The following is a 115,343-nucleotide window of genomic DNA, read 5'->3' as shown; positions in this document are numbered from 1 at the left end:
TATCTTTAAAGATTTCTTTCAACTGTTCAGATTTAGGCTGATATTTGCCGGTGATGTATTCGTCAAAATAGCTGCCGTCTGCGTAAGCTGATTTTTCAAAGTTATGGAAGACGGTTTGGCGTTCCCGCGCGATCGCGTTGCTTTCCACCAAAGTCCAGTAATTCAACAACATGAAATACAGATCAGTAAATTCAAGAGATTCCGGCGAACCGTATTCCATATGATTTTTCGCAAAGAAAGTATGCAACCCCATCGCACCTAAACCGATCGTATGAGCCAATTTGTTGCCGTGTTGGATAGAAGGTACCACATCGATTTCAGAAGCGTCGGTAACAAACGTCAACGCCCGGGTCATTGACCGCACGGATTTTCCGAAATCAGGACTGTCCATCAAGTTGACGATATTAGTAGATCCCAAGTTACAAGAAATATCTGTTCCCATTACTTCATATTCTTGTTTTCCGTTGATCAAGGAAGGTTCTTGGACTTGCAGGATCTCTGAACACAAGTTGCTCATGATGATCTTGCCATCGATTGGATTTGCACGGTTAGCGGTATCGATGTTGATGATATAAGGATAACCAGATTCTTGTTGTAATTTTGAGATCTCGTTTTCTAAATCACGGGCTTTGATCTTGGTTTTGCGGATCTTCGGATTAGCTACGAGATTGTCGTATTCTTTTGTGATGTCGATATAAGAGAAAGGCACACCGTATTCTTTTTCGACACTGTAAGGACTGAAAAGATACATTTCTTCATTGTTACGAGTCAATTCGTAAAATTTGTCAGGAACCAATACGCCTAATGACAAAGTTTTTACCCGGATCTTTTCATCGGCATTTTCTTTTTTCGCGGATAAAAAGTTGATGATATCTGGGTGGAAGACATTCAGATAGACCACACCGGCACCTTGACGTTGGCCTAATTGGTTCGAGTAGCTGAAGCTGTCTTCGAATAATTTCATGACAGGCATCACACCGCTTGCGGCACCTTCATATCCTTTGATAGGGGCTCCGGCTTCCCGCAAGTTGGACAATGTGATCCCTACACCGCCGCCGATACGAGATAATTGCAGCGCAGAGTTGATGCCGCGTCCGATCGAGTTCATGTCATCAGTGATTTGGATCAAGAAACAAGAGACCAATTCCCCGCGGCGTTTTCTGCCGGCGTTCAAGAAAGAAGGGGTTGCTGGTTGGTAACGTTGGTGGATCATTTCATCTGCCAGATCCAGCGCCAATTGTTCATCACCATCTGCAAAGTAAAGCGCATTGAAGGCGACACGATCTTCATAAGTCTCTAAATACGCTGTTCCATCATTGGTTTTCAACGCATATTGTGAATAGAATTTATAAGCGGCCATAAATGACTTGAAACGGAAATTCTGCTCAGCAAGAAATTGGTATAATTTTTCAATAAATTCATTGGAATACTTCGCCAAAAATTCAGTTTCTAAATAGTCGTTTGCTACAAGATAGTCGATCTTCTCTTTGATAGAAGAAAACTTCATTGTATTGGGTTCGACATTTTCAATAAAAAAGGCTTCTAAAGCCTCTTTGTCTTTATTTAAAGGAATCTGTCCATTGACTGGACGGTTGATCTCATTATTTAATTTGAAATAACTCACATCTGAAGCTATTTTTTTTAAGCTCATGGCACTGCCCACTTTCTTTACGTAGTTTGAACGATTAAAAAAAGGATTTGTAGGCTTCTAGGCTGACAAATCCAAGTATGTTGTAAATTAATAGTCGATAGACTAGGAAGCTAATTGTCGTAATTGATCTGGACGGAAACCGATGATCGTTTGTGAGTCGGTAGTGACCACAGGAACGGTTTGAAAACCTTGTTCTTTTAATTGACTGATCGCTTCAGGCTGTTCATCAATATTCACTTCACGGAAAGTGATGTTGTTATCGTTTAAGAAACGTTTGGTCATTTTGCATTGCATACAGTTATTTTTTGAAAATACGGTAATATTCATTACGAGACCTCCTTCAAGATTTTTGCTATAAATCTAGTATAAGCTACGACAGATAAAAGTCAATAATTAAACACTATATCTAGTGTTTGTGAAATTGACACATACTAAACTTTGTGTTTTTATGCAAGTAACGCTCAGGAAAAATTCTTGATTTTTCTCGATTGCTTTTAGATTAAACAACTGATTGTATAAAAAAACTGGTTAAAAAAGTGAAATTAAATTTTCCATGTGAATATACGAACAATATTTGAAATCAGATTGACTTTTAGCAGGAAAGAAAGTAATCTTTAACCGAGAATGATTCTCAATTCCAATTGTATATAACAACACAAATTCCTTGGAGGGAATGTGATGATAAAATTAAGTGAAGCGCTTATCCATAGAGTATATCAAGTAAAAGAAGTACATACAGTTCCAGAAACGCAATTGCATTTGAAAAACTTGGGATTAGTTTCTGATAGTAAGATCGTTTTATTGCAGAAATCAGGGAACAACAGCATTGTTCTTCTACATAATAGTCGTTTGGCATTAGATCAGCAGGTTTTAGAAAATATTGAAGTGGAAGAAGCGGCTAAAAGCGGTGAATGGTTGCCGCTGGATCAGTTAAAAGTAGGCGAGAGTGCACATGTGGTAGGGATCCATGGAGAAGGGGCTGTGAAGCGTCGATTGATGGACATGGGACTTACCAAAAATGTTCATATCCAAGTTCGTAAACGCGCGCCTTTAGGAGACCCTATCGAGATCAATGTGCGGGGGTACGAACTAACACTTCGTAAAAACGAGGCAGCCTATATTTTAGTAGAGAAGGAGTCGTAACATGCAAGAGACCTATTTAGCTTTAGCTGGCAATCCCAACAGCGGAAAAACAAGCACATTCAACCAGCTGACAGGCTCTTTGCAGTCTGTTGGCAACTGGCCTGGGGTTACGGTGGAACGAAAATCCGGCGCACTGCGCAAAAACAAATCTGTGATCATTCAAGATCTGCCGGGAATCTATTCTCTTTCTCCATATACCCCTGAAGAAATCGTAGCTCGTGATTATCTGCTGAATGAACAGCCGCATGTCATCATGAATATCATCGATGGCAGTAACTTGGAACGAAATCTGTATCTCACTACACAGCTATTGGAGATCGGCGTACCGGTCGTGGTGGGCGTAAATATGATGGATGTGGTCAAAAAAAGCGGTAAACGGATCAATCTTGAAAAATTAGCTTACGGCTTGCAGACCGATGTGGTAGGTATGAGCGCCTTGAAAAAACAAGGTCTGGATGAATTGATCCGCCACAGCCTGCACGCTGCTGAAAAATTTCCGCCAGAAACTGCATATCCTACTTACGATCCGCGTCTAGAAGCGGCACTTGGTGAAATTATGGATATCTTAGGAAATACTGTGCCCCAGAAACAAGCGCGCTGGTTTGCGGTAAAACTATTTGAACAAGATCCGGTGGTTAATCAGCAAGTCGATCTTTCAAAAATCCAGCAAAAAGAGATCGCGGAGATCATTGCAATCACTGAACAGATCTTCAACGATACTAGTGAAGCAATCTTGATCAATGAACGCTATGAATTCATCGCGCGTTTGGTGGCGCTTTGTGCGACGAATGATAAAGAGTGGAGCCTGAGTGCCAGCGACAAGATCGATCAAATAGTCACGCATCGTTTTTTTGCTTTACCGATTTTTGCGTTGATCATGTGGGGGATCTACTACTTGTCGATCCAAACTATCGGAACGATGGGTAGTGATTGGCTCAATGATGTTTTATTTGGTTCGATCGTTCCTGAGTGGACACAGCAGACATTGATCAGCTGGCACGTGGCGGAATGGATGCAGCAGTTGATCTTAAACGGGATCTTATCCGGTGTCGGCGCCGTATTAGGTTTTCTGCCGCAAATCGTCGTGTTGTTTTTCTGTTTGTCTTTATTAGAAGATTGCGGCTACATGGCACGGATCGCATTTGTCATGGATCGTTTGTTTAGAAAATTTGGATTGTCCGGAAAATCATTTATCCCCATGCTGATCGCGACAGGTTGCGGTGTGCCGGGAGTTATGGCCAGCCGGACCATCGAAAATGAAAAAGACCGCCGTTTGACGGTCATGGTCACGACCTTCATGCCCTGTTCGGCGAAATTGCCGATTATTGCGCTGATCGCCGGCGCCTTTTTTCCAAACAGCAGTTGGGTAGCTCCTTCCGCCTACTTTTTAGGGATCACAGCGATCGTCTTATCTGGGATCGCATTGAAAAAAACGCGTTTGTTTTCTAGTGATCCGGCTCCATTTATTATGGAGTTGCCAGCCTATCATTTGCCGCAACTGAAAAATGTTGGACACCAAACCTTTGATCGCGGCTGGTCTTTCGTTAAAAAAGCGGGAACGATCATTTTTGTATCAAGCATTTTGATCTGGTTTGCGTCAAGTTTTGATTTCTTATTGCGTCCGGCAGAAGCGAACGAGAGTATCCTTGCTCGTTTGGGGCAAGTGATCGCGCCAATCTTCGCACCTCTTGGCTGGGGACATTGGCAAGGAACCGTCGCGACATTAACAGGATTGGTAGCAAAAGAAAATGTCATCGGAACATTGGGCGTGTTGTATGGTCAAATCCCGGAAGTCTCTGAAAATGGCGTGGAGATCTGGGGACAGATGCACATGCACTTTACAGCGGCAGCTGCCTACTCCTTCTTAGCCTTCAATTTATTATGTGCGCCGTGTTTTGCTGCGATCGGTGCGATCCATCGCGAAATGGCAAATAAAAAATGGACGTGGCTGGCGATCGGTTATCAATGCGGATTGGCATATGGCGTGAGTTTTCTGCTTTATCAATTCGGACATGTCATTTTTGAAGGTGGAGAACTCTCTATCGGAACGATCTTTGCAGTTATTTTGTTGTTGGTTATGATTTTTGCAATATGTCGCAGACCTAAAGCGCAAGAAAACCATCAGCCGTTTGTGCAGATGGTAAAAGGGAGTGAGCACTAATGGCAACACTATTATTGAGTATCGTGATTTTCGGCAGTGCCGGCTGGATCATTTATCATCAGCTGAAAAGCGGCAATAGCTGCGAAGACTGTCAAACAAGCTGTCCCGTGAAACATGAACAAGTGAAATAAAAAAAAGCTGAAACGATCTTGGATAGAGCTAACTAGCTATCCAGATCGTTTCAGCTTTTTTAGATCATTCGAAGATATTCCGCATATAAGCAACGGTTTGATCAAAACAATCCCAAGCTTTTTCATCTGTGAAATCAAATTGATATTCATGATTGACGGCTTTTTTCTCATTGTTATAAAACAAGCTTTCGGTAGGAACACCAAGCTGATTCAAGCGATCAACAAATGCAATTCCTTGTTCTTGGAAAGAATAGGCGTTGCCGTCTGTAACAAATACTGGCGGATAATCTTTCGTCAAATGATCCACTAAAGAAATTTCATCGACTTTCGACCAGTTTTTCCAGTCTTTTTGGCCAGATAAAGCCCAGCCAACAGTTTGTACAAAGAAACGAACAAAACGATCATCGGATTTTTCTTTCAGAATTTGTTTTAGATCATAAGGACCGCAGTATAAAACAGCTCCCTTGATCGTTTCAGGGGCAACTACTTGTGGGAAATCTATTTCCTGACGATAATCCGGATTGGTTTGGATCAAAACGAATTGTGCGGCGATCTGTGCGCCGGCAGAATCACCGCCAAACATAACTTTAGAAAAATCGATCATTGGGTAGCGGGCTTCTTGTTCTTTAAAATATTGATAGGCTTCTTGGGTTTGCTTCACTTGACTCGGATATTTTGCGTCAGGAGCTACTTCATAGTCCAATGAAACAACAGTATAGCCGGTTTCATTCACAAGATAGGTGGCATATTCTTTCAGAGCCTCTTTATCACCGGCTACAAAACCGCCGCCGTGAAGCCAAAAGATCGTAGGTTGAGGTTTTGTCGAACCTTTTTTGTAATAGATATCCGCTGAATTTTTGGTAAAGCTTGAAGTGTAATTGATATTATGGATCGTTTCAACAGTCGGTGCGGCCTTCTCATATTTTTGTTGATTTGTAATAGGATCATGCTTGAAACCTTGCCGAATGATCCAAACGCCAGGACGGGGAGAGAGTTGAAACGCTAAGAAAACAGTAATACATAGAAATACTAGAATACCTAAAAAAGCTAAAACAAATTTTTTCATAAAATAACTCCTTCTAAATTGCTAAACACATCATAGCGCATCTTACAAGAAGAAGGCCAAAAATTTGCTGATTTTTAATCTTTTTATATAAAAATAATTATTTTATTTGATTGAAATATAACGAAAAAAATCCTGCGAAATTTTCCGCAGGATTTATCTTTTTTTGCGTATTTGATTTTAGAAGGAGCAAGTTTTACGTGGAATCAGTCACCTTTACCCTCATAATCAATGTTTTTATGTGTTATACCTATCTGATCAAGCAGTAAAACTTGTTCCTTAGTCTAATAATTGAGCACCGACACCCAACAATCCTGGTCCGGTGTGTACAACAAGAGCAGGAGAGATCTCGCCGAAATACCATTCTTCCACCCAAGGGAAATCTTTTTGAAGCTGTGCTTTCATCTCTTCAGCTTCTTCAAAAGCCGCACCGTGAGCGACAGCTAGACGGACTTTACGATGATCGCCGACAAATTTATGGATCAGATGCAATGTTTTTTCCAAACTTTTTCGCCGACCGCGCGCTTTGGACACAGTATAATAGATTCCTTCATCGTTACATGAAATAATCGGATTCAATTTGAGGGCAGTTCCTAAGATCGAAGCTACGAGACCGATCCGTCCTCCTTTTTGCAGATATTCCAAAGTTGCAACATTGAAGTAGACTTTGCTTTTTGCAACTTCTTCTTCCAATTGTTTGATGATCGTTTCAAAATCCATACCCGTTTCCAATAATTCACTTGCACGAATTGCTTGCAGACCGGCACCGATTCCGATGTTTTTGGTGTTTAAAACATACACATCAAGTCCATCGTATTGTTCTCCTAAAAGACGAACAATATTATGGGTTCCGCTCAAACCGCTAGAGATCGTGACTGCTAATACTTTTTCATAGCCGTCTTTTTTGATTTGATCGAAAATTTGATTGATGGTTTCGCCTGATGGCAAAGAAGTACTGGGGATCTCTTCGGATAAGCGGCTGTAGATCTCTTCAGCGGTGATTTCGACTTTATCGATATATTCTCCATCTTTATAGATGATTTTCAGCGGGATCATGTACATTTGTTTTTCTTTCATGATTTCTTCTGGGACATCTGTACCAGAATCGACTAAAATTGCGATTTTTTCTTTGTTCATGTTTTTTGCTCCTTTATATATGCAGTTTCTAAGGCAATCGTTTTTTCAGCCAGCATCTTGTTTGCAAACGCAAGTGTCGCAGCACGCACCGCGATGAATTCTACAGCATCTTTGCTGGTTTCTTCATAGAGTTTTCCTTGTGCTTGATAGGCGATACGGTGGATCGCTTGTTCTTGCTCATAGCAAAAAATATTATAAGCTTCTTGGATGCCGCACATTTTCCCTTGAAAAATGATGCCTTCTTTGATTTCAGGGATCGTTAAAATTTGTTTCAATGACGTAATAGCCACGAGAAAGGCTACATGTTTACGGGTGTAACGCTTTTTTTGAGGGGCTGGGATCAGACCGAGTTTCACATAATTATTTACCATTGATGAAGTCAATAATGTATGTTTTTCAGGACGGATGACCGGTGCCAAATATTGATCGATCAGTTTGATGACTTGATCCATATAAAGCTCGAGATCTGGTAGTGCATCCCAACGTGGTAAATGAAAATCTTCCAACGATTCTCCCCAGTTAGCTAATTCTTGTTTAATACTATTCATTTTTTTCTCCTGATAATTATTAAATATAATTGTAAAAAATCTATTATCTAGTTTTGGAAACTACATAACCTAAGAATATCGTAACACATTTTTTTTACATTGAAAAGTAAGGAATGCAACCGATTTTTTTTATTTAGAATATTGCATTTTAAATAAAGCAGTGCTAAACTATTGAAGTATTAAATCTTGGGCCGTTAGCTCAGTTGGTAGAGCAGCTGACTCTTAATCAGCGGGTCGCGGGTTCGAGCCCCTCACGGCCCATTGGGTGCCAAACCCACGAGAATGGTAATTCGTCGGCATCTTCGGATGTTTCGAAGACGAATTACGCATTCTCTTTTTTGGTTTTGAAGAGGTTGATCAGCCTTTTTTAAGAATAGAAGCAAACAATCGGCTATTTTGAAAGTCGATTTTTTTTATGTTACAGTAGAACACGTTAGTTTTTTTTATCAATAAAGGTCGAGGTGGTTAAGTGAGGAAAAAAAATAATTATCAGGTATACTTTATATCAGTGGGGATCTGCTGTTTATTCACTTTGTGGGGGATTTTTCCTGAGTCAATGATCGGAAATCTTTCTCTTGGTGTTGTAACAAAAAATATTCAGGATTTTATCTCAACAAAGTTTGGTTGGCTTTACGTTCTTTTGATGGTATTTTTTGTCATCCTATGTATCTGGCTACTGTTTTCTAAGTATGGCGATATAAAATTAGGAAAGAAAGAAGATGTTCCGCAATTCAGCTATATTTCATGGCTTGCGATGCTCTTTAGCGCAGGAATGGGAATCGGATTGATCTTTTGGGGTGTCGCTGAACCGTTGCAGCATTTATATGATCCTGCTGTTCCTTCGCAAGATTTAGCGAAAAATGCGCGCGAATCCATGACATATACGTTTTTCCACTGGGGATTACAACCATGGTCTCTTTACGCGATATTGGGATTGATCATTGCCTATACGACATTTCGAAAAGATCGACCTGCAATGATCAGTGAGAGCGTGATCTACATATTTAAAGAGAAATATCGCTCCAAAATCGCTCTTTTTACAAATGTCATAGCGATCACTGCAACTGTCTTTGGTGTCGCTACTTCATTGGGACTTGGCGCAAAACAAATCGCCGGTGGGTTGAATTTTTTGAACAGCTCGATTCCTAATGAGTTTTTGATTCAATTATTGATTATTGTTTTTGTCACTATTCTGTATTTGATCAGTGCGACGACTGGTTTGGATAAGGGTGTCAAACTGTTAAGCAATGCAAATATTATTTTAGCCGTTGCGTTAATGTTTGGTGTGCTTTTTATCGGTCCTACTTCTTATATTTTGGATCTGTTCGTCCAAAGTATCGGCAACTACATTCAGGATTTATCAAAAATCAGTTTCCGAATGTCACCCTTTGATGATTCTGGCAGACAGTGGATCAATCAATGGACACTATTTTATTGGGCATGGTGGATCTCATGGTCTCCTTATGTTTCGTCTTTTATTGCTAGAATTTCTAAAGGTAGAACAATCAAAGAATTTATTAGTGGTGTTTTGATCGTGCCAACGGTTTTCACTTTTTTATGGTTTTCTGTTTTTGGTGGTTCAGCAATTTGGCAAGAGCTTTTCAAAAATAAACATTTAATTGCGGTGATTCAGGAAAAAGGAACTGAAACAGGTTTGTTTGCGATGCTGGCAGATTACGGAAACCTAGGGAAAATCATCACAGGGATCGCTATCTTGTTGATTTCTACTTTCTTTATTACCTCGGCTGATTCAGCGACGTTTGTTCTTGGGATGTTCAGTTCAAATGGAAGTTTAACGCCTTCAAGACAAATCAAAATCATCTGGGGGATCATTCAATCTTCTATTGCAGGAATTTTATTGTATGCAGGCGGGTTGGACGCACTTCAAGCAGTAGCAGTGCTTGCTTCATTTCCATTTATTTTTGTGATCGTCATGATGCTTATACAATTTTTGACAAATCTAAAGAAGGAAAAAATAGAATTATAGCGAAGGAGGTCTACTATGGAATTTATTGGTATTTTATGCGTGATTTTGGTCACAACGACGCTTTCTTCTCATTTTTCAAGGAGATTTGGGATTCCTGCAGTCATCGGACAGTTGGTTGTGGGGGTCTTGCTAGGTAAGGGAGTTTTAGACCTGATCCATCCTGATTTGATCATTCATGATTTTTCAGAGATCGGTGTGATCTTGTTGATGTTTATTGCTGGGATCGAGAGTGATCTTTCGCTACTTAAAAAATATTTAAAACCAGCAATTCTCGTCGCAGTTTTTGGTGTCATTTTCCCTGTTCTGCTCGGGTGGGGAACGGGTGAACTCTTTCAAATAGACAGTATTGAGTCACTGTTTTTTGGCATTATACTGGCCGCAACATCGGTTAGTATTTCCGTAGAGGTATTGAAAGAATTGCGAGCCCTTGATACAAAAGAGGGATCCACAATTTTAGGCGCCTCAGTGATCGATGATATTTTGATCGTTCTGGTATTCAGCTTGAGCTTATCTTTTTTGACGAAGGATACGACGAGCTCTTCTAATCTTCCATTAATGCTGATTGAACAGGTACTTTACTTTGTAGGGATCTATCTTCTAGTCAAATGGATTGCACCATATCTGATGAAATTGTCTCAACGATTATTTGCAAACTCAGCGATTATTATTGTCTCGTTGGTCATCTGTTTAGGGATGTCTTATATCGCAGATTTTGTTGGACTAAGCTCTGTCATTGGCGCATTTTTTGCTGGTATAGCTGTTGGACAAACAAAAGTGAAAGATACGGTTCAAACAAATGTGGAAGCTTTGGGTTACGCGGTTTTTATTCCGGTCTTTTTTGTAAGTATCGGTTTAGAAGTTACGTTTGATCAATTTTTTGATCAACTATCCTTTGTGCTGCTCTTTACTTTCATCGCAGTGTTTTCAAAACTGGCAGGTGGTTTTCTTGGTGCGAAGATTTCTCGTTTTTCCAACAACAGTGCCTTGATGGTGGGTGCCGGGATGATCTCACGAGGAGAAATGGCGCTGATCATTTTGCAAATAGGCAATGAAGCAGGTTTAGTGGAAAAAAGATTTTATTCTCCGCTTGTTTTGATTATTTTGTTGAGTACGTTGATTTCTCCGCTGGTGTTAAAAGCATTCACCAAGCGGATCTATAACTGAGGGCATATACTGAAAGAGGCTAAGACACAAGGTTAACAAGCTGCCATATTCTTGATTAGCGTTAACTTGTGCCTTAGCTTTTTTATGCTTAATGTAGAAAACTATCGTTCATAAACAATTCACTCATCTGTAGATAAGTCAGCCCGTCACCTGTCTATCAACTGTAATGCTCCCATTTTTCCTCTATTAATTTTAGAAAATATTAGGAAAGGCCTAAATAACCGGGACGTTAATGAAACAAAAAGGAAAATAAGGTATAATAAGTAGGACAAAAAAGATCGAGAGGTGACTCTTTGTGAAAAAAATATTAGTCGTTGACGATGAAAAGCCGATTTCGGATATCGTCAAATTCAATCTCACAAAAGAAGGATATGAAGTTTACACCGCGTATGATGGTGAAGAAGCTTTAGAGAAAGTAAAAGAAGTAGAACCAGATTTGATACTGTTGGATCTCATGTTGCCTAAAATCGATGGGTTGGAAGTAGCCCGTGAAGTACGAAAAACCTTTGATATGCCGATCATCATGGTGACGGCCAAAGATTCAGAAATCGATAAAGTATTGGGCTTAGAACTAGGGGCGGATGATTATGTAACAAAACCGTTCTCTAATCGTGAATTAGTAGCCCGCGTAAAAGCGAATCTGCGCCGCGGAACATCTGCTGCAAAGGAAGCGGCTGAACCAGCCAATACCGATTTGACGATTGGTGATCTAACGATCCATCCAGATGCCTATATGGTGACGAAAAATGGTGAAGCCATTGAATTGACACACCGTGAATTTGAATTGCTCCACTATCTTGCAAAACATATCGGTCAAGTGATGACCCGTGAACATTTGCTGCAAACTGTTTGGGGCTATGATTATTTTGGCGATGTGCGTACAGTCGATGTAACAGTACGCCGTCTGAGAGAAAAAATCGAAGACAATCCAAGCCACCCGAATTACCTAGTGACTCGTCGGGGTGTGGGCTATTATTTAAGAAACCCGGAACAGGAGTAATCAATTATTATGAAGAAAAAAGTTCGCTTTTTTCAATCAGTGAACTTTAAAATCGCCCTCGCTTTTATCTTGATTTTGTTGATTTCAATCGAGATTATCGGGGCGTATTTTATTCGCGGATTGGAACGCTCAACCATCGACAATTTCATGAAAACCATGAATCAGCAAGTATCCAGTCTTGCCGGGACAGTCGGTTCTGAATTGAGCAAAAAAGATAATTCCGATACGAATGTAGAAAACACGACGATCCAGCGTATCTTAGACAATACCATGTCTTCGGATATGATCGAGATGCGGGTAGTGGATGAAAAAGGGATCGTGCGGGCGACCACGAATGTCGCTGACAAAAATGTAATTGGTAAGAAAAATGATTATCGGGATATCAATGATTTCACCACGAAAAGCTCGCGAGCTATCGATGAAGATACCGGAAAACGAGTGTACATCAACGTTCAGCCGATCCAATCCCCGACAGGTGATACGGTGATCGGGGCACTATACGTTAAAAGTGATATCGAAAAAAAATATGAAGAAATCTATGATACGGCATTGATCTTCGTCACCGCCTCCTTGATTGCAGCAGCGATCTCCATGATCGTAGCTGTCTTGGTCTCCCGTTCCATCACACAGCCCATCGGCGAGATGCAGGAACAGGCATTGCGCATCGCACGCGGAGATTACAGCCGGAAAGTAGCGGTCCACGGAAAAGACGAGTTAGGTCAATTGGCGGAATCTTTTAACTTGTTGGCGGAGCGGATCGAGGAGACGCAAGACGCCATGGAATCAGAACGAAATCGATTAGACAGCGTTCTTTCTCACATGACTGACGGAGTTATCGCCGCTGATCGCCGCGGGAAGATCATCACCATCAATGAAATGGCTTTGATGCTGTTGAATGTCCAAAGTGAAGATGTGATCGGTCAATCAATGTTGGAATTATTGGACATCGAAGAAGAATATACTCTGCGGCAAATCCTGGAAAACCCTGACGAGATCCTGATCGAACGGGAAACACCGGATCGCGGACAAATCATTTTACGAACGGATTTTTCTATGATCCGACGAGAATCAGGCTTTATCAGTGGTCTGGTAGCCGTTATGCACGATGTTACTGAACAAGAAAAGACTGAGCAGGAACGACGGGAATTTGTTTCCAACGTCTCTCACGAATTGCGGACGCCGTTGACCAGTATGCGCAGCTATATTGAAGCATTAAGTGAAGGCGCATGGAAAGACGAAGAGATCGCGCCGAATTTCTTAAAAGTAACTTTAGATGAGACTGATCGAATGATCCGTATGATCAACGACTTATTGAGTCTTTCTCGGATGGATAGCGGAAATGCGCAACTGCAATTAGAATACGTGAATTTCAATGAATTATTGAGCTTTGTATTGGACCGTTTCGATATGATGGTGACCAACCAAGAAAAGAAATACATGATCCAACGGGAGTTTACGCAGCGTGAGCTGTGGGTGGAAGTCGATCCAGATAAGATGATCCAAGTGATCGACAACATCATGAACAATGCCATCAAATATTCGCCAGATGGCGGTACGATCAAAGTTCGTTTGGTGGAAACTCACAATAATGTCATGTTGAGCATTAGCGACCAAGGACTAGGGATTCCGAAAAAAGATCTTCAACGAGTCTTTGATCGATTCTACCGTGTCGATAAAGCAAGAGCACGACGACAAGGCGGAACAGGATTAGGTTTGGCGATCTCGCGGGAAGTAATGAAAGCACACAATGGTGCGATATGGGCGGAAAGTAAAGAAGGACAAGGATCGACATTTTTTATCACACTGCCTTACGAGCCGTATGAGGGGGATTGGTGGGAATGAAATTATCTGAAAAACTGATTCGCTTTGGATTGATCATTCTAGTGGGTCTCAGTATGTATCTTTCCTATGTGATCTGGCTGAGTCCTTCGAATCGAATGGTTCACGGAAATCAGCAGGAAAACAGTCAGCCTGTCTCAAATGCGCAAAATTATCGTAAAGCATCTGAAGTTTTTATGCCCATAACATTGACATGGCTCAATGACTCCAGTATCCAACAAACGACGTCGGAAACCCTAATTTCTGATATCCAACCGAAAATCACCGCTGCTTCTTTTGAAACATTGAAAACAGAAACCTATAATGATTTTGAAACTTTCAAACAAACGGCGATGATCACACATGGTATCGAAATGAATTATGTTGGTCCTTTTTCTTTACAGGAATTTATTACGATGTTCGATCTTGATCTTCATGTGAAAGACGCAGAAGAAAAATACTTCACTAAGATCCAATTAGATTTTGATCAAAAGAAGATCCGTTTTATCAACGTGAAACGTTATCAAATCAGTGAAGCTGCTATGTCGATCGATCAAGAAGCGATCGATGATCTTCTGTCTAAGACAAAAACGAATTGGATACAGATGAGTGCCGAAAATCGCTTGAATAACTTGCAATATAATGTGGAACAGCCGATAAAGATGAAAATGTACAGTTATATCTCATCGCCTCAGACGTATACCGTTTTTCGTGATGCGTTTTTCAATGATACCAGCAATATCAAAATCAATGAAGACAGCAAAGACATGGTGCTGTATGACGGATCTGAAAATATGACGATCCAAGAAAGCGAGCAATTAGTCGATTTTCATGGTGATTTTCTGTTAGGCGAAGACAGCACAGATCTGTATTCCAGAAGTTTTACGTTTATCAGTCGTCTAGGAACGAATCTAGGCAATATCCGCTTTTTCGACCGTTCTAAAAATACTGCGAATTATCGCATTTTCGTAGAAGGATATCCAGTCTTTAGCAACGATATTCGCGGTCAAGTGGATGTTACTATCTCGGATGATTCTGACAATAAAGGGATGCCGGTCCATATCCAGACTAGTCTGACATCCATCCAAGTCCCGATCCCTTCTGAAAACGAGATCTTATTGGCGAATAATGAAACAGTGATTGAACAGCTGCAAATGGCGGGAGCGGATCGGCAACTGATTCGCTCCATGGTCATCGGTTATCAATGGAAAGATATCGAAAATACGAATGGTGTCGTGGATTTGATCCCAACATGGTATATCCGATATGACGACACGTGGTATTCTCATGAACAACTGTTGGATAAATTGAGCGAAACGGGGGCGGAGTAATTGGATTTTAAAAAAATCGAATGGATCTTCTTCTTAGCGTTTCTAGGATTGAATATTTTTTTATTCAATATTTTCCACGATGCTCAAACAGAGGAAAATAATGTGGCGATGTCTAACCAAAAAATCGCTATTGAACAGCGATTAGAAACAGATAAAATCAAATATACCGGTGCTTTGTCAGAAAAAAAAGAAGAAGGCTATTACTTGAGCGGCGAACAGACCAATATGGACGAAGCACTCAAACAAGAGCGGGAAACGTCCGGCAATCCTTCTTTCTTGAGCAGCGGAACCACCATTGTTGATAACGAATTGACCCATATGCCTAGCGAAAGCTACTATATTAGCGACGATCAAAAGACCGAAGCGACATTGGAATCGTTTCTGAATAAAAACGACCAGATTTTATTCGGCAAACAATACAGCTATCTTCCCAACTATTCGTTGACCGACAAAGAATATCCGGAAGTTGTTGCGGCACAGTCTTTCGAAGGGATCCTTTTCAATGATCCTACTAGTCGTCTTACGCTATCTTTGGAAAAGGTCGATGATTTGCTGAAGATTTCAAGGTACAGTCAGACCCATCTTTCACAAATCGAAAAATTGCGGGAAAAAACAGCGCTCTATACTGAACGAGACGCTATTGAAACTTTGTATATCAATAATAAGATCCCTAGCAGGTCAACGATTCTCTGGCGGGGATTGTATTATACGCGGATTTTAAAAGTACGGGAAAAAAATGTTTATATACCAGCATGGTTTGTTGCCATCAAAACCAGTGATGGCATGACACAAGTCGAGATAGTAAATGCTTTCAGTAATCGGATCATTACAAATAATACATTGCAGAAGGTAGAAAATTATTAGAAAGCTATGTATAATGTAAAAAGTTGTAAGAGAGAGGAAGGCAGCGACATGTCGGAAAACAATGCTTTTAAAGTCAGTATTTTAGCTAGCGGCAGTTCAGGAAATTCTCTGTATATCGAAAGTGATCGAAAAAAGATCTTAGTAGACGCTGGTTTGAGCGGGAAAAAAATCACTTCTTTGTTAGCGGAAGTCGGTAAAAAACCCGAAGATCTTGACGCGCTTTTAGTTACTCACGAACATCGCGATCATATCCACGGTGTCGGTGTGATGGCGCGCAAATATAAATTAGATGTTTATGCCAATAAGCAGACCTGGCAAGCGATGGATGGGATGCTGGGCAATATCGCGACAGAACAGAAGCATATTTTCGAAATGGGTAAAGTCCTGACTTTTGGTGATATGGATATTGAAAGTTTTGGTGTTTCACATGATGCGGCGGCACCGCAGTTCTATCGTTTTTACAAAGACGGCAAATCATTCGTGATGCTGACAGACACTGGATATTGCAGTGATCATGTGCGCGGAATCATTCGTGATGCAGATGCTTATTTAGTAGAAAGCAATCATGATCTGGAAATGTTGCGGATGGGACCTTATCCGTGGAGCTTGAAGCAACGGATCTTAGGCGACCGAGGGCATTTATCCAATGACGATGGTGCATTGGTCATGACAGATATTATTGGTGACCGCACCAAACGGATCTATCTTGGACACTTGAGTAAAGAAAACAATATCAAAGAATTAGCTCATATGACGATGGAAAATACGCTGAGAGAAAAAGATCTCGGAGTAGGAGAAACCTTCGAAATATATGATACAGATCCAGACAAAGCGACTGATCTTTTCGCTATCTGAGGATGATTGAAATAGTAAAAAAGTCTGCGACACAAATTCGATTGTGACGCAGGCTTTTTTTGTTATATTCTATTCTATCAACGGCTAACGACGCTGATATGTTCTTTCAGATGCTTGCCTTGTTCCACTTCATCGATCATGGCGATGGCGTAGTCAGCCATACTGATCTCGCTTTCTCCAGCAGCATTTTTTATCAAGCGATCATCGTTCAACTGGTAGCTTCCGGTCCGTTCTCCATGAGGATCGAAATAAGCCGCAGGACTGATATATGTCCAATCAACTTCTTGATTTTTTTTCAGATCAATGAGTGACAAATACATATTATGAGCCACTGGATAAAACGGCGCGCTAGATGGAACACCGTCGATCATACGCTGAGATTTGGCATCGTCAAGGAAAAGCGAGGAGGCGCCGCCAACGATCAAAAGACGGGTGTCCGTACCAGATAAGATAGTTAATAAGTGATCGACGCTTGTTTGATGCAGTTCTTCTTTGCCGCGAGGGGCGTTGAAGGCATCAATCACCGCGTCAAAGCCTGCCAAATCTTGGGTGGTCAAATCAAAAAGGTCTTTTTGAAGATAAGGGACCTCGATAGTAAGTTTTTCTGGATGGCGCACGATAGCCGTCGCGTCGATCCCGCGATTCAGCGCTTCTTTCAAAATAAAAGAGCCCGCTTGTCCGGCTGCGCCGATAATTGCAATTTTCATTTTCATTCCTCCTCGTTTATAGTACTCTTATTTTAGAGATAGCGGTTTATTTCGTCAAAAAGTATGCTTGAAAAACTAACCATAAATGAAGGGAGTTCATTATGTTTGATTCAGAAAAAATCAAGTCGTTAAACAATCTGGAAATGATTGCTTATAATTATATTATTGAAAATCTCTGTGCATTGAAAACAATGACGATCAGAGAGCTGGCGGGGAATTGTCATGTTTCCACGTCAACCGTTTTGCGAACCATCAATAAATTAGGTTACGAAGGCTACTCGGAATTCAAATACGCGCTGAAAGAATATTTATCGGAACAAGAAAATCAGTCCGTTGATTCTTTCTACGAAGCAACCGTGCAGGTAGATACTTTTTTGAAAAAAGTCAAAGACGACAGCTACCGGATGACACTTCAACCGGCGATCGATCTGATTTTAAATGCTCGTCACGTGGCTTTCTCCGGTATCGGGACCAGTGGGGTTTTAGGCGCATATGGGAGCCGCTACTTTTCCAATGTGGGAATCAATGCGTATAGTATTGCGGATCCTTTTGCACCAATCCCGCCCCGAGGATTGGAAAATACATTGGCGATCATTTTATCAGTATCCGGCGAAACCTCTGAGATGATCGAACAGACGAGAGATTTCAAGCGTTATGGCGCGAAGGTCCTCAGTATCACCAATAATGAAAACTCGACGATAGCCAAGATGGCTGACTATAATATTTCCTATTACATGCCGGAAAGCGAAAGCCCCAACGAGAAATATCTGAATATGACGACTCAAGTTCCGGTGGTCACTTTGATCGAGATCCTAGCTCATCAGGTGTCTAGGAAATACAAAGAAAACAAACAGTGAACCTGCTGTTTGTTTTTTTCATTGGAACATGTTTCTTTCATTTCACAAAGTGTTTCTTTTTCGATGAATGACCTTTATGATACTAATGTAAACGAATTCATTATTGTGAAAAACTAAAAGCAATCATTCGAAGGAGAGAGAAAAATGAATCAATGGATCAACGATACACTTTTACCCCCTGTACTGAAGTTTGTGAATACCAAACCGATCACTGCATTGCGTAATGGGATGCTTTACACGATGCCCTTTTCCATCGTAGGATCGATCTTCCTACTATTGGCAAATTTCCCAGTAAAGGCGATTTCCGATTTTGTCACTGAAAGTGGTCTAGCAGATTATTTCAACCAAGCGTTCGGCGCATCTTTTGCGATCATGTCACTTTTTGCGGTTATGGGGATCGCGTATTCTTATGTTAAAGGGGAAGGGTTTGAAGGACTTCCAGCTGGAATGATCTCATTAGTCATCTTTTTATTGACGATGGATTCAACTGTAACTGATGCGGAAGCCGGTGTAACGATCGGCAACGTCATCGACAAAACATGGACAGGCGGACAAGGGATGATCAGTGCGATCATCGTGGGACTGTTTGTAGGTTGGGGCTACACCTGGTTCTTGAAACGAGACATCCGGATCAAACTTCCGGAACAAGTACCTACCAACGTTGCCAACTCATTTACAGCGTTGATCCCTGCGGCTGTTTTAACGACAGTTGCGCTGTTAGTGTATGTATTCTTTGATAAAGTATTCAAAACAACATTAGTGGAATGGATCTATCAAGTGATCCAAAGCCCAATGCAAGGTGTGACGGATTCACTAGGCGGCGCGTTGATGTTAGGTTTCTTGGTACCGTTCCTTTGGTTCTTCGGGGTACACGGTTCAACGATCGTCGGCGGGATCATGGGACCGATCCTGCAAGCCAATTCTTTAGCCAATACCGATTTAGTGAATTCTGGCAAAGAACTGACTGTCGCAAATGGCGGACATATCGTAACTCAACAATTTTTGGATCAATTCATGACCGTAACAGGTGCTGGAATGACAATTGGGATCGTGATGTTCATGTTGGCTCTAGCAAAATCTCAACAATTCAAGCAACTAGGAAGATTGTCATTGATCCCTGCTGTTTTCAACATCAATGAACCGATCATTTTCGCTACACCAGTGGTAATGAACCCGATCATGGCAATTCCGTTTATCTTGACCCCAGTCGTTTCTGGCGTGATCACTTATTTTGCTCTTTATACTGGGTTAGTACCATTATTTACAGCAGTCATGGTACCTTGGACGACACCACCGATCATTTCAGGTTTCTTAGTAGGCGGCTGGCGAGCAGCGCTTTTGCAAGCAGTTGTTTTAACGATCGGATTCTTTATTTACTTGCCGTTCATCCGTAAAGTGGATTCATTGAACTATGCGCAAGAACAAGGAGCAACGTTAGCTGAAGTTGAAGCAGAGGCAGAAGCAGAAGATAAAGTAACAGCTTAGAAAAATCAGATGGGAGAACTACGATGAGTATTTTGAAAGATAACTTTTTATGGGGCGGCGCGGTTGCCGCCCATCAATTGGAAGGAGGCTGGCAAGAAGGCGGCAAAGGTATCAGTGTGGCAGATGTGATGACTGCTGGCGCCAATGGAGTTCCACGGAAAATCACGGACGGCGTACTCGCTGGCGAAAACTATCCTAATCATGAAGCCATCGATTTTTACCATCGCTATAAAGAAGACGTTAAATTGTTTGCGGAACTTGGTCTAAAATGTTTCAGAACCTCCATTGCATGGACACGGATCTTTCCTGATGGAGACGAAGCAGAACCGAATGAAGCTGGTTTGCAGTTTTATGATGATCTTTTCGACGAGTGTTTGAAATATAACATCCAGCCGGTGATCACGCTGTCTCACTTTGAAATGCCGTATCATTTAGTTACTGAATATGGCGGCTGGCGCAATCGCAAAGTCATCGACTTTTTCGTCCGCTTTGCTGAAGTCTGCTTCACCCGCTACAAGGACAAAGTGAAATATTGGATGACCTTTAATGAAATCAATAATCAAGCCAATTATCATGAAGATTTTGCACCGTTTACGAACTCAGGATTAAAATTTGTTGAAGGAGAAGATCGGGAACGCTTGATGTATCAAGCGGCGCACTATGAGTTGGTCGCTAGCGCGAAAGCTATAGAGATTGGACGACAAATCAATCCAGAATTCCAGATCGGCTGTATGATCGCCATGTGCCCAATCTATCCATATTCTTGCGATCCAAATGATATGATGGCAGCGACTGTCGGGATGCAGCGTCGCTACTGGTTTACGGATGTCCATTGCCGCGGCAAGTATCCAAGCTATCTAAAGACCTATTTCAAACGTAAAAACTTTGATTTGGATATAACAGAAGAAGATCTTGAACAGTTGAAACGAGACTGTGTGGATTATATCGGATTCAGCTACTATATGTCATTTGCAATCAAAGATCACGGAAAAGCACCATCATACGATTATGATGAAGCACATGATCTAGTGAGAAATCCTTACGTTGAAGCTTCGGAATGGGGTTGGCAGATCGATCCGACTGGGTTGCGCTACTCCATGAACTGGTTCAACGAGCGCTATGAATTACCGTTGTTTATCGTGGAAAATGGATTTGGCGCAGTAGATGAAGTCAACGAGGACGGTACGATTGAGGATCCGTATCGCATTGAGTATTTGAAAGCTCATATCCAATCCATGAAAGATGCGGTGGAATATGACGGGATCGATTTGATGGGCTACACGCCATGGGGGTTCATCGATCTAGTGTCAGCAGGGACCGGCGAGATGAAAAAACGTTATGGCTTTATCTATGTGGATAAAGACAATGAAGGACAAGGAACGTTAGATCGGAAAAAGAAACAATCCTTTGATTGGTATCAAAAAGTCATCGCGACAAATGGCGAAACATTAGATTAAATATACAAAACAGCACCGGATCACTTCCTACTGCGGATGTGATTCGGTGCTGTTTATTTATTGAGCTAATGCTATTTGTACAATGACTACTAATGTATTCATTCCGACGTGAGTAATGATCGATGTCCAGATCTTGCCGGTATGGGTATAAAGCCAAAGGAAAAAACTGCCGAGGAAAAAGTACACGAGAAGATGTCCGTCATTATGGGCAAAAGCAAATGCCAATGAACTCAAGATCAAACCGATCCAATAGTTCGAATATTTCGCGATGATCCCGAAGAGTGCCCGGCGGAAAACAAATTCTTCCATGATCGGACCACCGATCATGACCGCGACAGCGAAAATCGGCCGTTGCAAAATGATGGTGATGATATTTTGCGTATTTTGAGAAGGCTGCAATTCACCAAAAAGCCCTTCGATATTCGCGGCGATATTTTGCAAAATCAATGCGATAAAGATCCCAACGATTCCCCAAATCAAGATCGAAAGTTTTGAGGCAGTGTTTTTCTCGATTTTCAGCGGTTCTTTCTGATAAACATATAATAAGATCATGACTACTGCACCGATCAAATAAGATAAAGTAGTAGCAAGTACTGCTTGATTAGGATCGGCAAAAAAAGCGGGTATGAAAAAAGCCAACCCGTAACAGAAAATCGTCAATAGACTGTATCTATTTAAAGTCATAGGCCATCTCCTTTAGATAATTGCTTTCATTATAACGCAAGGATTAAGGCGAAACAACGAAAATCCTTAAAAAGAGAAAGCGCTAAAAATTGGGTAAAAAAACTTGCAAAGCGGAAGCAAAATGAGTAATATAAATCTTGTAGGTTAGCACTCGATAAACGAGAGTGCTAACTCAAGAAAAAGTACAGATTTAACGGAGGGATTTATCGTGTTAAAACCATTAGGCGATCGTGTCATCATCGAAGTCGCAAAAGAGGAAGAAAAAACAGTCGGCGGTATCGTGTTAGCTTCCGCTGCTAAAGAAAAACCACAAACAGGTACTGTTATTGCGGTTGGTGAAGGACGCACATTAGATAACGGTGAAAAAGCTCCTGTGCCTGTGAAAGTCGGCGACCAAGTAATGTTTGAAAAGTATGCTGGAACAGAAGTGAAATTTGAAGGCAACGAATACTTGATCGTAGCTGGTAAAGATATTATCGCAATCGTAGAATAAAAAAATTGAGGTGGATAAATCATGGCAAAAGACATTAAATTCGCAGAAGATGCACGCGCAGCAATGCTTCGCGGTGTAGACAAATTAGCTGATACAGTAAAAGTAACATTAGGACCAAAAGGCCGTAATGTTGTGTTAGAAAAATCATACGGTTCACCATTGATCACAAATGATGGTGTAACGATCGCAAAAGAAATCGAATTAGAAGATCATTTCGAAAACATGGGTGCGAAATTAGTTTCTGAAGTTGCTTCTAAAACCAACGATATCGCTGGTGACGGAACCACAACAGCAACTGTTTTGACACAAGCAATCGTACGTGAAGGATTGAAAAACGTAACTGCTGGAGCAAACCCTCTAGGCATTCGCCGCGGGATTGAATTAGCGACAAAAGCGGCAGTAGAAGAATTACACAACATTTCTTCTATCGTTGATTCAAAAGAAGCCATCGCACAAGTTGGTGCCGTTTCTTCAGGAAGCGAACAAGTTGGTAATTACATCGCTGACGCAATGGAAAAAGTCGGCAACGACGGTGTCATCACTATTGAAGAATCAAAAGGGATCGAAACAGAATTAGATGTCGTGGAAGGGATGCAATTTGACCGCGGCTACCTATCACAATACATGGTGACAGATAACGATAAAATGGAAGCTGTCTTAGACAATCCATATATCTTGATCACTGACAAAAAAATCTCAAACATTCAAGACATCTTGCCTTTATTAGAACAAATCCTGCAACAATCAAAACCATTGTTGATCATTGCAGACGATGTAGACGGTGAAGCATTACCTACATTAGTCTTGAACAAGATCCGCGGAACATTCAACGTCGTAGCTGTCAAAGCACCTGGCTTTGGTGACCGTCGTAAAGCAATGTTGGAAGATATCGCAGTCTTGACTGGCGGAACAGTCATCACAGAAGATCTTGGTCTTGAATTGAAAGATGCAACTATCGAAAACCTTGGTCAAGCAAGCAAAGTCGTTGTTGACAAAGACAACACAACGATCGTTGAAGGAGCTGGCGGCAAAGACGCTGTAGCTGCTCGCGTACAATTGATCAAAAACCAAATCGCAGATACAACTTCTGATTTCGACCGTGAAAAATTACAAGAACGCCTGGCTAAACTTGCTGGCGGTGTAGCTGTCATCAAAGTCGGCGCGCCAACTGAAACAGAATTGAAAGAAATGAAACTGCGCATTGAAGACGCGCTGAACGCAACTCGTGCCGCTGTGGAAGAAGGTATGGTTTCCGGTGGTGGTACTGCATTGGTGAATGTCATCAATAAAGTAGCGCAATTAGAAGCAGAAGGCGACGTTGCAACTGGTGTGAAAATCGTGGTACGGGCATTGGAAGAACCAGTTCGTCAAATCGCTGAAAACGCAGGCTATGAAGGTTCTGTGATCATCGATAAATTGAAACACGCTGAATTAGGTACTGGATTCAACGCCGCAAATGGCGAATGGGTCAACATGGTAGAAGCCGGCATCGTCGACCCTACTAAAGTTACTCGTTCTGCATTACAAAACGCTGCATCTGTTGCCGCATTGTTATTGACAACAGAAGCTGTCGTAGCTGACAAACCAGAACCAGCTGCACCTGCCGCACCAGCAATGGACCCATCAATGGGCGGTATGATGTAAGAAACATTTGAATAGGATAATCAATAAACCGCAAAACACTGATTTTGCGGTTTATTTTTTGCGCTTTAAAAATAAAAGGCATCGTTATTTAAAGAACGACAGTAATATTACGATAAGATTACATAGAAAAAATGGCTAAAAACAGTTCTGTGCTCCACTTCTTAAGGGATTTCTTTCAAAAAATAGAAATAATCTCCCACTTTTGCTATAAAATGTAACAAAATGTAAAACAACTGAAATATTAACCGCCATGAGAATTTGTATAATAAGAAGCGTTGGAATGTAAAGAAAGGTGTTGGATTCAGTGAAAAGCAAAAAACTAATGACAGTCATAACTGCTGTATTAGTAGCAAATTTTATTGTACCAGTATTTGCTCATGCGGAATCTCTTGACTCTTTGAATGAAAAAGAAACTGCGATCATGAGACAAAGTGACGAGATCAGTGCAGAGATTCAGTTGGTATTAAATGATGTAAATGAAAAATACGCAAAAGTAGAAGCAACAAAAGAAAAGATCGCGAAAAACGAAGCGACTTTAACAACTGCGCAAGCAGAAATCAAAGAAACGCAAAAAAATATCGAAAAACGCAAAGACGCTGTTGCACAACGTCTAAAAGATATCCAAGTCAACGGCGGAACAGAACGAGATTGGAAAGCGCTGCTGGATTCTTCTAATCTGCAAGAATTGATCAACCGGGCGTATGCGATGACGATCCTGCAAAATGCTGAGAAAGAAAAGATCGACAGTTTGCATAATGAAAAAGAAAAACTGGAATCTTTGAAGGACAAAGTCGAAAGTACACAAGCGACTTTGAAAGAAAATGAAACGACTTTGCAAGCTGAAGCGCAAGAATTAGACAGCAAAGTAGCGAATCTAAAACAACAACTAGCGGAAAATAAAACTTCTTTACAAGCGATCGCTAAAAGCAAAGAAGTAGAAGCCGCACGGATCGAAGCTGAAAAACAAAAAGCAGAAGCTGAAAAGCAAGCCGCGGAAAAAGCCGCTGCTGAAAAGGCTGCTGCAGAAAAAGCTGCCAAAGAACAAGCAGAAAGCGAAAAAGCCAAAGAAAGCAGCTCGCAATCTACTCAATCGGAAACAACAAGCTCTAGTTCAAGCAGTACTAGCTCAAGTGATTCAAACAAAACGAACAGTTCAAGCAGTAGTTCAAATAATTCGAACAGCTCCAACAATTCAAATGGAACTTCAAGCAGCAGCAACTCTAATTCATCGAATAATACCTCCAATACTTCTGGCGGCAGAACGATGATGATGGAATCCACTGCATACTCCTACTCAGAAGCAGGAGCAAGCTATTTTACCGCCAGCGGAACAGATCTTAGAAAAAATCCTATGGCTGTAGCTGTTGATCCTAGCGTCATTCCATTAGGTACATTAGTAGAAGTCCAAGGCTACGGTATGGCATTAGCACTTGATACTGGTGGTGCCATCAAAGGCAATATCATTGACGTCCATTTCCCAACAGTCGAACAATGTCGCCAATGGGGAAGACGTCAAGTTAAAGTAACTATTCATGATTAATTGAATAAAATATAGAATTTAAAAAAGCAGTCTATCCCTTGTGTTGACTGCTTTTTTTTAGAAATGAAAAATGAGAAAATTTTTATTTTTAAACTTTTTTTAACTACCAATTTATTTGTGAAGCGCATACATAGTTGGTCGATATAGAAAAATCATGCTCGATTTGTATATATATGTTGAGCTATATTTGGATATATATTAGAAATTAGCGAATACCCTCTTTTTTTTCGATGTATTCTTGCTTATAATATACAAGAGTCACTTCATATATTTATTGCAGGTACATAGAACTAACTACAAATTGGGTATGAAGGAGTGTGTTGAATGAAGAAATCATTGCTGAAAACTGCTGCGATCGTAGTTGCCGGTGCCGGCGCGATTACAGTCTGTTTTTTTGGTTACAGGGTAAATGCTGGTAGGCAGTATGAGCAACGAGTCAGTTACGCAGAAACAGCTATGAAAAAAGAAGAAACTTCTTTAAAAGAAATCAAGAAAGAAATCCAGGCTTTATATCAAGATAAGGATCAAGTATTTTTAAGAAGCGGTCTAAAAGAAGATGAGGTTACAAAAGTCGGCAATAAGTTAGATGCCATTAAGCTATCCGCTGACGAATTTGGCATTAGTGATAAAGACCTGCCTGAGAATGTCGCCGCTGTTAAAACTGAAAAAGAAAAGCTAAATGAACAGCTGGCAGATGTTGAAACGAAATACAACATTCAATCTAGCGTTAATAAATTATTCACCAAAGCAGTGAGTAATTGGCATACGGCAAAAAATGACGTCATTATCAAAGACACACTGAAAGACACTGATGTAGGAGAGATCCGAGAACGTTTGAATCTAATGGATGACAGTCAGTGGAAAGATGTGATCATTGACTACTTAGAATTCGCTTCAGCTCAGATCAAACGTGCAACAGATATTCAAAAATCTATCGATAAGATGTTGAAAGACGATAAAGTGACTGAAGAAGCAACTTATGAAGCTTATCTGAATTTAGTCAATAGCATCGCGCAAGTCCGTAACGAAGACCTAAAAGAAAAATTTGAAAAAGCCGCTGATAAGATCAGTCGACAAATCGGCGTAGCTGCTGATCCGTACACATCTGTCGATCCAGCGACTGGATATGAAGAAACATCTGAAGTCAGTGAAACTGACACGCAAACTGATGATGGAACCCAAGTTCAAGATGATGGGACTCAAGTTGAGGAAGACACTGGTCAGCAAGACAGTGGAGTCGCTGAGGACGGATCGTATTACTAAAATACAGTCATGAGAATGGAGTAAGCATATGTCAAAAGGTAAAAAAATCATATTGATCGTATTAGGCGTGATCGTTGCGCTGACATTAATAGTTGTTGGGGTTGGTGCCAAGGTTTATTTTGATTTAAGCAATTCAGTACAAAAAACCTATGAATCCGTTGAGCGTCAAAAAGACAAAAACGGAACTGAAAAAGTAGATCTGCAAAAACAAGAACCATTTTCAATATTGTTGTTAGGGATCGATACCGGTGATCTGGGACGTACAGAAGTTGGTCGTTCCGATACCATGATGGTGGCAACTGTCAACCCTGAAAATAAAAAGACAACGATCGTCAGCATCGCTCGGGATACGTATGTAGATATCGTTGGTCGCGGTACGCAAGACAAGATCAACCACGCCTATGCTTTTGGCGGTGCTGGGATGTCCATGGACACCGTGGAAAAATACTTAGACATTCCTATCAATCACTATGCCGCTATCAACATGAAAGGCTTAAAAGAGCTGGTAGATGCAGTTGGTGGTATTGAAGTCGCAAATGATCAGAAATTCACCCAAGATGAATACACCTTTGACTATGGAAAAATCACGTTGGACGGCGACCAAGCATTAGCTTACTCTCGGATGCGGCATGAAGATCCTCGCGGTGACTATGGCCGTCAAGAACGCCAACGACAAATCGTCGCTGGTGTCGCTAAAAAACTCCTTACATTAGATGGTGTGACAAAATATCGTGAAGTCTTAGACGCAATGGAAAGCAACGTTAAAACAGATATGAGTTTTGATGATATGAAAAAGATCGCACTGGACTATCGTGATGCCTTCAGCAACATCGAACAAGATCAATTGCAAGGAGAAGGATTCATGCAAGATGGCGTCTCCTACCAACGTGTAAGTGAAGATGAATTGACTCGCGTACAAGATAAATTAAAAACACAGCTGGAAGTTATCGACTAAAGCAAATTAAAGAAAGTAGAGAAAAAAATGGAAGAGACTAGGGAAGAAACAATCAGTTTAAAAGAAATTTTTGAGATTTTAAGAAAACACCTCGCTTCAATCATCATCAGCATGTTTGCCGGCTTAGCGTTAGCCGGGATCGTTACATTTTTCATCATTACACCTAAATACAGCTCACAAACGCAACTTATCGTGACCCTTCCTCAAAGCGAAACGACGAATGTAAATGATGTCAACACAAATTTACAGATGATCAACACGTATAAAGATTTTATTACTGGTGATTTGGTAATGGAACAAGTAAAAGATCGGTTGGATTCAGAATATGGTCTTAAAATGAGTGAAGGTGAGATTCGCGGGTCGATCACGATCAACCAATCACAAAACTCACAAATGTTCTCTATTCAAGCGACAAGCAGTAAAGCAGTAGACGCTGAACACATCGCAAATATGACAGCGCAAATTTTCCAAGAAAATGTCAAAGACGTTATGAATGTCGATAAGATCTCCATTATTTCTAAAGCTTCCGCAAGTATGTCACCTGTTTCGCCTAATAATAAATTGAATTTAGCGATCGGAGTCGTTTTAGGATTGATGGTAGGGATCGGGCTTGCGTTCTTACTGGAATTACTCGACAAGACGGTAAAAGATGATAAGTTTATCCGAGATAACTTAGACTTCGCGATTTTAGGTACAGTGTCGCAAATCTCGCAAAAAGAACTGACTGCGACAACTTTAAAAAATCTAAATACTTCAGCGACAATCACTAATCCTGAAGACAAGGAAAAAGTACCTCGTCGCAGTCGCTCACGAGTGTAAGAAGGAGAAAAAATCAATGGCAAAAAAACATAACGAACGTAAAAACGCGCTGAGAAATGCAGTAAGCTTGATCACGTTGATTGATAATACTTCACCGGTTTCCGAGCAGTATCGGACGATTCGCTCAAACATTCAATTCGCGTCTTCAGCAGATAAACGGATCCAAACGATCGTCGTGACCTCTTCTGGTCCAGGGGAAGGGAAATCTACAACCGCTGCTAATCTAGCAGTCGTTTTCGCTAATTCAGGACAACGGGTCTTATTAGTAGATGCAGATATGCGTAAACCCACTGTTTATCAAACTTTTTGTTTGTCTAATTCGGTAGGTTTGAGTACTGTATTGAGCACGACACAAAGCGTTTTAGAAGTAGCGCAAAAAACAGATGTAGAAAATCTATCTATATTAACGAGTGGACCTATACCACCGTACCCTTCTGAATTATTAGGATCTGCGCGAATGGAGCAAGTGCTCGATGAGGCTCGTAATCTTTACGATATTATTATTTTTGATATGCCGCCGATCGTAGCGGTGACAGATGCACAGATCATGGCATCAAAAGTGGACGGTACGATCTTGGTAGTGAGAGAAAATGTTTCTCGAAAAGAATCAGTGATCAAAGCTAAGGATCTATTGCGTATGGCACAAGCCCGTACGCTAGGAGTAGTATATAACGGTGCTGCTCAAAGTAAAGACCAAGGATACTACGAGTATTACGAAAAATAAGAGAGGACGAGAAAGCGATGATTGATTTGCATTGTCATATTTTGCCGGGAGTTGATGATGGCGCGCAAACCTTGGAAGATAGCCTAGCAATGGCAGAAAAAGCCATTAGCCAAGGCATCACCCATATCTTGTGTACTCCTCATCATAATAATGGGAAATATAAAAACCCTAAACAATCAGTCATCCCTCGTGTCGCTCAGCTGCAAGAAGAACTGGATCAGCGGCAATTGCCGCTGACTGTCTTGGAAGGACAAGAAGTCCGCATTACTGGGGATTTACTTGAGGATATGAGTCGTGATGAGATTTTATTTACTGATTTAGAAGACACTTATATCTTGATTGAATTTCCAACGATGGATATACCTGCTTATACGGAGCAGCTTTTTTTTGAATTGCGCGGATTAGGAAAGATACCAGTGATCGTTCATCCTGAACGCAACGCGAAGTTTCGTGAAGATCCTAATCGATTGATCCCGTTTTTGGATATGGGCGTTTTGGCCCAGTTGACAGCGCCAAGTTATGTTGGGACTTTTGGCAAGTCGATCCAAAAAACGGCAAAAGAAATGGTCAAGCATAATTTAGTGCAGATGGTAGCCTCAGATGCCCATGGTGTCACAAAACGCAACTTTTATCTAAAAGAAGCCTTTGAGGTAATTGAAAAAGATTTTGGACAAGAAAAAGTTTTGGCTATGCAGCAAGTAGCAAAAGACTTGCTGAATGGGGATATAATTAATTTTCCTGTCTATACAGAAGTAAAAAAGAGAAAATTTGGTTTGTTTTAAGGAGATGTTAGGGTGTTTGAGTTAACAAGAAAAAGGAAAATACTGATTTTGGTGTTGGTAGATAGCTTGTTGGTTGCTATTGCTAATCTGGCTACTTATTATTTTATGAAGCCATTTTTGCCTGTGACACCGGGATTTGTTTTCAGTACAACTGTTTTGTCTATTGTCTTATATTTGTTCTATGGATTTATTTTTCACGTATTTACACGGATCAATCGCTATACGAACCTACGCGAGATGATCGCGATTTTTGCCGCAACGACTTGTGAAGCATTGACGAAGACGCTTATTTTATTATTCATCGATGGATCCTTCAGTCGCCGCACAGAAGTTTTTACCTATATTTTTTCTACATTTTTGATCGTAGTCAGCCGATTAGCGTGGCGGTTATACATTGAACATCGTAACATGCACAGCTATCATGGAGAAGATCCTAAACGTACATTGATCATCGGTGCGGGCGAAGGCGGCCGAATCTTGTATAACAGTCTGCTTGGTTCCAAGACTGCCGGAGATATCGAAGTCGTAGGCTTTGTGGATGACGATCCGAATAAAGTTAAGACGTATCTTGCTGGAATCAAGGTCTTAGGCACGACCAAACAATTACCAGAGCTCATCAGAGATAACAATATCGATATGGTAACCATCGCGATTCCTTCCCTTTCTCGAAAGAAATTGCGTGAAATTTTCGATAATTTAGAAAAACTAAAAGTAAAAGTGACTGCTATGCCATCGATGGAAGAGATGGCTTCTGGAAAGATCAGCATGGAACGATTAAAAAAAATCGATGTTGTTGATCTGTTGGGACGTGAAGAAGTCAAATTAGATATTGAATCCATCAAAGATCAATTGACCGATAAGGTGATCTTAGTCACAGGAGCTGGGGGATCTATCGGTTCAGAAATCTGTCGCCAAGTAATCCAATTCAACCCGAAACAACTATTATTATTAGGACACGGTGAAAACTCGATCTATATGATCGATCGTGAATTAAAAACAAAATATGCCGACAAAATGACAGAAATCATCCCAATCATTGCAGATGTCCAAGATCGGCAAAAGATTTTTGAAATCGTCGAACAGTATCAGCCGGATATCGTCTATCACGCGGCAGCCCATAAACATGTACCACTGATGGAATATAATCCTAGAGAAGCTGTCAAAAATAATGTGTATGGTACAAAAAATGTCGCAGAAGCGGCTAAGGCGAATAATGTCAAAAACTTTGTCATGATCTCCACCGATAAAGCCAATAATCCACCAAATGTGATGGGTTCTACGAAACGGATCGCGGAAATGATCGTTACTGGATTGAACGAACCAGGCAAGACAAAATTTTCCGCAGTCCGTTTTGGAAATGTCTTAGGTTCCCGCGGCAGTGTTATCCCTGTCTTCCGAGAACAAATCGCAAAAGGCGGACCTGTTACTGTTACGGATTTCCGTATGACTCGTTACTTTATGACGATCCCAGAAGCTAGTCGTCTGGTAATTCAATCCGGTGCGTTGGCAAAAGGCGGCGAGATATTTGTTCTAGATATGAGTGAACCGGTCAAGATTGTAGATCTTGCGAAAAATATGGTTCGTCTCAGCGGTTATTCAGAAGATGAGATCGAAATCATCGAGACAGGTATTCGTCCAGGAGAAAAGCTTTACGAAGAATTGTTATTGGATAAGGAACGCAATGACGAAGAAGTATACGAAAAGATTTTTGTTGGGAACATCAAAGGTTATTCGATTGATGAAGTAATGGATTTTGTTGAACATTTATCAAAAGACGATAGTGAACTAGCAAAAGAAGTGGTTCGTTTTGCGAATGCTTCGAATAAATAGGAGTTGGACTTGTGTATAGAAATGGTATAAAAAGGGGTATTGATTTTCTACTAGCATTTTTCGGTATCATCATCTTATCACCCATTTTTTTGATTCTGATTTTGGCAATCAAATTTGATTCGCCCGGACCGATTATTTTTAAGCAAAAGCGTGTGGGTTTAAACAAACGACATTTTAATATTTATAAGTTCCGTACAATGCGAGTAGATACACCAAAAGAAATGCCGACACATTTGTTGGAAAATCCTGATTACTTTATTACAAAAGTCGGCAAATTTTTGAGGAAAACAAGTTTGGACGAACTTCCACAACTATGGAATATTTTAAAAGGGGACATGGCTGTGATTGGTCCCCGCCCAGCTTTATGGAATCAATATGATCTAATTGACGAGCGAGACAAATATGGAGCAAATAATATTCGTCCGGGTCTGACTGGATTGGCGCAAATCAGTGGACGGGACGAATTGGAAATCCCTATCAAAGCCAAATTAGATGGAGAGTATACTAAAAATATGTCGCTGCTTCTGGATTTGAAATGTTTCTTTGGGACGATCATCGCTGTGTTCAAGAGTGATGGCGTAGTCGAAGGCGGCACGGGAACTTTGAACAACAAAGGAGACAAATCATGAAGCATATTTTGATAACCGGTGCCAATAGCTATATTGGTACCTCTTTTGAAAAGTATATGGAGCCGTTTGGTGAAGAGTATCAAATCGATACAATCAGTTTGAGAGACGATTTATGGAAAGAAGCTGATTTTTCGAAATATGATTCTCTGATTCATTTAGCAGCGATTGTACATGTGAAGGAAAAAAATGAGGATCTGTACTATAAGATCAATCGGGACTTAGCATATGAAACGGCAAAAAAAGCTAAAGAAGAAGGTGTGAAACAGTTTATCTTCTTTAGTTCAATGTCGGTGTTTGGCATCGATTCAGGTATTATTTTGGAAAAGACTGTTCCAAATCCTAAAACACCTTATGGAAAATCAAAACTAGCAGCAGAGGAGCTGATAAGTGAGCTTGGTTCTTCTGATTTTAAAGTTTGCATTTTACGTCCACCAATGATTTATGGACCAAACACTGTAGGAAACTATCCTCGCTTAGCAAAGCTTGCAAAGAAAAGCCCGATTTTTCCAAAAGTCAATAATCAAAGAAGTATGTTGTATATCAATAATCTGTCCCTATTCTTAAAATTGATGATTGATACACAATTATCTGGAACTTTTCATCCGCAAAATGAAGAATACGTGAATACTTCTGAAATGGTACAAAAAATTGCAGAAGTAAATGGGAAGAAACTTCTTGTTATTCCAGGATTTAGTGGGATGATTCGCTTATTATCCCATCAAATAGATTTCTTTAATAAAGTTTTTGGTACATTGATTTATAGTGAAGAGATGACGGGGCATCCTAGCAATTACTATCAAGGAGAGAAATTAATATATCAAGATAGTAATTTTGAAAAAAGTATACGGGAGAGCGAAAAATGAAACGTGATGTTCTCTTTATGTGTCAATTTTTTTATCCAGAATTTGTATCTTCTGCTTTATTGCCCTATCAAACAGCAAAAGGACTTGTAGAATCTGGAATAAGTGTAGATGTATTATGCGGCTATCCTAAAGAATACTCTGATTCAGAAAAAAAAATATCCTCAATGGAAACTATTGATGGTATTAATATCTATCGTAAAAAGTATCTTCAATTGGGGAGAAAAAACTTTATCTCAAGGTTGGTTAATTATTTTTCATTCACACTAGTCATGTTTTTGAATCTATTTAAGTGTCGAAATTACAAGGTACTTATAGTTTATTCAAATCCCCCCATTTTACCAATAATTAGTGTACTTGCGAAAAAGTTTTTTGGCTGTAAAATCGTCTTTGTTAGCTATGACTTATATCCCGAAATAGCTGTAAATTCAAAAATTTTGAGCAACGGAAGTCTTATCTCTAAGACCATGCGTTTTATTAATAAAAAACTTTTCAAAAATGTTTCTTGTGTGGTTAGTTTGTCAAATGATATGAAGCAATTTATTGTCAATAATCGGAATGTTCCTGAAAATCAAGTAACAGTAATACCTAATTGGGCTACAGAAACTTTTAAAGAAGTTGAGGCGATTCACAATGTTGAATTAAAGAAGATAAAAGAAGAATTTCCATTAATTGTTTCTTATTTTGGAAATATGGGAACAGCACAAGATATAGAAACTTTGTTGTCCGTTATGAATAATGAAAAAATAAAAAATAAAAAGATTGCTTTTATCTTTGCTGGTCATGGAAATAAAAAAGAACAATTAAAAGCTTTTATTCAAAAGAATAAATTAACAAATTGTTTTATTTTTGACTATCTTAAAGGCAATGACTTTACTGAGGCGTTAAACATTAGTAATTTATTTGTAGTTTCATTAGCTCATGGTATTTCTGGTTTAGCTGTACCAAGTAAAACATATAGCTACTATCAGGCTGGTAAACCGGTTATTGCAATTATGGATGAGAATACAGATATTGCATTAGAATTAAAAAGTTATCGAGCAGGAATATCAGTTAAAAATGAGGATGAACATGGTTTAGTTAAGTTATTACTAGACATCAACAATGATCCTTCTATAATAGCTACCATGAAAAAGAATATTACAAAACTCTACGAAGAAAAATATAAAAAAGATTTACAATTAAAAAAATATTTTAATTTAATAAATAATTTATTGGAGGAATAAAAATGTTTAAAGATAAAATTTTATTAATCACAGGTGGTACAGGTTCGTTTGGTAATGCGGTAATGAAGAAGTTTCTAGATTCTGATATTAAAGAAATCCGTATCTTTTCTCGGGATGAGAAAAAACAAGATGATATGCGTAAAAGATACAATAATGACAAATTGAAATTCTATATCGGAGATGTTCGTGATATCAATAGTGTTAAAAATGCAATGTATGGCGTCGACTATATCTTCCATGCGGCTGCATTGAAGCAAGTGCCTTCATGTGAGTTCTTTCCAATCGAAGCTGTTAAAACAAATATCTTGGGAACTGAAAATGTACTGACTGCCGCTGTTGAAGCTGGAGTTGAAAAAGTGATCTGCCTATCAACTGATAAAGCAGCTTATCCTATCAATGCTATGGGAATCTCTAAAGCAATGATGGAAAAAGTTATTATTGCAAAAGCGCGTGCTTTTGAAGGGTCAAAAACTACGATTTGCTGCACTCGCTATGGTAATGTAATGGCTTCTCGCGGATCGGTTATTCCTTTATTTATTGATCAAATTAAAGCAGGAAAACCTTTAACTGTAACTAACCCAGACATGACTCGTTTCCTGATGAACCTTGATGAAGCTGTTGACCTAGTTGCATTTGCGTTTGAAAATGCAGAAGCAGGGGACATCATGGTACAAAAATCACCAGCTTCAACAGTCGGGGATCTAGCACAGGCAATTAAAGAATTATTTAACGTGGATAATGAAATCCATATCATTGGAACTCGTCATGGGGAAAAACGCTACGAAACATTGCTTACAAAAGAAGAATACTTTGTATCAAAAGACATGGGCGGATTTTACCGTGTACCAGCTGATAAACGCGACTTGAACTATGACAAATATTTTGTTGATGGAGAAAAAGAATTGTCACAAGATGAAGAATACAATTCTGATAATACACATCGTTTGACAATTGATGAAATCAAAGAGCGCTTATTAGAATTAGATTTAGTTCAAAAAGAATTAAAGGCGTGGAATAACTAATGAAAATACTCGTAACTGGATCAAACGGTTTCGTAGGGAAAAATCTAATTGCTGAACTAAAAAATCAACAAGAGCATGAAATCTATGCTTTTGACAGAGATACACCCAAAGAGTTTCTTGTTGATTACTGTAAAAAAGCAGAGTTTGTTTTTCATTTAGCTGGAGTGAATCGTCCAGAGAATACTGAAGAATTTATGGAAGGAAACTTTGGTTTTACTTCTGAGCTGTTGGATCTACTGAAACTGTCAAAAAATACCTGTCCAATCATGTTATCATCTTCTGTTCAAGCAGAGCTGAATAATCCTTATGGGGAAAGCAAACGTGCCGGTGAAGAACTTTTACGTTCTTATGCAAAAGAGACCGGGGCATCGGTATATATCTATCGATTTGCTAATTTATATGGGAAATGGTCCCGACCTAACTACAATACAGTTGTAGCGACTTTCTGTTATAAGATTGCTAGAGGTGAAGAGGTCAATGTAATTGACCCTAGTGTTTCTATCGACTTTTGTTATATCGATGATGTCGTTCACGAATTGTTGAGATGTCTAAAAGGAAAGCCTACTTTGAAAAACGGATTTGGATTTGTTCCAGAAATTGATCCATTAACTATTGGAGAATTAAAAGAGTTAATAGTTTCCTTTAAAGAAAGTAGAAAAACATTAGCCCTTCCGAAACTAGATCGTCGTATCGAGAAAAATTTATACAGTACTTATCTTAGTTTTTTATCGGAAGACCAATTTAGTTATCCATTAAAAATGAATGTGGATAATCGGGGATCATTTACAGAATTCCTTCGTACACCGGATCGAGGTCAGGTTTCTGTCAATATTTCAAAACCAGGTATAACGAAAGGAAATCACTGGCATCATACAAAGAATGAAAAATTCATGGTAGTCAGCGGAACTGGTGTGATCCGTTTCAGAAGAATCGATTCAGAAGAAATAATCGAATACTTTGTATCCGGTGAAAAATTAGAAGTGGTGGATATTCCTGTGGGTTACACCCATAATATTGAAAATCTTGGGGAGTCTGACATGGTAACGATCATGTGGGTCAATGAACCTTTTGATCCTGAAAAGCCAGATACCTATTATGTGGAGGTTTAGACGTGAAAAAATTAAAAGTGATGACAGTCGTAGGTACTCGTCCTGAAATAATCCGATTATCTGCTGTTTTGAATAAATTAGAAGAATCTGAGGCTATTGAACACATTCTGGTGCATACTGGCCAAAACTATGACTATGAACTAAATGAAGTATTCTTTGAAGATTTTAAACTGAAAAAACCTGATTACTTCTTAAATGCAGCGGTAGGAACAGCTATCGAGACGGTAGGAAATATTTTGATCAAAATCGATCCAATTTTAGAAGAAGTCCAACCTGACGCATTCTTAGTTTTAGGAGATACAAATAGCTGCTTGTGTGCGATCGCCGCAAAACGTCGTCATATTCCAATCTTTCATATGGAAGCAGGAAACCGTTGTTTCGATCAACGGGTACCTGAAGAAACTAATCGTAAAATCGTTGACCATACTGCAGATATCAACTTAACTTATAGCGATATTGCTCGGGAATACTTGCTACGTGAGGGTTTACCCGCAGATCGTGTTATTAAAACTGGAAGTCCAATGTTTGAAGTACTAAATTCACGGAAAGAGGATATCAAGAATTCAGATATCTTAGAACGCTTGGAATTAACAAAAAACAATTATTTTGTAGTCTCTGCTCATCGGGAAGAAAATATCAGTTCAGAAGCGAATTTCTTAAACTTAGTAGACAGCTTGAATACAATTGCTGAAACTTATCAATTGCCAATCATCATTAGTACACATCCTCGTACAATGAAGATGATTGAAGCAAAGGGAATCAAGTTCCATGAATTGGTACAAACAATGAAACCAATGGGATTCAATGATTACAACAAGTTACAGATCAACGCTAAAGCTGTCTTGAGCGATAGCGGGACGATCAGTGAAGAGTCTTCGATTTTAAATTTCCGCGCATTAAATATCCGACAAGCACATGAACGTCCAGAAGCGATGGAAGAAGCTAGCGTCATGATGGTAGGGTTAGAAAAAGAAAGAATTCTACAAGGTTTAGAAGTATTGGAAACACAAGAAAAAGATACTTTACGACATGTAGCAGATTATTCAATGCCAAACGTTTCAGAAAAGGTTTTGAGAATTATTCTTTCTTATACAGATTATGTGAATAGAGTGGTGTGGAGTGTCTGATAAACAACGTATATTAATTATTAGTAATAATTCATTTAATGAAGAAACAAATAATGGGAAAACATTGTTGTCTTTTTTTTCAGTATTTGAAAGTGCACAAATTGCCCAGTTATTTTTTAAAAATGAGATGCCAAGTTTTAAAAAATTTAACAAGTATTATAAACTCACTGATAAAGATATGATTTTGTTCAAATTTGGTGGAATAGTTGAGTTCAATGATACTACTTTTCAAAAACCAAAAATAAAGACAAAAAAAATAAGTGACATAAAACGAATTTTAAGAGAGCTAATTTGGATTATAGGTCCATGGAGGAATCCCAAATTAAACAATTGGTTAAACAGTTTTAATCCGGATATTATTTTTTTTGTTGCTGGAGATTCAATTTTTTCATATAGAATTACTTCATATATTCAGAAAAAATTTAATGCAAAACTAGTAACATATATAACCGATGATTATATTTTACCCCGGACTAAAGATACAATTCTCGGATCTGTAAGGAGATATATTATTAAGAATAGGATGCAAAGGGCAATTGTAAATTCAAAAAAATACTTCGTTATTTCTGAAGCCATGAAAAAATGTTATAGTGATGTTTTTGGAAAGTCTGGTATTATCCTTAATAACGCACAGGATTTTTTTAAAAAGACAAATAATAGTTTATTTCCACGAGAAGAAATCTCGTTAGTGTATGCTGGAGGACTACACTATAAAAGATTTAAAACTCTTATCGATATAAAGCAAGCAATTGAAATATATAATAAAAAAGAAACAAAGAAAATTGCAAAATTATATATATATTCTAACCCAGAAATTGACAAAAATATTGTCAAGGAACTAGAGGGTGAATACAGTTCCTTTTGTGGGTTAGTAAAAGAAGAGAAGCTTGTAGAGATTCTTAATAGTTGCGATATTCCTGTTTTTGTTGAATCTTTTGATTCTGATTCGATAGAAGCTACAAGGTTATCACTTTCTACAAAAATTTCAGAATATCTTTCTTTAGAAAAACCCATTTTAGCTGTAGGACCCGAATGTGTCTCCTCAATGATGACACTTAAAGATGTTGCATATTGTATTACTTGTACAGAAGAACTAAATAAAAAAGTAGCATATTTACTTGGAAATGTCGAATTGCAAAAGAAATTATCGGTAAAAGCTTCAAAACTCTATAGTAGAGAATATAACAAAAAAAATATTATAAATAGATTTAAAGAAGAAATGAATTTTATGAATTGAGGAGATTTTATTGGACCCACTTATCAGTATTATTGTTCCAGTCTACAATTCTGAAAAAACAATTGGTAGATGTATTGATTCTATTTTAAATCAGAAGTATAAAAAACTTGAATTGATTCTTGTGGATGATGGTTCTCAAGATGGTTCATTACAGATATGTAAGGAATATAAAGATAAAGACAGTAGAATAGTTATTATAACTCAGTCAAATTCAGGTGTTTCCAAAGCAAGGAATTATGGAATGCAAGTATCAAGTGGAGAGTTTTTGAGTTTTGTAGACAGTGACGACTACTTAGAAGCAGATTTTTATCAATTTTTAGTAACAAAATTAATTTCTAGCGGAGTCGATGTAATTACACTTTCAAAATATACTATTAAACAGAGCAATATTTTAGAAGAAATAATAGACTCTGATATGGCTAGAAGAAAACTGTTGTTACTTGAGTTACCAACTTCAGTATGGGCGTATCTATATAAAGCAAATACTATAAAAAATTGTCGATTTTCCGAGGAAGTTCACTTTTTTGAAGATTTATTGTTCAATTTTGATATGTTAAGAAATATAGCAAAGCTAAAACTAGTTTCCTACGAAGGATATCATTATGTTTATACTTCTAATAGTGCTAACAATTCAGCCTTATCTGATAAGAAAATGTCGTGTTTGCTGATTCCCGACTTAATTAATGATAATACTTTAAATAATGAGTGTATATTTTTTAAATCACATTGCTTAGTTGCATTGATACTTAGTCTTATAAAATCTAATCAAAAATCTTACTTTAAAAAAATTAGTAGTGAATGTAAGAAAATCAATATTAGAAAAAATAAACTTGTGCCGATAGAATATAAAATATTAATTTACGGAATGGCTTTTTTTCCTCGAACTTTTATAAATTTACTAAGAATATTTAGAGGAGGATAAATTCTTTGATTGAAATGAAGATCGTTGGTTTTTTTTATGCTCTCTACACTATTTTTATTTTCTTAATTATTTCAATAACTTCTTTAGAGTTTTGGAATATATTTCCTTCAATATTACTCATGTGGCTAATATTTTCTTTCTTTGTTCTAGGAGGGACTGCAAAAAAAAGAGAATATAAAGAAAAAAAAGAATTTAAAGTAATCTCTTGGTTAGCATGTCAACCAAATTATATCTTTCTTTTTTTGATAATTATCTCTATATTATTTTCTTTTTTAGTCGTTAGATTTTATACTGGGCAGACCTTCTTAACAGTTATTAATAATTTAAAAAACGGTATTTCAAATTACGCTCAATACCAAAAACACTTTTCTGAAAATCAGATTTCAGAATTTTCTATTAGTAAATTGCCATTTATTTTTATGATGGCGTTTGTTAAGTTTAACCTGTTTTATGGTTCGTTTTCACTAGTTTTAAATTCAGATAAAACTCAGAAAATGAAATTTATTAAAATATTATATTTAATTTCCGGGGCGTTTTCTTATCTTTATATAGGTATAGCACGCGGAACAAACTTTGAAATGTTTGAATTTGTAGTACTAATAATAGCGCTAATATTTTTAAAAAATAGAACTCAGAAAATCAATTTAAAAAAGCTTCTTTTCATGTCAATAATTATATTTATGTCAGTTCTTATTTTTATAGAAGTTATTAGTCAAAGGGGTGGAAGTAGAGTAATCACGTACTATATTTCTAGAGATGTATCTTATAATCCAGATTCTGTTGTAGCAAGATATTTCCCCCGTTTAGTAATACTTTTAATTTCAGTATATGATTATTTTGGTTTTGGCTTTTTTTATGGAGCTGTCTTTTTAAATAGTGTAGTTTTTACTTCGTTAAGTAATTTTTTGATATATCTTCTTCCATTCTTTCCAAAAATATTTAATAAGCTAAGTTCTAGTGAACAGATGAGAAACTTAATTGATATTGGAACTAAATGGAATCCTGATCAGTATGTTTTTATTGCAAACTTCGGAATTATTTGTCTTTTTATAGTTACTTTTATTTTAGGGATTATTATGCGACATCAAAGACAAAGATTCAATGGAGTAATTTTGACAAGTGATATGCTGATTAATTTTCTTATACTACTTCAGATGATATCTTTTCCAATTGGTAATTTCATAATGGTTTCTAGTTCTTCAAAGATTATCATTTTTGGATTGATTCTTTATAAGATTTATCAAAATATTTTTAAAAAAAAGCAATTTACGAAGTTAATAGAAAGAAACTCTATTAATTAGGGATAGGGGGAGAAGTTAATGAGGATTGCAATACAAACTATTGTTGATTATAACAATTATGGAAATAGATTACAAAATTATGCTTTACAATATATATTACAAAGAGATGGGCATTCTGTAATTTCTTTAAGAAATAATTTTCAAAATCCATTTCTTTTAAAAAAAAATACCCGTGGAAAGTTATTAAGAGTTATTAAACAAGGAACTCTATTTGAAGTAATAAAAAGACGAATAGAACATCGAAGATACTATAGATATATGAATGAAAGACTATATAATTTTTCCTCTTTTACCAATCAGTATATTGAAGAAAGCAAATTTGTTTATACAGAAATACAAGAGGAAAAAAAAGAACTAAATTCTTTTGATTGTTTTGTTATTGGAAGTGATCAAGTTTGGAACTATCAATTTCCTAGATTTTCAAGCTTTGATTTTTTATCTACAATTGAAGCTCCAAAAATTTCATATGCTGCTTCATTTGGAGTAAGTTTAATTCCAGAAAATTTACAAACTTTTTATCAACAGAATATTTCTAATATAAACTATATATCGGTGAGAGAAACCGAGGGAATGCACATTATTAATAGAATTCTTCCAGATAGACAGGTTCAAGTGGTATTAGATCCGACCCTACTTTTGAAAAAAACAGAGTGGAAAGAATTGATAAAAGGAAAGAAAATCTATGATAAGAAGTATATTTTAACCTATTTCTTAGATGAACCTACTCTCCAAACAAAAAGATATATAAGGAGAATAGCTAAGAAAAAAAATCTTGAGATTAGACAATTAGGAACAATAAAAGACTTGGAACATTGGGTTGTTGGACCTTCAGAGTTTGTAAATTTATTTTCTCAGGCGGAGATGGTATTTACTGATTCTTTTCATGCTTGTGTTTTTTCAGTTATATTTGAAAAATATTTTGAAGCTTTTGAAAGAAATACTAAACTCAAATCTATGAATTCGAGAATTGATACACTTCTTTCTGATCTTCAAATCGGTGATAGATGGCATAATGATAATCTTGATTTAAAGGAGATGATAAATTACGAATTAGTGAATAGTTTAATAGACGAAAAAAGAAGAGAATCATTAAACTTTTTACGAAAATCGTTAGAAAATACCAAACAATTAAAAAGATCAATTTAGTAGCTAGTTAAAATTGGTCTTTAAAAAGTTGTTTGATAAACCTGGTTTTATTTAATATAAAACATTATCTATAATTTAAGAAAGGCGATCTTATGAAAAAACAATTGAAAAAGATACTACCCAATCAAATTATTAGTTTATTTAGAATTTGGAGAGATGAAATAAAATTATTTGTTTTATTTAGACATGATTTATCACGGTTTAGAAATGGGTTTACAACTAATTTAAAAAAGGCTAGCATGGAACAACTCGATGCTAGATTGCTTTTTTACGCACATGCTTTAGAAAAAGGATTTAGCCATTCTAATTTTCGTGATAATTTTGGTATTCAGACTTTAAATAATCTTTCAAATTCAATAAACATTTATAATTCTAAAGGATTCAATAAAAAAAGAATCAAGTATCAAATTGCTCTATCAGCCTTGGGTAACTATATAAACATACACGAGGAGAGAAACAGTAATGTACAGTTTTTATCCAATATCTTTAAAGATGAAATTCTTAATGAAGCTAAAAAAGCTGATTTAAAATTATCTGGTTTTTTTACTGTGGAAAGAACAAATGTTCAAAATAATATGAATAAAAATTTTAAAGAAATTGCTGAGAATAGAAGAAGCATTCGAGATTACGATGATTCTCCAGTTAATATTGATAAAGTAAGAGAAGCATTACAAATTGCTTTAAAAACTCCAAGCGTTTGTAACAGACAACCAGCACGTGTTTATATGATAAGTAATCCTGAAAAAATTAAAGATATACTTAAGATACAAGGAGGATTTAATGGTTTTGATTCTCCACCATTATTGTTATTAATAACTTCCTCAAATAGTTCTTTTATAGATCCAACCGAACGAAATGAAGGATATATTGATGGCGGTCTATTTGGGATGTCTGTATTATATGGACTTGAGTATAATGGACTTGCTGCATGTGCTTTAAACGCTATGCTAAACGATAAGAAAGAAAAAGAGATAAGAAAATTGTTAAATATACCTGATGACGAAGTATTAATTATGTTTGTGTCAGTAGGAAATTTACCACAGAAAGTAAAAGCTCCGAGATCATATCGTGAATCTTTAGAGAGCATGGTTAGAGAAATAGTATGACTGAGAATCGTTACAAGCGTTTAGCAAGTAATTCACTACTTTTTTTAATCGGTAATTTTGGTAGTAAATTAATAACCTTTTTTATGTTGCCTATTTATACTGCTAAGTTATCACAAGGAGAATATGGAATTTCGGACTTAGTATTAACAACTGTTTCACTCCTACTTCCAATAATATCTTTAAGTGTTTTTGAATCAGTTCTTAGATTTAGTATGGATCCGGAGTCAAATAAGCGTGAAATTTTTACGAATGCAATGGTTGTCAGTATTATTGGTTGTATGTTCCTATTAATAGGAATTCCTGCCATTCTTTTTTTTAATATAAGTTATGGGATTTTTGTTATAGTTATTCTTATTGTACAAATATTCCAATCTATATTTTCACAATATGCCAAAGCAGCTGGATATATTGGCGTATATGCAATCAATGGGATTATTCTATCCTGTTTGACTGCTTTCTTGAATATAATCTTTTTAATCGTTATTCCAACAGGGATTCAAGGATATTTATTTTCAATTTTATTAGCTTATATATTTTCAAACTCATGGTTATTTTTTAAACTTAATCTTTATAAAGAATTTAAAATTAGTTTAGTTAATAAAAAGTTAATAAAAGATTTGCTTTTTTACAGTATCCCATTGATTCCCAATTCAGTGGCTCTATGGATTAATAATGTTGCAAATAGGTATTTCATCCTATATTATCTTGGTAAATCAGCAAATGGTGTATTTGCAATAGCTAATAAAATTCCTCTCTTACTTGGTGTAATAAATTCTATTTTTTTTCAAGCATGGCAAATGTCAGCTATAGAAGAATTTGAAAAAAAAGATAGAGACAGCTTCTATTCAAATACTTTTTCAATATATTCAAAAATTTTATTTTGGGGAGTAAGTAGTATAATATTTATTCTTAGACCAATGATGAAAATATTGGTTTCTGTTGAATTTGTCGTTGCATGGAAGTATGTTCCATTTTTATTATTGAGTATCTTATACTCTAGTTTCTCTGGTTTTCTAGGACAATATTATATTGCCTCAAAACAAACAATTGGAGTATTTATCACTACAATAACAGGCGCAATAATTAATATTATAACTAATTTTTTATTGATTCCCGCACTTGGGTTAGTAGGAGCAAGTGTAAGTTCTGCACTAAGTTTTTTTGTACTTTGGCTAATTAGAATTAAAGATACGAAAAAATTCGTATCAACTAATTATGATGTGGTAAATATTGTGGGAAATCATTTGCTCATTGTAATTCAAATCTTATTTCTTTTTATATTACAGGATAATGTTTTTAAACTGTTAATTATTGAATTTTTTCTATGGATAATAAGCTCTATTCATAATAGAGAGATATTGTTAGTAGTATCGAAATTGATATGGAGGAAGAATAAAAAATAAGAATTTTTTTCTTTGAGTAAGCCTTGGAACTTTTCACCAAACTTTTTTCCCCTGTTCGCTTGACAATAAACAACCGTTTTCATTAGAATATAGCCAGATAGTTTAAATCAAATAAAAAAAGGCACCTTGCAGTTCCGTTGGTAGCGAAACTACAAGGCCTTGATAAGTCAATACAGCTGACCATCAAGTTGCCATAGTTAGTGCAAGCACTAACCTTGTTTATTGTACCTAATTTTTTACTGGATTTCCACCGGTTTACTGGAATTTTTTTGTTCAAATTAGGTCAATTTTGAGGAAAGTTTTGCTTGATTATTTGCTATGTCAGAGGTATTGGACAGTTGTCTGGTACCTCTTTTTTATTTGTTTTTGCTATCAGAAAGGGTGGGAGTATGGTGGTAATTCGTAAGCGCCCCATAGAACAGTACCTGTACGTCAAATAACCCGACCTATAGAATAGAATCGGGAATGTTTGGCGTTTTTAGTTACGAGAAAAATGTTGTTGTACATCCTTGTTCCAAGGCAACAGTTGATCTAAAGTTTCTGCTGAAAGTACGGGAAGATTTGGTATCTTATCAAATAGAAACTCTAGATACTTTACAGGATTCAATCCGTTAAGTTCTGCTGTTTTATATACACTCAGAATGATTCCTGAAGTTCGTGCTCCTTCAAGACTTGTGGAATGCAACCAATTTTTCCGTCCTATCACCAGCTCTTTGATATTTCGCTCCGCACGATTATTTGTGAGTTCTAAACGACCATCTTCAAAAATAGGTTCAAAACCACTTCGTAGTTTACACGCATATTGAACGGCTGCATCCAACTTGGATTTTGCAACAGGATCTATCGTTGCCATCCACTCATAAAAAGCAATAAATAATGGACGCAGTTCTTGTTGCCGACAGCTTAATCGCTTCTCAGGAGAAAAGTCTTTCCATTTCTTTTCTAGGACAAACCATTTATCCAATTGTTTGACTGCTTGAGCTGCGGGAATATCCGTGTTTTTCTTTCCTTTTGGAATTGCTTCGAAAAATTTCCGCCGAACATGCGCGAAACAATAGACAAGTCGTACACTTTCCACGGCATTATACCCGCTATAGCCGTCACAGTGTAAATACCCTGTAAACTCCTTGAGAAAAGTTTTCGGAACATCTCCAGCACGACTTTCGTCGTGGTGATAATAAACGATGGGATGCTGACTGTCTTTTCCTGTACAAAACTGCCAGTAATAGGTATCTGTTTTGGCACTTTCAATCACACGATAACTTGTTTCATCCCCGTGTAGAATCTCTTCTTGATTAAGATAGACTCTTAATCGTTCTCCTAAAGGGTCTAACGCGTTTTGCACTGCTTTAATATGCCAATTGGTGATATTATCTCTCGAAATATCCAACCCATGTGTTTGTTTCCAATAGTTCTCTTGCCGATAGGCAGGAACTTTCTGACCAAATTTCATCCGGATCGTTTCCGCCACTAAACTATTGGAACCTAAGCTATTAGAAATCAAAGGTTTAGGAACGATCGCTTTTTTAAAAGAAGAAAGTCCTTCTTTTTCGCAGCTTTTACAACAATAGGTATGTTGATAATGGGTGAGACAATCCAACATAGCCTGATGGAAACGAATTTCTTCTCGTACTTTTGTCCGTCCGATATCTTTCATCTGTGAACCGCAATGTTCACAAAATTGTTCTTCCAAAGGAAGGAGATGTTCTTTCTCTGTTATAGGTAAGTGTTTGATTTTGTCTGCTTTCGTTCCTACAACTCGTTGATGTCCTTTTACTGGAATAATGGTGGCAGCTGCTTCTGGAACACTTACAGAAATTTCTTCATCACTAAAAAGATTCAATTGCCCATTCGTTTCCTCAAAGAGAGTCTCTTTAGAGCGTCCAAATAATTTGTTGGTTAAATAATTGACCTTTTCATTCAATAGTTGGATTTCAGTTGTAAGATTCTGAATGGTTTGTTGTTGTGCTTGATTGGTTTTATGGGCTTCTTGAAGCAACTGAAGCAACGTATCTGTAGTTTCCAAAATTTTTCACCACCTTGAATCGAACTGATTTTGTTACAGAATACCACAAGAAACGCACAAGAAATAGGGGTTCAACACATTTTTTGTGTTAACCCCCCAGCTTAAAAAACTCCTTTTTTTCCTGGCAAAATAGCTCGAGGTTGATCGATACTTAATCCTTCTAACAACCATCGAACCTGTTGGTTCGTTAAGGTTCGAACTTCGTCTTTCGTCCGAGGCCATTTTAACTTGCCGTTTTCTATCCGCTTATAACAGAGAAGAAAACCATCACCGTCCCAATAGAGAAGTTTGAAACGGTCTTGACGGTTCCCGCAAAATAAAAAAACGGCATCTTCGTAAAGCTCGAGTTGATACTCTTGTTGAATAAGACTGGCAAGACCATCAATTCCTTTTCGCAAATCTGTTTTTCCGCACACAATATAAATATGTTTGGTTTGAAGTAAATCATAAAGCATTGGACAACAGTTCTTTCAAAATAGCTTGAAGAATATAATTGTTAATACCGTTATAGATCAAAACTTCAGAACCATTCTCTCTTTTGATGCGCATCGCTAACTTGGCAGCCGCGGGTTTACCTTTTTCTGGTGCACTCTTTTCGTTTCCTAATTGGACAGGAACAATCTCATTTAATTTATACATAGAAAACCTCCAGACTTCTTGATAGCTCAAGTATATCTTGAGGTGCATTTGTTAGTAAGGTACTGTTCTATGGGGCGCTTACGGTAATTCAAGTATTGTCGCACAACGCGGTGATCGCAAAAGAAATGGGTGAGAAAGGAGAATGGGTGTTGGTGCAGCGTGGCATCGGATTTGGGAAGAAGCGAGGTGACAGTGTTAATACAAAACATGCGCAACGGTATCAAAAAATTGAATGATCTATATTGGAGAGTAACTGGTAGGCAGGCTTGATCCATTTCACGAATGTGATGTGGTTCGAGCCTGCCTTTTTTGGAAGGAGGGAAATAATGGGTCTACAAAATATTTTTCTAAGAGAAAATATCATTACTGATTTCAGTTCTGAATCAAAAAAAGAAGCAATTGAAAAATTAGCTGAACACTTATTTAATTGTGGCTATTTAGTCGATGACAAAGTTTTTGTGGAAAATGTATTGGAAAGAGAAAGCTATGCGACAACAGGAATTGGAAATGGGCTTGCGATTCCTCATGGGAAAGGAACTACAGTCAAAGAGGCAACTCTTGTATTTGCCAAAACAAGCCAGCCGATTGATTGGGATTCTTTGGATAATGAACCGATAGATAAGATCTTTCTAATGGCTATTCCTCAAACAGATAAGGGAAACGAGCATTTAAAGATGTTAGCGGAGTTATCAAGAAAGCTGATGAATGAAGAGTTTATAGATAGTCTCAATAATGAGCAATCAATCGATGGTTTGTTAGAAATTTTAAAAAGTTAGGAGAATGAAACGATGAAAAGTTTGAAAATTGTAGCTATTACAGCGTGTATTACTGGCGTTGCCCACACATATATGGCAGAAGCAAATTTAAAAAAATATGCGAAAAAGAAAGGTTGCTTGATTAAAGTCGAAACACAAGGAGCCATGGGAATTGAAAACCGATTATTACAGCAAGATGTTGACGAAGCAGATGCGGTCATATTCGCAGTAGATACATCAGTAGTTGATAAGGAACGATTTGAAAAGAAAAAAATTATCGAAGTTGGGACATCTGATGTGATCAAAAATGGCGAAGCGATTTTTGATCGTGTACTAAACATAGTAGGAGGATGAAAAAATGTCGAACGTAAAAACATTTAGTAAGGAACTTGCGAGACACTTTATGACTGGTGTTTCATATATGTTGCCAGTAGTTGTTGCAGGTGGCTTGATGGCTTCTTTCGCGGTAATTTTCGGTGGACCAGATGTATGGAATGATACGACCACCGTTTGGGGAGAACTAAGACAATTAGGTGTGATTGGTCTGGGATTGGTCGTTCCAATCATTGCCGCATATATAAGCTATTCGATTGCCGATAAACCTGGATTAGGACCTGCTTTTATTGGTGGGATGGTAGCACAACAACTCAATTCTGGTTTTTTAGGCGGCATGGCTGTAGGGATCGCATCAGGATATTTTGTATTGCTTTTAAAGAAAGTTAAACTACCACCACGAATAGCACCAGTAAAAACGATGGTACTGATTCCATTGATTGGTTCAACGGTTATTGGCTTTTTAACAATTTATGTCATCGGTACACCCATTGCCGCAATGAACGAATCTTTGACGAATTGGCTTCAGAGCATGAGCGGCGGTAATGCAGTGTTGCTGTCTATCATACTGGGAGCGATGATGGCGATCGATATGGGCGGACCAATTAATAAAATCGCCAATACATTCGGATTAGCCGCTTTTGCGGAAGGAATTTATACCATCAGCACCCCGATGGAGATTGCGGTTTCCATTGCGCCTGTGGGGATGTTTTTAGCGACAATCATTGGGAAAAAATATTATTCCGAAGAAGAAATCGAGAGCGGACGATCCGCAATCGTCATGGGATTAGTCGGTATATCAGAAGGAGCGATCCCTTTTGCAGTTGCAGATCCTTTATGCGTATTGCCTAGTATCATTGTAGGTACGACGGTTTCGAGTGGATTGGTTACACTTTTAGGTATTACACAAAATACTGCTTTATCAACATTTTTAGCCATTCCTTTCGCTAGTAATATTCTGCTGTATGTATTATGTATCGCAGCAGGAGTCATAGTTACAGCTGTGATGGTAAATAGTCTTAAAGCTTTAAAGTATAAGAAGTCAGCAACGAAACTACTACAAGAAAATGAAAATCAAAGTTTATCAAAGAACATATAATTTAGAATGGAGGACAATGATATATGACTGAATATAAGAAAGAATTTCCAGCAGATTTTTTGTGGGGCGGTGCAGTGACCGCTACACAAACAGAAGGTAATTGGGATGTTGACGGCAAAGGTGTAACACCACCGGATTTGATTGCATATGAAGCAGGTAAAGTACAGAATGATTTGATGTCTACAGCAGAGATCAACGCGGCAATTACAGATACAGTGAATTATTATCCTCGGAGATATGCTATTGATTTTTATCATACCTATCCCCAAGATATCGCATTATTAAAAGAACTTGGACTTAATTCTTTTAGAACATCAATAAATTGGGCTCGGATTTTTCCAAATGGTGATGAAGAGAAACCAAATGAAAAAGGACTCGCTTTTTATGACAAATTGATCGATGAGTTGCTGAAAAATGGCATCGAACCGATTATAACGATCTCTCATTTTGAAATGCCTATAAATTTATCTATGAAGTATAAAGGATGGTATTCACGAGAAGTGATTGATTGTTACTTAAAATACTGTAAGGTTTTATTTACTCACTTTAAGGGCAGAGTGAAATATTGGGTTCCTTTTGATGAAATGAACTTGATTCATCGGGAGTCATTTAGCCAGTTTGGGATGCCGAGTGATCTAGTAGAAAACTCATTGGAAAATAAATTCATCGCTTTGCATCATAAAATGCTTGCATCTAGCTTGGCTGCTAAAATGGCTCACGATATAGACAGCGCTAATCAAATTGCTGCCATGGTTTTATCCAACTTTGCTTATCCTGCTTCAAGCAAACCGGAAGACGTACGAGCAGCTCAAATAAATGACCAATTGGAAAACTACTATCTAGATGTATTGGTTCGAGGCAAATATCCAGGAACGGTTCTCCGTTTTATTGAAGAAAAAGGCTTTAATATTGGTTTTCAACTAGAAGATAAAGAAATATTTGAAAAAGGACGGGCAGATTTTATCAGTGTTTCTTACTACGGTAATCGAACAGCTTCCGAAGAAAGTATCCAATATTGGCCTGATCCCTCTGTAGACAATCCACATATCAAGAAAAACGCGTGGAACTGGTTAGAAGATCCTATTGGTTTGCGATATACATTAAATAAACTCTATGACCAGTATCAATTACCGATATTTTTAATGGAATTGGGTACAGGATTGCACGACAAAGTTGAGGATGGAAAAATCCATGATGAAGAGAGAGTTAAGTTCTTTGCAGAAAACTTGTATCAACTAAAAGAAACGATTTATGATGGTGTGCCAATCATGGGCTGTTTAACTTGGGGGCCGATAGATATTGTCAGTAATGCATCAGCACAAATGAGCAAACGATATGGTTTTATCTACGTTGATATTGATGATCATGGAAATGGCAGCGGTATGAGATTGAAAAAAGACAGTTTCTACTGGCTGCAAGAAACGATAAAGGAAAACGGGAAGAATATCTAACAATTACGTTTGGCAACCAAATAGATGAAAATTGGAAACTACATGAAATGATCGGTGTATTTCATGTGGTTTTTTTATTGTAATAACATTTCAAAACTTTTTCTTTTTCTCGAAGATTTTATTGAATGGTTGCGTATCTATTCTAGAAAAGCAAAAAAAATAAAATGTTTGGAGGAAGAAAATGACAGCACAAGAGCAAATATACGCATCGTTGATTCTCAACCATGCGGAAATGGCGATGGACTATTTTTTAGAAGGGACGAAAATGATCAAACAAGGAGAGATCAGCAAATCGCTACGACTCCTTAATCAAGGTCAAGTCTGCTTAAATGTAGCTAACAATTTAGAAAGGAAGTTGTTTTATCTGGAAAAACGCTCTCCGATCAAACCTGCGGAGGTCTCTAGCGCAAAGGAATGTCTCACTACTGCTATGCACTGGGGAGAATTCTTTGAATCAATACAAAATACTTTGGAAAAAGAAATTTAAAGAGAGAGTAGATTGATTTACGTATCTTTTCTTGTACCAAAAAAACTAAGAATAGAGGGGATTTATTATGTCTACGACAAAAACCAAAGCACTTTCGTTTCAAATCAGTTATGTTTCAGATGACGCTATCGAAGAACTGACAAAGGGAATCCTCGCTTTCCATCAAAAAGACGTGGGGAAAATGGTCAGCCACATAAAGCAAGAACAGGAACATTTAGCAAAAGCTCGCGCATTACAGCTGGAGTTGTTCCAAGAAGATATGGATCACTTGCCGTATTCCATCAACGATTTTCATGTCGTAGATAATTTTTGTGAAGCACTGCAATTTGGGCGTTATAGCCAATTCTTAATGGAAGTGTTAGAGACAAAGCAAATGCGGGAACTTCGGAAACTGAAGCAGTACAACAAGCGAAAACTTGAAGCGGCAAAAATTCAGAAAACTTGATATCATCTGGTGAATTTTCGTCGTGTTTTTCGGTCGTAAAAACGCGTGGATAAACTAGCTATATGAGTAAAAAAACTCCTTTCGATTTGATGAGCGGTTGGCAGCCGCTTAGCAGATCAGGGAGTTTTTTTGTGGGCAATCCGAATAGCAACGAGTTACTGACAAATCACTGTATATTCGACAGAGGAGTTTTAGTGATGGCAAGGTAAAGAAGCACTTTAATGCTAAGAGAGAATACAGTGGTAAGTTTTTTTAACATTTAAGGTTTGATATTTGGATAAAATGGTCATATACGTATTTTAGAAGGTTAATAACAAATATTGCTCGTTAAATCTTGAGGCGGAGCTATTAGACTATAAAGGCAAGCTTGCTATTTTCCGGGTACTTTATTTGACTGAAACTTAGAATAGCACATTTTTTATTGGGCTCGGATCAGTACTGTTGCAGGATGTTTATTTTTCTTTTGTTGTGATATACTCTAGCCATCACGATGCATGAATGGAGTGAATATAGTTGGAAGAATATCATTATTGCCGAACCTCTCGGGCAATCCAAACTCATCGGATCTTCCCTTTTGATTTGAATCCATTTGGTTTTTTGTTTGGTGGGAAGCTGATGACATTGATCGATGATACAGCTTCGATCTCTGTGACACGTCATTGCCGAAGAGGCGCAGTGACCGCTTCACTGGATAACTTAAATTTTTTAAAACCGTTGCATGAAAATCACTCTGTCTGTGTGGAATCATATGTGTCAGGGACCCATCATAAATCAATGGAAGTGTTTGTCAAAGTGATTGGTGAAAATCTGACGACAGGAGAACGGTATCTAGCGGCAACCTGCTTTACGACATTTGTGGCAGTTCCTTCTCATATGAATGAGGAAATTGAATTTGTGGTGCCGAAAGTTGAACCGGAGACCGAGGAAGAAAAGATGGTCTGTGCTGGATATGAAAAGCGACGGCAGCATCGGTTGCAGGAACGGGATGAATACAAGGAGTTTGCTTCGCTGTTAACAACAGATTTACCGTGGGCGGATAATTAAGCAAGAAAAAGCGTCGGAACTGTTTTTTGGTTCTTTATTTAGTTTTCATAAATTTGTTTTTCAAAATAAGGAGCTAATAGAACGTGGTGACGGATTTAGTTATGCTAAACGTCGTGTACTTCCATTACTATCTGATTTCGTGGGAAAACCAGCATTTGAAGAGAGTGCCCTAGATTATTTGGTTCGCAAAAATAGTGAAGAGGAGCTCCCATTGATTGCAACATTTTTTGGTGCTTGGTGGGGGAATGATCCGGTCAAAAAAATACCGACAGATGTTGATGTCGTCGTCGCAGATGAAATAGACAAAAAAAATTCTCCTTGGCGAATGCAAGTGGCGAAATGATTTTAAGAAACAGTTAGAAATCGAAAAATTGATAAACAAAGGACAACTATTTCCAAATTTTGAATCAATTTATTATTTCTTTACTAAAAAACCAATTTCTCATGAATTGCAAATGAAATTTAAGGAAGACTGTACGGTTGAATTTATTGATCTAGGTATGCTTTTTTATTGACTGACCGAGAACACTCTCGACTTTAGTCGTGTAGATGAATCTGCTTCGATTGTGGCACAGCTTTAGCTATGTTGAGCAACCGAGATATATCTTGGATTATTCATGGAATCTGTTCTCAGTGCTCAGAAACGTTGGATTACCGAGATTTTTAGGTGTTCCAACGTTTCTCCTAGCAATCTTGAAAACTTTTTTAAATTCAGCGAATCATTCATTTCTTCCACAGGCAGATAGAGTGAATTTTTATCCTTAATAAATTCATGTAGCAAGGAAATCTTTCCAATACGACGGCGTCCATAAACAACAGCCATTTGAAATATCTTCTTCCCGTACAGCCGTTGGAGAGTTTCAAACTCTGTTTCTTCTCCTAAAAACATACCCAAAAACCTCTTGTCGTTTTACTACTTTAGATTATTATAATCTAAAGTAGTAAAAGTGTTATTCATATCTCTAGATTTTTCCAACCCCTTCATTCACCCTGCATCTTCATTTAGGTCCCTTTGGATAAGTGCTTCAACCAAGAAAGCACAACCTCTTGTGAAGTGATGCTAGCAGGTTGATTTTCGGATGATCAGAATGAAGCATCACGTTTAGAAAATTGGTAAAAACAACCGGCTAAACTGATCAGAAGCAAGAACAACAAAATTCCCAGAGCAACCTGGGAGCCAGTAATAGTTGCTGCTTGGTAGGTTTTGGCGCTGTGAGCTTGGAAAAAATTGATCACTACGGCAACGAGGGAGGTTGCGATCGCTCCGGAAAATTGCTGCAATGTATTGAAAATCGCATTGCCGTCATTTTGTAACTCAGGAGGGAGCGAGTTCATCCCAGTTGTCATCAAGTTACTATAAGATAATCCTAAACCGATCATATAAAAGACATGCCCTGCAATCAACCCCCATAAAGGACTGATTCCTAAGAAAATAAGCAGAGCAGACCAGCCGATTATTGCCAACATTAAGCCGATGAGGATCGGTTTTTTAGGGCCTGCTTGATCTAAAATTTTTCCTGAGATCGGTGAAAGAACCGCGCCGATCGTAGCCCCCGGCAGCATAGCTAAACCAGCAACAAATGCGCTTTGACCTTGAACAATTTGAATAAAATTAGGTAACACAAACGAAATGCCCAATAATAAAAATTGATAAACTAAGAAGCTGAATAGAAAAAGACTAAACGCTTTATTTTTAAAAACAGTTAATTTTAGCAAAGGGTGGTCTAGATGTAGTGTACGTAGATAAAATAATCCTGCGCCACACACGCCAATCAATAGTGCTAGCCAACTGAGCGGTTCTCCTAAAAGACTTAGAAAAATCAGACTGCCGCTAAATAAAAGAACCAATCCTAAAAGGCTGAGTAGATCTAACCGGCCAGTTTTGATGACTTTTTTTTCAGGAATCGCATATAAACCCAGGCTAAGGGAGAGCAGCAGTACCGGAACTAAGAAAATAAAAATATAATGCCAAGAAAGCGCAGAGGTCAGAATTCCGCCATAAGTTGGTCCGATCGCCGGTGCAATCGAAGTAGTCAGGGTGCCAAGGCCCATCATGGTTCCTCGTTGATTCAACGGCGCATAGGTCAAGATAATATGAAACATCAACGGCAAAGCGATCCCCGTAGCAATCCCTTGTAATAATCTTCCTAACAACAGTATCGCGAAATTCGGTGCAATAAAATCAGTAAACAGGCCAGCAAGAAAAGCCATATTGGATACTAGGAACAATGTACGTATGCTGAAATTTTTATGAAGATAGGTCGATAAGGGCACAACGATTGAAATCATCAAAAGATAAATCGTTGTGATCCACTGGACAAGGGATGTTGATAAAGAAAATTCTTCAATTAAAGTTGGAAAAGTAACGTTCATGGCGGTTTCAATCAAAACCCCCGCAAAAGACATGACACCCGTTGCCAAAACGGCAGATGTCAGATGGATTTTTTTCTGCAAATAGATCACCTCTAAATATATTTCGCACAAAAAGAGAGACCATTTCTATTTAAAAATAGAAATCGCCTCTCTTTCGACACGTTTGCACGTGTTATCTGTACGATTATTTATCTAAAAAGTAGCGTATCATAGGTTTTATTTTGATGCAAGTAACAAAATAATAATTTTCTGAAAATCCACAATGCAATACCGTTAGATATTGCATAGAGACATTTTAACTTCTCGTTAAGTAGGACATTATCATGTTTGAAAGTTAAGAAATAGGAGAGTGTAGAATCAATCTTGCTTTAGCAAACTCGTTGCGATAAGATGATTTACAAAAATAATGATTATATTCTTTAGAAAATAATGGGGAGACTGAACAACTTCTCAAAGATTTGAGGATTTTCAATGGAAAATATCACTTTACGATCCTATCAGCAGCGGTTGCTAGATTACGTAAAACAGCATCCGCAGCAGTCAACGTACCATTTTATTGCACCGCCCGGCTCTGGCAAAACGATACTGGGTTTAGCGATTTTTGAAGAATTAAAGCGAAAAACATTGATTTTAGTTCCCGCGCTTTTGCTAAGAGAACAATGGATAGCTACAACGAAGAGCTTTTTTAATATTCATATCAGTATAGATCTTTTGGTACCGGGGCAAATTACTATTGCAACTTATCAAACTCTCTATCTACAGTTGCAAGAAGATCCCGATTTTTTACTTCGGAAGGGCATTGAGTTTTTGATTTTGGATGAAGCGCATCATCTGAAGAAAAATTGGGGTGAAGTAGTACTTTCCTTAAAGAATAGTGCGCCTTCCTTGAAAAGTCTTTCTTTAACCGCGACATCGCCATTGGATAGTACTCAGAGAGAATGGAAGTCCTACCTAAAACTAAATGGACCAATTGATGAGGAAATCTCAGCAACGGAATTGATCGATAAAAAAGTCCTCACTCCCTATCAAGATTTTGTCTATTTTATCGAAGCAGATTCTCAAGGGAAAAACAGCTATTCTTCCTTTCTCGCTAAGCAAGACCAGATTATCGATCGACTACTTACAGATGAGGAAAGTGTGGGAATAATTAGTAAACACCCTTATATTACCAATCCGTTGCAACATACAACAGCAATCTATGAAGATTTTGATTTTTATGTAGCGATGTTGCTGTTTTTAGATAGAAACGGTTTCCGAATTTCCGCAAGTCATTGGCGAGTACTGGGCTTTAAACGTAAATGGCATCTTCCAGATGTTTCCCCAGAGCAAGTAAAATTACTTTATCAATGGTTACTGTCAACGTATCCAGAATTAGAAATTTTTGCTTTTTTAAAAAAAGTACATTGGCTCAAAGAAGAAGGTTTATCTCTTTATCCTGATTTTCCAGAGGGCCGCTTATTAGAAAGCCCACAAGAAAAGATAGCTGCTATTAATCGAATCATCATTAAAGAAGAAATGTATCTTGAAGAGGATCTATGTGGAGTTGTATTATTTGATCGAATTTGTGAAGAGGCCTTGGATTTTCCGGAAAACCCAAATTATTATGGTACTGTACCGCAATTTCTCAGTCTCCAAACTCTGATACAAGAAAAGACAGAGCTAGGAATGATTTGTGGTCGTTTTATAATTATGTCTGAAAAAGTCGTAAAAAAATATTTTCCTCGGGCTAATTTTCATAAACTTACGGAAGTCCCTGGGTATTTGCGATTGAAATTGACAGATGCAAACCGTCGCGAGTTCCTTCAAAAGGTGACTTTTCTATTGGATCAAAAGATTCTGAATTGTTTGATTGGAACGATTGCTTTGCTTGGGGAAGGGTGGAATTGTCCGAGTGTAAATACGCTGGTTTTAGGAAATAAATCTAGTTCCATTGTGCAGGTGCAGCAGCTGCGAGGACGTGCGCTACGTTCCGCTAACAATAAATCGCTTAGTCATCTATGGCATTTGGGCGTTTACGTACCTGAAGTTTCTTGGAAGGAGCAGCCAGAGCTTTCTCCGATTATGCGCAGACTGTCATTTATCGAAGGTATTTCTAACCAACAAATTCCTGATACTATCACTAGCGGTCAAGCGCGTTTTAATTTTCCAAATGAACCAACAAAAGAAAATTTAGAGAATTATAATCAGCAAAATTTTTTCTTTGCTCAGCAACGGTCGCTATTAACTAAATTTTGGGAAGAATCCTTGAGCAAAGGAACCCATCTTTCTATGCCGATAATTGTTAGACAAGAAGCTACGAGTAGTGAATTTCAATCAAAAAAAGAACAATATTCAGAGCTAGCGAATACCCGGCTATCTTTCTGGGGAGCTTTGTTTCAAGGTGATTTTTTATTATACTTGCGTCAGCAGCGAACCAGATATTTATGGAAGAAGGAATGTGGCTTACGCAGTGTTTTTGCCAAGTCCCTACTGTCCACTTATCAAGAGCAACAAAAACTTTCTAAAAATATCAGCCTTTACATTGATTTTAATGAAGATCAGTTTACTGTACGGATAAAAAATGGAACGTACCAAGAAGAACGTTTTTTTAATGAAGCACTAATGGAACTGTTAGAGCCGGTGCAAGATACTCGTTATTTAGTAGAAATTAATAATCGCTACTTTGCTGTTCCGAAGGATTTAGCGCGCAATAAAGAAGCTGCTAATAGTTTTCTACGAGAAATCAAGCGGAAACAAAGAAATTGTCGCCTTGTTTACACAAGAAATTTATTAGGAAGACAAAAGTTACTGCAAGCTCGTATACAAGCTTTGCAGCAAAGAAATCATAAAATCGTCCAAGAACATCTGTGGTATTGAAAAATCTTTCGTTTAGAGGTATTGTTTCACAAGTTGATTGAAAAGATATTCAAAATATTTTTTCGTTTGATTAGTGCTGTTTTCTACAATAAATTATGAACATCTTCGCTCGTATGAAAATATACTTGTGTCATTGATGATACGTCCTTTAAATTTGCTTTTTAGTCAAAAAAGGCTTAAGGAACGTATCATCAATGATTTTTTTGGGTGTTCTTTTTATGAAATTGTGTGGGAGACATTTAATTCTAAGATTGTTTCTCTAAATAATACGTATTGATGAGAATATCTTGATTGTAATTTCCAAATCCTTTACCAAAAAGTGTCATACCTCCTTTATTGATAGCGTTTGACTCTACTGAGAATCGAAGCTTAATAAATGGATGCTTAGTGAGTTCTAAATCATCAATAGTAATATCAGAATAGGCTTCCCCATCAATTCCAGTATCTAATTTATTGATCCGAACATGCTTCAACAAACCATATTGACTAAAATTGCTATTCCACCAAGAAGGGGTATAACGACCCCGAGTATCAGAGAAATTTCCAGGTACAGTATAAACAGCAACCAATATATCATTAACATAAATGGAGATGTCACTAGGCCAAATATTATTTGAGAGTGGAAACTCTGAAGCGATTTCGAAACTTATTTCTAACATATTAGGATCTTCATCGTCTGTTAACATATTTGGAATCTTATATTCTACAAATCCCTCGCTGAACCACAACAAAGCGGCATCAACACGCTTGGTATCCATAAAGTATTTAGGATCATCTGCTTTCCCTACTACTTCTTGAGGAGTCGCCAGTCCACAAGTTGGTGAAATAGAAAAATCCACAAAATGACCGATTTTTAATTCTGTTTGATGAAGTTTATATCCTTGATAGACTTTTTCAGGAAAAACAATATGAATATCATCAACTTTCAAATATACCATTTTTTTGTTTCGGTTGATGCCTACGCCTCGCTCAGAATGTAATAATCCGGCATCTTCCATCTGCTGTACATGTCGAGTTACGATAGCATTGCTCATTCCTAAATATTCCGAAATCTCACCGATACTTCTTTTTCTATTACCAATGTACTTTAGCATCTTTAAACGAGTTTTACTGGCTAATGATTCATAAACAGGTAAAGAATGCGATTCGAGATCAAGTTCCATTATATACAGACTCCTTTAACTGAAAAGTAAAATATCGTAGTAACACTTTTATTATAATGCAATATCTATTTAACTGTAAAGTTGTTTTTACAAAATAGCTAAATGACAGTATTGACATCGCTTTCATTGGATGATAATTTAAGTTTGTACAATGGTTTAATACCTATAAATACTTTTTTGTTAATTTAAAAAAAGTATTTATAAAAGTATGTTTAACCTAAAAGTAAAACGGAGGGGAAAAAATGAATACAAAAAAAATAGCAGGAATGGTACTGATGGCTGGTGCAGGATTTACATTATTGACAGGATGTGGTGGAGGAGATTCATCTTCAACAAATGCTGGGAATAGTAAGAGCGAAATTACTTTTTGGAATCCTTTCGTGGGTGCTGATGGCGAAAATTTAAAAAAGATGGTCGATGAATATAATAAAACAGATCCGGAATACAAAATAAAAAATGTCTCACTTAAAGAATCTGATATGTATACAAAAATTCCTACTGTTGTTAACTCAGGTAAAAATATTCCTGATCTAAATATTGTTCACGCGGAACGTATTAAACAATACAAAGATAATGACATGCTAGTAACTTTTAATGATGCATTAAAAGATTTTTCCGATATAAAAGATGAGAATTATGTCCCAGAGGCATGGAATCTAGGAGAAATTGATGGTGCTCGGTATAGCGTCCCATTAGATATTCATAGTTGGGGTATCTATTATAATAAGGAATTATTGGATAAGTATTTACCATCTGCTTTAGATGATAATATTATTACTTTCGATGAAATAGAAGAAATTGGTAAGAAAGCAGATAATGATGGTATTCGAGGATTAGGGATTACATGGGCAAAACCTAATTTCTTATCCTTATTTGCTCAAGAAGGCGGGGAGTTAAGTAAGGATGGTACAGCACCTACTCTGGATACGGATGCTACAAAAAAAGCGATTCAACGATATGCTGATATGTACAAGGAAAAGATTACTACTCGTGATGGTGAAGATCCAGCGCAACTATTCTTAGCAGGTAAGATGGTTCTTTATCCTGAAGGGATTTGGATGCGTAATCAAGTAAAAGAAGCAAAATTTGAATGGGGATTGACAAACTCGCCTCAATTAAGTAATGATCTTTCAAATGCAGTAAACTGGGCATCGTCTCATCAATTTGTTATGTTCAAAAATAAAGATCGTTCTGAAGAGAAAACAAAAGGAGTTATGGAATTTTTGGATTGGGTACGTACCAATTCTTTAGAATGGGCGAAAGCAGGACAAAACCCAGCGACATTAGATCTGTTAGACAATAGTGAATATACAGATATGGAACAATCCCTATTTGTTAATACACCAGAGGAACAAGCGACACTGAAAATTTTTGATTACAAGTATAACGGTTATGTAGCTGAGTACTTAGATGCTCATGCATTAGATGTTGTATTTGGAAAAATGTCAGTTGATGATTTTGCATCAGGTATGCAAAAAGAAGTAGCAGATAAAATTGCCAAAGACAGTTCTAATAAATAATATCAAGCAATTGTGATATAGAGGGCAAAATCCGGACTATATTTAAACTACAAAACTGTTTATTACCTCGAACGCAAAGTATTAAAAAATGATGTAATTATATAGTTCGGTTTTTGCTTTAGACAAAAAGTAAGGGAGTAGAAAGGGTTTCTTTACATACTCTTATTGAGAGAATATTAGCTAGGAAAACTTTCTCTTATTCAATTATTTAAGAAAGGAAAATATGCTATGTTGGCAACGAATACTGAAACAATAGCTACTTCAAATAAAGGAAAGCATCATCAAACAAAAAAAATAATACCATGGTTATTTATAGCGCCCCATCTGATTATTTTTACCATTTTCTTTCTAATTCCTGTTATTTTTGGAATCTATGTATCTTTTACTGATTGGGATTTATTTGGGCTTCCGACTTTTATAGGATTAGACAATTATAAGGAATTATTTTTCCAAAAGGATTCCACTTTTTATGGACAGTTGCGTATAGGTTTATTAAACACTTTTAAATTCGTACTTTTTTCAGTTCCTTTTTGTATAGCAGTACCATTAGTATTAGCAGCAGCTCTAAATACAAAACCCAAACTAGGAAAAATTTTTCAATCAATATTCTATATGCCCTCTCTTTTTGCTATTTCAGCAGTAGTAATCATATGGACATTGATTTTCAATGTTAATTATGGACCAATAAATACTATGTTGGAGTCTGATATACCTTGGACTAGTACACAACCATATGCATGGGTGACTCTTGTTATTGTGACTGTATGGTGGACAATTGGAGGCAATATGGTTATTTATCAGGCTGCACTGAACGGTATTCCCAAAGATTATTATGAAGCTGCAGATATTGATGGAGCCAGTTCAATTCAAAAATTTCTGAAAATCACACTGCCTGCAATCAAAGGTCAAATTTTATATACGTTAGTGATGACAACTATTGCTCAATTCAATATTTATGGTCAACCATTGATGCTAACAGGTGGAGGGCCAGCCAATTCCACACGAGTATTATTAATGTACATTCAGCAAAATGCTTTTGGCTCAGGACAATCAATCGCTGGTATTGCTTCAGCTATGGCGGTTATATTGGGGATTTGTATTATGATCGTATCAGCTATCCAGTTTAAATTGTTACGTAAGGAAGACTAGGGGGAATATATGATGAGTAAAAAGAAAAGATTTTCCATTTCACAGTTAGTCGCTTTTATATTCTTATTTGCGATGGCATGTATCTGGATTATTCCTCTGGGATATGGGGTATTAACATCTTTTAAATCAGAAATGGAACTTATGACTTCTGGATTTAAAGTCATGCCGATTGAATGGGTTTTGACCAATTATCAAGAGTTATTGATAAATAATACAAGTACTCCAATAATTCGCTGGTTTATGAATTCTCTATTAATCTCTGTTTCGCATACTCTGTTGGTATTGATTGTCGTTTCCCTGTCAGCTTTTGCGTATAGTCGCTTGAAATTTAAGGGGAAACATGCGTTGTTTTCATTCTTGTTAGCCACAATGATGTTCCCAAGTGTTGTGAATCTGATTCCTCTATATAAAATAATTGATATTCTTGGTTGGGTAAATACACCATTAGCTATGATTGTCCCGGGTGCGGCAGGTGTGTTTAATATTTTCTTGGTGAAACAGTTTATGGATAATATTCCAAAAGATTTTGATGAAGCTGCTCAAATTGATGGTGCAGGTGAGGGTACAATTTTCTTCAAAATAATCTTACCACTAATCAAACCAGTACTATTAGTAGTTTCATTATTTGCCTTTACTGGATCATGGAATGACTTTTTATGGCCTTCAATCGTTTTTAATGATATCGAAAAAATGCCGATTACATCTGGCTTGCAGCTATTACAAGGAATGTATGTATCCAAACCAACTTTGCTGATGGCAGGTGCATTGATAGCTATCGTACCAACGTTCATTTTGTACTTGTTTGCACAAAAATATTTTCTACAGTCTATGTCATTGTCTGCAGGTGTGAAAGGATGATTCTAGTTGGATAGAAAAGTTGAACGACGAATGGTTTGTACAATTGGTATCTGGCAAATTATCGATGGCTTGATAACAATTTTATATTTTGGATTATATAAATTAGCTCCTTTGAGTGGAAAAATAGCTAGTGAAATGTCTAGTCAGGCAAGTCAAACATTAAACAGTAGCATGTTTACCTTAACCTGTACATTTGGTTCATTGTTGATTGGCTTAGGTATTATGAACCTTGTGATAGCAAAACGTTATTTGAAAGATGAGCAAATTGCTAAAAAAATAGGTTTTTTTCTATTGGCACAAGGGATATTTTCCTATTTTATCTTAGATATACCTGCAATGGTTCTAAGTATTGCAACAGGTGTAGTTTACTTTGCTAAAAATAAAGCAATGAAGCGAATGGTTATTGCTAATACAAAGGTTAATTGAATCGTGAAAAAGAGATGATATTGCATAGCAATCAAATAAAATTTGTTAAAAAGAGAGGTAGAAAAAATGAGAAGTGAATATCCTCGTCCGCAATTTGTCAGGAAAGATTGGCAAAATTTAAATGGCGAGTGGGCATTTGCATTTGATGATAAGGACATGGGAAAAAGAGATCAATGGTTTGTTAAACCAGAAGTCTTTGATAAAAAAATTCAAGTTCCTTTTGTTTATCAAACTAAATTAAGTGGAATTAACAGTCAAGAAATTCATGATATTGTTTGGTATCAAAAGCAATTCAATTGGACGGAAAATCCAAACAAGCGGTGCTTACTCCATTTTGGGGCAGTAGATTATCAAGCAGAAGTATATGTGAATGGTCTTTTAGCAGGAACACATACTGGTGGACACACTCCGTTTTCACTTGATATTAGTCAATTAGTAAAAGAAAACGATAATATCTTGACTGTACGAGTACAAGACTTTCATGATAGTGAAGAGATTCCTCGTGGGAAACAATTCTGGAAACCAGAATCTTCAAGTATATGGTACACCAATACTACCGGTATCTGGCAGACAGTATGGCTAGAGCCGGTTGAAGAGTTCTTTATAAAAAACGTAAAGTTCACACCTAATATTGATAACGGAACAGTAGATATTTCTATAAAAATCAATAAGTTAGCGGCAAATCAATATATTAGGTATTCTATTTCATTCAAGGGCGAGTTACTAGTTGAGGATGTTATTAAAGTTGCCACTCAAGAAATCATTCGAACAGTGGATATATATGATAAAACAATTTTCCGCAGCAACTTTCATGATGTTGGCTGGACTTGGTCTCCTCGTACCCCTAACTTATTTGATGTAGAGTTAGAACTGGAAGATCAACAAAAAGGTGTTCTAGACCATGTATCTTCTTATTTTGGAATGCGGAAAGTCCATACGGAGAACGGGATGGTTTTTTTAAACAATCAACCATTTTATCAAAAGCTGGTATTAGATCAAGGATATTGGCCAGATGGGCTATTGACAGCGCCAACAGATGAAGACTTTAAAAAAGATATTCAATTAGCCAAGGATATGGGATTTAATGGTTGCCGTAAGCATCAAAAGATAGAAGATCCACGATTCTTATATTGGGCAGATCAGATGGGTTATATCGTATGGGGAGAATGCGCATCAACGATATCTTATTCTCCCGATGCAGTGACGAATCTAACAAACGAATGGTTTGAAATAATAGAGAGGGATTATAACCATCCATCCATCATTACTTGGGTACCGTTAAATGAAAGTTGGGGAGTACCTGAAATTCATAGTAATAAACAACAACAAAGCTTTTCACAAGGAATTTACTATATGTTACACGCCTTGGATCGAACTCGGCTAGTTATATCTAATGATGGCTGGGAAATGACTGAAACTGATATCTGTGCTATTCATAACTATTCACATGGACAAAAAAATGAGATTAATAAATATAATCATTTCAGAAAGACGTTAAAAAATGTAGAAGGCTTAGTTCATATGCCACCTGGAAAATGGGCAATTTTTGCAGAAGGATTTGAATATAAAGGACAACCAATTCTTTTGACAGAATTTGGTGGTATTGGATACAAAGTGAATGGTCAAGTTGGATGGGGATACACAACTGTTGAAAATGATGATCAATATTTAGAAGACTATAAACGTATAATGGATGCCATTTATGATTCAGAAGCTCTCTGGGGCTACTGCTATACCCAGCTTACTGATGTGGAACAAGAAATCAATGGGATTCTAACATATGATCGTCAGCCAAAAGTCGATTTAGAAAAAATCAAAGAAATCAATGACCAGTATTTCCCAGAACGTATTAATTTAAGAGGACAATGGTAAATATCAGCTATACCAAAGTGATAGAATTACTCAGCTGTTTTTATGATTAAGCCATTTTAGTGGTCTTACAGAGATTTTACTATATCCAGAATTCTACACTAATCAGTATATTTTGAAGGTAGACATGAAATTTAACGATAATAATAAAACTGTGATCGCATAATCTTATCTTTAATAATAATGGAAAATTTTTATTGATATATCACTTTAGAACGCAACAGCTAGACATAATTAACAAATTTAAGGAGAAAATAAACATATGGAAATAGAAAGAAAATCACACCCCCGACCACAATTTATTCGCAAAAATTGGTGTTCGCTTAATGGGACGTGGGATTTTAGATTTGATGATGATAATAATGGATTAATTAAAGATTGGTCTAAAGGATTTAAAACAGAAACAACTATTAATGTGCCATTTACTTATGAAACCAAGGCCAGTGGAATACACAGAGAAGAACCGCATTCTGTGATATGGTACCAAAAATGTTTTGAGTCTGACAAAGATAAAAAACTATTGACTTTGTATTTTGAAGGCGTTGATTATAATTCTTCTGTATGGGTAAACGGTACACTGGTCGGAACTCATCAAGGTGCGTATGAGCGGTTTTCTTTCGACATTTCGTCCTTAGTGGTTAATGGAGAGAATAGGATTGTTTTAAGAGTAGAAGACTCGCTTGATTGTGAACAGCCTCGAGGAAAACAGAGATGGAAAAAAGACAATTTTGGTTGTTGGTATATTCAAAATACAGGAATTTGGAAATCGGTTTGGCTTGAAGAAAAGATATCTCCAATTTCATTAGAAATGGTGAAAATCACCCCTCATTTGGATGAAGATCAAGTGATATTTCAGCCAAATGTGAATGCACCAATCGAGTTTAGTGAAGATTTGATTTTTGAAGCAATTATTACTTTTGAAGAAGAACTGATTAGTAAAGTTCAAGGTAATTTGCATAAGAAAATGCAGAGATTTACTTTGGATACTCGTTCTAAAGAAGATCCTAATTGGGGTACTAAGGTTTGGTGTCCGAATGATCCTAATTTATATAATGTAACTTTTCGATTATATAATTCAGATAAGCAACTTTTAGATGAAGTATCTAGTTATTTTGGAATGCGAAAAATTCATATAAAAAATGGTCAAATCTTGTTAAACAATACGACATTATACCAACGATTAATTTTGGATCAAGGCTATTGGCCAGAATCATCTATTACACCGCCTTCTGTTGAAGCAATGGAGTTAGATTTATCTCGCATAAAGGAATTAGGCTATAACGGATTACGAAAACACCAGAAGATAGAAGATGAACGATTCTTGTACTTATGCGATAAAATGGGGATGTTGGTGTGGAGCGAGATGCCTTCAACCTATGTTTTCAATGATATCGCTGTAGAAAATTTTGCTTCTGAATGGCAAGCAATCATTAAGCAATACTACAACCATCCAAGTATTATTACGTGGGTACCCTTCAATGAATCATGGGGAATTAAAGATATTGCTCATAGTAAAGAGCAGCAAGCTTTTACTGAAATGATTTATTATTTGACAAAAGCATATGACCCAGAACGACCAGTTATTACAAATGACGGTTGGGTGCATACTATTTCTGATATTTTAACATTACATGATTATGAAGAATATGGAGAGATGCTTGCAACTCGTTATGCTAATAAAGAGGCGATTGTTAATAACAAAATTCAATTTAATAATGATTTTTTTGCCTTTGCAAATGGATACACATATAAAAATCAACCGGTAATAATTTCAGAATTTGGCGGGATTGCATTTTCAACTGCAAAAGAAAGTGAATGGGGGTATGGCCATCAAGTAGTATCAAATGAAGAATTTATGACTCGCTTTGATAAGGTGCACAAGGCTATTCAAGATTTACCATATGTAGTGGGATATTGTTATACACAACTGACAGACGTAGAACAAGAGGTCAATGGATTACTTGATTTAAACCGCCAACCCAAAATCGAGGTTTCCCAAATTGCTGAGATTAATGCACGCCGTTTGAAGTAAGCTAAATAACAATAAAAAGTAATATGGAGCTATAACCAGAATAAAATACTGGTTATAGCTCCATTTATATACAAAATATGAATGGAAAAATTTTTGTTTTCGTACGGTCTTTTGGTATATCATGTATGGATTGATTTTGGGCTTTTTTGCAAGTTTATTAGGGATCGGTGGCGGACCAATCAATGTTTCCTTATTCTAAATAATGAAAATAGATTTGCAAATTTACAGACAGACAGTGTCTGAAGACTATACAACTTTAGGCTTGCAGATATTAAACCGATAAATGTTCCAAATTGTCACTTTGCTACTATCATTCATTGCGACAGGATAAAGATTTATGAGAGAAAGAAACGAAAAATTATTTTTATGACTTAATATAGCAAGTGAACAGCTGATTACTAGAATAAAAATTTCCTTTAAAATAACTTCCTGCAATCCCACCATCTTTATTTCCCAATCCCCAATGCGTACTTTTTTGTTTTTTACCATATTTGTTTTATCATTAAATAGAATAAAAAATATAAAAAACGAATAAAAGTAGTGTTTTTTCATTCTATTGGTATTTGAATGTCTTAAAAGATAACGGATTTCTAATTAAATCAAGGATGGGGGAGTATTTATGAAAGGTATCATTTTAGCGGGAGGTTCCGGGACGCGTTTATATCCTTTGACTCAGGCGACATCAAAACAATTAATGCCAGTCTATGATAAGCCGATGATCTATTATCCAATGTCTGTGTTGATGTTGGCGGGAATCAACGAGATTTTGATTATTTCGACACCGCAAGACACACCGCGGTTTGAAGAGCTATTTGGCGATGGCAGTCAGTATGGCATTCATATCGAGTATGCGGTACAGCCGAGTCCGGATGGTCTGGCGCAGGCTTTTATTATCGGCGAAGATTTTATTGGAGAGGATAATGTATGTCTGATTTTGGGAGACAATATCTATTACGGCGGCGGATTGTCGAAGATGCTGCAGCGGGCGGCACAAAAAGAGACTGGTGCGACGGTATTCGGTTATCACGTGAATGATCCGGAACGCTTTGGTGTCGTGGAATTCGATAAAAATATGCAAGCGATTTCTATCGAAGAAAAACCGGAAGTCCCTAAATCAAATTATGCGGTAACTGGATTGTATTTTTATGACAATGACGTGATCGAGCTTGCGAAACAGATCAAGCCGTCAGCGCGTGGAGAGTTAGAGATCACAGATATCAATCAAGCCTATTTGAAAAAAGGCAAGTTGTCCGTTGAGATCATGGGACGGGGCTTTGCTTGGCTGGATACAGGGACCCATGAGTCGTTGCTGGAAGCTTCGACATTTATCGAAACCATCGAAAAACGACAAAATCTGAAAGTCGCTTGTCTGGAAGAGATCGCCTATCGGATGGGCTATATCACCAAAGAGAAACTGGTAGAATTAGCACAGCCATTGAAAAAAAATCAATACGGGCAATATCTGCTCCGTTTAGCGGATGAGGTGTAAGTATGGGAAGAATCAATATAACAGAAACAAAATTAACAGATGTCAAACTGATCGAGCCAGCCGTATTCGGCGATCATCGCGGGTTCTTTACTGAGAGCTATTCAAAATCTGATTTTGAAGAAGCTGGCATTTTGTTTGATTTTGTTCAAGACAATCATTCCTTATCGACACAGCCGGGAGTTTTGCGAGGATTGCATTTTCAAAAAGGCGATGCGGCGCAAACGAAACTGATCCGCGTGGTGACTGGTGTTGTCTGGGACGTGATCGTGGATATCCGTAAAGGCAGTCCTACTTATGGGCAATGGGAAGGCTACATTTTATCTGAATACAATCATCGGCAATTACTGGTGCCAAAGGGCTATGCTCATGGTTTTGTGACGCTGACACCAGATGTGAATTTCTTGTATAAATGCGACAACTATTATAATGCCGAAGCCGATGGCGGGATCGCCTTTGATGATCCGGATCTGGCGATCGATTGGCCGATTGCAGTGGATAAAGCGATTATGTCGGAAAAAGATCACAAGCATCCGACACTAAAAGAATTTGAAAAAGAAAATCCGTTTGTATACGGTGAAATCTAAGGGATGGAGGAGAAGGCAATGAAGAAGATCATCGTTACCGGCGGTGCCGGTTTTATCGGTTCTAATTTTGTCCATTATGTCGTCAACAACCATCCAGACGTTCATGTGACAGTTCTGGATAAATTGACTTATGCCGGCAATCGGGAAAATCTAGCAGGATTACCGGAAGACCGTGTAAAATTGGTAGTAGGAGACATCACTGACGCTGCATTAGTCGATGAATTAGTTTCTCAAACAGACGCGGTGGTTCATTACGCGGCGGAATCTCATAATGACAATTCACTGAAAGATCCATTCCCGTTTGTGCAGACGAATCTGATCGGTACCTACACACTGATCGAAGCCTGCCGCAAACATGGCGTGCGGTATCATCATGTATCGACAGACGAGGTTTATGGCGACCTGCCGTTGCGGGAAGATTTGCCGGGACATGGAGAAGGCGCGGGAGAGAAATTCACACCGGAAACAGCCTATAATCCCTCAAGTCCTTACTCTTCTACGAAAGCTGGTTCCGATCTTTTGGTTCGTGCATGGGTCCGTTCCTTTGATTTGCAGGCGACCATCTCCAATTGTTCCAATAATTATGGTCCGTATCAGCATATTGAGAAATTCATTCCTCGCCAGATCACGAATATCTTAAGCGGGATCCGTCCTAAACTATACGGCGAAGGAAAAAATGTGCGGGATTGGATCCATACCAATGATCATTCGGCGGCTGTGTGGCTGATCTTGACGAAAGGCAAAATCGGCGAGACTTATCTGATCGGCGCAGACGGTGAAAAAGACAACAAGACCGTTTTAGAATTGATTTTAGAATTGATGGGGCAACCGAAAGACGCCTACGATCAAGTCAAGGATCGTGCCGGACACGACTTGCGCTACGCCATTGATGCGACGAAATTGCGCGAAGAATTGGGCTGGCAGCCGGAATTCACTGATTTTCGAGAAGGGCTGGCAGATACGATCGCTTGGTATACGGAGAATAAAGATTGGTGGCAAGCGGAAAAAAGCGCGGTAGAAGAAAGTTACAGAAAAAATGGACAATAAAAGTATTAAAAAAGCAGAAGCAGTTCTGCTTTTTTTGAAAGGATGATCAGCATGATCTTGATTACCGGAGGAAACGGACAGTTAGGAACAGAACTGCGATTATTATTAGAAGAACAGGGAGTGGCTGACGTCATCGCCACGGATTCTCATGACCTGGATGTGACGGAAGAAAAAGAAGTACTGGCGTTTGTTCAGGAAAAGCGGCCGTCTGTCATTTATCATTGCGCGGCATATACCGCAGTGGATAAAGCCGAGGAAGACAGAAAATTAGATGAAGCTGTCAATGTTACCGGTACGAGAAATGTTGCTTTGGCAGCAAAAGCAGTAGATGCGATCTTGGTTTATATCGGCACCGATTATGTGTTTGACGGCAAGAAAAAAAACGGCGAGTATCAAGTAGATGATCCAACCAATCCGTTGAACGAATATGGTCGGACAAAATTGTTAGGGGAGCAAGCGGTCCAAGAGATCATGGACAATTATTACATCATCCGGACATCTTGGGTCTTTGGGGCATACGGGCATAACTTTGTATTTACCATGAAAAATCTGGCAAAGACCCGAGACACACTGACAGTGGTCAATGATCAGTTCGGCCGCCCCACATGGACGCGGACATTGGCGGAATTTATGGTTTATGTCATCCAGCAAAAAGCACCCTATGGTATCTACCATCTTTCCAATGACAACAGCTGTTCTTGGTATGAATTTGCCAAAGCGATCTTGAAAGATCAGCCGGTCGAGGTCTTACCGGTGACATCTGAAGAGTATCCGCAAAAAGCAAAACGACCGCAATATTCCGTGATGGATCTAAGCAAAGCCAAAGCACTAGGCTTCAAGATCCCTACTTGGCAAGAAGCACTAACCAAAATGTTGGAAAAATTATAACTTCAAAAAGTTCAATGAAATAAAATCTGAAAAAAGGACAAACTCTTAAAGCAAAGATGAAACAGCCCGTCATCGATAGCTGTTCTTTGCGAATAACGATAATAACAGCTAAACTGGAATTATGTCATAAGTCGAGCAAAGCGGCATTTTAACCTACATGTTTCAAACAGATTCCGCAATAAGTAAAAGGTGATGTGTGAAGTGTTTGAAAGTCAGAGCGGTTATTTTGTACCTCACCGACTTGTGTCATGATTTCTTTTTTTAGGAGCAATGTGTATGCGAAAATTTTTGATCTATTTGATTTCTTTTCTTTTATCTTTTGGTTTTGCCTTTCTTTTAGTGGATTTTTTAGTGATCCCTACGCTGGACAGTTATCCGCGTTTTCAAAATATGATGGATCGTTTCGCTTATACGGAGCTGATTCTGGTGATTTTTGTCGGATTGGCTGTGTGGCTGTTTTATATCCAATGGCGTCTGAAAAAATTATCAACTATTTATTTGTACCTGTTTTACAGTGTTTATTTCTTTTTACTGTTTGTCGTACTTTTTACTAAAGCGAGTCATTACCATACGATGACGTTGGAGCTTTTTGATTTTGTCAGCAGTGACCCGAAAGTGATCTTGGACGCCGTGTTGAACCTCGTCTATTTTATTCCTTTAGGCGTGTTGTACGGATTGAAGGCGACCTTCAAAGAATTTATTATCATTGCGCTGCTTACGATCTTAGGAATCGAAAGCATCCAATATTTGTTTTATATCGGAACATTTGCGCTGAGTGATATTTTATTGAATTTTATCGGCTGCGGGATCGGTTATCTCATATGTGACCTGTTACGTCCGCGCTTTACACAACATGATTATCGACGGAGAATGATCCGTAAATAAATATAAGGAGAATGCTTATGAAAATCGAACATATCGCCATCTGGGTAGATGACCTTGAAAAAATGAAAAATTTCTATCAAACATATTTTCATGTCACCAGCAATCAAATGTACCATAATCAAAAAACGGGATTTCGTTCCTACTTTTTAGAATTTGAAGAAGGCAGCAGGATCGAACTGACCAATAAAAAACATTTGTCCCCACGGATCGCAGACAGTCTGGGATATACTCATCTTGCGATCGCGGTGGGAAATAAAAGTGATGTGGATGCTATGACCGAGCGCTTTGTCACAGATGGTTTTCCTTTATTAAGTGGTCCGCGAACCACAGGCGACGGGTATTATGAATCAGTGATCCAAGATCCAGAAGGAAATCTGATCGAACTAACGACGGATCAATAACCTTAATTGTTTTGTCCTCTTTCCGATAATGTTATAATGAGGAAAAGGGGGCGCTTACAATGGACGGATATAAATCAATTCTAGTAGCGATCGACGGGTCGAAAAATGCGGACAAAGCATTCAACGAAGCGGTCAATATCGCCGTACAAAATCAAGCAAGTCTTTACATCGCAGCCATCATCAATGAAGAGGAGCTGTCTACCAGTTCTTTTGCCTACTCGAAGATTTTAAAAGAGGAGCAGGAAAAAACTGAAGTGGATATGTTGAAACGCATCCATGATGCCAAAGAAGCTGGACTATCTCAGGTTGAACCGATCGTCGAAGTTGGAGATCCTAAAGTGTTTATCACAAAAACGATCCCTGAAGCCCATATGATCGATCTGATCATTGTCGGCGCGACAGGAATGGGATCCATCACTCGTGAAAAAGTCGGATCGACCACCCAGTATATTGTGGACAATTCCCCATGCAGTGTATTGATGGTGAAATAATTCAGTCAAAAATCCAACATCTGAAAAGGTGTTGGGTTTTTTATTGATAAAAGATACTTAAAAAGAAGTTAGCTGTAAAGACCTCCCAATAGAAATTCGCGATGACGATAATTTTGATGCAATAAGGTAATAAAAAAGCCGTTTCAAGAAACCGTTTAGGGTTCTGAAATGGCTTTTTTTGAGAAAATGTCTTATTTTATCTGCTTTTTTAATGGAAGCTGCGGGTTGCGATAAACTGTCCTTCCGCTGTTTCCACAATGGTTTCGATACCGTGACACAGCTGGTCGGTTGCTTCTTCTTCAATCTCCATCAATAGAACCTGATGATTCGACATCGGCAATCCGATGACACGATTGGTTGTCGTTAGATGAAGCTGCATCAATGATTGGATTTGTTGAGACAGCTGTTTTAATTCGCTTTTTTTCTTAGTCAAACGCCACTGTTCCTGCTGGAAAAGACGTAGACTGCCAAAAAGGATTGCATTTTTGACGGTGGTTTCACGTACTACTTTTTTTAACATTTTTTTATCCCTCATTTAAGCCAAACGCTCTACTGGCGAATGAGTGATCGACAGGGGAGCGTCTGAGTGGACAGTAACCGTTAGTTTTGGACGATAGTTTTTCGCGATTTGACGCAGGTGATTGATCTCTTCTTTTGGACAATCTACATAAAAAATAATCCCATCATACTGTTCCTCAAACTGTTTGAGAAATGCTTCGGCTTGTTGGAGCCATTTGGCAGGATCAGACAAACTCGTATAAAAAATAACTTGTTTATTCCGGAGCTGCGTTTGCGGCAAAGAATCGGCGTAGCCGACGATTGCGATTTTATTTCCTGTATGTTGTTTTTTGATATGTTCCCACACATAGTTGATCTTTCGTTCATTTCCTTCAATAATGTACATGACTAAATCTCCTTTTTCTTTTTCGATCCATTTGATTTAGCAGGCAGTAATAGCCCTACTAAAAAGGATAATTCATGCATGGCTATCACCCCCTTTATAAAAAATAACAAAAGATATTAAATTCCATTGTAACATGTTCCATAAATAAAGCAACTAATAAAGATGTCGGCGGGCGAAATCCGCTTTTTTTATATCGACCTTTGATTCAGCATACGATCGCCTTTGGTTTGCCTAAGCGTTCTTCGCGGTCATTGATTTTTCTGATGATCTCCAATTCGTTTTCTATGTGATAGTTTTTCATCATGTCTCCGCGCTTTCCGGGGATATCGGCAATAGTCAGGCTGCGGATGACATGATTGATCTCGTTGGTGCCTAGTATTTGCAAGTATTCTTGCAGCGGGAGGTATTCGTGAAGCAAGTCATAACTCCATTCGCGTTTGACGATTCCTTGGCAGATAAAACCTAATTGCATACTGTTGTGGATGCTTTTTCGCGTGAGCTCGCAACGGATCTGAAATCCATTGCGCAGATGGATGCAAGTATCTAGTGCCCCTTCTTCAATGGCGGAGATTTGTGCGGGATTGATCCAAATGGTTGGTTTGCTGTTGATAGCACCGAGAGGGATCAACGAATAATTGGGCAATCCGCATGAAAGTTTGTAATGGTAGTGATGAAAAACAGTCGCGAGGGCATAGCGATACAGCTTCGGCTGGATATGAAGATGGGTTTGGATAAGTGAGTTGATTATCTGATAGTTGCAGCTTTCCACGCATTGAAACAAGTCCTCTGTCAAAACGAAACACTGTCTGTAATGTTCCTTCTCAACAGGGATCAATGCATAGATCGTTTGGTAAGTGGGAAACTCCGCGACAGGCTCGATTTTTGACGTCAACGTATCAATATTTTTCTGATGAAAAATTGTCGTTTGCCGTATGTTTGTTTCCGTTATACTTGCTTTGAAATCTCGAGCTGCGAAAGTTCCTGATTTGCCAATGTTTTTGTGACCAACTGATTTTTCCATGACTAAACACATCCTCATAACTAAAATTAGTAAAACGATCTTCCATTAATAATTACGATAGTTTTTTCAATCTTTTTTTCTAGATTGCGCTGATTTTGCGGAAATAGCAGGATCAGCGGGATTTTTTTCTTTGCTATTCTTTAGTTACCGGCCGGAATTGTGAAAAAGGATGAACGAGATGGAAAATCAAGAGATCGAAGAATTATTGCGGGAGTATCAGGAGTTGATGGAGATCGTCTTGTCAAAAGTCGGCATCTATAAACGTCACGCTGAGTATGATGATTGTTTACAAGAATTACGGATTCTTTGCTATGAGATGATCGTCCCCTTCACTTCTCGAGAAACTTTTGAGAAACAGTATCCCAAAGGTTTCTTGTTTCAAAAATTATGCTGGCATGTACGGGACTTCCAGCGAAGAAATAGAAAAATCCAAGCTAAAGAATCAGGAGATGAGCTTTTATTGGAACAGCTTCCGGCAGAAATCGCTGTAGAGTTGCGGGAATATTTCACGGATCTATGGGCAGCCCTTCAACAAAAAGAACAAAAAATGCTGTTAAAACTGCTTCAAGAAAACGAAAAACCATTGAGCCGACAGACGCGGCATCACTATCGTAAACAGTTGCGAAAAAAATTTCAAAAAAATGAAAAAAGCGTTTGACATTTTGCCTGTAAATTTCGTTATAAGGGTGTAAGGCGCGCAACTTACTAAAACAAAAACTGGGAGGTAAAAAATATGAAAGCAAGTGTAACGACTGAATTAGGGATCATGTACCAAGAAGATGGGAAAGAACGGTTGTCCAAACAACGAATGACAAATGTCGTTGAAAATCCGGCAGAAGAAGACATCTTGGCTTTAGGCGACGTCTTTGACAACTTAGCGCCGCAATCTGCCGCAGTGGTGAGTGTCGTTGAAACAGTTGCTACTGAATACGTGAAATAAGGAGGAGATCTAAATGAAAAAACTGCACATGACATTTTTAAACGAAGAAGGTAAAAAACACAAATTGATTCCGCGATTCGCTGATGAGAATCTCTCGGCGATCCAAGTCCAAACAGCGATGAACGAACTGACACAACTGCCGCTTTTTGAAAAGGCGGGTGTCGCATTATTTACTCAAGTCGACAGTGCAAAATATGTCGAAGTGATCGAGACTGAATTGTTTTAATTGATTTTTGAATGGGAAAATCGGGGTGACCGGTTTTTCCATTCTTTTTTAGGAGGGGAAGAAATGATTCCTAAACCAGCGATCATCGATATCAGTGAATGGCAGCTGCCTTCAAAGATCGATTATGATAAGTTAGCAAAACAGATTTCAGGGGTGATCGTGCGGATCCAATACGGTTCTGCTTATGAGGACAAACACTATCGAACCCATATCAGAGAATTTAAAAAACGCGGTATCCCGATCGCTGTTTACGCGTGGGTCCGCGGTGTGGATCATAAGGATATGGAAAAAGAAGCGGAGCTGTTTTGGCTGAGAGGAAAGGAATTCGAACCGAGTTTTTGGTGGTTGGATATCGAAGAGTTCTCCATGGCAGATATGCGAAGCGGCTGTGAATATTACCGACGAAAGCTAAAAAAATCCGGAGCGAAAAAAGTCGGAGCGTATATCGCTAACCATCTTTATCAGCGCTTGAACATCGACACGAAAGCCTTTGACGGGATCTGGCTGCCGACATATGGCGTAAATGATGGATTCTATTTAGGCGCGGATCCCACCGCTTCAAAAAATTATGATCTTCATCAATATACTTCCAATGGCCGATTGCCCGGCTATAATGGGGCGTTGGATCTAAATCGATTGAATGGAAAGCCATTTGATTATTTTTTCGACAAAAACGCGGCAGGCCCTGTGGAAGGAGGTACGATCACTATGAAGACATTCACTTTGATGACGGATATTTATCTGCGGAAATCCGCGGATCCTAAAGCTGCGGCCATCACTTTATTAAAACAAGGGCAGCAGGTGAAGATCAATGACATCTGTATCGCAAATGGTTATCTATGGGGAATCCAGCCTCGCGATGATGGATCGAAGGGCTTTCTGGCTCTGGGCGAATTTTCTGGATTCGGCAGATTTTAATAAAGGGTAATCACCAAAACAGAATACTTGTCAGAAAAAGCTGAGCATGGTATCTTACACTTACAATAAGTAAGTGATAGGAGGGGCACAGGGTGAAGTATTATTTTGACGCAGGAGAAGCGGGCGGAAAAAATCTATTGCTGCTTCATGGCACTGGCGGAGATGAATATTCGCTAGTAGACATCGCCCGTTTTTTAGATGGTTCATGTCGGATTCTTTCGTTTCGTGGGGAAGTCCAAGAAGAAGGAATGAATCGATTTTTTAAACGCAACGGATTAAATCAATTTGATTTTGACAGTCTAGAAGAAGAAGCGGACCGCTTGTACGAAGAAATCAAACAAATGAGTGAAGAAAAACAAGTACCGCTGGAAGACTGGATTTTGGTAGGCTATTCAAATGGCGCGAATATCGCGGCTCATTTGTTGTTGGAAAGAGAAACAAAGTTGACTAAAGGAATCTTTTTCCACCCAATGTCACTAGAAGTCCATACCAAAGATTTTTCATTAGCGGATAAAAAAGTCTGGTTGTCTTTTGGTGATGGCGATCCGATCGTCAGCCCTGAATCCTTCAATGAGTTGGCAGAAAACTTTGAAAAACGCGGTGCCGATGTTACGATCGAACATACCACAACTGGGCATCAAATCAACATGGCGGAACTGGGATCCGCAAGAAATTGGCTGAATACAAAAGGATAAAGAAAAGGACAAAGTAAAGTCGCAGACTTTTACTTTGTCCTTTTTGTTTTTTCGCAGATCGACATCATCAGATAACTGATCACGTGATGGAAAAATCTGTTGGAATTTTGCTCTATCTCTTCCGCTTATCCAAGTTTGCGTTCAAAAGGATCGCTGGATACGCCTTTATCCAATACTTGTTTTGCATATTCTTGTGCGCTAAAGAGGGAGTGATCGCGGTAGTTGCCGCATTCTTTTGCGGAAACAGCGGGAACATAGTCGGTTTCAACAACGTGTTTTTGCAAAACAGTTACTAAGGCGTCGCGAATCTCTTCTGTGGTGTGTTCGCCCCACAGGATCAAATAAAATCCAGTACGACAGCCCATTGGTGATAAGTCGATAACACCTGTCAAATAATCCCGCAAGTTGACGGCTAACAGATGTTCTAATGTGTGGACCGCAGCAGTCGGCAGGGCATCTTCATTCGGCTGCAAAAAACGCAGGTCATATTTTTGGATCAATGTATCATTATTGACCTCAGTTCCGGCAAGGCGGACATAAGGTGCTTTTACTGTATTATGGTCTAATTCAAAACTTTCTACTCGTGCCATAAGTATCCTCCTAATAATCGATTGTGGTAACTATAACAAAAAAATAAGCGGCTTTCAATTCCCTAAAAATTACAAGTGTTGCTGAAATTGTCTGAAAAGTGTGATAAAATAGCAAAAAGTTTAGTTTATGAGGAGTGAAGTCAATGAGTACTCAATATCGTGTTGCCGTTGTTGGCGCAACAGGTGCGGTGGGCACCAAAATGATCGAAATGCTGGAACAAACATCTTTGCCGTTGGCGGAAGTGAAGTTATTGGCATCTAAGCGTTCAGCTGGAAAAACTCTGAACTTTAATGGCCAAGAATTAGTAGTGGAAGAACTGGTTCCAGAATCTTTCGAAGGGATCGACCTTGCTTTGTTCAGTGCAGGCGGCGGGATCTCCAAGAAATTTGCGCCGGAAGCGGTCAAACGCGGAGCAGTGGTCGTTGACAATACCAGTTATTTTCGGATGGATCCGGAAGTGCCGCTGGTAGTTCCAGAAGTAAATAAAGAAGCACTGCATCAACACAAAGGAATCATCGCCAATCCTAACTGTTCAACGATCCAAATGATGGTGGCGTTGGAACCGATCCGCCAAGCAGCAGGTCTTGACCGGATCATCGTTTCCACATACCAAGCAGTTTCCGGTGCAGGAGCGCAAGCTATGGAAGAATTGAAACGGGAAACACTGTCTTATTTGGACGGAACTCCTGCGAATGAGTTGAATCCTGAAATCTTGCCATCTGGCGGAGATAAAAAGCATTATCCTATCTCATTTAACGCATTGCCTCAAATCGATGTGTTTGCCGAAGATGATTATACCTATGAAGAATGGAAAATGATCAACGAGACTCACAAGATCATGGACGATCAAGCGATCAAAGTTGCTGCTACATGTGTGCGGATCCCTGTATTCAGCGGACATTCCGAATCAGTTTACATTGAAACCAAAGAAAAAACCGATGTTGCTGCCATCAAAGCGCTGTTAGAAAAAGCACCAGGTGTCGTATTGGAAGATGATCCTAGCAATCAAATCTATCCGCAAGCGTTGAACAGCATCGGCAAAAAAGAAACCTTTGTCGGCCGCATCCGTCGAGATTTGGATGTGGAAAACGGCTTCCACATGTGGGTGGTTTCCGACAACTTGTTGAAAGGCGCCGCTTGGAATTCCGTACAGATCGCCGAAACATTGCATGAAATGGATCTATTACGAGTAGAATAATTTATCGATCAATCTATAAAAGCTAAGAGAAACGCGAGAGGAAAGGCGTTTTTCTTAGCTTTTTAAGCGTTCCCTAAGAAAAATATTGATGAGACAATCCAATTGTGGAAAACGGTTACTTGTGCTATTTTAGGGGCATGAAAGGAGCTGTTTCAATTGGACATCTATTTGAATTTTAACTCTGAATCACGCGAAGCCATGACATTTTATGAAAAAGTTTTTGATACGAAAGCAACAGATATCACGACATACGGAGAAATGCCGGGAATAGAAGAAATGCACTTGTCGGACGAAGCAAAAGATTTGGTCACGAATGCGCGGATGAATATCTATGGAACATTGGTCATGTTCGCGGACGTGCCAAAAGGGGTCGCACCGGAAGTAGTAGTAGGGAACAACATCTCACTAGTCCTGCAGACTACCGCAGAGGAAGAGACCAAAAAACTGTTTGAACAGCTTTCAGAAGGCGGAAAAGTCGAAATGCCGTTAGAAGCGGTACCTTGGGCGAAGCTCTACGGAATGGTGACTGACCGCTTCGGCGTGAATTGGCAGATCAATTATAGTGGGGAATAAGTAGAAAATAGCAAAAAAACTGGAAGACAAGTCAGATAAATCGACTTGTCTTCCAGTTTTTTATTATTCAGTTAGTGTACAAGAAAGATGAACTTATTTATTCAACTCTTTCATTACTTTATCAGGTACATCGGATTCAGATACAGTATTTGGTCCTTTGATGATCCGTTTTTTGCTGATTTCCGCTTTGACGATGGCATTTGGTTGGTAAGGTGTTGGATTTTCACCAGACAGATCATACCCCATCGTTTGTTTTTCACCGTTTTCTTTGACGAAGGTCAGTGTATATTTGTAAGATGACCATCCTTTGATGATTTCACCAGAATCACTTTTTGTTTGTGTTTTTTCAGGTACGGTTTCGGGAATACGAGCATAAGCTGTTTGTCCATTGTACGTGTCATTATAGTAATTGTAACCAAAGTAGCCGGCTACACCAAGTGCGATCAAGAAAATTACTCCGATAATTTTTTTCATAGTTTTTTCAACCTCTCATTTATTGATGAGATAAAAATACCACATCATTTCATAATAAGCCCATTGAAATGACTAACAAAGTTGTAAGCTGGAGCAATTTTTACTTTTCAGCTATTTTTTCAGCAGTTGTTGATTGCGGACCTCATAGATTTCATCTGCAACATTTGCGACAAAATAAGGATCATGGGAAGTAAACAACACGGTCCCCGGATAGGACTGTAAAAAATGTTCCAACGCGGCGATCGTAGACAAATCGATAAAGTTAGTCGGTTCATCTAAGATCAAGACATTGGCAGGTTTGACAAAAGTCAGGGCGATGGAGATCCGAGTGGCCTCGCCACCGCTCAATCGGTTGACCGGTTTGCTAAGTTCTTGTTGGGTAAAACCAAGATTGTTCAACAAGCTGCGGACCAAATGCTCGGAATACTCTGTACGTTTCATCAAAAAGGAAAGGATCGATTCTTCTTCTTGAAGCTGATAATCCATCTGTTGATAAGTACTGAACACGACTTTCGGTGAAAGGGTGATCCCCGGTTGCTTGTTGTAAATATAGTTCAATAATGTCGTTTTTCCGGTGCCGTTGCCGCCCGTGATGGCGATCTTTTTGCCTAATGGAAATTGAAAATCCGCATTGTCTAACAGTTTTTTATTTCCTCTGATCAGTGTCAGATTTTCCGCCATGACTGGAAATTTATTGTGGATGGAAAAGGTCGTGGCAGCGGGAAAATTGATTTTGCGCTGCTGAATAGACTTTGTGACCGTGTCCAGCTGTTCCAGTCGTTTTTCAATGGTTTTAACGGTTTTTTGTGCCGCTTTTTGAACGGTGTCTTTTTGTTTGGAGGCAGACAAACGGCTGGGGCGGATGTTCTGTTTTTTCTTTTTATCAGAAACTTGCGCCATTTTTTCCGCTTGTTCTTTTTTCTTTTGCGCGGAAACCTGAAGACGAGTCTTTTCTTTTTCATAACGGGCAAAGGCATTTTCCTGTGCCAATCGTTCTTCTTCTTTTTGCTGTTGGTAATCATCATAATTGCCGGTAAACTCTCTGACTTGACCTTCGTCGACCTCCCAGATTTTGGTGGCCAGCTGATTGAGAAACGCGCGGTCATGACTGACGAAAATCAGCGTACCATAGTAATAGCGCAACTCTTCGATCAACAGATCGATACTGCGGCGATCAAGGTGAGTAGTGGGCTCATCTAAAAGCAGACCTAGTTGGTAATCAGCCAATGTTTGAACCAGCCGCAATTTGGAAGCTTCGCCGCCGCTGAGGGTCTCAACGCTGTTTGCAGGGATCTTCATTCGTCCCAGCAATTCGTTATCGAGATACTCAGGATACTCTTCGGCAGCAGTAGCGATCTGCGCAAAGTAGGTAAAGTCGGTTTCTCGTTGGATGGTTCCGCGATCAGGTTGAAGTGTTCCGGCGATCAGATTCAGCAAGGTGGTTTTTCCTTGGCCGTTTTTGCCGACGATGCCGATCCGGTCTTGCTGATAAGCCGTCAGGTTGTCGATAGTGAAAATGTCTTTGTTTCCGAAAGTTACTGCGATGTCTGTTAATTTTACTGCTAATTCCATGTGTTTTGCACTCCTTGTCAGCTTGCAAAACGTGATTTTTGGGTACACAAAAAAGGGACAGCCTTGTGCTCTCCCTGAGTGATCGTCATAAAAAAGATGGCGAAAAATGCCGACACTTATCCCATGAAATCGTCGCTTTGACAAGACTTTTGAATTGTATTCAATTACTTATTCAAAAGTGCAAAACGTAATCTCATAGATGCCATCATTCTTCAATCCTCCTTTGTTTTCTGAATTCAGCATAGCATATCCTTTAAAAAAAGAAAAGTTTTTTTAGAAAGGGTTTTACTTTTGCAGATTAAAGCCTTTCCTAAGAATTGGCGCCATTCGGTCTACTTTTCGCCGGTTTTGTTGTATAATGAAAAGTGGATGCTTATGCGTTGGAAGTATTTATAAATAATCAAAAAAATTCGAGAGGTGAATAATTTGAGTAGTATCAAAATTATTCCGCTTAGCGGCGTACGGGAAAATGGTAAAAATCTGTACGTAGTGGAAGCGGGAGACGATCTATTCGTTTTAGATTGTGGATTGAAATATCCTGAGAACGAATTGCTGGGAATCGATACAGTCATCCCAGATTTTACGTATTTAGAAGAAAACGCGGATCGTGTCGCTGGGGTCTTTTTGACCCACGGACACGCGGATGCGATCGGCGCTTTGCCGTATCTATTGGAAAAGATCAATGTGCCGGTCTTCGGTACTAAATTGACCGTAGAGTTGGCAAAAATCAATGTCTTGAAAAACGAAGCGACAAAAAAATTCCGGGCGTTTCATGTGATTGACGAACACACAGAAATCGACTTTAGTGATACGACGGTCAGCTTTTTCAGAACTACCCATTCGATCCCAGATTCAGTTGGGATCAGCCTGAAAACTTCTGAAGGAACGATCGTGTATACTGGAGACTTCAAGTTCGATCAAGCGGCAGTGCCTATGTATCAAACGGATTTTGCTCGCCTAGCAGAAATCGGCAAAGAGGGCGTTTTAGCATTGCTGAGCACGTCATCTAACGCTGAAAATCCGGCGAAAGTCGCTTCTGAGCGCCAAATCGCCGATGAAGTTTTAGATAATATCCTTTATTGGGAAGGTCGGATCATTGTCGCCAGTGTTGCCAGCAACTTGCAGCGAGTACAGCAAGTATTGAATGCCGCTGCCCGCGCCCAACGCAAAGTTGTGTTGACAGGCCAAGATTTCGGCAAGATCATCCGCACCGCCATCAAATTGAACAAATTGGAAGTGCCGGATGAGGATCTCTTCATTACTCAAAAGGAAATGAAAAAGTACGCTCCTGAACAGCTGCTGATCTTAGAGACCGGAAGAATGGGCGAACCGATCAAAGCGCTACAAAAAATGGCCAACGGTACCCACCGTACCTTGCGGATCCAAGAAGGCGATTTGGTGTACATCACAACAACGCCAACCACCGCCATGGAAACAGTGGTAGCCAAAACAGAAGATATCATTTACCGCGCCGGCGGAACTGTCAAACAAATTTCTGATAATATGCGGGTTTCCGGACACGCAAATCCAGACGATCTGCAATTGATGATGAATATGGTCAAACCAAAATATTTGATCCCGGTCCAAGGAGAATATCGTCAATTGGCGGCTCACGCTGATTTAGCGAAACAAGTGGGCATCCCGGAACGGAATATCTTCATTACGGCTCGCGGAGATGTACTAGAATACAAGAACGGCGAAATGACGCAAGGTGGCGCAGTACCGGCAGAAAACGTCTTGATCGATGGGATTGGTGTGGGCGATATCGGCAACATCGTCTTGCGAGACCGCAAAATCTTGTCAGAAGATGGAATCTTTGTGACAGTCGTGACGATCAATCGTCGGGACAAAAAGATCGTGGCACGTCCGCAGATCACTTCCCGAGGGTTTGTCTACGTCAAAGCCAGCCGCGATCTGATCAGAGAAAGTGCTGATATGGTAGCGGAGATCGTTGAAAAGCATCTGCAAACAGATGACTTTGAATGGAGCAAATTGAAACAAGATATCCGGGAACGTTTGAGTCGTTATCTGTTTGAACAAACCAAACGCCGACCAGTGATCTTACCGGTCATCATGGAGTCTTCACAACGGAAACGTTCACGTAAATAAGCAAGTTCCAAAAGACTGGAGAAGAGCCTTTTAAACTCTTAGCCGGTCTTTCTTTTGCCGGTAAATGTAAAATGTATGAAAACTTTTGAAAATAATAATTTAAAAAAAGGAAGTCCTGTTATGCTTAGTTATCAAGAAGATAAAATCGTTCAAAAAAATCGTTGGAAAATATTGGTTTCCATCTCAATGTTTACTTTTATGTCTACTTTAGACGGCAGTATCGTCAACATCGCGCTGCCGACGATCTCAAAAGACATGATCGTGCCCATGAACCAGGCGGAATGGATCGTCTCCATCTATTTGATGGTGGTCTGTGCTTGTCTGCTGCTGTTTGGCAAGATCGGTGACAGCTTTGGGAAAATCAAGATTTTTCGTTTAGGAATGATCATTTTTACCATCGGTTCACTGCTTTGCGGATTCAACCATTCGTTAGGTTTCTTATTGTTTGCCCGTGTCGTCCAAGCAATCGGCGCAAGTATGACGATGGCCACGAATACTGGGATCATCACGGAAGTTTTTCCTATGAATGAACGGGGACGAGCACTGGGTTCCATCGGTGCATTCGTTTCTCTAGGAGCGATCGCCGGTCCTGGTCTTGGCGGTTTGATCTTAGCGCAATTCTCATGGTCTTATATTTTCTGGATCAATGTGCCGGTAGGGATCATTACTATGATCCTTAGTCAGCGTTTCTTGCCGAAAGATATTACTATGAGTAAACAGAAAACAGATATGCTGGGCTTTGCAACATTCGCACTCTTTATTTTGACCTTTTTCGGCGGTGTTTTCCTAGGACAAGAACGCGGCTTTTTAACTAGCATCCCATTGATATTGTTTGCTTTAGCGGTAGTATCTTTTGTCTTGTTTGTCATGGTGGAAAAGAAAGTGCCTATGCCGTTGATCAGTTTTTCGATTTTTAAAAACAAGATTTTTTCCATGAGTCTATTGACCGCGACACTGATCTTTTCTTCCAACTTTTTCATCAATGTGGTGGTTCCCTTCTATCTGCAAAATGCGCGGGGCTTGAGTCCTAGCTACGCGGGGATGCTGATGATGGTCTTTCCGCTTTTGATGGTCATCGGTTCGCCATTGAGCGGTTATCTGACCGATAAAGTGGGCCCTCAGATCTTAGTGCTGGTAGGGTTGGCTTTGCTTTCCACCACACAACTGATGTACACATTCATGACGATTGATACGCCTCTTTGGTATTATATCTTGGCAACTGCTATTATGGGGTTAGGCAATTCGTTGTTCCAATCACCAAACAATACGATGGTCATGAGCAGTGTCACTCGCGAAAATCTTGGTGTCGCCGGCAGTATGAATTCCTTTGCCCGCAATTTGGGGATGGTTATCGGGATCGCTTCGGCAACGACGATCTTATACCATGCCATGAGCAGTAAAATGGGGGAACGGGTGACGACATATATCGCTGAACGGCCGGATGTCTTTATCTACGGAATGAAAATCACCTTCCTAGGCTCCTTCTTATTGTGTTTGGTGGCGTTGTTATTAACGATTTGGCGGATCAAAAAACAAGGAGGCGTTCGCCATGGCGAATGAGGTCGAAACTTTTTTAACTGAAAACAACGTTCCTTTTGAAAGTTATGAATTTCCTTGGGCGATGGAAGAAGATGTCGCTCGTTTAAAAGCAGAAGAGTTGGCGATCCCGGAAGAACAGATCTTTAAGACACTGGTTCTAAAAGGAAACAAGACGGGGACAACGATCGCTTTGATCCCATTGTCAGCACATTTGGATTACAAGAAAACAGCAAAAGCCACCGGTAATCGTAAAGTCGGTTTTCCGCCGATGGACTATGTGATGACTGCTACCGGTTATCCTCACGGTGCCAACACACCCATCGGGATCCACATGCATCATCCGGAATATCCCATCGTTTTTGATGAATCGATCCGTGAGTTTTCGGAGATCCTAGTGTCCAGCGGCGAGATCGGGCACAGTGTCAAACTAGCAGTAGAAGATCTTCTGCACTTGATCAATCCAATGGTGACGGATATCTTGAGCGATAAATAAGGTTTAGAAAAGAAATACAAAGCGAAAGTCTCTTTTGATCAATATTTTTGATCGATCCTAGAGATTTTCGCTTTTTTGGTTTTTTCTGATAACAGTTTCGGCTATTCTCTGTTACAATATAGAAAGAGAAACTGTATCATTATTTATAATAATCAGCTTGTTTAGAGGAGGAAATCAAATGAAGATCACATACCATGGACATTCCACTATCGCTATTGAAACGCAAGGCACAAAATTATTGATCGACCCTTTTATAACAGGAAATGGAACAACTGATTTGAATGTAGAAACAACAAAAGCCGACTGGATACTGGTCACACATGGACACAGCGACCATCTTGGAGACACTGTTGCGATTGCCAAACAAAACGACGCAACAGTTATCGGGATCGTCGAGCTTTGTTCCTTCGTCGCAAAACAAGGAGTCAAGAAAAACCACGGCATGAATATCGGCGGGAAATTCTCTTTTCCTTTCGGCACCGTCAAGATGGTAATGGCACAGCACAGTACAGGTTATGAAGCGGATGGCGAGATGGTCTATCTAGGCGAACCTGCGGGATTTTTGATCGAATCAGAGGGCAAGACTGTTTATTTGGCTGGTGATACAGCATTGTTCAGTGATATGGCGTTATTTGCCGAAGCCGAGATCGATGCGGCATTTTTACCGATCGGCGATAATTTTACGATGGGACCGGAAGATGCTGCTAAGGCTGCCGCATTATTGAAAGCCAAAACAGTAGTACCGATCCATTACAATACTTTCCCACTGATCAAACAAGATCCGCAAAAATTTATTGATTTGCTGCCGGAAGGTGTCGGTAAAGTGATGCAAGTCGGGCAAACGATCGAAGTATAGGAGAATTTTATGGCGACAAAACATGATTTGATTTTAGCCCATATTGAAAATCTGCCGGTAGGAGAACGTATTTCAGTGCGCGGGATCGCCAAAGCGTTATCCGTCAGCGAAGGGACTGCGTATCGCGCCATCAAAGACGCGGAAAATATTGGGCTGGTTTCTACGATCCAACGAGTAGGAACGATCCGTATCGAACGGAAACTAAAAAAACATATTGAAAAACTGACTTTTGGTGAGGTCGTACAGTTCATCGAAGGAGACGTTCTTGGCGGAAAATCCGGTTTGAACAAAACCCTGAATCGTTTTGTGATCGGCGCCATGAAAGAAGAAGCGATGGAGCGGTATATCACACCGGGTTCATTGATGATCGTTGGTAACCGGGAGGAAGTCCATCGTCTGGCGTTAGAAGACGGTGCGGCAGTCTTGATCACCGGTGGATTCGATACTTCAGAAGACATCTGCCGTTTAGCGGATGAATTAGAACTGCCGATCTTGCGGACGACGTATGATACCTTTACCGTAGCGACGATGATCAACCGCGCGTTAAGCGATCAGCTGATCAAAAAAGATATCCTGCTGGTCAGTGACATCTATATGTCATTGGAAAAGACCCGCTATTTACATGTGCACGATACAGTCAAAGAGTACAAGCGATTGGCGGAAGAAACAGGGCATTCCCGTTTCCCTGTGGTCAATAAAAACCTGCGTGTCGTGGGGATCGCTACGGCCAAAGACATTTTGGAAAAAGCGGATACCCAGCTGATTGAACGAGTAATGACCAGAGATCCGATCGTTGTTAAAAAGGAAATGAGCGTGGCGTCAGTCAGTCATCAAATGATCTGGGACGGACTTGAAGTGATGCCGGTCGTAGCAGACGATCTGTCATTGCTAGGGCTGGTGACTCGGCAAGATGTCATGAAAGCCATGCAATTGGTCCAACGGCAGACCCAAGTCGCTGATACCATTTCCGATCAGATTTCAGCAGAGATCCAGATTATTGAGCAAGATGTTGAAGGAAAAAAACTGGATCGCCCGTATTTTAAATTTATCGTTTCACCGCAAATGGTCAATGAAGTCGGAACGATCTCATTTGGTGTGTTGAGCGAAGTCGTCGGCAATGCCGCGAAACGAATGATGTTGTTGAATCAACGGCGCAACAGTTGGATCGAACAAGTCAATCTGCATTATTTCCGCCTGATCCAATTGGAAAGCGAATTGGCGATCTATCCGCGAATTTTAGAACTAGGCCGGCGCTCCGCAAAACTCGATATCGAGATCTATATTGAGAACACATTGGTGGCTAAGGCGATCGTTGTGAGCCAAGTAATGGAACGGCCATAACGTAGAATGGAGAAAGAATGAACATTAGACATGAGATTTTAGAAACAATCAAAACCTATCAACGGATCATCATCCATCGGCATATGCGCCCTGATCCTGACGCGATCGGCTCGCAAGCCGGTTTGGCGGAGATCTTGCGGGCAAGTTTTCCCGAAAAAGAAATCTACCAAGTGGGCAGTACGGTAGCCGATTTGGAATTCTTGGCAAAAATGGATGATATCCCTGATGATTTTTATCAAGATGCGCTGGTGATCGTCACTGACACCGCCAATGCGCCTCGCGTCAGCGACCCCCGCTATGACCGCGGCAGCAAACTGATCAAGATCGATCATCATCCCAATGACGAACCTTACGGGGATATCGTTTGGGTAAATACAAAAGCCAGCAGCTGCAGCGAGATGATCGCTGATTTCGCGTTTTCTTTTCCTGATGAATTGAAAGTCAACAGTGCGGCAGCACGTCTGCTGTACGCAGGCATCGTTGGTGATACCGGTCGTTTCTTGTATCCGGCAACGACTTCTTATACATTGAATATCGCCGGACGCTTGATAGATTATGATTTTGACGCGGCGGAATTGAATCGTCAGCTGCAGCAGATCACGATGGAAGTTGCCCGTTTGTCCGGTTATCTCTACGAAAATATCGAAGTGGATGAATATGGCGCAGCTCGCGTGGTGTTGACCAAAGAAACTTTGGCGTCTTTTGGAGTCGATGATTCGGAAACTGCCGGTCTAGTGCCGCTACCGGGGATGATCGATACAGTTTTGGCGTGGGGGATCTTTGTTCAGCAGCCGGAAGGATATTATCGTGTTCGGTTGCGTTCGAAAGGCCCGGTGATCAATGAGATCGCCAAGCAGCACCATGGCGGCGGACATCCTCTAGCCAGCGGTGCCAATGCCGCTACATTGGCAGAAGCCGAAGAAATCTATCAACAGATCCAAGAAGTCTGCCGTGTATTTACTGAGCAGACCGAAGAAAAATAACCCTATGAAAAGTGCCCCAGCAATGGAGCTGGACAACCACACTCAAACAAAACAGCTTTTACTCTGCATTGCAGTTAGATGGAAAACCTGTTTTTATGATCGTTTGGATGGTTGTCTGCGCTCTGTGTGCTGCGGGTGCTTTTTTTCTAAGATTTCTGTTATGTAACTGTTTTCTGAGACTAAAGAAGGATGACTTTTCTTCTCTTCTTCTATATAGTAAAACATGTTATTTTACAGAAAAGAGGGTGATAGGTATGGCTTTTTTAGAATTGCACGATATCCACAAGTCATATTTTTTAGGAAAAGAGGAATTTCCTGTATTAAACGGCATCGATCTGTCCTTTGAACGGGGCGAGTTCGTTTCGATTTTGGGGGAATCCGGTGGGGGAAAATCGACGCTGATGAATATCATTGGCGGTCTGGATCGTCAATTCGAAGGCGAAGTCATTATCGAAGGACGGCGCCTAGATCATAAAAAAGAAAAACAATTGGATGATTACCGTCGCGGTACCATCGGCTATATTTATCAGTCTTATAATTTGATCACTCATTTGAATATATTGGAAAATGTTCTCGTTTCCCTTGAGATGACCAATCTTTCCAGCGGCGAACGAAAACAACGAGCGACTGAATTATTGGAAAAAGTCGGATTGGGCGATCACTTGAAAAAGCATCCCAATCAATTATCCGGCGGACAAAAACAACGGGTAGCCATCGCGCGGGCACTTGCCAGCAATCCTGAGATCATTATCGCAGATGAACCGACCGGTGCGTTGGATTCGCAAAATACCAAAGAAGTTCTAACGCTTTTAAGCGAGATCGCGGAAGAAGGAAAACTGGTCATCACTGTGACTCACTCACAGGAAGTGGCAGATCATGGGACGCGGATCGTCAAACTTTCAGATGGGAAGATCGACGATGACCTGCGGATCCGTCCTGCTTATCCATTGCCGGAAAGAGATCTCTCCATTACGCCGAAAGTCTTGTCAGCTATCGGCAGTTACAAGAACGCCTTCAAGCATTTGAGCTATAATTTTTGGCGAAACTCATTGATCATGCTGGGAACAGCTATCGGGATCTTTGCTGTGCTACTGTTCAGCGGCCTGGGAAATGGGGTCAACGCATTTATCAAAGACCAGATCAATTCCATGGTCAATCCCAATACAGTGATGGTGATGAAAAATCCGACTGGCAAGAAGATGTCGATAGAAGAGCTGCAGCAGTCGATGGGGGAATACGCCAACGAACCCGACAAACTGTCTTTCACAGATCAGCAGATCGATAAGCTGAAAGATTTGTCCCACGTAGAAACTGTTGAACCTGGGTATCAGTTAAGTACTTATTCATTGAATTATGAAGAAAAAAACGTCAACAGTTCCGGATTACAAACATGGTCGAAATCTTTTACGGATGATACCGTCAAAAACGGGAAAGCTCCCGGAAAGAATGAAGTCGTGATCGATAAAGGTCAAGCGATCGCGTTGACAAGCGAGAAGGACTACAAGAAGCTGATCGGCAAAACCGTCACTTTGACATTGCCTTGGTATGATGAAAACAATCAACCAGTACAAGTCAAAAGCGAAGTCAAAGTTTCTGGGATCAGTGATGGGGGGCAAGCCGGCGCCATCACCGCGACAAATTATCAAACGATGCGGACAATGTTGGAAAAAGCTCACGCGAATACCAACAGCAACACCGTTTCAGTCGATGTAGATGACACAAAAAATGTGAAATCTGTCGGAAAAGCGATCCAAAATGTGAAGATGGATGGAAAATATGTGTTTGGTGCCATCACAGTCGGCGATATTTTAGATACCGTCAATCAATATGTAAGTATCGCTTCGACCGTTCTTTCCGCGATCGCCGGGGTCTCCTTAGTGGTTTCCGCATTGATGATCATCGTGACGATGTACATGTCAGTTTCAGAACGCACAAAAGAGATCGGGATCTTACGGGCCTTAGGTGAACGGAAAAAAGATATCCGTCGTTTGTTTACTTCTGAGTCAGTCTTGATCGGTCTGTTCTCAGCTGGTTTTGCACTGATCCTGTCTTACGGATTCGGCAGTCTATTGAATCACATGTTGTATTCGATCGTGAAATTCAATATGGTTCAAATCACTTTAGGCAATATCATTTTTGCTATCGTGATCGCTGTGGTGATCTCTTTCTTAGCAGCATTGTTGCCTTCAAGAAGAGCTTCACGATTAAATCCGATCGACGCACTGTCGGCAGATTAAAAAAACGTTCCTGCTTTAAACATCGTTTAAGCAGGAACGTTTTTGTCATTTAGATTAATGAAAAGGAAGACAGATCAGCCGCGCAGATCGTCTAAAAATTCAGTTTTAGCGGCGGTTTTTTCGTCTTTCATTTTGATGATTTTTGCCGGTGAACCAGCAACGACGGCACCAGCCGGCACATCTTCCGTAACGACGGAACCTGCGGCAACTACTGCGCCTTTACCGACCCGAACGCCTTCCAGAACAACGGCATTAGCACCTACTAAAACATCATCTTCAATCACTACAGGACTTGCTGAAGGTGGCTCAAGAACACCGGCTAACACGGCTCCCGCACCGATGTGGGCTTTTTTGCCAACAGTCGCCCGGGCACCTAAGACCGCGCCCATGTCGATCATGGATTCTTCACCGATGACTGCACCGATATTGATGACTGCACCCATCATGATCACAGCGTTTTTCCCGATGACTGCTTGATCACGGATAAACGCGCCGGGTTCGATCCGCGCGTCTACAGTGGTCAGATCCAGCAGTGGGATCGCGGAATTGCGGCGGTCGTTTTCAAGATGTGTGGTTTGGATCTTGTCTTGATGTTCGTCAAGAAAGGCTTTGACAGGTTCGTCATCACCGATCGCCAGCCAAAAGTTTTGACTGCCGAATAATTTGACTGTATCAGTCGCGACACCAGAAAGATCACCTTGGATATAGGCTTTGACCGGTGTTTCTTTGGTCGCGTTTTTGATATATTTTGCTAATTCATAAGGATTGGAAAATTGGATCTCAGACATAGGTTCCCTCGTTTCTTTCTATTTTAATAGATCAGCCATGCTGTAAAGTCCGGCTGGCTGTTTCAGTAAAAAGTTTGCGGCTTTTAGCGCACCATTGGCAAAGATATCACGAGATAACGCTGTATGAGTAAGCTCGATGATCTCATCAGGACCTGCATAAAGGACGGTGTGTTCACCGGGGATCGTTCCGCCCCGAACCGCGTGGATGCCTAATTCGTTTTTAGGATTTTCATTTTCAGTCCCGGAACGTCCGTAGACATAGGTTTTCTTTTCCGGCAAGACTTCGTTGATCTTGTCCGCTAACAGCAAGGCTGTTCCGCTAGGGGCATCTTTTTTCTGATTGTGGTGTTTTTCGATGATTTCGATATCAAAATCTGCCGCCAATGCAGGGGAGATCGCTTGCAGTGCTTTGATCAGGACATTGATCCCTAAAGACATATTAGCAGAATAAAAGACCGGGATGACTTTGGCTGCGATCGCCAACATGGCGTTGGTTTCTTTCGGAAGTCCGGTGGTCGCTACCACGATCGGCCAACCACGTTCCACACAAACGTTCAATAGATCCGGTACAACGCTGTAATGAGAAAAGTCGATCACCAGATCTATTTCTTCTTTGACTTCTTCTGGCTGTTGATAAACAGGAAATCCGCTGGCTGTCTCCGGATGGCGATCAATGCCGGCAACAATTACTAATTCAGGATCTTGCGCGATCAGCTGCTGCAATACTTTTCCCATTCGTCCGTTACTGCCGCTAAGCAATATTTTTTTCATGGTAACCTCCTAAGTTGTTCAAAAACTACTGAATCATGTCTGTTTCTATAATAAACCGTAGGCAGACATTTCCCGTTTCAATGCATTCAAGGTTTCTTCCTCAGGGACATCCAACGGCAGACGATAGTTCATTTCGCATTTTCCTAAAAGAGAGACCGCCGCTTTGACTGGCACAGGATTGACCTCGCTGAATAAAACATCGATCAACGGTTTTTGCGCTAGTTGGATCTCACGCGCGGTTTTCACATCGCCATCCAAAAAGGAATGGACTAAGCGGGAAGCTTGTTCCGGCGCGATGTTGCCGATGGTGGAGATGACACCGGAACCGCCGACAGATAAGATCGGTACTACTTGATCGTCATTTCCGGAATAAAGCGCGAAATCTTCATCCACTAAACGGGCGATCTCAACGATTTGTGAGATATCACCGCTGGCTTCTTTGATTCCTTTGATATTCGGGATTTTTTTCAATTCTGCTACAAGGTCTGGTGTCAGATTCATGCCTGTCCGAGAAGCGACAGAATACAAGATCACTGGCAAAGAGACTGACTCGCAGATCGCTTTGTAATGAGTGATCAAACTTTTTTTCGTTGCTTTATTATAATAAGGCGTCACTACCAGCAGTGCATCCGCGCCTACTCGTTCCGCTTCTTTTGATAAATGGATCCCATGCTGGGTATTATTAGAGCCTGTACCGCCGATCACAGGGATTCGGCCGGCGACTTGTTTGACGACCGCTTCGATGACCACGATATGTTCTTCATCATCTAAGGTAGAGGCTTCTCCTGTTGTACCGCAAGCAATCAGCGCATCGGTGCCCTTCTTGACATGCCATTCCACCAATGCCTTCAATTTATCAAAATCCACTGTTCCATCTTTTTTCATTGGGGTGACCAATGCGACCCCGGCGCCTTCAAAAATTGCCACATACAACACATCCTTTCAGTTTTCCAAAATAATCGTTTTGTTTGAATAAAAAATTCAGAAAAATAGTTTTATTCAAAAAAATTATAGGAATATTAGAATTATATACTATAATGAAAAAAAATAGCAATGATATTCAGAGAGTAACTTGCTAAATCCTGAGAAAGGAATGTAGAAAAATGAATATTGAACCCAATATACAAGCATTGCTGCCGGAAGTCACAGAATTTCGGCGCGCACTGCATCAAATACCGGAGCTAGGTCTGCAAGAATTTCAAACAGCGGCATATCTCAAAGAAAAACTGATTTCCTTTGGTGTCAAAGAGATCCACGAAGTATTGGATACAGCACTGATAGCAGTCTTTGAAGGAGACAGACCCGGAAAAACCATCGCCTTTCGAACGGATATTGACGGATTGCCGGTGACAGAAGAGACCGGTGCGGCGTTTGCTTCTCATCATCTTGGAAAAATGCACGCTTGCGGTCACGATGGGCATATGGCTACATTATTAGGTTTTGCCAAATATTTAGCGGAACATCCTGAGGCAGTCCGCGGTAAGATCGTCCTGATTTTCCAACCGGCAGAAGAAGGACCGGGCGGCGCGCAACTTCTGATCGATGCGGGCGTTTTGGCTCGATTCGGCGTTGAAAAAATCGTCGGGCTGCATCTGTTCCCAGAATTTGAAGAGGGTAAGATCGCCTGTCGCAAAGGCGGTATGATGGCCCGAAACGGTGAAGTGACATTGACCATCACCGGACAAAGCGCGCACGGTGCCCAGCCTCAACAAGGATCAGACGCGATCTTAGCGGCAGCGGCGGTGATCCAAGGACTGCATACGATCATTTCCCGCAATCTCAGTCCGCTGGATTCAGCCGTCTTGACTTTTGGGGATATCCACGGCGGCGAAGCCATGAATATCATTGCCGGAAAAGTTGTGATCAACGGGACCATGCGGGCTTTCAGCGATGAGGTCTACGATCGGATGGTGGAGCGGATTGAAACATTAACGTCCGAGATCGCCAAAGGTTACGGTTGTGTCGGCACAGTGGATTTCAATCACATGTATCGCGTAGTTGACAATGATCCTGAAATGGTAGACGATTTAAAGAAAATTGCCGGCGACAGCTATGTGGAATCAGCACCGTACTTATTGGCGGAAGATTTCTCCATGTATCAACAAGTAGTTCCCGGACTGTTTTTCTTTGTAGGGATCCGCAACGAAGAAAAAGGGTATACCTATCCGCTCCACAGCGGCAAGATGCAGTTTGACGAAAAAAATCTGTTGGGCGGTATCCAATGCTATGTCAAACTGATCGATGCGTTAAACGACTAATACTTTTTTCAAAACCACTATTTAGATAGTTGATAGGTGATGAAATTTCATATATGAAAAGGAGCGACAAGATGAAAGAAATCAAAAACAATCATTTATATTGGGATGGCTGCGACACAGTAGCATTGGCAGAAAAATACGGCACACCGCTGTATGTGTTTTCCGAATCTGAGATCATCGCGCAATGCCAAGCGCTGCGGGAGGACTTTTTAGATCGTTATCCCAACACCCGTGCGGCTTATGCCAGCAAAGCATTTTCGACAGTAGCGATGGTCAAGATCATCGAACGGGAAGGCTTGTCGTTGGATGTAGTCAGCGGCGGAGAGTTATACACCGCCATCAAAGCGGATTTTCCAGCAGAACGAATCGAATTCAACGGGAACAATAAATCAATTGATGAATTGGAAATGGCGGTGGATTACGGTGTTGGACGGATCATCGTGGACAGCCTGCAGGAAGTTGCTTTATTACAGACGATCTGTCAAAGACTAAATAAAACTGCGGCGATCCTTTTCCGTATCACACCTGAAGTCAAAGCAGATACCCACGCGTTTATTTCTACCGGGCAGAAAGATTCCAAATTCGGGATTCCGTTAGAAGAAGATATTTTGTTTCCATTGGTCCAAGAAGCCATCGAAGCGCCAAATCTGGAATTTTTAGGGTTTCATTTCCATGTGGGGAGTCAATTATCCGACAATTCCGCGCATTTAGCGGCGGCGAATGTCGCGTTGCGGCTGGCGTTGGAAGTGAAACAACGCTTTGATTATGCCGTCAAAGAATTGAATTACGGCGGCGGTTTCGGAGTACGCTATACGGAAAATGATGTGCGGAAACCTTATCGCTATTTTCTGGAACCTTTGATGGAACTGACGGAAGCCTTTTGCAAAGAACATCAAATGCCCCGCCCAGAGATCGTGATCGAGCCTGGCCGCAGCATCGTAGCGGAAGCCGGGATCACACTGCATACTATCGGCAGTATCAAAGAATTGCCGGGGATCCGTACTTACGTCAGCATTGATGGCGGGATGACCGACAATATCCGTCCGGGACTCTATCAAGCAGAATATACCGGTCTAATCGCCAATAAAGCATGGGAAACACCAACACAAACCGTGACGATCTCAGGGAAGGCCTGCGAGAGCACGGATATTTTGATCAAAGATCTGCAGATTCCGGATGTTACGTCAGGAGATCTGTTTGCGACTTTTACGACAGGGGCTTATGGCTATTCGATGGCCAGCAATTACAATAAATTGCCGATCCCAGCAGTCGTTTTAGTCAAAGACGGTCAAGATCAGCTGATCGTCAAACGCCAGTCCTATGAACAAATGCTGGAAAATGAACAACCTTATCAAGAATTTGGAGGAGAAGCACATGGACATTCCTTTTCATAAAATGCAAGGTGCGGGCAATGATTTTATCGTCATCAACAATCAAGAGCTGAAATTTTCCGGTGAAGAACTGTCCCGCTTAGCAAAACAAATCTGCCAACGAAAACGTTCGGTGGGCAGTGACGCGTTGATGGCATTGGATACTCCGCAGGCTGAGGGGGATTTTCGGATGCGGTTTTACAATGCGGACGGTACGGAAGCAGAAATGTGCGGCAATGGTGCCCGCTGTATCGCCCGCTATGCCTACGAACAAGGAATCGCTGACGAATCCATGACTATTGAAACCGTAGCGGGAGATGTCAAAGCTTGGCGTTTGGACAAACGCCGCTACAAAGTCCAATTGAACGCGCCAACCTATACAAAATTCGATTGGGATTTTGCTGATGATCCGGAAAATGTCGTAAAAAAAGTGGATTATGTCGAATTAGGCGATCCTGCGATCCCCCATTTGGTGGTCCATTATCCCGGACTTGCGGACAAACCATTGACAGAGTTGCAAGAATTGGCTAAAAAACTGCGGTTTTGGGATAAATTGCCAAAAGGCGCCAACGTCAATTTTTATGATGAGATGGCAAACGGCGAACTTTTGGTACGGACTTTTGAACGAGGAGTGGAAGATTTCACTCTGGCTTGCGGTACCGGCTCCGGTTCCGTTGCCTACAGTGTGACCGCCAAAGAAAAAGCAACAAAAAGTCCGGTCATCCTTCAAGTATTGGGCGGTACGCTGGAAGTAGCAGTGAATGACCAAGAACTTTATTTGATGGGAGATACGAATATCATCGTCAAAGGGCTGGTCACCGATGAAGACCTGCCTGATTTGTTTCCAGAAGTGTGACTGACTAGCTGAAAATTTCGCCTAAGAAACTGTCACAGCGCCATAAAAATACACCAAACCTCCACAAAAACAACGTGTTTATCAATGGAAAAAACTGGTTTCTTGATAGCTGTCAATTTTTTCTTGCTGTGAAAGGTGTATACTGAAATCGTAAAAAGATAAGAATGATCGACAAAAAGGAGCGAACGGGATTGGGAGAAGAACATCTTTGTGTCACGCTGGTACCGTTATTCAACCATTTAGCGTCTGATGAGCAGCGAAAGATCAATCGCTTAGTCACTCATCATGTTTTTGAAAAAGGAGAACAAATCTTAACACCAAACGGCGAACCGCAGTTGGTGATCGTCGCTCGAGGCAATATGAAAGTATATCAGCTTTCTGCCGCTGGTCGTGAACAGCTGTTGCGTGTGGTGGAGCCGGGTGGATATGAAGGTGAAAGCCAGCTGTTCGGCGCACCTAATGACACGCTGTTTGGAGAAGCCCTGCAAAAAACTGAAGTCTGCGTGTTGAAGCACCAAGATTTCCAACAGCTATTGCTGAATTATCCTCAGCTCAGTCTGAAATTATTGGAGATCAATGCGGAAAAAATGACCAAGGTGGAACAACAGACCCAATTTTTGATGATGGAAAAAGTCGAAGAGCGTTTAGCAACGTACTTGTTGGACTTATACAAAGTCAATGATGATCTTCAAGTGACGATTCCGATGAAAATGAAGGAGCTGGCGGCATTCTTGGGTACTACTCCAGAAACGTTGTCCCGCAAATTCAAATTGCTGGAATCTCGTGAACTGATCCAGCGTAAAGGCAGTCAGGTCACACTGCTGGATCTGGATGGATTGGAAGATTTGTAAATAAAAAAGGAGAAGATCAACGTTGATCTTCTCTTTTGCTGTTTATTCGTGTGATGGTGGAGTGTCGTGGGTTGGATCAGAAGTTGCAGGTTCTGTTACGACAGGTGTACTTTCTTTAACCGCCGCCACTAATTCTTTGTTGCCGTTTCGTGTGGACATAGTGTCATTGATCAAAGAGACCAGATCGAGTCCAGTAGTTTCTTTGATGGTGTCGAAAGTGCGGGCCAAACCGGCTTCTCCCATTTCAGGCAGTCCGTCGCCGCTGCCGAAACTTACCACTTTGTCGATATTGCTCAATGGTGCGTTGACTTCTTTGGCGATAGCAGGCAAGACTTTGATGAATTCCATCAAGATACCGGCTTCGTTCAGTTTGGTCAAGGCGATCGCCATCTTTTCTCGGCTTTCTGCTTCGGCTTGACCGACTTTGGCGATCCGTTCCGCATCAGCGTTACCAAGTTTTGCGATCCGTTCGGCATCCGCTTCAGCTGCCAATTTGATTTTTTCAGCATCTGCTTGGGCTTTCGCGATTTCTTTGGCTTTTTCCGCCAACGCGTTTTGTTCTACAACATATTTGTCAGCTTCGGCTTTTTTACGTAATGTAGCGGTCAATTCTTTTTCGGCTAATTCGGCTTGTTTTTCTTGGATCTCGATATTTTTTTCTTGTTCGATCAGGTTGATCTTCATTTTTTCACCGACAGCGATCTGTTCAGCTTTAGCATCGGCGACTTCTTGTTCTTGTTTGTATTGAGCTTGTTTCAGCGCCATATCTTTATTGGCTTCAGCGATCTCTGTTTGACGGCGGATCTCTTCATGTTTTGCCAACTGTTCATTTTCTGCTTGCTTGATCCGGGTTTCCCGCAAAGCGTTGGATTCAGCAACTTCCGCGTTCTTTTTGACTTCGGCGATTTGCGGACGTCCTAAAGCATCCAGATATCCGTTGGTGTCGCTGACATCTTTGATGGTAAAGGAAACGATTTCCAAACCCATTTTCTTCAAGTCAGTGGAAGCGACTTGTTGGACCTGCTCGGCAAAGTCATCACGGTTTTTATAAATGGCTTCGACAGTCATCGTACCTAGGATCGCCCGTAAATGTCCTTCTAAAACCTCCTGGGCTTCGTCTTCCAATTCTTTTGTAGATTTGCCTAGATATTGTTCTGCGGCAGTTTTGATGGATTCGGTACTGTTGCCGACTTTTACCAAGACTGTCGCGCTGGCTTTGATAGGGACACCTTGTTCCGTATAGACTTCAGGGGTGCCGATTTCTAATTTATGGGTCAGCAGGCTCAATTTGTGCGCTTTTTGCACGATGGGGATAACGAATGTCCCGCTGTTTTTCAAAATCTTGATACCTTCCTTGCCTAAAAACGATCCAGTAACGATCAATGCTTCATCGGGTTTTCCGATACGATAGCGGATCATCAAAAAGGCGATCAGGGCAAGCACAACTATGATGATCAAAAAGAGGGGGCTAAAAAGTAAATCTGGCATAAAAGACACTTCCTATTCCATAAAGTTTTTATTTTTTACAACCAAAGCGACACCTTGAGAATCAAAGTCAATGATCAAGACTTTGGTTCCAATGGGCAGCAATAGATCATTTTGGATATCAGTTTCTCGATAAAGGCGGGCAGGATGGACAGATCGAGCGGTGCCGCTGCCGGTCTCCATGACTTCGCCGAGTGACGCACCTTGGATCTTTTCCGTAAGTTCGCCAAGTACATAGTCCTCCGTGTCCAGCACATTGCTTTTGTTACGGTCAGTCAAACGATTGTACAGCATCATAAATGGTGTGATTAACAGACTGAAAAGCGCAAAGAGCAAAGCAAGTGCCAAAAGAATGACGGCAAACCAGAGGATGGCAGTAACTAGCGGCGGGAATCGATCAAAGTACGCGATCAATTGCTGCAAAAGATTCATCCCATTTTCCTCACCTTCTCCACTTAAAGTTATTAGACTAATAATAAGCTAATAAGAGAGCGGATTCAAGTAGTGTTTCTTATTATTCGAAAACGCATCGTCTTTCTGTAAAAACTGTTATTGCCCGATTAAAACGACTTAAAAAGAACAATTTCTGTAAAAAAACATTAAACCTTGTTTTTTCCAGTTCTTTTCATAAATTATTCAAAGAATTAATGGTAAAATATAGTCAAAAAGAAGGGGAGGAAACTGACAAATGTACGGTTATGGAATGGGTTTTAATCTATTTGATCCAACGTTTATTTTGGTCTTGATCGGACTGGCATTGTCAATGGCTGCTTCCGCCTACGTTAATCATACATTTCGCAAGTTTGATGAGGTACGAAGCCGAAACAATGTGACCGGTACACAAGCCGCGCAATTTATTTTGCAAAGTCAAGGCATCAATGATGTCGGGGTCCAAGGCATCTCAGGAGATTTGACAGACAATTACAACTCCGGAACAAAAATATTGAGCTTGTCTCAATCTACCGCCCGATCCACTTCAGTAGCAGCGATCGGAGTAGCGGCCCACGAGTGCGGACATGCTGTCCAAGACGCGAAAAATTATTTTCCATTGCGTTTGCGGGCTGCGATCGTACCGGTAGCGAATTTGGGATCTACGATGGCTTTTCCGATCATTTTGATCGGTGTCGTGCTGCAAGGGCAATTTCTGATCAACTTAGGATTAATCGCTTTTTCATTGGCATTGCTTTTCCAATTAGTCACATTGCCAGTCGAATTCGATGCTTCCAGACGGGCGCTGAAGATTCTTAGCGATGGCGGTTTATTGACGCCTGAAGAAGTACCGATGGCGCGAAAAGTATTGATAGCTGCTGCATTGACTTATGTGGCTGCAGCCATCAGCACCTTTTTACAACTATTACGTTTGTTCTTGCTGTTTGGCGGCAACAATCGCCGCGATTAATATCGCTGGAACAAAAATATATCTGAACGTTCGTTGACAGAACTTCTAAGCGCAAGATGCGCTGGAAGTCTGCGGCGGCGTTCTTTTTTTGCTGGTTTTTCATATAAGGTCGTGTTAGCCGGTGGTCTTGAAAAAATAATTTTTTTGTAATAGTCAGGTGTTTTGCGTTCTTTTGGTTGCGCGCTGTTCTAGATGTTTCTATAATGGTTCTAGCAAAAATCAATAACGGAAGTGAAGCAATGGAATTACCACTAGCATTTAAAGAAAAGTATCAAACATTATTAGACGATGCCGAAGCATTGTTCGAAGCAATAGAAGAGGGGACTCCCCAAAAAGGATTTCGATTGAATCCATTGAAACCGGCGGCAGCTGAGATGCTGTCAGTTTATGGACCGGAAAGAAGCCCTGCGCCTTACGCGCAAAACGGTTATTTAGGCGAAGTCAGCGGCAGATCATTGCTGCATCAAGCTGGCTACGTATATAGTCAAGAACCCAGTGCGATGATCGTCGCATCGGTAGCTGATGCCCGACCCGGCGAAAAAGTTTTAGATCTGTGCGCGGCACCTGGAGGAAAAACGACCCAGCTCGCCGGTCAGATGCAAAATGAAGGCCTGTTGGTGGCTAATGAGATCTTTCCAAAACGTGCGAAGATCTTGGCGGAGAATGTGGAAAGATGGGGAGCAGCAAATGCCATCGTAACTAATCATGCTCCTCATGAATTGGTCAAACACTTCTCCGGCTTTTTTGATCGTATCGTGGTAGATGCTCCCTGTTCCGGAGAAGGGATGTTCCGAAAAGACGAGCAGGCGATCGCAGAATGGACAGAACAGACACCTTTGCAATGCGCAGTACGGCAAAAAGAGATCTTGGACTCGGCATTACAGATGCTGAAAACGGAAGGAACATTGATATATTCCACGTGTACCTTTGCACCGGAAGAGAATGAACAGATCATCAGCTGGCTGGTAGAAAATTATCCAATAACCATCGAGCCTATCGAGATCGAGAATGTTTCCCACGGTCGTCCTGAATGGGGCAGTGTGGCGGGATTGGAACACACCGTGCGGTTATGGCCCCATAAAAATCAAGGAGAAGGACATTTTGTCGCAAAGCTCCGTTTTCATGGTGAAGATTCCGAGAAGAAAAGCAAGAAAACGAAAAACAGCATCGATCGCGAGACACAGCGTTTATGGCAAGCGCTGAGTCAAATGATCCCGGCTCCCGCAGAAGGAACGTTGGTTCAATTCGGCGATCAACTATGGCTGGTCCCTGAAAGTGCACCGTCATTAAAAGGTATCAAGTTTTTGCGGGCAGGTCTGCATTTAGGAACCGTCAAGAAAAACCGCATCGAACCCAGCTACGCGTTGGCGATGGCAGTCAACAAGACCGCCGATTATCCTTGTGTCCACCTATCGATCGATGAGTGGAAAAAATACGTGGCAGGAGAAACCATCACTAAAGCCGGCAATGCCGGTTGGGTTCTTTTATGCGTGGAACAGATCCCAGTCGGCTTTGGGAAACAAGTCCAAGGCACAATCAAAAATTTCTTTCCAAAAGGGTTAAGATTCCAAGCGGTGTAAACGCAATTATTATTCATATTTTCAGCTCTGTGATACCATAGAAGTAGAGGAGCTGATAGACATGAAAACTTCAACAAAAGTAACGATTGGTTTGAGTATCGCTGCAGCAGCAGGTATCGCTACGGCTGCAATTGTTTCCGACAAGCTGGTGAACAAGGTCAAGCACTGCACGAATCGCCGAAAAGTGAAAAAGTTTGTTGATGACAAATTTCACGGGAACGAGCAGCTGCTGGGTGTAGTCGATGATTTGTCAGATGATGATTTGGATTCACTGATGGATATCATGGATAAAATCAAAAAAAGTCGGAAAAAAATCTCTGTTTACGGCGAGAATGTAAAAGACACGACAGAAATGTTGAAAGACAAGTTGACAGGATTTATTGATTCGGTCTTTTAAACCAATCCTTCCCAAAAAAAGCTAAAACATCTTCTAATTCAAAAACGGCAATTCGCCAAATCAGGCGGAGCGCTGCTAATTGTTTTAGAGATTTTTAGCTTTTTTGTTTTGTCCAACTGGTGATTCTATTGAAAAATGGTTACAGATAAAAAAATCTATGCTACTCTATGCTAAAATAGGTTTCGATCAAGCTGATGCCTTGATAAGTATGAGGTAAGGAGAACATCGTGGAAAAAATCAGTACATTGACTCAAGGGGAAAAAGAATACTACATGCAAGAAGCAATCAAAGAAGCGCAAAAGGCCGGCGCGCAAAAAGAAGTTCCGATCGGGGCGGTCCTAGTTTTAGACGGCAAGATCATCGGGCGAGGACACAATCTGCGAGAGCACACTCAAGACGCGACCGCTCATGCGGAAATGTTTGCGATCCGCGAAGCGTGCAGGCAGGCAGGAAGCTGGCGATTGGAAAAATCTCAATTGTTCGTGACGTTGGAACCTTGTGCTATGTGCAGCGGTGCCATGCAGCTGTCTCGAGTAGAGGAAGTCTATTTTGGCGCTTATGATCCTAAAGGCGGAACAGCGGGGACATTTATGAATCTTCTAGAAGATCAGCGGTTCAATCATTGGAGCTATGTGGAAGGCGGTATTCTTGAAGAAACTTGCGGCAGTCTGCTGACTGATTTCTTCAAAAGTCTGCGAGAAGCCAAAAAAAACGCGCGTCGACAAAAATCTCTGGAGAAAGACTAGCCAAACACAAATTTTTGCGGTATACTAAATTTTGCCGAAAGGCTAGGACAATGGTGGGCTTGTGAAGCGTGTCAGATCTGGAAGGAAGCAGCACTAAGCGGGTTCCACCATGTGTCTTATTAATAAATAAACGAACAAGAGCGCGAGGCTCTTTTTTTGTTGCCGTAAAATTCTTCTGTATGAGGAAATTATGGGAGAAACGGCAGCATAAGTATACGAAAACAAACGCATTCTGTTCTTCCTTTAGGAAAAGAGCAGTATGCGTTTTTTGAGTTTTGTTTCAGTATAATATCGTCTGACAATCTCTTATAAAGTGGGGAAACTAGTAAAATATCTCCCTTCCGACTATAATAAAAAAATAATCCGTCAGCAGTTTTTTGTGCAGAACTGCTGATTTGAAAGTGAAATGAGGCGTTTAAATGGAAAAAATCGTGCTACTGCATACGAACGATCTGCACTCACATTTAGAAAATTGGCCGAAGATCCGGCGTTATCTCGATCAGCGGAAACGTGAGGTCACACAAAGCGGCGAAACGGCGATCACCGTTGACTTAGGTGATTTTACTGATCGCTGGCATCCATTGAGCGAGGCGACGAACGGCCACGCAAATGTGGCGTTAATGAATCAGGTAGGCTATGATGCCGCCACTATCGGCAACAATGAAGGTGTGGGAAATTCCAAAGATGATCTTGATCATCTCTATGATCAAGCGAATTTTGATGTTCTTTTAGCAAATTTGTATGACAAAAAAACATTGCAGCTGCCAAAATGGGCCAAACCTTATAAAATCATCGAGACGAAAAAAGGAACGAAAGTCGGCTTGATAGCAATGACAGCGCCGTTTCCGCTGACTTACGCCCCAAACGGCTGGGATATCCGTTTTCCAATGGAGATCTTGGCGAAGCTGGCTCGTTCATTGCGGCCGCAAGTAGACGTCTTGGTTTTGATGAGCCATCTGGGGATCGAAGATGATCACTTGATCGCCAATGAACTGCCAATGATCGATGTGATCCTAGGTTCCCACACCCATCATTTGTTTCCGGAAGGGAAGATGGTCAATGGTGTACTTTTAGCGGCGGCCGGCAAATTCGGCCAATACATCGGGGAAGTTGCGTTGACATTGGATGATCAGCGGCAGATTATTGATCGGGAAGCTCGCACTATCGAAACAGCAACGCTCACCGCATTTCCGGAAGATGAAAAAGAGATCGACGGCTACCTGGAAGAAGGCCATCGTTTATTGAAGAATAAAGTGGTGGCTGATCTGCCTTATACGTTGCATCTAGATCCTTATGCAGATCATTCTTTGATCAAAGAAACATTGGCGGCAGTCAAATTCCGCGGACAAACCGAAGCCGCTGTTTTGAATACCGGCCTGTTTTTGACACCTTTGCCGCAAGGAATCGTGGACCAAGACCAGCTGCATACGACATTGCCTCATCCTATGCATCTGATTCGTGTCGCATTGAAAGGAAGCGACGTCATCCGCATGGTTTTGGAGATGGAAAAAAACCGTAATTTTTTGCGTAATTTTCCGATGATCGGTATGGGATTTCGCGGTAAGATCTTCGGACAGATCGTTTATGACGGTATTTCTTATGACAGTGTGAACCATAAAGTCTACTGGCTGGATCAAGAGGTCCAACCGGAAAAAGAGTATACATTGACGACGGTGGATCATTTTATGTTCGTTCCCTTTTTTCCGACCATTGAGATCGCAGGACAGTATGAATTTCTTTTCCCGGAATTTATTCGCAGTGTCTTAGGAAACTACTTACATGCTCACTACCCAATCGTTTAAAAACAAGGTATAATAAACCAACAGGTGGTGAAAAAATGTCGAAAGAAAAACAGCCTGAAAAGGCAAAGAATATAACCGATGAATTGACCAATGTTCTTGAGGAAATCATCGAAGAACCGGCAAAACCGAAGAAAGAGGAAGTTGCTGTAGCAATCAGCGACACCGATTTTATGATCGGCAGCCGACAATATAAACTAGTAAAAAACCATCGCGAAGGCTTCGACCTGGAAAAATTGGGCGAACGGTACAGCGATGTTTTAGCACGTTACGATTATATCGTAGGAGATTGGGGTTATGAACAATTACGGTTGAAGGGCTTTTTTGAAGCTGACAATCGCAAAGCGTTCCCTGATCAACGGATCGATATGCTGGAAGACTATTTGTATGAGTATTGCAATTTTGGCTGTGCGTATTTTGTGATCCAACGTGTCGGCGGCAAACGGGAAAAAGGTCACAGCCGTCAGCGCCGCAAGAAGAATACCGCTTCTTCCGAAAAACAGCAGGCACATGTCGCTGAAAAACGGGAAGTGGTCGCAAGTCGTAAATCCAAACCTGTGATCAAGAACCGCAGAAATGAAAAAACGAAAAATGAAAAGAATGACCAACCTTCCAAGACAACCAAAAAAGAGGGCTTCGTCATTCGTAAACGGGAAGATTGATTGATGAAATATAAAGGCTATTTAATTGATTTAGACGGAACGATCTACTTAGGAACTGAACCGATCCCTGCCGGCAAACGCTTTGTTGAAAAGCTGCAGGCAGACAAGATCCCGTTCCTGTTCGTTACCAACAACACCACCCGCAGTCCGCAAACGGTAGCGGATCGTTTAAAAAATGAATTCGATATCCATGTGGATGCGGACACGATCTATACTGCCAGCTTGGCGACGATCGATTTCATGAAGGCAGACAATAAAGGCAACAAAGTCTTTGTGATCGGTGAATCCGGCTTGATCGATCTGATCTTGGAGGCTGGTTTCCAATGGGATAAAACAAATCCCGATTATGTAGTAGTCGGCTTGGATAACCAAGTGACTTACGAAAAATTTGTCCTAGCAACGTTGGCGATCCAAAAAGGCGCGACCTTTATCGGAACGAACTCCGACAAAAACATTCCTACTGAACGAGGATTGTTACCAGGAGCCGGTTCACTGATCCGTCTTGTGGAAACTTCGACACAAACGAAACCCATCTATATCGGCAAACCTGAAGCAATCATTATGGAAAAAGCAGTCGAACGGATCGGTCTTTCCAAAGATTCCGTTATCATGGTAGGGGATAACTACGAAACAGATATCCGTTCGGGATTAAACAACGGTATCGACACATTCTTGGTCCTTTCTGGATTTACCCCTAAAGAGGCGGTACCTGATTTACCGGAAGCTCCGACCTATGTTTTAGACAGCTTGGATGAGTGGGACTTTTATGATGAAAAATAATTGGCGGGATGTTTTCGGGATCATCTTGGTATTTTTGACGCTGATCAGTTTCGCGGTCCTGCTGACGATCAATTTTCGTCCTCTTTATGTGTGGGATATCCACCATCTGAATATTTTGGAGGCGACGGATCTTACCAAGGAAGAATTATTGAAGAATTTCGATTTGCTGATGAAATTTTTGAACAATCCTTTCAATCATCAGTTGTCACTGCCTGATTTTCCCATGTCGGAAAGCGGCCGCGGGCATTTTTATGATGTGAAGAAATTGTTTTTATTGGATTATGGCATCTTCTTGGTAACCTTGATCCCCAGTCTGCTTTTTTTGCGCCGTTTGGCAAAAGAAAAGCGTTTATGGAAGCTGATCCTTCCATTTAAATGGGGGATGGCAGTGCCAGTAGTTTTAGGCAGCTTGATGGCAGTCGGTTTTGACACATTTTTTGTGAAATTCCATCAGATGTTTTTCTCAAATGATGACTGGCTGTTTGATCCGGCGACAGACCCGATCATTAATGTATTGCCGGAAGCTTATTTTATGCACTGCTTTATTTTGGCATTCGTTTTGATCGAAGTGTTCTTTTTCATTATGATCCTTATCGGCAAGCGATCACTGAAAAACAAAAATTAAAAAAACGCGACAAAAGTCAGAAAAACTGATTCTTTTGTCGCGTTTTTTTATTGCGTGATATCTTTGGATTTATGAGGATGTTGATGAGCCAAACGACTGGCTGCCGCCGCAGCGATGGCGCCTACGATATCATCCAAGAACGTATGGACATCTTTGCCGTTGTGGGCATTCAGTTTTTCTAAGATCCCCGGTTTGACCTTATCGATATAGCCATAGTTAGTAAAGCCAATCGAGCCATAGACATTTACGATAGAAAGGGCCAAAATTTCATCGATGCCGTAAAGACCTTCATCTTCTGAAACGATTTCTTGCAATGGATCACCTAATTGGCCAGCTTCAGCTAACAGATCCAACTGGACGCCCGTAATGATCGTGTTGTGGACCTCCCGCTTTGTTAACACACTGTTCACACTTTCGATACATTGTTCTAACGTGATGCCTTCAATATACTCTTTTTGCAAAAAGAGCACCAATTCACCGATCGCTTCTATCGATACGCCGCGTGAAGTCAAAAGATCCCGCGCTTTTTCTTCTAATGTTTTCGTTTTGATAACCATCTGCTGTCCTCCTTGTCATTTTTGCTACACTTTTATGGTATCTCATTGCGGTCATTCAATCAAATGAAAGCGATGGACCTCAGGCAGAACGAAGACGAAACACCCTTTAAAAACAAATAAGTTTTACAAAAAATACCCTGTGCTGGAGAATCGAATGTAACGGCTGACAGTGAGCTGTTATCAAATGAGACGCTGACGTCGGGTATTTTGCAGGTAGTAATGTATGTTTTTAGTCGTTCCTCACGCGAAAACGCAGTTCTTCTCTAGCCGAGACAGCCCAAGGATGGGGAACCAATAAGTCTTCTGAAAACAGCCAATCTAAGTAATACAAGCAGGCATCGGAAAGCGAAACGGTCAACGCATTTTGCAGACCGGCTAAGAATGGGGGCGTCCCTGAACGATCCCAGCGAATCTTATCGGCTAAAAAAACGATCATCTCTAGTTTTGTTGGTGCAGCTTTCAATGTAGTGTGACAGGAGATCGCTGACAGGATCTTTTGGTCTGTTATATGGAAACATTCTTCGGCTAAAAGTGCTGACTGCTGTTGATGCAAGATCATGGGCAGCACGCGTTCTTCAGGCAAGATTGACAATCCCAGATCTTCATGAAAAGCAATCCGCTCCTGATCAGGGATCACGACACTGATATCATGGAGAATACCTGCTTGATAAGCGGCTTGGGGATCTTCATCAAAACGTTGAGCTAACACTTCAGACTCCTTTGCGACAGCAAGAAGATGAGGCATCAGATATTCACAATGATAAGCTTGCAAAAATTCTTCGACTTGCTGGTCAAGTCTTTGAGTTTCAAACAGAATCGAATAAGCAGACAGTTTCAATAGATCGCCTCATTTCTTCATTGGTTTTTAGCGTTTGTCGCAAAGCAAGATATTGTTAGAACAAGCTGCTGCTGTGTCCTGGTTGGGTCCGGTTTTTCGGGTCGATAAAGTGCAATGCGTTATTGACTGCTGTTGGTGCTTCGCCGAATCCTGTGGCGATCAATTTCACTTTGCCATCGTATTGAACGACATCGCCGCAAGCATAAACACCGGGGATCGAGGTACTCATATCCGTATCCACGATAATGCCTTGGCGAGTACTTTCCAGACCCCAATTCTTCAAGTTCAATGAAGAAGTAAATCCGTAATTGACGATCAGATTGTCAATGGTCATCCGGACACTTTCTTCTCCTTTGACCTGTTGCAAGACGATTTCAGAGATCCGGTCATCTCCGAGAACTTCATTGATCACATAAGGCGTCAAAATATTGACAGAAGATGTTTTCAGCTTGTTGACGCTGTGTTCATGACCGCGAAATTCTGGGCGACGGTGAATAATGGAAACTTCTGCGGCGATCGGTTCTAACATCAATGCCCAGTCAACAGCGGAATCACCGCCGCCTGCGATGGCGACTTTTTTGCCGGCGTATTTCATCAAATCCGTCACATAATAATCAAGTCCCGCATTTTCAAAGGCTTCGATGCCGTCCAATGCTAATTTGCGGGGTTGGAAAGAGCCGTTACCTAATGCCAAAATGACTGACTTGGAGTAGTGGATGTCTTTATTAGTAGTCACTTCAATAAAGTCTTCTACTTTTTTGATTTCCAAAACTTCCTCTTCCAAGTAATATGTATGGTTAAAGGTAGTAAGCTGTTTTTCAAGGTTTTTGATCAGTTCGCCGGCTTTGATCTTCGTGAAACCCGGGATGTCGTAAATATATTTTTCTGGATATAAAGTCGCCAACTGTCCCCCTAACTGAGGCAGACTGTCGATCAGTTTTGTTTTTGCATTCCGCATCCCCGCGTAAAATGCGGCAAACATCCCGCTTGGTCCAGCTCCGACAATTGTTACATCATATAATTCCATCAAAATTCTCCTTTATATTAAACGTTTGAATTGTAAGAATAAATAATTCTACAAGCATTATAGCAAAGAAACGTGGCAAAAAAATGTTTTTCTGCTATCATGAAACTACACTAACTACGAGGAGGAGATTTCATTGTCTCAATTTCCACAACTATCATTAGAAAAAAATGCTGATCATCAGGCCGTTATCAAAACAAATCGCGGCGATATCACTGTTCAATTATTCCCAGAATTAGCGCCAAAAACAGTTGAAAACTTTGTCGGTTTAGCGAAAAAAGGCTACTATGATGGCGTCATTTTTCACCGTGTGATCCCTGATTTCATGATCCAAGGGGGCGATCCTACCGGTACTGGTATGGGAGGAGAAAGTATTTTCGGCGGTGATTTTGAAGACGAATTTTCAAAAGAACTTTTCAATATCCGCGGCGCGTTGTCAATGGCAAACTCCGGTCCTAATACCAACGGCAGCCAATTCTTCATCGTCAACAACCAAAATGTTCCCGGCAATATGCTAGGACAAATGGAAGGCGCCGGCTATCCTTCTGAGATCATCGAAGCCTATAAAGAAGGCGGCACACCATGGCTTGACTTCCGTCACACTGTTTTCGGACACGTGATTTCCGGAATGGGCGTGGTAGATGAGATCGCCAATGTACAAAGAGGACCTCAAGACCGTCCTGTGCACGATGTAGTCATAGAAACTATCGAAATCAACGGCTAATAACAAATAAAACCGTGAAGGAAGTCAGCAAAACGTTTGACTTCCTTCACGGTCTTTTTTTAATCTGTAAAAGCGGCGGCGATCTGTTCCAGCCCCTGAGCCAGGATGGTTCTGGCACAAGCAAAATTCAACCGCATATGGGAACTTCCTTCCGGTCCAAACGTGATCCCGGGATTCAAAACTACCTGAGCTTCATTGATCAGTTTGTTTCGAAGCTGACGATCCGTCAAGCTATAATTGGAGAAATCCAACCATAACAGATAGGTTCCTTGCGGTTTCATTACCCGCAGCTGCGGCATTTTTTCAGCAAAAAAATCGCAGGCGAAAGAAAGATTTTCTTCCAGATACGTCAGCAGTTCCTCTAGCCAACTCTCGCCGTTTTGATAGGCGGCTTCAGTTCCGATCATGCCAAATGTATTGATCGGATTATGACTAGTCAGGTGTTGTATATCAATATACCGTTTCCGCAACTGGGGATTTTTGATGAAGACCATCGAATTTTTGAGCCCAGCCAAATTGAATGTTTTAGTTGGGGCCGCCAACACGATAGAAAAGTCAGCAAAATCCGGATGAACTGTTTGAAAAGAAACATGGTGATGAGGCCGGAATACAATGTCTTCGTGGATCTCATCACTGACGACTTTTACTTGATGCTTTTGGCAGAGTTCTCCCAGAGTTTGCAGCTCGTCTTGGTGCCAGACACGACCGCCGGGATTATGAGGATTGCATAAAATCATCAGTTTCACATCGTGTTCCATGATTTGAGCTTCCATATCTGCAAAATCCAGCGCGAAGTATCCGTCTTCTTCAATTAATTTGCTGCGTATCAGTTGTCGATGGTTTGCAGTGATCATTTCAGCAAAAGGCGGATAGACCGGATCGTGGATCAAGACAGCATCACCGGGTTCGGTAAATGCTTGGATCGCGATCCCGATGCTGGAAACAACCCCAGGAGAGAAAATGATCTCTTCTTTGTTCAATTCATAACCGAAATGTTTTTTCTGCCAGTTAATAACCGCTTGAAAAAGACTATCCGGTGTGACAGTATAGCCGTAGATGCCGTTTTTGGCAAAATCCGTTAAAGCCTGAACGACCGGACCAGGGGACATAAAATCCATATCTGCGACCCATAGCGGCAACAGATTTTCTTTGCCGTATGTCTCGCTGATGCTGTCCCATTTCACGCTGTTTGTATTACTACGATCAATGACCGTATCAAAATCAACCATTTTATCGCCTCCGATTGAAGCTGAATGAACTTCAATTTTTCTTTTACTTACAGTATAATGAATATTGCAAAGAGAGGAAACTATATGACATATAAAATTGGACAAATTATAGAAGGAAAAGTCACCGGCATTCAACCCTATGGTGCATTTATTTCATTAGACGAACAGACACAAGGCCTGATCCATGTTTCTGAGATCCAATCCGGTTATACCAAAAATATAAATGATGTGATAAAAATCGGGGAAGACGTCAAAGTTCAGGTCATCGATATCGATGAGTACTCGCAAAAGATCAGCTTATCCCGACGGACATTAGAGAAAAACTATACGCCTAACCGGATTCGCCGCAAAAGATATTTTACTAACAAAAATAAAAAAATCGGTTTTGACAGTATCGAAAAAGAGTTGCCAAAATGGATCGACGAAGCTCTAACACGGTTGCATCATGCAAACGCGAGAAAATGATTTTGTATGTTTTCTGAAAATATGCTAAAATCACTTTGTTAACAGATAAAACAATTGAGGTGGATGTTTTGACAGACAAAAAAGTCGCTGGTACTGTGATGTTGCACTTGCAAAATGGCTCAAAAAAATTTTTGATGCACTCAGTTGGAGATACGATCGAGTTGGCGTATACAGAATTTTCTAATGAACACACAGGTTTGGCTAATATTTTACAATTATTGAAAGAAACTGCGCATCTTGACGTAAACAACATGAATCTTGTTGAACTGACAAATGGACATATCGATGAAGAAAACATTCCGCTATTTGTTTTTGAAACCGAAGAAGCGAAATTGACTGAACAATTACCCGATGATTATCATTGGGAAGAAGCCGATCGATTTCTTGAAATCATAAAAAAATACGCGATTGAAGGAGTTCCCTTCTTCTAAAAAGAAAAAAAGCCGATTTTTTCGGCTTTTTTTTATTTCTTTTTTTGCCTGTAACAATGTCCTGATTCGTTATTTTGTCTGCTTTTTCAGGCTATCTTCAAATAAAAAGACGCTAAACATGATGGATTCTTGCTAAAAAACGAATGAACAAGGAAAAAACAAGAAATGAGCGCCAGAATATTGGCTAAAAAAAGTGAAATTTCTTATTGACCACAGGTTTAAGAAATGGTAAATTATTCAACGTTGGTGATGAAACAACTCCTCAAAAACTTTTCAGAAAAAAGTTGAAAAAAGCAGTTGACGAATCGCGAAACAGATGTTACTATAACGAAGTCGTCAAATTACGAGAGAAACAAAATGCTGATACAGAAAGAAAGTTTCTTTTAAAAAGTAGTTGACAAATAACAAAAAACTTGATAAACTAATCAAGTCGCTGAGAAACAACTTTCAAACATTTCGCTTCTCGAGTTTCTAACTCTTGCGAAAAAAATCAAAAAAGAGTTGACAAACACTTGTCACTCTGATATGATTAAAAAGTTGCTGAAACAGCACGGTAGACCTTTGAAAACTGAACAAAGCAAGCAAACGAACCAAATGTGTAGGGCGCTTCTTTCAAGAAGCAAAATACATGCAAGCAATAGCTAGCAAATCAATTCAATGAGCTTAACGATCAATTGATCGTTTCCAAACTTTTTATGAGAGTTTGATCCTGGCTCAGGACGAACGCTGGCGGCGTGCCTAATACATGCAAGTCGAACGCTTCTTTTTCCACCGAGACTTGTCTCATCGGAAAAAGAAGAGTGGCGAACGGGTGAGTAACACGTGGGTAACCTGCCCATCAGAAGGGGATAACACTTGGAAACAGGTGCTAATACCGTATAACAATGTTCTTCGCATGAAGGATATTTGAAAGGCGCTTTTGCGTCACTGATGGATGGACCCGCGGTGCATTAGCTAGTTGGTGAGGTAACGGCTCACCAAGGCCACGATGCATAGCCGACCTGAGAGGGTGATCGGCCACACTGGGACTGAGACACGGCCCAGACTCCTACGGGAGGCAGCAGTAGGGAATCTTCGGCAATGGACGAAAGTCTGACCGAGCAACGCCGCGTGAGTGAAGAAGGTTTTCGGATCGTAAAACTCTGTTGTTAGAGAAGAACAAGGATGAGAGTAAAATGTTCATCCCTTGACGGTATCTAACCAGAAAGCCACGGCTAACTACGTGCCAGCAGCCGCGGTAATACGTAGGTGGCAAGCGTTGTCCGGATTTATTGGGCGTAAAGCGAGCGCAGGCGGTTTCTTAAGTCTGATGTGAAAGCCCCCGGCTTAACCGGGGAGGGTCATTGGAAACTGGGAGACTTGAGTGCAGAAGAGGAGAGTGGAATTCCATGTGTAGCGGTGAAATGCGTAGATATATGGAGGAACACCAGTGGCGAAGGCGGCTCTCTGGTCTGTAACTGACGCTGAGGCTCGAAAGCGTGGGGAGCAAACAGGATTAGATACCCTGGTAGTCCACGCCGTAAACGATGAGTGCTAAGTGTTGGAGG

Annotated in this window: 114 protein-coding genes, 1 tRNA gene, 1 rRNA gene, 1 other RNA gene and 1 pseudogene (2 of these 118 only partly in view); 90 read left to right on the top strand and 28 right to left on the bottom strand. The window is 40.0% G+C overall.

The features are described 5' to 3' along the window. Positions 1 to 1,651, bottom strand: partial view of a class 1b ribonucleoside-diphosphate reductase subunit alpha gene (gene nrdE / locus EFB00_RS03715; protein WP_122645577.1) — the 5' portion only. Its footprint begins 512 nt before the window's first position; the window shows 1,651 of its 2,163 coding nt (coding positions 1–1,651); it begins with the start codon at positions 1,649 to 1,651; the stop codon falls past the left edge of the window. 102 nt (positions 1,652 to 1,753) lie between these two features. After that, entirely contained in the window at positions 1,754 to 1,978 is a 225-nt protein-coding gene (gene nrdH, locus EFB00_RS03710) for a glutaredoxin-like protein NrdH (protein ID WP_122645576.1), read from the bottom strand. 351 nt (positions 1,979 to 2,329) lie between these two features. Here nrdH and EFB00_RS03705 point away from each other — a divergent pair, with 351 nt between their 5' ends. From EFB00_RS03705 to EFB00_RS03695, 3 genes are read left to right on the top strand one after another with little or no spacing between them, the layout of a single operon-like run. Next, entirely contained in the window at positions 2,330 to 2,794 is a 465-nt protein-coding gene (locus EFB00_RS03705) for a ferrous iron transport protein A (protein ID WP_122645575.1), read from the top strand. Position 2,795: 1 nt separating this feature from the next. Further along, on the top strand, positions 2,796 to 4,955 hold the full coding sequence (feoB, locus tag EFB00_RS03700) for a ferrous iron transport protein B (protein ID WP_122645574.1): 2,160 nt from the start codon (positions 2,796 to 2,798) through the stop codon (positions 4,953 to 4,955). Next, a complete protein-coding gene (locus EFB00_RS03695; RefSeq protein ID WP_122645573.1) occupies positions 4,955 to 5,086 on the top strand; it encodes a FeoB-associated Cys-rich membrane protein in 132 nt (43 codons plus the stop codon). Before feoB ends, EFB00_RS03695 begins: the two co-directional genes overlap by 1 nt. Positions 5,087 to 5,150: 64 nt before the next feature. On the opposite strand, the gene EFB00_RS03690 is transcribed toward EFB00_RS03695, so the two are convergent. From EFB00_RS03690 to EFB00_RS03680, 3 genes are all read right to left on the bottom strand, one after another. After that, complete coding sequence (locus EFB00_RS03690) at positions 5,151 to 6,152, bottom strand: alpha/beta hydrolase (protein ID WP_122645572.1); 1,002 nt, start codon at positions 6,150 to 6,152, stop codon at positions 5,151 to 5,153. A 276-nt stretch (positions 6,153 to 6,428) separates the two neighbouring features. Further along, a complete protein-coding gene (locus EFB00_RS03685) occupies positions 6,429 to 7,286 on the bottom strand; it encodes a DegV family protein (RefSeq protein WP_122645571.1) in 858 nt (285 codons plus the stop codon). Continuing rightward, a complete protein-coding gene (locus EFB00_RS03680; RefSeq protein ID WP_122645570.1) occupies positions 7,283 to 7,834 on the bottom strand; it encodes a DUF1836 domain-containing protein in 552 nt (183 codons plus the stop codon). Before EFB00_RS03680 ends, EFB00_RS03685 begins: the two co-directional genes overlap by 4 nt. Positions 7,835 to 8,022: 188 nt before the next feature. Here EFB00_RS03680 and EFB00_RS03675 point away from each other — a divergent pair. The 8 genes from EFB00_RS03675 to EFB00_RS03640 all read left to right on the top strand — a co-directional run bounded on the left by EFB00_RS03675 (position 8,023) and on the right by EFB00_RS03640 (position 16,853). Next, positions 8,023 to 8,095, top strand: a tRNA-Lys gene (locus tag EFB00_RS03675). Positions 8,096 to 8,303: 208 nt separating this feature from the next. Continuing rightward, entirely contained in the window at positions 8,304 to 9,821 is a 1,518-nt protein-coding gene (locus EFB00_RS03670; protein ID WP_122645569.1) for a BCCT family transporter, read from the top strand. A gap of 15 nt (positions 9,822 to 9,836) precedes the next feature. Further along, the gene (locus tag EFB00_RS03665) at positions 9,837 to 10,985 is read left to right on the top strand and encodes a cation:proton antiporter (RefSeq protein ID WP_122645568.1); all 1,149 of its coding nucleotides are present in this window, start codon (positions 9,837 to 9,839) and stop codon (positions 10,983 to 10,985) included. A 295-nt stretch (positions 10,986 to 11,280) separates the two neighbouring features. Continuing rightward, positions 11,281 to 11,985, top strand: a complete 705-nt coding sequence (gene yycF, locus EFB00_RS03660) for a response regulator YycF (protein ID WP_122645567.1) — start codon at positions 11,281 to 11,283, stop codon at positions 11,983 to 11,985. Between the two features lie 9 nt (positions 11,986 to 11,994). Beyond that, complete coding sequence (gene walK, locus EFB00_RS03655) at positions 11,995 to 13,827, top strand: cell wall metabolism sensor histidine kinase WalK (protein WP_122645566.1); 1,833 nt, start codon at positions 11,995 to 11,997, stop codon at positions 13,825 to 13,827. Continuing rightward, positions 13,824 to 15,134: a YycH family regulatory protein gene (locus EFB00_RS03650; protein WP_122645565.1), complete on the top strand. Its 1,311-nt coding sequence runs from the start codon at positions 13,824 to 13,826 to the stop codon at positions 15,132 to 15,134. The genes walK and EFB00_RS03650 overlap by 4 nt, the downstream gene beginning before the upstream one ends. Continuing rightward, on the top strand, positions 15,135 to 15,998 hold the full coding sequence (locus tag EFB00_RS03645; protein WP_122645564.1) for a two-component system regulatory protein YycI: 864 nt from the start codon (positions 15,135 to 15,137) through the stop codon (positions 15,996 to 15,998). It begins immediately after the preceding gene. 48 nt (positions 15,999 to 16,046) lie between these two features. Then, positions 16,047 to 16,853, top strand: coding sequence for an MBL fold metallo-hydrolase (locus tag EFB00_RS03640; RefSeq protein WP_122645563.1), 807 nt, complete (start codon positions 16,047 to 16,049; stop codon positions 16,851 to 16,853). A 77-nt stretch (positions 16,854 to 16,930) separates the two neighbouring features. Here EFB00_RS03640 and EFB00_RS03635 read toward each other — a convergent pair whose 3' ends face one another. Continuing rightward, entirely contained in the window at positions 16,931 to 17,560 is a 630-nt protein-coding gene (locus tag EFB00_RS03635) for an NAD(P)-dependent oxidoreductase (RefSeq protein ID WP_122645562.1), read from the bottom strand. 101 nt (positions 17,561 to 17,661) lie between these two features. Here EFB00_RS03635 and EFB00_RS03630 point away from each other — a divergent pair, with 101 nt between their 5' ends. The 3 genes from EFB00_RS03630 to EFB00_RS03620 all read left to right on the top strand — a co-directional run bounded on the left by EFB00_RS03630 (position 17,662) and on the right by EFB00_RS03620 (position 21,359). Continuing rightward, positions 17,662 to 18,417 (top strand): MurR/RpiR family transcriptional regulator, encoded by a 756-nt coding sequence (locus EFB00_RS03630; RefSeq protein ID WP_122645561.1) that lies wholly within the window; start codon positions 17,662 to 17,664, stop codon positions 18,415 to 18,417. A gap of 144 nt (positions 18,418 to 18,561) precedes the next feature. Beyond that, positions 18,562 to 19,902: a PTS sugar transporter subunit IIC gene (locus EFB00_RS03625; RefSeq protein ID WP_122645560.1), complete on the top strand. Its 1,341-nt coding sequence runs from the start codon at positions 18,562 to 18,564 to the stop codon at positions 19,900 to 19,902. 23 nt (positions 19,903 to 19,925) lie between these two features. After that, positions 19,926 to 21,359 (top strand): 6-phospho-beta-glucosidase, encoded by a 1,434-nt coding sequence (locus tag EFB00_RS03620; RefSeq protein ID WP_122645559.1) that lies wholly within the window; start codon positions 19,926 to 19,928, stop codon positions 21,357 to 21,359. Positions 21,360 to 21,416: 57 nt separating this feature from the next. On the opposite strand, the gene EFB00_RS03615 is transcribed toward EFB00_RS03620, so the two are convergent. Continuing rightward, positions 21,417 to 22,043: a CPBP family intramembrane glutamic endopeptidase gene (locus EFB00_RS03615; RefSeq protein WP_122645558.1), complete on the bottom strand. Its 627-nt coding sequence runs from the start codon at positions 22,041 to 22,043 to the stop codon at positions 21,417 to 21,419. A gap of 208 nt (positions 22,044 to 22,251) precedes the next feature. On the opposite strand from EFB00_RS03615, the gene groES reads away from it, so the two are divergent. From groES to EFB00_RS03510, 21 genes are all read left to right on the top strand, one after another. Continuing rightward, positions 22,252 to 22,536: a co-chaperone GroES gene (gene groES / locus EFB00_RS03610; RefSeq protein WP_122645557.1), complete on the top strand. Its 285-nt coding sequence runs from the start codon at positions 22,252 to 22,254 to the stop codon at positions 22,534 to 22,536. Positions 22,537 to 22,557: 21 nt separating this feature from the next. Continuing rightward, positions 22,558 to 24,180 (top strand): chaperonin GroEL, encoded by a 1,623-nt coding sequence (gene groL, locus EFB00_RS03605; RefSeq protein WP_122645556.1) that lies wholly within the window; start codon positions 22,558 to 22,560, stop codon positions 24,178 to 24,180. A 304-nt stretch (positions 24,181 to 24,484) separates the two neighbouring features. Next, positions 24,485 to 25,720, top strand: coding sequence for a 3D domain-containing protein (locus EFB00_RS03600; protein WP_122645555.1), 1,236 nt, complete (start codon positions 24,485 to 24,487; stop codon positions 25,718 to 25,720). A gap of 324 nt (positions 25,721 to 26,044) precedes the next feature. Further along, positions 26,045 to 26,983, top strand: a complete 939-nt coding sequence (locus tag EFB00_RS03595) for a hypothetical protein (protein ID WP_206423458.1) — start codon at positions 26,045 to 26,047, stop codon at positions 26,981 to 26,983. Positions 26,984 to 27,011: 28 nt separating this feature from the next. Further along, positions 27,012 to 27,938, top strand: a complete 927-nt coding sequence (locus EFB00_RS03590; RefSeq protein WP_122645554.1) for an LCP family glycopolymer transferase — start codon at positions 27,012 to 27,014, stop codon at positions 27,936 to 27,938. Between the two features lie 27 nt (positions 27,939 to 27,965). Beyond that, entirely contained in the window at positions 27,966 to 28,757 is a 792-nt protein-coding gene (locus EFB00_RS03585) for a YveK family protein (protein WP_122645553.1), read from the top strand. 16 nt (positions 28,758 to 28,773) lie between these two features. Continuing rightward, positions 28,774 to 29,481 (top strand): CpsD/CapB family tyrosine-protein kinase, encoded by a 708-nt coding sequence (locus tag EFB00_RS03580; RefSeq protein ID WP_122645552.1) that lies wholly within the window; start codon positions 28,774 to 28,776, stop codon positions 29,479 to 29,481. A 17-nt stretch (positions 29,482 to 29,498) separates the two neighbouring features. Further along, on the top strand, positions 29,499 to 30,263 hold the full coding sequence (locus tag EFB00_RS03575; protein WP_122645551.1) for a tyrosine-protein phosphatase: 765 nt from the start codon (positions 29,499 to 29,501) through the stop codon (positions 30,261 to 30,263). 12 nt (positions 30,264 to 30,275) lie between these two features. After that, positions 30,276 to 32,093: a polysaccharide biosynthesis protein gene (locus tag EFB00_RS03570; RefSeq protein ID WP_122645550.1), complete on the top strand. Its 1,818-nt coding sequence runs from the start codon at positions 30,276 to 30,278 to the stop codon at positions 32,091 to 32,093. A gap of 11 nt (positions 32,094 to 32,104) precedes the next feature. Continuing rightward, entirely contained in the window at positions 32,105 to 32,722 is a 618-nt protein-coding gene (locus EFB00_RS03565; RefSeq protein ID WP_122645549.1) for a sugar transferase, read from the top strand. Next, complete coding sequence (locus tag EFB00_RS03560) at positions 32,719 to 33,585, top strand: NAD-dependent epimerase/dehydratase family protein (protein WP_122645548.1); 867 nt, start codon at positions 32,719 to 32,721, stop codon at positions 33,583 to 33,585. The genes EFB00_RS03565 and EFB00_RS03560 overlap by 4 nt, the downstream gene beginning before the upstream one ends. Next, positions 33,582 to 34,808: a glycosyltransferase family 4 protein gene (locus tag EFB00_RS03555; protein ID WP_122645547.1), complete on the top strand. Its 1,227-nt coding sequence runs from the start codon at positions 33,582 to 33,584 to the stop codon at positions 34,806 to 34,808. The genes EFB00_RS03560 and EFB00_RS03555 overlap by 4 nt, the downstream gene beginning before the upstream one ends. A gap of 2 nt (positions 34,809 to 34,810) precedes the next feature. Continuing rightward, complete coding sequence (locus EFB00_RS03550) at positions 34,811 to 35,830, top strand: polysaccharide biosynthesis protein (protein WP_122645546.1); 1,020 nt, start codon at positions 34,811 to 34,813, stop codon at positions 35,828 to 35,830. Continuing rightward, positions 35,830 to 36,939: a polysaccharide biosynthesis C-terminal domain-containing protein gene (locus EFB00_RS03545; RefSeq protein WP_122645545.1), complete on the top strand. Its 1,110-nt coding sequence runs from the start codon at positions 35,830 to 35,832 to the stop codon at positions 36,937 to 36,939. The genes EFB00_RS03550 and EFB00_RS03545 overlap by 1 nt, the downstream gene beginning before the upstream one ends. 2 nt (positions 36,940 to 36,941) lie before the next feature. After that, the gene (gene wecB, locus EFB00_RS03540; RefSeq protein WP_122645544.1) at positions 36,942 to 38,066 is read left to right on the top strand and encodes a non-hydrolyzing UDP-N-acetylglucosamine 2-epimerase; all 1,125 of its coding nucleotides are present in this window, start codon (positions 36,942 to 36,944) and stop codon (positions 38,064 to 38,066) included. Beyond that, positions 38,059 to 39,303, top strand: a complete 1,245-nt coding sequence (locus tag EFB00_RS03535) for a glycosyltransferase family protein (protein ID WP_122645543.1) — start codon at positions 38,059 to 38,061, stop codon at positions 39,301 to 39,303. Before wecB ends, EFB00_RS03535 begins: the two co-directional genes overlap by 8 nt. Before the next feature lie 10 nt (positions 39,304 to 39,313). Further along, positions 39,314 to 40,225, top strand: a complete 912-nt coding sequence (locus EFB00_RS03530) for a glycosyltransferase family 2 protein (protein WP_164709417.1) — start codon at positions 39,314 to 39,316, stop codon at positions 40,223 to 40,225. A 5-nt stretch (positions 40,226 to 40,230) separates the two neighbouring features. Continuing rightward, a complete protein-coding gene (locus EFB00_RS03525) occupies positions 40,231 to 41,526 on the top strand; it encodes a hypothetical protein (RefSeq protein ID WP_122645541.1) in 1,296 nt (431 codons plus the stop codon). An 18-nt stretch (positions 41,527 to 41,544) separates the two neighbouring features. After that, positions 41,545 to 42,672: a polysaccharide pyruvyl transferase family protein gene (locus EFB00_RS03520; RefSeq protein WP_122645540.1), complete on the top strand. Its 1,128-nt coding sequence runs from the start codon at positions 41,545 to 41,547 to the stop codon at positions 42,670 to 42,672. 92 nt (positions 42,673 to 42,764) lie between these two features. Further along, entirely contained in the window at positions 42,765 to 43,778 is a 1,014-nt protein-coding gene (locus EFB00_RS03515; RefSeq protein WP_122645539.1) for a nitroreductase family protein, read from the top strand. Next, positions 43,775 to 45,181, top strand: coding sequence for a lipopolysaccharide biosynthesis protein (locus tag EFB00_RS03510; protein WP_122645538.1), 1,407 nt, complete (start codon positions 43,775 to 43,777; stop codon positions 45,179 to 45,181). The genes EFB00_RS03515 and EFB00_RS03510 overlap by 4 nt, the downstream gene beginning before the upstream one ends. A 478-nt stretch (positions 45,182 to 45,659) precedes the next feature. Here the strand turns inward: EFB00_RS03510 and tnpC are convergent, their stop codons facing one another. The 3 genes from tnpC to EFB00_RS03495 all read right to left on the bottom strand — a co-directional run bounded on the left by tnpC (position 45,660) and on the right by EFB00_RS03495 (position 47,846). Further along, positions 45,660 to 47,207 carry an IS66 family transposase gene (gene tnpC / locus EFB00_RS03505; RefSeq protein WP_002296127.1) on the bottom strand — a complete coding sequence of 516 codons (1,548 nt, stop codon included), beginning with the start codon at positions 47,205 to 47,207 and terminating at the stop codon, positions 45,660 to 45,662. A 101-nt stretch (positions 47,208 to 47,308) separates the two neighbouring features. Further along, positions 47,309 to 47,662, bottom strand: a complete 354-nt coding sequence (tnpB, locus tag EFB00_RS03500) for an IS66 family insertion sequence element accessory protein TnpB (protein ID WP_002287659.1) — start codon at positions 47,660 to 47,662, stop codon at positions 47,309 to 47,311. Next, on the bottom strand, positions 47,652 to 47,846 hold the full coding sequence (locus EFB00_RS03495) for a hypothetical protein (protein ID WP_002285758.1): 195 nt from the start codon (positions 47,844 to 47,846) through the stop codon (positions 47,652 to 47,654). The genes tnpB and EFB00_RS03495 overlap by 11 nt, the downstream gene beginning before the upstream one ends. Positions 47,847 to 47,908: 62 nt before the next feature. Here EFB00_RS03495 and EFB00_RS13530 point away from each other — a divergent pair, with 62 nt between their 5' ends. From EFB00_RS13530 to EFB00_RS03450, 9 genes are all read left to right on the top strand, one after another. Continuing rightward, entirely contained in the window at positions 47,909 to 48,082 is a 174-nt protein-coding gene (locus EFB00_RS13530; RefSeq protein ID WP_122645537.1) for a CAT RNA binding domain-containing protein, read from the top strand. Between the two features lie 90 nt (positions 48,083 to 48,172). Beyond that, positions 48,173 to 48,622, top strand: a complete 450-nt coding sequence (locus EFB00_RS03485) for a PTS sugar transporter subunit IIA (RefSeq protein WP_122645536.1) — start codon at positions 48,173 to 48,175, stop codon at positions 48,620 to 48,622. A 12-nt stretch (positions 48,623 to 48,634) separates the two neighbouring features. Then, positions 48,635 to 48,955 carry a PTS fructose transporter subunit IIB gene (locus EFB00_RS03480; protein ID WP_206423457.1) on the top strand — a complete coding sequence of 107 codons (321 nt, stop codon included), beginning with the start codon at positions 48,635 to 48,637 and terminating at the stop codon, positions 48,953 to 48,955. Between the two features lie 4 nt (positions 48,956 to 48,959). Continuing rightward, positions 48,960 to 50,033: a PTS fructose transporter subunit IIC gene (locus EFB00_RS03475; RefSeq protein WP_122645535.1), complete on the top strand. Its 1,074-nt coding sequence runs from the start codon at positions 48,960 to 48,962 to the stop codon at positions 50,031 to 50,033. A gap of 23 nt (positions 50,034 to 50,056) precedes the next feature. Further along, a complete protein-coding gene (locus tag EFB00_RS03470) occupies positions 50,057 to 51,484 on the top strand; it encodes a glycoside hydrolase family 1 protein (RefSeq protein WP_122645534.1) in 1,428 nt (475 codons plus the stop codon). Positions 51,485 to 51,665: 181 nt separating this feature from the next. Next, complete coding sequence (locus EFB00_RS03465) at positions 51,666 to 51,971, top strand: hypothetical protein (RefSeq protein WP_122645533.1); 306 nt, start codon at positions 51,666 to 51,668, stop codon at positions 51,969 to 51,971. 67 nt (positions 51,972 to 52,038) lie between these two features. Then, the gene (locus EFB00_RS03460) at positions 52,039 to 52,416 is read left to right on the top strand and encodes a hypothetical protein (protein ID WP_122645532.1); all 378 of its coding nucleotides are present in this window, start codon (positions 52,039 to 52,041) and stop codon (positions 52,414 to 52,416) included. Between the two features lie 513 nt (positions 52,417 to 52,929). Further along, entirely contained in the window at positions 52,930 to 53,460 is a 531-nt protein-coding gene (locus tag EFB00_RS03455; protein ID WP_122645531.1) for an acyl-CoA thioesterase, read from the top strand. After that, complete coding sequence (locus EFB00_RS03450; RefSeq protein ID WP_122645530.1) at positions 53,438 to 53,803, top strand: DUF234 domain-containing protein; 366 nt, start codon at positions 53,438 to 53,440, stop codon at positions 53,801 to 53,803. The genes EFB00_RS03455 and EFB00_RS03450 overlap by 23 nt, the downstream gene beginning before the upstream one ends. A 294-nt stretch (positions 53,804 to 54,097) precedes the next feature. Here EFB00_RS03450 and EFB00_RS03445 read toward each other — a convergent pair whose 3' ends face one another. Next, entirely contained in the window at positions 54,098 to 54,349 is a 252-nt protein-coding gene (locus EFB00_RS03445; protein ID WP_122645529.1) for an ATP-binding protein, read from the bottom strand. A gap of 194 nt (positions 54,350 to 54,543) precedes the next feature. Then, positions 54,544 to 55,920 carry an MFS transporter gene (locus EFB00_RS03440; protein WP_206423488.1) on the bottom strand — a complete coding sequence of 459 codons (1,377 nt, stop codon included), beginning with the start codon at positions 55,918 to 55,920 and terminating at the stop codon, positions 54,544 to 54,546. 384 nt (positions 55,921 to 56,304) lie between these two features. Between EFB00_RS03440 and EFB00_RS03435 the strand changes: the two genes are divergently transcribed. Further along, positions 56,305 to 58,689 (top strand): DEAD/DEAH box helicase family protein, encoded by a 2,385-nt coding sequence (locus tag EFB00_RS03435; RefSeq protein ID WP_122645528.1) that lies wholly within the window; start codon positions 56,305 to 56,307, stop codon positions 58,687 to 58,689. 245 nt (positions 58,690 to 58,934) lie between these two features. Here EFB00_RS03435 and EFB00_RS03430 read toward each other — a convergent pair whose 3' ends face one another. Continuing rightward, entirely contained in the window at positions 58,935 to 59,852 is a 918-nt protein-coding gene (locus tag EFB00_RS03430; RefSeq protein WP_122645527.1) for an ArsR/SmtB family transcription factor, read from the bottom strand. 242 nt (positions 59,853 to 60,094) lie between these two features. Between EFB00_RS03430 and EFB00_RS03425 the strand changes: the two genes are divergently transcribed. The 14 genes and pseudogenes from EFB00_RS03425 (at position 60,095) to EFB00_RS03355 (ending at position 73,491) form a co-directional block, all read left to right on the top strand. Then, on the top strand, positions 60,095 to 61,372 hold the full coding sequence (locus tag EFB00_RS03425) for an extracellular solute-binding protein (protein WP_122645526.1): 1,278 nt from the start codon (positions 60,095 to 60,097) through the stop codon (positions 61,370 to 61,372). Positions 61,373 to 61,600: 228 nt separating this feature from the next. Further along, positions 61,601 to 62,521 (top strand): carbohydrate ABC transporter permease, encoded by a 921-nt coding sequence (locus EFB00_RS03420; RefSeq protein ID WP_122645525.1) that lies wholly within the window; start codon positions 61,601 to 61,603, stop codon positions 62,519 to 62,521. 12 nt (positions 62,522 to 62,533) lie between these two features. Beyond that, entirely contained in the window at positions 62,534 to 63,379 is an 846-nt protein-coding gene (locus EFB00_RS03415) for a carbohydrate ABC transporter permease (protein WP_122645524.1), read from the top strand. 6 nt (positions 63,380 to 63,385) lie between these two features. Further along, positions 63,386 to 63,805 carry a hypothetical protein gene (locus EFB00_RS03410; RefSeq protein ID WP_122645523.1) on the top strand — a complete coding sequence of 140 codons (420 nt, stop codon included), beginning with the start codon at positions 63,386 to 63,388 and terminating at the stop codon, positions 63,803 to 63,805. 66 nt (positions 63,806 to 63,871) lie between these two features. After that, entirely contained in the window at positions 63,872 to 65,677 is a 1,806-nt protein-coding gene (locus EFB00_RS03405) for a glycoside hydrolase family 2 protein (RefSeq protein WP_122645522.1), read from the top strand. A 259-nt stretch (positions 65,678 to 65,936) separates the two neighbouring features. Then, positions 65,937 to 67,706 (top strand): glycoside hydrolase family 2 protein, encoded by a 1,770-nt coding sequence (locus tag EFB00_RS03400; protein WP_122645521.1) that lies wholly within the window; start codon positions 65,937 to 65,939, stop codon positions 67,704 to 67,706. 64 nt (positions 67,707 to 67,770) lie between these two features. Beyond that, positions 67,771 to 67,899 (top strand): annotated as a pseudogene (locus EFB00_RS13585) (sulfite exporter TauE/SafE family protein); the annotation flags it as partial. A gap of 426 nt (positions 67,900 to 68,325) precedes the next feature. Continuing rightward, positions 68,326 to 69,195: a glucose-1-phosphate thymidylyltransferase RfbA gene (gene rfbA, locus EFB00_RS03385; protein ID WP_122645519.1), complete on the top strand. Its 870-nt coding sequence runs from the start codon at positions 68,326 to 68,328 to the stop codon at positions 69,193 to 69,195. A gap of 2 nt (positions 69,196 to 69,197) precedes the next feature. Then, positions 69,198 to 69,779 (top strand): dTDP-4-dehydrorhamnose 3,5-epimerase, encoded by a 582-nt coding sequence (gene rfbC, locus EFB00_RS03380; RefSeq protein ID WP_122645518.1) that lies wholly within the window; start codon positions 69,198 to 69,200, stop codon positions 69,777 to 69,779. Positions 69,780 to 69,797: 18 nt separating this feature from the next. Next, complete coding sequence (gene rfbB, locus EFB00_RS03375; RefSeq protein ID WP_122645517.1) at positions 69,798 to 70,826, top strand: dTDP-glucose 4,6-dehydratase; 1,029 nt, start codon at positions 69,798 to 69,800, stop codon at positions 70,824 to 70,826. Positions 70,827 to 70,877: 51 nt separating this feature from the next. Continuing rightward, the gene (gene rfbD, locus EFB00_RS03370) at positions 70,878 to 71,714 is read left to right on the top strand and encodes a dTDP-4-dehydrorhamnose reductase (RefSeq protein WP_122645516.1); all 837 of its coding nucleotides are present in this window, start codon (positions 70,878 to 70,880) and stop codon (positions 71,712 to 71,714) included. Positions 71,715 to 71,990: 276 nt separating this feature from the next. After that, a complete protein-coding gene (locus EFB00_RS03365; RefSeq protein ID WP_122645515.1) occupies positions 71,991 to 72,599 on the top strand; it encodes a VanZ family protein in 609 nt (202 codons plus the stop codon). 17 nt (positions 72,600 to 72,616) lie between these two features. Further along, entirely contained in the window at positions 72,617 to 73,000 is a 384-nt protein-coding gene (locus EFB00_RS03360; RefSeq protein WP_122645514.1) for a VOC family protein, read from the top strand. A 59-nt stretch (positions 73,001 to 73,059) separates the two neighbouring features. Beyond that, a complete protein-coding gene (locus EFB00_RS03355) occupies positions 73,060 to 73,491 on the top strand; it encodes a universal stress protein (RefSeq protein WP_122645513.1) in 432 nt (143 codons plus the stop codon). A gap of 208 nt (positions 73,492 to 73,699) precedes the next feature. Here EFB00_RS03355 and EFB00_RS03350 read toward each other — a convergent pair whose 3' ends face one another. From EFB00_RS03350 to EFB00_RS03340, 3 genes are all read right to left on the bottom strand, one after another. Further along, positions 73,700 to 74,011, bottom strand: coding sequence for a hypothetical protein (locus EFB00_RS03350; RefSeq protein WP_122645512.1), 312 nt, complete (start codon positions 74,009 to 74,011; stop codon positions 73,700 to 73,702). Positions 74,012 to 74,026: 15 nt separating this feature from the next. Beyond that, on the bottom strand, positions 74,027 to 74,395 hold the full coding sequence (locus tag EFB00_RS03345) for a hypothetical protein (RefSeq protein WP_122645511.1): 369 nt from the start codon (positions 74,393 to 74,395) through the stop codon (positions 74,027 to 74,029). A gap of 205 nt (positions 74,396 to 74,600) precedes the next feature. After that, positions 74,601 to 75,416, bottom strand: coding sequence for a hypothetical protein (locus EFB00_RS03340; protein WP_122645510.1), 816 nt, complete (start codon positions 75,414 to 75,416; stop codon positions 74,601 to 74,603). 178 nt (positions 75,417 to 75,594) lie between these two features. On the opposite strand from EFB00_RS03340, the gene EFB00_RS03335 reads away from it, so the two are divergent. The 5 genes from EFB00_RS03335 to EFB00_RS03315 all read left to right on the top strand — a co-directional run bounded on the left by EFB00_RS03335 (position 75,595) and on the right by EFB00_RS03315 (position 78,195). Then, the gene (locus tag EFB00_RS03335; protein WP_122645509.1) at positions 75,595 to 76,074 is read left to right on the top strand and encodes a sigma-70 RNA polymerase sigma factor region 4 domain-containing protein; all 480 of its coding nucleotides are present in this window, start codon (positions 75,595 to 75,597) and stop codon (positions 76,072 to 76,074) included. A 75-nt stretch (positions 76,075 to 76,149) separates the two neighbouring features. Next, on the top strand, positions 76,150 to 76,356 hold the full coding sequence (locus EFB00_RS03330; RefSeq protein ID WP_122645508.1) for a DUF1659 domain-containing protein: 207 nt from the start codon (positions 76,150 to 76,152) through the stop codon (positions 76,354 to 76,356). A 13-nt stretch (positions 76,357 to 76,369) separates the two neighbouring features. Further along, positions 76,370 to 76,582, top strand: a complete 213-nt coding sequence (locus tag EFB00_RS03325; RefSeq protein ID WP_122645507.1) for a DUF2922 domain-containing protein — start codon at positions 76,370 to 76,372, stop codon at positions 76,580 to 76,582. A 63-nt stretch (positions 76,583 to 76,645) separates the two neighbouring features. Beyond that, on the top strand, positions 76,646 to 77,500 hold the full coding sequence (locus tag EFB00_RS03320; RefSeq protein ID WP_122645506.1) for a glycoside hydrolase family 25 protein: 855 nt from the start codon (positions 76,646 to 76,648) through the stop codon (positions 77,498 to 77,500). A 92-nt stretch (positions 77,501 to 77,592) separates the two neighbouring features. Beyond that, the gene (locus tag EFB00_RS03315) at positions 77,593 to 78,195 is read left to right on the top strand and encodes an alpha/beta hydrolase (protein ID WP_122645505.1); all 603 of its coding nucleotides are present in this window, start codon (positions 77,593 to 77,595) and stop codon (positions 78,193 to 78,195) included. A gap of 125 nt (positions 78,196 to 78,320) precedes the next feature. Here the strand turns inward: EFB00_RS03315 and EFB00_RS03310 are convergent, their stop codons facing one another. Continuing rightward, complete coding sequence (locus tag EFB00_RS03310; protein ID WP_122645504.1) at positions 78,321 to 78,785, bottom strand: S-ribosylhomocysteine lyase; 465 nt, start codon at positions 78,783 to 78,785, stop codon at positions 78,321 to 78,323. A 143-nt stretch (positions 78,786 to 78,928) separates the two neighbouring features. On the opposite strand from EFB00_RS03310, the gene EFB00_RS03305 reads away from it, so the two are divergent. After that, positions 78,929 to 79,984, top strand: coding sequence for an aspartate-semialdehyde dehydrogenase (locus tag EFB00_RS03305; RefSeq protein ID WP_122645503.1), 1,056 nt, complete (start codon positions 78,929 to 78,931; stop codon positions 79,982 to 79,984). Between the two features lie 156 nt (positions 79,985 to 80,140). Next, a complete protein-coding gene (locus EFB00_RS03300; RefSeq protein ID WP_122645502.1) occupies positions 80,141 to 80,557 on the top strand; it encodes a VOC family protein in 417 nt (138 codons plus the stop codon). 93 nt (positions 80,558 to 80,650) lie between these two features. Here the strand turns inward: EFB00_RS03300 and EFB00_RS03295 are convergent, their stop codons facing one another. Beyond that, the gene (locus tag EFB00_RS03295) at positions 80,651 to 81,031 is read right to left on the bottom strand and encodes a YxeA family protein (protein ID WP_122645501.1); all 381 of its coding nucleotides are present in this window, start codon (positions 81,029 to 81,031) and stop codon (positions 80,651 to 80,653) included. A 111-nt stretch (positions 81,032 to 81,142) separates the two neighbouring features. After that, positions 81,143 to 82,603, bottom strand: a complete 1,461-nt coding sequence (gene abc-f / locus EFB00_RS03290; RefSeq protein ID WP_122645500.1) for a ribosomal protection-like ABC-F family protein — start codon at positions 82,601 to 82,603, stop codon at positions 81,143 to 81,145. 426 nt (positions 82,604 to 83,029) lie between these two features. Between abc-f and EFB00_RS03285 the strand changes: the two genes are divergently transcribed. From EFB00_RS03285 to EFB00_RS03255, 7 genes are all read left to right on the top strand, one after another. Continuing rightward, complete coding sequence (locus EFB00_RS03285) at positions 83,030 to 84,712, top strand: ribonuclease J (RefSeq protein ID WP_122645499.1); 1,683 nt, start codon at positions 83,030 to 83,032, stop codon at positions 84,710 to 84,712. A gap of 120 nt (positions 84,713 to 84,832) precedes the next feature. Continuing rightward, positions 84,833 to 86,272, top strand: coding sequence for an MFS transporter (locus tag EFB00_RS03280; protein WP_122645498.1), 1,440 nt, complete (start codon positions 84,833 to 84,835; stop codon positions 86,270 to 86,272). Next, positions 86,262 to 86,744 carry an aminoacyl-tRNA deacylase gene (locus tag EFB00_RS03275; protein WP_122645497.1) on the top strand — a complete coding sequence of 161 codons (483 nt, stop codon included), beginning with the start codon at positions 86,262 to 86,264 and terminating at the stop codon, positions 86,742 to 86,744. Before EFB00_RS03280 ends, EFB00_RS03275 begins: the two co-directional genes overlap by 11 nt. Positions 86,745 to 86,922: 178 nt before the next feature. Beyond that, entirely contained in the window at positions 86,923 to 87,600 is a 678-nt protein-coding gene (locus EFB00_RS03270; protein ID WP_122645496.1) for a metal-dependent hydrolase, read from the top strand. Positions 87,601 to 87,609: 9 nt separating this feature from the next. After that, positions 87,610 to 88,941, top strand: a complete 1,332-nt coding sequence (locus EFB00_RS03265; RefSeq protein ID WP_122645495.1) for a DRTGG domain-containing protein — start codon at positions 87,610 to 87,612, stop codon at positions 88,939 to 88,941. Between the two features lie 17 nt (positions 88,942 to 88,958). Beyond that, complete coding sequence (locus tag EFB00_RS03260) at positions 88,959 to 89,924, top strand: DHH family phosphoesterase (RefSeq protein ID WP_122645494.1); 966 nt, start codon at positions 88,959 to 88,961, stop codon at positions 89,922 to 89,924. Positions 89,925 to 90,178: 254 nt separating this feature from the next. Further along, positions 90,179 to 92,161 carry an ABC transporter ATP-binding protein/permease gene (locus tag EFB00_RS03255; protein ID WP_122645493.1) on the top strand — a complete coding sequence of 661 codons (1,983 nt, stop codon included), beginning with the start codon at positions 90,179 to 90,181 and terminating at the stop codon, positions 92,159 to 92,161. Between the two features lie 74 nt (positions 92,162 to 92,235). Here the strand turns inward: EFB00_RS03255 and dapD are convergent, their stop codons facing one another. The 3 genes from dapD to dapA are packed head-to-tail and all read right to left on the bottom strand — an operon-like array spanning position 92,236 to position 94,647. Next, positions 92,236 to 92,949 (bottom strand): 2,3,4,5-tetrahydropyridine-2,6-dicarboxylate N-acetyltransferase, encoded by a 714-nt coding sequence (gene dapD, locus EFB00_RS03250; protein WP_122645492.1) that lies wholly within the window; start codon positions 92,947 to 92,949, stop codon positions 92,236 to 92,238. 18 nt (positions 92,950 to 92,967) lie between these two features. Further along, positions 92,968 to 93,720: a 4-hydroxy-tetrahydrodipicolinate reductase gene (gene dapB / locus EFB00_RS03245; protein WP_122645491.1), complete on the bottom strand. Its 753-nt coding sequence runs from the start codon at positions 93,718 to 93,720 to the stop codon at positions 92,968 to 92,970. A 45-nt stretch (positions 93,721 to 93,765) separates the two neighbouring features. Then, positions 93,766 to 94,647: a 4-hydroxy-tetrahydrodipicolinate synthase gene (dapA, locus tag EFB00_RS03240; RefSeq protein WP_122645490.1), complete on the bottom strand. Its 882-nt coding sequence runs from the start codon at positions 94,645 to 94,647 to the stop codon at positions 93,766 to 93,768. Between the two features lie 176 nt (positions 94,648 to 94,823). On the opposite strand from dapA, the gene EFB00_RS03235 reads away from it, so the two are divergent. The 4 genes from EFB00_RS03235 (at position 94,824) to EFB00_RS03220 (ending at position 99,055) form a co-directional block, all read left to right on the top strand. Beyond that, positions 94,824 to 95,978, top strand: coding sequence for a M20 metallopeptidase family protein (locus EFB00_RS03235; RefSeq protein WP_122645489.1), 1,155 nt, complete (start codon positions 94,824 to 94,826; stop codon positions 95,976 to 95,978). Between the two features lie 71 nt (positions 95,979 to 96,049). Continuing rightward, entirely contained in the window at positions 96,050 to 97,372 is a 1,323-nt protein-coding gene (gene lysA, locus EFB00_RS03230; RefSeq protein ID WP_122645488.1) for a diaminopimelate decarboxylase, read from the top strand. Further along, positions 97,353 to 98,204, top strand: coding sequence for a diaminopimelate epimerase (gene dapF / locus EFB00_RS03225; protein ID WP_122645487.1), 852 nt, complete (start codon positions 97,353 to 97,355; stop codon positions 98,202 to 98,204). Before lysA ends, dapF begins: the two co-directional genes overlap by 20 nt. A gap of 191 nt (positions 98,205 to 98,395) precedes the next feature. Next, positions 98,396 to 99,055, top strand: coding sequence for a Crp/Fnr family transcriptional regulator (locus tag EFB00_RS03220; protein ID WP_122645486.1), 660 nt, complete (start codon positions 98,396 to 98,398; stop codon positions 99,053 to 99,055). Positions 99,056 to 99,097: 42 nt separating this feature from the next. On the opposite strand, the gene EFB00_RS03215 is transcribed toward EFB00_RS03220, so the two are convergent. Together EFB00_RS03215 and EFB00_RS03210 are read right to left on the bottom strand one after the other, a co-directional pair. Continuing rightward, positions 99,098 to 100,543, bottom strand: coding sequence for a flotillin family protein (locus EFB00_RS03215; protein WP_241153394.1), 1,446 nt, complete (start codon positions 100,541 to 100,543; stop codon positions 99,098 to 99,100). A 12-nt stretch (positions 100,544 to 100,555) separates the two neighbouring features. Then, positions 100,556 to 100,972, bottom strand: coding sequence for a hypothetical protein (locus EFB00_RS03210; RefSeq protein ID WP_122645485.1), 417 nt, complete (start codon positions 100,970 to 100,972; stop codon positions 100,556 to 100,558). A 256-nt stretch (positions 100,973 to 101,228) separates the two neighbouring features. Between EFB00_RS03210 and EFB00_RS03205 the strand changes: the two genes are divergently transcribed. The 9 genes from EFB00_RS03205 to EFB00_RS03165 all read left to right on the top strand — a co-directional run bounded on the left by EFB00_RS03205 (position 101,229) and on the right by EFB00_RS03165 (position 108,528). Continuing rightward, the gene (locus EFB00_RS03205; protein WP_122645484.1) at positions 101,229 to 101,939 is read left to right on the top strand and encodes a zinc metallopeptidase; all 711 of its coding nucleotides are present in this window, start codon (positions 101,229 to 101,231) and stop codon (positions 101,937 to 101,939) included. A 239-nt stretch (positions 101,940 to 102,178) separates the two neighbouring features. Then, positions 102,179 to 103,519, top strand: a complete 1,341-nt coding sequence (locus tag EFB00_RS03200) for an RsmF rRNA methyltransferase first C-terminal domain-containing protein (RefSeq protein ID WP_122647028.1) — start codon at positions 102,179 to 102,181, stop codon at positions 103,517 to 103,519. 61 nt (positions 103,520 to 103,580) lie between these two features. Next, positions 103,581 to 103,916 (top strand): hypothetical protein, encoded by a 336-nt coding sequence (locus tag EFB00_RS03195; RefSeq protein ID WP_122645483.1) that lies wholly within the window; start codon positions 103,581 to 103,583, stop codon positions 103,914 to 103,916. Positions 103,917 to 104,143: 227 nt separating this feature from the next. After that, positions 104,144 to 104,662, top strand: coding sequence for a tRNA adenosine(34) deaminase TadA (gene tadA, locus EFB00_RS03190; protein ID WP_122645482.1), 519 nt, complete (start codon positions 104,144 to 104,146; stop codon positions 104,660 to 104,662). Positions 104,663 to 104,701: 39 nt separating this feature from the next. Further along, an RNA gene (gene ffs / locus EFB00_RS03185) (signal recognition particle sRNA small type) lies at positions 104,702 to 104,788 on the top strand. Positions 104,789 to 105,081: 293 nt separating this feature from the next. Beyond that, positions 105,082 to 106,464: a bifunctional metallophosphatase/5'-nucleotidase gene (locus tag EFB00_RS03180; protein ID WP_122645481.1), complete on the top strand. Its 1,383-nt coding sequence runs from the start codon at positions 105,082 to 105,084 to the stop codon at positions 106,462 to 106,464. 35 nt (positions 106,465 to 106,499) lie between these two features. Then, the gene (locus EFB00_RS03175; RefSeq protein WP_122645480.1) at positions 106,500 to 107,123 is read left to right on the top strand and encodes a YutD family protein; all 624 of its coding nucleotides are present in this window, start codon (positions 106,500 to 106,502) and stop codon (positions 107,121 to 107,123) included. Between the two features lie 3 nt (positions 107,124 to 107,126). Continuing rightward, entirely contained in the window at positions 107,127 to 107,903 is a 777-nt protein-coding gene (locus EFB00_RS03170; RefSeq protein ID WP_122645479.1) for a TIGR01457 family HAD-type hydrolase, read from the top strand. After that, positions 107,890 to 108,528 (top strand): TIGR01906 family membrane protein, encoded by a 639-nt coding sequence (locus EFB00_RS03165; RefSeq protein ID WP_338133836.1) that lies wholly within the window; start codon positions 107,890 to 107,892, stop codon positions 108,526 to 108,528. Before EFB00_RS03170 ends, EFB00_RS03165 begins: the two co-directional genes overlap by 14 nt. A gap of 47 nt (positions 108,529 to 108,575) precedes the next feature. Here the strand turns inward: EFB00_RS03165 and EFB00_RS03160 are convergent, their stop codons facing one another. The 3 genes from EFB00_RS03160 to EFB00_RS03150 all read right to left on the bottom strand — a co-directional run bounded on the left by EFB00_RS03160 (position 108,576) and on the right by EFB00_RS03150 (position 110,950). Beyond that, positions 108,576 to 109,085, bottom strand: a complete 510-nt coding sequence (locus tag EFB00_RS03160; protein ID WP_122645477.1) for a phosphatidylglycerophosphatase A family protein — start codon at positions 109,083 to 109,085, stop codon at positions 108,576 to 108,578. A 229-nt stretch (positions 109,086 to 109,314) separates the two neighbouring features. Then, positions 109,315 to 109,923 carry a bis(5'-nucleosyl)-tetraphosphatase (symmetrical) YqeK gene (gene yqeK, locus EFB00_RS03155; protein WP_241153393.1) on the bottom strand — a complete coding sequence of 203 codons (609 nt, stop codon included), beginning with the start codon at positions 109,921 to 109,923 and terminating at the stop codon, positions 109,315 to 109,317. A 55-nt stretch (positions 109,924 to 109,978) separates the two neighbouring features. Then, the gene (locus tag EFB00_RS03150) at positions 109,979 to 110,950 is read right to left on the bottom strand and encodes an NAD(P)/FAD-dependent oxidoreductase (RefSeq protein ID WP_122645476.1); all 972 of its coding nucleotides are present in this window, start codon (positions 110,948 to 110,950) and stop codon (positions 109,979 to 109,981) included. 133 nt (positions 110,951 to 111,083) lie between these two features. On the opposite strand from EFB00_RS03150, the gene EFB00_RS03145 reads away from it, so the two are divergent. After that, complete coding sequence (locus tag EFB00_RS03145) at positions 111,084 to 111,671, top strand: peptidylprolyl isomerase (protein ID WP_122645475.1); 588 nt, start codon at positions 111,084 to 111,086, stop codon at positions 111,669 to 111,671. Positions 111,672 to 111,730: 59 nt separating this feature from the next. Here EFB00_RS03145 and EFB00_RS03140 read toward each other — a convergent pair whose 3' ends face one another. Further along, positions 111,731 to 112,900: a MalY/PatB family protein gene (locus tag EFB00_RS03140; protein WP_122645474.1), complete on the bottom strand. Its 1,170-nt coding sequence runs from the start codon at positions 112,898 to 112,900 to the stop codon at positions 111,731 to 111,733. Between the two features lie 84 nt (positions 112,901 to 112,984). On the opposite strand from EFB00_RS03140, the gene EFB00_RS03135 reads away from it, so the two are divergent. From EFB00_RS03135 to EFB00_RS03120, 3 genes are all read left to right on the top strand, one after another. After that, positions 112,985 to 113,365, top strand: a complete 381-nt coding sequence (locus EFB00_RS03135; RefSeq protein ID WP_122645473.1) for a CvfD/Ygs/GSP13 family RNA-binding post-transcriptional regulator — start codon at positions 112,985 to 112,987, stop codon at positions 113,363 to 113,365. 68 nt (positions 113,366 to 113,433) lie between these two features. Next, positions 113,434 to 113,796: a hypothetical protein gene (locus tag EFB00_RS03130; protein ID WP_122645472.1), complete on the top strand. Its 363-nt coding sequence runs from the start codon at positions 113,434 to 113,436 to the stop codon at positions 113,794 to 113,796. Positions 113,797 to 114,487: 691 nt separating this feature from the next. Next, positions 114,488 to 115,343: ribosomal RNA gene (locus tag EFB00_RS03120) — 16S ribosomal RNA — on the top strand (it continues 704 nt past the right edge of the window).

This window comes from Enterococcus mediterraneensis, from assembly GCF_900604485.1.
GTDB classification, from domain to species: domain Bacteria; phylum Bacillota; class Bacilli; order Lactobacillales; family Enterococcaceae; genus Enterococcus_C; species Enterococcus_C mediterraneensis.
Note: the sequence above shows the minus strand (reverse complement) of the source record. Positions and strands in the feature narration are given on the sequence as shown.

What these genes read in the sequence shown, in the direction of transcription:
- nrdH (WP_122645576.1), bottom strand. Translation starts at nt 1,978, where the DNA reads ATGAATATTACCGTATTTTCAAAAAATAACTGTATGCAATGCAAAATG.
- EFB00_RS03705 (WP_122645575.1), top strand. Translation starts at nt 2,330, where the DNA reads ATGATAAAATTAAGTGAAGCGCTTATCCATAGAGTATATCAAGTAAAA.
- feoB (WP_122645574.1), top strand. Translation starts at nt 2,796, where the DNA reads ATGCAAGAGACCTATTTAGCTTTAGCTGGCAATCCCAACAGCGGAAAA.
- EFB00_RS03695 (WP_122645573.1), top strand. Translation starts at nt 4,955, where the DNA reads ATGGCAACACTATTATTGAGTATCGTGATTTTCGGCAGTGCCGGCTGG.
- EFB00_RS03690 (WP_122645572.1), bottom strand. Translation starts at nt 6,152, where the DNA reads ATGAAAAAATTTGTTTTAGCTTTTTTAGGTATTCTAGTATTTCTATGT.
- EFB00_RS03685 (WP_122645571.1), bottom strand. Translation starts at nt 7,286, where the DNA reads ATGAACAAAGAAAAAATCGCAATTTTAGTCGATTCTGGTACAGATGTC.
- EFB00_RS03680 (WP_122645570.1), bottom strand. Translation starts at nt 7,834, where the DNA reads ATGAATAGTATTAAACAAGAATTAGCTAACTGGGGAGAATCGTTGGAA.
- EFB00_RS03665 (WP_122645568.1), top strand. Translation starts at nt 9,837, where the DNA reads ATGGAATTTATTGGTATTTTATGCGTGATTTTGGTCACAACGACGCTT.
- walK (WP_122645566.1), top strand. Translation starts at nt 11,995, where the DNA reads ATGAAGAAAAAAGTTCGCTTTTTTCAATCAGTGAACTTTAAAATCGCC.
- EFB00_RS03650 (WP_122645565.1), top strand. Translation starts at nt 13,824, where the DNA reads ATGAAATTATCTGAAAAACTGATTCGCTTTGGATTGATCATTCTAGTG.
- EFB00_RS03640 (WP_122645563.1), top strand. Translation starts at nt 16,047, where the DNA reads ATGTCGGAAAACAATGCTTTTAAAGTCAGTATTTTAGCTAGCGGCAGT.
- EFB00_RS03635 (WP_122645562.1), bottom strand. Translation starts at nt 17,560, where the DNA reads ATGAAAATTGCAATTATCGGCGCAGCCGGACAAGCGGGCTCTTTTATT.
- EFB00_RS03630 (WP_122645561.1), top strand. Translation starts at nt 17,662, where the DNA reads ATGTTTGATTCAGAAAAAATCAAGTCGTTAAACAATCTGGAAATGATT.
- EFB00_RS03625 (WP_122645560.1), top strand. Translation starts at nt 18,562, where the DNA reads ATGAATCAATGGATCAACGATACACTTTTACCCCCTGTACTGAAGTTT.
- EFB00_RS03620 (WP_122645559.1), top strand. Translation starts at nt 19,926, where the DNA reads ATGAGTATTTTGAAAGATAACTTTTTATGGGGCGGCGCGGTTGCCGCC.
- EFB00_RS03615 (WP_122645558.1), bottom strand. Translation starts at nt 22,043, where the DNA reads ATGACTTTAAATAGATACAGTCTATTGACGATTTTCTGTTACGGGTTG.
- groL (WP_122645556.1), top strand. Translation starts at nt 22,558, where the DNA reads ATGGCAAAAGACATTAAATTCGCAGAAGATGCACGCGCAGCAATGCTT.
- EFB00_RS03595 (WP_206423458.1), top strand. Translation starts at nt 26,045, where the DNA reads ATGAAGAAATCATTGCTGAAAACTGCTGCGATCGTAGTTGCCGGTGCC.
- EFB00_RS03590 (WP_122645554.1), top strand. Translation starts at nt 27,012, where the DNA reads ATGTCAAAAGGTAAAAAAATCATATTGATCGTATTAGGCGTGATCGTT.
- EFB00_RS03585 (WP_122645553.1), top strand. Translation starts at nt 27,966, where the DNA reads ATGGAAGAGACTAGGGAAGAAACAATCAGTTTAAAAGAAATTTTTGAG.
- EFB00_RS03580 (WP_122645552.1), top strand. Translation starts at nt 28,774, where the DNA reads ATGGCAAAAAAACATAACGAACGTAAAAACGCGCTGAGAAATGCAGTA.
- EFB00_RS03575 (WP_122645551.1), top strand. Translation starts at nt 29,499, where the DNA reads ATGATTGATTTGCATTGTCATATTTTGCCGGGAGTTGATGATGGCGCG.
- EFB00_RS03560 (WP_122645548.1), top strand. Translation starts at nt 32,719, where the DNA reads ATGAAGCATATTTTGATAACCGGTGCCAATAGCTATATTGGTACCTCT.
- EFB00_RS03555 (WP_122645547.1), top strand. Translation starts at nt 33,582, where the DNA reads ATGAAACGTGATGTTCTCTTTATGTGTCAATTTTTTTATCCAGAATTT.
- EFB00_RS03550 (WP_122645546.1), top strand. Translation starts at nt 34,811, where the DNA reads ATGTTTAAAGATAAAATTTTATTAATCACAGGTGGTACAGGTTCGTTT.
- EFB00_RS03545 (WP_122645545.1), top strand. Translation starts at nt 35,830, where the DNA reads ATGAAAATACTCGTAACTGGATCAAACGGTTTCGTAGGGAAAAATCTA.
- EFB00_RS03520 (WP_122645540.1), top strand. Translation starts at nt 41,545, where the DNA reads ATGAGGATTGCAATACAAACTATTGTTGATTATAACAATTATGGAAAT.
- EFB00_RS03515 (WP_122645539.1), top strand. Translation starts at nt 42,765, where the DNA reads ATGAAAAAACAATTGAAAAAGATACTACCCAATCAAATTATTAGTTTA.
- EFB00_RS03510 (WP_122645538.1), top strand. Translation starts at nt 43,775, where the DNA reads ATGACTGAGAATCGTTACAAGCGTTTAGCAAGTAATTCACTACTTTTT.
- tnpB (WP_002287659.1), bottom strand. Translation starts at nt 47,662, where the DNA reads ATGCTTTATGATTTACTTCAAACCAAACATATTTATATTGTGTGCGGA.
- EFB00_RS03495 (WP_002285758.1), bottom strand. Translation starts at nt 47,846, where the DNA reads ATGTATAAATTAAATGAGATTGTTCCTGTCCAATTAGGAAACGAAAAG.
- EFB00_RS03485 (WP_122645536.1), top strand. Translation starts at nt 48,173, where the DNA reads ATGGGTCTACAAAATATTTTTCTAAGAGAAAATATCATTACTGATTTC.
- EFB00_RS03480 (WP_206423457.1), top strand. Translation starts at nt 48,635, where the DNA reads ATGAAAAGTTTGAAAATTGTAGCTATTACAGCGTGTATTACTGGCGTT.
- EFB00_RS03475 (WP_122645535.1), top strand. Translation starts at nt 48,960, where the DNA reads ATGTCGAACGTAAAAACATTTAGTAAGGAACTTGCGAGACACTTTATG.
- EFB00_RS03470 (WP_122645534.1), top strand. Translation starts at nt 50,057, where the DNA reads ATGACTGAATATAAGAAAGAATTTCCAGCAGATTTTTTGTGGGGCGGT.
- EFB00_RS03465 (WP_122645533.1), top strand. Translation starts at nt 51,666, where the DNA reads ATGACAGCACAAGAGCAAATATACGCATCGTTGATTCTCAACCATGCG.
- EFB00_RS03460 (WP_122645532.1), top strand. Translation starts at nt 52,039, where the DNA reads ATGTCTACGACAAAAACCAAAGCACTTTCGTTTCAAATCAGTTATGTT.
- EFB00_RS03445 (WP_122645529.1), bottom strand. Translation starts at nt 54,349, where the DNA reads ATGTTTTTAGGAGAAGAAACAGAGTTTGAAACTCTCCAACGGCTGTAC.
- EFB00_RS03435 (WP_122645528.1), top strand. Translation starts at nt 56,305, where the DNA reads ATGGAAAATATCACTTTACGATCCTATCAGCAGCGGTTGCTAGATTAC.
- EFB00_RS03430 (WP_122645527.1), bottom strand. Translation starts at nt 59,852, where the DNA reads ATGGAACTTGATCTCGAATCGCATTCTTTACCTGTTTATGAATCATTA.
- EFB00_RS03425 (WP_122645526.1), top strand. Translation starts at nt 60,095, where the DNA reads ATGAATACAAAAAAAATAGCAGGAATGGTACTGATGGCTGGTGCAGGA.
- EFB00_RS03420 (WP_122645525.1), top strand. Translation starts at nt 61,601, where the DNA reads ATGTTGGCAACGAATACTGAAACAATAGCTACTTCAAATAAAGGAAAG.
- EFB00_RS03415 (WP_122645524.1), top strand. Translation starts at nt 62,534, where the DNA reads ATGAGTAAAAAGAAAAGATTTTCCATTTCACAGTTAGTCGCTTTTATA.
- EFB00_RS03405 (WP_122645522.1), top strand. Translation starts at nt 63,872, where the DNA reads ATGAGAAGTGAATATCCTCGTCCGCAATTTGTCAGGAAAGATTGGCAA.
- EFB00_RS03400 (WP_122645521.1), top strand. Translation starts at nt 65,937, where the DNA reads ATGGAAATAGAAAGAAAATCACACCCCCGACCACAATTTATTCGCAAA.
- rfbA (WP_122645519.1), top strand. Translation starts at nt 68,326, where the DNA reads ATGAAAGGTATCATTTTAGCGGGAGGTTCCGGGACGCGTTTATATCCT.
- rfbC (WP_122645518.1), top strand. Translation starts at nt 69,198, where the DNA reads ATGGGAAGAATCAATATAACAGAAACAAAATTAACAGATGTCAAACTG.
- rfbB (WP_122645517.1), top strand. Translation starts at nt 69,798, where the DNA reads ATGAAGAAGATCATCGTTACCGGCGGTGCCGGTTTTATCGGTTCTAAT.
- rfbD (WP_122645516.1), top strand. Translation starts at nt 70,878, where the DNA reads ATGATCTTGATTACCGGAGGAAACGGACAGTTAGGAACAGAACTGCGA.
- EFB00_RS03365 (WP_122645515.1), top strand. Translation starts at nt 71,991, where the DNA reads ATGCGAAAATTTTTGATCTATTTGATTTCTTTTCTTTTATCTTTTGGT.
- EFB00_RS03360 (WP_122645514.1), top strand. Translation starts at nt 72,617, where the DNA reads ATGAAAATCGAACATATCGCCATCTGGGTAGATGACCTTGAAAAAATG.
- EFB00_RS03355 (WP_122645513.1), top strand. Translation starts at nt 73,060, where the DNA reads ATGGACGGATATAAATCAATTCTAGTAGCGATCGACGGGTCGAAAAAT.
- EFB00_RS03350 (WP_122645512.1), bottom strand. Translation starts at nt 74,011, where the DNA reads ATGTTAAAAAAAGTAGTACGTGAAACCACCGTCAAAAATGCAATCCTT.
- EFB00_RS03345 (WP_122645511.1), bottom strand. Translation starts at nt 74,395, where the DNA reads ATGTACATTATTGAAGGAAATGAACGAAAGATCAACTATGTGTGGGAA.
- EFB00_RS03340 (WP_122645510.1), bottom strand. Translation starts at nt 75,416, where the DNA reads ATGGAAAAATCAGTTGGTCACAAAAACATTGGCAAATCAGGAACTTTC.
- EFB00_RS03335 (WP_122645509.1), top strand. Translation starts at nt 75,595, where the DNA reads ATGGAAAATCAAGAGATCGAAGAATTATTGCGGGAGTATCAGGAGTTG.
- EFB00_RS03330 (WP_122645508.1), top strand. Translation starts at nt 76,150, where the DNA reads ATGAAAGCAAGTGTAACGACTGAATTAGGGATCATGTACCAAGAAGAT.
- EFB00_RS03325 (WP_122645507.1), top strand. Translation starts at nt 76,370, where the DNA reads ATGAAAAAACTGCACATGACATTTTTAAACGAAGAAGGTAAAAAACAC.
- EFB00_RS03320 (WP_122645506.1), top strand. Translation starts at nt 76,646, where the DNA reads ATGATTCCTAAACCAGCGATCATCGATATCAGTGAATGGCAGCTGCCT.
- EFB00_RS03310 (WP_122645504.1), bottom strand. Translation starts at nt 78,785, where the DNA reads ATGGCACGAGTAGAAAGTTTTGAATTAGACCATAATACAGTAAAAGCA.
- EFB00_RS03305 (WP_122645503.1), top strand. Translation starts at nt 78,929, where the DNA reads ATGAGTACTCAATATCGTGTTGCCGTTGTTGGCGCAACAGGTGCGGTG.
- EFB00_RS03295 (WP_122645501.1), bottom strand. Translation starts at nt 81,031, where the DNA reads ATGAAAAAAATTATCGGAGTAATTTTCTTGATCGCACTTGGTGTAGCC.
- abc-f (WP_122645500.1), bottom strand. Translation starts at nt 82,603, where the DNA reads ATGGAATTAGCAGTAAAATTAACAGACATCGCAGTAACTTTCGGAAAC.
- EFB00_RS03280 (WP_122645498.1), top strand. Translation starts at nt 84,833, where the DNA reads ATGCTTAGTTATCAAGAAGATAAAATCGTTCAAAAAAATCGTTGGAAA.
- EFB00_RS03275 (WP_122645497.1), top strand. Translation starts at nt 86,262, where the DNA reads ATGGCGAATGAGGTCGAAACTTTTTTAACTGAAAACAACGTTCCTTTT.
- EFB00_RS03270 (WP_122645496.1), top strand. Translation starts at nt 86,923, where the DNA reads ATGAAGATCACATACCATGGACATTCCACTATCGCTATTGAAACGCAA.
- EFB00_RS03265 (WP_122645495.1), top strand. Translation starts at nt 87,610, where the DNA reads ATGGCGACAAAACATGATTTGATTTTAGCCCATATTGAAAATCTGCCG.
- EFB00_RS03260 (WP_122645494.1), top strand. Translation starts at nt 88,959, where the DNA reads ATGAACATTAGACATGAGATTTTAGAAACAATCAAAACCTATCAACGG.
- EFB00_RS03255 (WP_122645493.1), top strand. Translation starts at nt 90,179, where the DNA reads ATGGCTTTTTTAGAATTGCACGATATCCACAAGTCATATTTTTTAGGA.
- dapD (WP_122645492.1), bottom strand. Translation starts at nt 92,949, where the DNA reads ATGTCTGAGATCCAATTTTCCAATCCTTATGAATTAGCAAAATATATC.
- dapB (WP_122645491.1), bottom strand. Translation starts at nt 93,720, where the DNA reads ATGAAAAAAATATTGCTTAGCGGCAGTAACGGACGAATGGGAAAAGTA.
- EFB00_RS03235 (WP_122645489.1), top strand. Translation starts at nt 94,824, where the DNA reads ATGAATATTGAACCCAATATACAAGCATTGCTGCCGGAAGTCACAGAA.
- lysA (WP_122645488.1), top strand. Translation starts at nt 96,050, where the DNA reads ATGAAAGAAATCAAAAACAATCATTTATATTGGGATGGCTGCGACACA.
- dapF (WP_122645487.1), top strand. Translation starts at nt 97,353, where the DNA reads ATGGACATTCCTTTTCATAAAATGCAAGGTGCGGGCAATGATTTTATC.
- EFB00_RS03215 (WP_241153394.1), bottom strand. Translation starts at nt 100,543, where the DNA reads ATGCCAGATTTACTTTTTAGCCCCCTCTTTTTGATCATCATAGTTGTG.
- EFB00_RS03210 (WP_122645485.1), bottom strand. Translation starts at nt 100,972, where the DNA reads ATGAATCTTTTGCAGCAATTGATCGCGTACTTTGATCGATTCCCGCCG.
- EFB00_RS03205 (WP_122645484.1), top strand. Translation starts at nt 101,229, where the DNA reads ATGTACGGTTATGGAATGGGTTTTAATCTATTTGATCCAACGTTTATT.
- EFB00_RS03200 (WP_122647028.1), top strand. Translation starts at nt 102,179, where the DNA reads ATGGAATTACCACTAGCATTTAAAGAAAAGTATCAAACATTATTAGAC.
- EFB00_RS03195 (WP_122645483.1), top strand. Translation starts at nt 103,581, where the DNA reads ATGAAAACTTCAACAAAAGTAACGATTGGTTTGAGTATCGCTGCAGCA.
- EFB00_RS03180 (WP_122645481.1), top strand. Translation starts at nt 105,082, where the DNA reads ATGGAAAAAATCGTGCTACTGCATACGAACGATCTGCACTCACATTTA.
- EFB00_RS03175 (WP_122645480.1), top strand. Translation starts at nt 106,500, where the DNA reads ATGTCGAAAGAAAAACAGCCTGAAAAGGCAAAGAATATAACCGATGAA.
- EFB00_RS03170 (WP_122645479.1), top strand. Translation starts at nt 107,127, where the DNA reads ATGAAATATAAAGGCTATTTAATTGATTTAGACGGAACGATCTACTTA.
- EFB00_RS03165 (WP_338133836.1), top strand. Translation starts at nt 107,890, where the DNA reads ATGATGAAAAATAATTGGCGGGATGTTTTCGGGATCATCTTGGTATTT.
- EFB00_RS03160 (WP_122645477.1), bottom strand. Translation starts at nt 109,085, where the DNA reads ATGGTTATCAAAACGAAAACATTAGAAGAAAAAGCGCGGGATCTTTTG.
- EFB00_RS03150 (WP_122645476.1), bottom strand. Translation starts at nt 110,950, where the DNA reads ATGGAATTATATGATGTAACAATTGTCGGAGCTGGACCAAGCGGGATG.
- EFB00_RS03140 (WP_122645474.1), bottom strand. Translation starts at nt 112,900, where the DNA reads ATGGTTGATTTTGATACGGTCATTGATCGTAGTAATACAAACAGCGTG.
- EFB00_RS03135 (WP_122645473.1), top strand. Translation starts at nt 112,985, where the DNA reads ATGACATATAAAATTGGACAAATTATAGAAGGAAAAGTCACCGGCATT.